Origin of the sequence: Petrotoga sp. 9PWA.NaAc.5.4 (assembly GCF_002895485.1) — a bacterium.
Lineage (GTDB): Bacteria > Thermotogota > Thermotogae > Petrotogales > Petrotogaceae > AZRK01.
This window is the reverse complement of record NZ_AZRK01000012.1, coordinates 1-115,343: the sequence shown is the minus strand read 5'-3', so window position 1 is coordinate 115,343 and position 115,343 is coordinate 1. Positions and strand designations below refer to the sequence as shown.

General features: G+C 31.0%; 91 protein-coding genes, 2 tRNA genes and 1 pseudogene (1 of these 94 running past the window's edge). 47 read left to right on the top strand and 47 right to left on the bottom strand.

Going from position 1 to position 115,343, the window contains the following annotated elements; all coding sequences use genetic code 11:
• Both X924_RS04860 and X924_RS04855 read right to left on the bottom strand, forming a co-directional pair.
• A protein-coding gene (locus X924_RS04860) for a cobalamin B12-binding domain-containing protein (RefSeq protein ID WP_121957856.1) crosses the window boundary here: on the bottom strand, positions 1-215 show its 5' portion. It extends 187 nt beyond the left edge of the window; the window shows 215 of its 402 coding nt (coding positions 1-215); its start codon is at positions 213-215; its stop codon lies off the left edge, out of view.
• A gap of 125 nt (positions 216-340) precedes the next feature.
• Positions 341-2,020, bottom strand: a complete 1,680-nt coding sequence (locus X924_RS04855; RefSeq protein ID WP_121957819.1) for a methylmalonyl-CoA mutase — start codon at positions 2,018-2,020, stop codon at positions 341-343.
• Positions 2,021-3,044: 1,024 nt separating this feature from the next.
• Between X924_RS04855 and X924_RS04850 the strand changes: the two genes are divergently transcribed.
• The 5 genes from X924_RS04850 to X924_RS04830 are packed head-to-tail and all read left to right on the top strand — an operon-like array spanning position 3,045 to position 7,779.
• Positions 3,045-3,647, top strand: coding sequence for an XRE family transcriptional regulator (locus X924_RS04850; RefSeq protein ID WP_121957818.1), 603 nt, complete (start codon positions 3,045-3,047; stop codon positions 3,645-3,647).
• The gene (locus tag X924_RS04845; protein ID WP_121957817.1) at positions 3,634-4,182 is read left to right on the top strand and encodes a DUF4416 family protein; all 549 of its coding nucleotides are present in this window, start codon (positions 3,634-3,636) and stop codon (positions 4,180-4,182) included. Before X924_RS04850 ends, X924_RS04845 begins: the two co-directional genes overlap by 14 nt.
• 23 nt (positions 4,183-4,205) lie before the next feature.
• Complete coding sequence (locus tag X924_RS04840) at positions 4,206-5,189, top strand: AI-2E family transporter (RefSeq protein ID WP_233186581.1); 984 nt, start codon at positions 4,206-4,208, stop codon at positions 5,187-5,189.
• A 38-nt stretch (positions 5,190-5,227) separates the two neighbouring features.
• Complete coding sequence (locus tag X924_RS04835) at positions 5,228-6,568, top strand: hypothetical protein (RefSeq protein ID WP_121957815.1); 1,341 nt, start codon at positions 5,228-5,230, stop codon at positions 6,566-6,568.
• On the top strand, positions 6,565-7,779 hold the full coding sequence (locus X924_RS04830; RefSeq protein ID WP_121957814.1) for a U32 family peptidase: 1,215 nt from the start codon (positions 6,565-6,567) through the stop codon (positions 7,777-7,779). The genes X924_RS04835 and X924_RS04830 overlap by 4 nt, the downstream gene beginning before the upstream one ends.
• 121 nt (positions 7,780-7,900) lie before the next feature.
• Here the strand turns inward: X924_RS04830 and X924_RS04825 are convergent, their stop codons facing one another.
• The 5 genes from X924_RS04825 to X924_RS04805 form a co-directional block, all read right to left on the bottom strand.
• Positions 7,901-8,785, bottom strand: a complete 885-nt coding sequence (locus X924_RS04825) for an AEC family transporter (RefSeq protein ID WP_121957813.1) — start codon at positions 8,783-8,785, stop codon at positions 7,901-7,903.
• Between the two features lie 16 nt (positions 8,786-8,801).
• Positions 8,802-9,680 carry an acetamidase/formamidase family protein gene (locus X924_RS04820; RefSeq protein ID WP_121957812.1) on the bottom strand — a complete coding sequence of 293 codons (879 nt, stop codon included), beginning with the start codon at positions 9,678-9,680 and terminating at the stop codon, positions 8,802-8,804.
• A gap of 73 nt (positions 9,681-9,753) precedes the next feature.
• Positions 9,754-10,392: a pyroglutamyl-peptidase I gene (locus tag X924_RS04815; RefSeq protein ID WP_121957811.1), complete on the bottom strand. Its 639-nt coding sequence runs from the start codon at positions 10,390-10,392 to the stop codon at positions 9,754-9,756.
• A 331-nt stretch (positions 10,393-10,723) separates the two neighbouring features.
• On the bottom strand, positions 10,724-11,656 hold the full coding sequence (locus tag X924_RS04810) for a DUF979 domain-containing protein (protein WP_121957810.1): 933 nt from the start codon (positions 11,654-11,656) through the stop codon (positions 10,724-10,726).
• On the bottom strand, positions 11,653-12,330 hold the full coding sequence (locus tag X924_RS04805; RefSeq protein ID WP_158245318.1) for a 5-oxoproline transporter, DUF969 family subunit: 678 nt from the start codon (positions 12,328-12,330) through the stop codon (positions 11,653-11,655). Before X924_RS04805 ends, X924_RS04810 begins: the two co-directional genes overlap by 4 nt.
• Positions 12,331-13,032: 702 nt before the next feature.
• Between X924_RS04805 and sixA the strand changes: the two genes are divergently transcribed.
• Genes sixA through ppk1 form a run of 5 tightly spaced genes read left to right on the top strand, consistent with a single transcriptional unit; the run spans position 13,033 to position 19,039 of the window.
• Entirely contained in the window at positions 13,033-13,545 is a 513-nt protein-coding gene (gene sixA, locus X924_RS04800) for a phosphohistidine phosphatase SixA (RefSeq protein WP_146255669.1), read from the top strand.
• Positions 13,512-14,369 carry a CHAD domain-containing protein gene (locus X924_RS04795; protein ID WP_121957807.1) on the top strand — a complete coding sequence of 286 codons (858 nt, stop codon included), beginning with the start codon at positions 13,512-13,514 and terminating at the stop codon, positions 14,367-14,369. The genes sixA and X924_RS04795 overlap by 34 nt, the downstream gene beginning before the upstream one ends.
• A gap of 48 nt (positions 14,370-14,417) precedes the next feature.
• Positions 14,418-15,359 carry an ROK family protein gene (locus tag X924_RS04790; protein ID WP_158245317.1) on the top strand — a complete coding sequence of 314 codons (942 nt, stop codon included), beginning with the start codon at positions 14,418-14,420 and terminating at the stop codon, positions 15,357-15,359.
• A 1-nt stretch (position 15,360) separates the two neighbouring features.
• Positions 15,361-16,884, top strand: a complete 1,524-nt coding sequence (locus tag X924_RS04785; RefSeq protein WP_121957805.1) for an HD domain-containing protein — start codon at positions 15,361-15,363, stop codon at positions 16,882-16,884.
• 16 nt (positions 16,885-16,900) lie between these two features.
• Entirely contained in the window at positions 16,901-19,039 is a 2,139-nt protein-coding gene (gene ppk1, locus X924_RS04780) for a polyphosphate kinase 1 (RefSeq protein ID WP_121957804.1), read from the top strand.
• Between the two features lie 40 nt (positions 19,040-19,079).
• On the opposite strand, the gene X924_RS04775 is transcribed toward ppk1, so the two are convergent.
• The 9 genes and pseudogenes from X924_RS04775 to X924_RS04735 all read right to left on the bottom strand — a co-directional run bounded on the left by X924_RS04775 (position 19,080) and on the right by X924_RS04735 (position 28,801).
• Positions 19,080-21,110, bottom strand: a complete 2,031-nt coding sequence (locus X924_RS04775) for an alpha-amylase family glycosyl hydrolase (protein ID WP_121957803.1) — start codon at positions 21,108-21,110, stop codon at positions 19,080-19,082.
• Between the two features lie 287 nt (positions 21,111-21,397).
• A tRNA-Ser gene (locus tag X924_RS04770) sits at positions 21,398-21,486 on the bottom strand.
• A 22-nt stretch (positions 21,487-21,508) separates the two neighbouring features.
• A pseudogene (locus X924_RS10475) lies at positions 21,509-21,777 on the bottom strand (glycine betaine ABC transporter substrate-binding protein).
• Positions 21,778-22,306: 529 nt separating this feature from the next.
• The gene (locus X924_RS04760) at positions 22,307-22,780 is read right to left on the bottom strand and encodes a DUF192 domain-containing protein (RefSeq protein WP_233186580.1); all 474 of its coding nucleotides are present in this window, start codon (positions 22,778-22,780) and stop codon (positions 22,307-22,309) included.
• 57 nt (positions 22,781-22,837) lie between these two features.
• Positions 22,838-23,293 (bottom strand): redoxin domain-containing protein, encoded by a 456-nt coding sequence (locus X924_RS04755; RefSeq protein ID WP_121957802.1) that lies wholly within the window; start codon positions 23,291-23,293, stop codon positions 22,838-22,840.
• 11 nt (positions 23,294-23,304) lie between these two features.
• Positions 23,305-24,183, bottom strand: a complete 879-nt coding sequence (locus X924_RS04750) for a thiamine pyrophosphate-dependent enzyme (protein WP_121957801.1) — start codon at positions 24,181-24,183, stop codon at positions 23,305-23,307.
• The gene (locus tag X924_RS04745) at positions 24,183-25,904 is read right to left on the bottom strand and encodes a 2-oxoacid:acceptor oxidoreductase subunit alpha (protein WP_121957800.1); all 1,722 of its coding nucleotides are present in this window, start codon (positions 25,902-25,904) and stop codon (positions 24,183-24,185) included. The genes X924_RS04750 and X924_RS04745 overlap by 1 nt, the downstream gene beginning before the upstream one ends.
• 835 nt (positions 25,905-26,739) lie before the next feature.
• Positions 26,740-27,567, bottom strand: coding sequence for a type I phosphomannose isomerase catalytic subunit (locus X924_RS04740; RefSeq protein ID WP_121957799.1), 828 nt, complete (start codon positions 27,565-27,567; stop codon positions 26,740-26,742).
• 586 nt (positions 27,568-28,153) lie between these two features.
• The gene (locus X924_RS04735) at positions 28,154-28,801 is read right to left on the bottom strand and encodes a hypothetical protein (RefSeq protein ID WP_121957798.1); all 648 of its coding nucleotides are present in this window, start codon (positions 28,799-28,801) and stop codon (positions 28,154-28,156) included.
• Positions 28,802-29,404: 603 nt separating this feature from the next.
• On the opposite strand from X924_RS04735, the gene X924_RS04730 reads away from it, so the two are divergent.
• From X924_RS04730 to X924_RS04720, 3 genes are all read left to right on the top strand, one after another.
• The gene (locus X924_RS04730) at positions 29,405-30,196 is read left to right on the top strand and encodes an energy-coupling factor transporter transmembrane protein EcfT (protein ID WP_121957797.1); all 792 of its coding nucleotides are present in this window, start codon (positions 29,405-29,407) and stop codon (positions 30,194-30,196) included.
• Between the two features lie 330 nt (positions 30,197-30,526).
• Complete coding sequence (gene ftsH / locus X924_RS04725; RefSeq protein ID WP_121957796.1) at positions 30,527-32,494, top strand: ATP-dependent zinc metalloprotease FtsH; 1,968 nt, start codon at positions 30,527-30,529, stop codon at positions 32,492-32,494.
• A 206-nt stretch (positions 32,495-32,700) separates the two neighbouring features.
• Complete coding sequence (locus X924_RS04720; RefSeq protein ID WP_121957795.1) at positions 32,701-33,360, top strand: HAD family phosphatase; 660 nt, start codon at positions 32,701-32,703, stop codon at positions 33,358-33,360.
• 58 nt (positions 33,361-33,418) lie between these two features.
• Here X924_RS04720 and X924_RS04715 read toward each other — a convergent pair whose 3' ends face one another.
• Positions 33,419-35,299 carry a BMP family ABC transporter substrate-binding protein gene (locus tag X924_RS04715; RefSeq protein WP_121957794.1) on the bottom strand — a complete coding sequence of 627 codons (1,881 nt, stop codon included), beginning with the start codon at positions 35,297-35,299 and terminating at the stop codon, positions 33,419-33,421.
• 113 nt (positions 35,300-35,412) lie between these two features.
• A complete protein-coding gene (locus X924_RS04710) occupies positions 35,413-36,141 on the bottom strand; it encodes a metallophosphoesterase (protein WP_121957793.1) in 729 nt (242 codons plus the stop codon).
• 735 nt (positions 36,142-36,876) lie between these two features.
• On the opposite strand from X924_RS04710, the gene X924_RS04705 reads away from it, so the two are divergent.
• The 12 genes from X924_RS04705 to X924_RS04650 all read left to right on the top strand — a co-directional run bounded on the left by X924_RS04705 (position 36,877) and on the right by X924_RS04650 (position 52,503).
• Entirely contained in the window at positions 36,877-37,899 is a 1,023-nt protein-coding gene (locus tag X924_RS04705; RefSeq protein ID WP_369826024.1) for an ROK family protein, read from the top strand.
• 483 nt (positions 37,900-38,382) lie between these two features.
• Positions 38,383-39,639, top strand: a complete 1,257-nt coding sequence (locus X924_RS04700; RefSeq protein WP_121957791.1) for a sugar ABC transporter substrate-binding protein — start codon at positions 38,383-38,385, stop codon at positions 39,637-39,639.
• 66 nt (positions 39,640-39,705) lie between these two features.
• Positions 39,706-40,593: a carbohydrate ABC transporter permease gene (locus tag X924_RS04695; protein ID WP_121957790.1), complete on the top strand. Its 888-nt coding sequence runs from the start codon at positions 39,706-39,708 to the stop codon at positions 40,591-40,593.
• A gap of 4 nt (positions 40,594-40,597) precedes the next feature.
• Positions 40,598-41,416 carry a carbohydrate ABC transporter permease gene (locus X924_RS04690; RefSeq protein WP_121957789.1) on the top strand — a complete coding sequence of 273 codons (819 nt, stop codon included), beginning with the start codon at positions 40,598-40,600 and terminating at the stop codon, positions 41,414-41,416.
• A 15-nt stretch (positions 41,417-41,431) separates the two neighbouring features.
• Positions 41,432-42,085 carry a PIG-L deacetylase family protein gene (locus X924_RS04685; RefSeq protein ID WP_121957788.1) on the top strand — a complete coding sequence of 218 codons (654 nt, stop codon included), beginning with the start codon at positions 41,432-41,434 and terminating at the stop codon, positions 42,083-42,085.
• A 10-nt stretch (positions 42,086-42,095) separates the two neighbouring features.
• On the top strand, positions 42,096-43,883 hold the full coding sequence (locus X924_RS04680; RefSeq protein WP_121957787.1) for an amylo-alpha-1,6-glucosidase: 1,788 nt from the start codon (positions 42,096-42,098) through the stop codon (positions 43,881-43,883).
• A 1,289-nt stretch (positions 43,884-45,172) separates the two neighbouring features.
• Positions 45,173-45,997, top strand: coding sequence for an SDR family oxidoreductase (locus X924_RS04675; protein WP_121957854.1), 825 nt, complete (start codon positions 45,173-45,175; stop codon positions 45,995-45,997).
• 209 nt (positions 45,998-46,206) lie between these two features.
• Positions 46,207-47,625 carry an NADP-dependent phosphogluconate dehydrogenase gene (gndA, locus tag X924_RS04670; RefSeq protein ID WP_121957786.1) on the top strand — a complete coding sequence of 473 codons (1,419 nt, stop codon included), beginning with the start codon at positions 46,207-46,209 and terminating at the stop codon, positions 47,623-47,625.
• 86 nt (positions 47,626-47,711) lie between these two features.
• Positions 47,712-48,677 carry a D-isomer specific 2-hydroxyacid dehydrogenase family protein gene (locus X924_RS04665; protein ID WP_369826023.1) on the top strand — a complete coding sequence of 322 codons (966 nt, stop codon included), beginning with the start codon at positions 47,712-47,714 and terminating at the stop codon, positions 48,675-48,677.
• A 25-nt stretch (positions 48,678-48,702) separates the two neighbouring features.
• Positions 48,703-50,196, top strand: coding sequence for a gluconokinase (locus X924_RS04660; RefSeq protein ID WP_158245315.1), 1,494 nt, complete (start codon positions 48,703-48,705; stop codon positions 50,194-50,196).
• A 146-nt stretch (positions 50,197-50,342) separates the two neighbouring features.
• Entirely contained in the window at positions 50,343-51,842 is a 1,500-nt protein-coding gene (locus X924_RS04655; protein WP_121957783.1) for a DUF1538 domain-containing protein, read from the top strand.
• Complete coding sequence (locus tag X924_RS04650; RefSeq protein ID WP_121957782.1) at positions 51,832-52,503, top strand: P-II family nitrogen regulator; 672 nt, start codon at positions 51,832-51,834, stop codon at positions 52,501-52,503. The genes X924_RS04655 and X924_RS04650 overlap by 11 nt, the downstream gene beginning before the upstream one ends.
• Positions 52,504-52,626: 123 nt before the next feature.
• Here the strand turns inward: X924_RS04650 and X924_RS04645 are convergent, their stop codons facing one another.
• Together X924_RS04645 and X924_RS04640 are read right to left on the bottom strand one after the other, a co-directional pair.
• Positions 52,627-53,220, bottom strand: coding sequence for a GyrI-like domain-containing protein (locus X924_RS04645; protein ID WP_121957781.1), 594 nt, complete (start codon positions 53,218-53,220; stop codon positions 52,627-52,629).
• A 28-nt stretch (positions 53,221-53,248) separates the two neighbouring features.
• The gene (locus X924_RS04640; protein ID WP_121957780.1) at positions 53,249-53,461 is read right to left on the bottom strand and encodes a hypothetical protein; all 213 of its coding nucleotides are present in this window, start codon (positions 53,459-53,461) and stop codon (positions 53,249-53,251) included.
• A gap of 764 nt (positions 53,462-54,225) precedes the next feature.
• Between X924_RS04640 and mgtE the strand changes: the two genes are divergently transcribed.
• Positions 54,226-55,569 carry a magnesium transporter gene (mgtE, locus tag X924_RS04635; protein ID WP_121957779.1) on the top strand — a complete coding sequence of 448 codons (1,344 nt, stop codon included), beginning with the start codon at positions 54,226-54,228 and terminating at the stop codon, positions 55,567-55,569.
• Positions 55,570-55,638: 69 nt separating this feature from the next.
• Here the strand turns inward: mgtE and X924_RS04630 are convergent, their stop codons facing one another.
• Positions 55,639-55,824 carry a hypothetical protein gene (locus X924_RS04630; protein WP_146255668.1) on the bottom strand — a complete coding sequence of 62 codons (186 nt, stop codon included), beginning with the start codon at positions 55,822-55,824 and terminating at the stop codon, positions 55,639-55,641.
• Positions 55,825-56,092: 268 nt separating this feature from the next.
• Here X924_RS04630 and X924_RS04625 point away from each other — a divergent pair, with 268 nt between their 5' ends.
• Together X924_RS04625 and X924_RS04620 are read left to right on the top strand one after the other, a co-directional pair.
• Positions 56,093-56,935: a hypothetical protein gene (locus X924_RS04625; RefSeq protein WP_121957777.1), complete on the top strand. Its 843-nt coding sequence runs from the start codon at positions 56,093-56,095 to the stop codon at positions 56,933-56,935.
• 400 nt (positions 56,936-57,335) lie between these two features.
• A complete protein-coding gene (locus X924_RS04620; protein WP_121957776.1) occupies positions 57,336-59,423 on the top strand; it encodes a substrate-binding domain-containing protein in 2,088 nt (695 codons plus the stop codon).
• A 508-nt stretch (positions 59,424-59,931) separates the two neighbouring features.
• Here the strand turns inward: X924_RS04620 and X924_RS04610 are convergent.
• From X924_RS04610 to X924_RS04580, 7 genes are all read right to left on the bottom strand, one after another.
• Complete coding sequence (locus X924_RS04610; protein WP_158245314.1) at positions 59,932-60,777, bottom strand: carbohydrate ABC transporter permease; 846 nt, start codon at positions 60,775-60,777, stop codon at positions 59,932-59,934.
• A 2-nt stretch (positions 60,778-60,779) separates the two neighbouring features.
• Positions 60,780-61,652, bottom strand: a complete 873-nt coding sequence (locus tag X924_RS04605; RefSeq protein ID WP_121957773.1) for a carbohydrate ABC transporter permease — start codon at positions 61,650-61,652, stop codon at positions 60,780-60,782.
• A gap of 98 nt (positions 61,653-61,750) precedes the next feature.
• Positions 61,751-62,998, bottom strand: a complete 1,248-nt coding sequence (locus tag X924_RS04600; protein WP_121957772.1) for a sugar ABC transporter substrate-binding protein — start codon at positions 62,996-62,998, stop codon at positions 61,751-61,753.
• A gap of 609 nt (positions 62,999-63,607) precedes the next feature.
• The gene (locus X924_RS04595) at positions 63,608-64,369 is read right to left on the bottom strand and encodes a sugar isomerase domain-containing protein (RefSeq protein ID WP_121957771.1); all 762 of its coding nucleotides are present in this window, start codon (positions 64,367-64,369) and stop codon (positions 63,608-63,610) included.
• Complete coding sequence (locus X924_RS04590; protein WP_158245313.1) at positions 64,366-65,244, bottom strand: ROK family protein; 879 nt, start codon at positions 65,242-65,244, stop codon at positions 64,366-64,368. Before X924_RS04590 ends, X924_RS04595 begins: the two co-directional genes overlap by 4 nt.
• A 5-nt stretch (positions 65,245-65,249) precedes the next feature.
• Positions 65,250-65,987 carry a GntR family transcriptional regulator gene (locus tag X924_RS04585; RefSeq protein WP_121957769.1) on the bottom strand — a complete coding sequence of 246 codons (738 nt, stop codon included), beginning with the start codon at positions 65,985-65,987 and terminating at the stop codon, positions 65,250-65,252.
• A 284-nt stretch (positions 65,988-66,271) separates the two neighbouring features.
• Positions 66,272-67,627 (bottom strand): transglutaminase-like domain-containing protein, encoded by a 1,356-nt coding sequence (locus tag X924_RS04580; protein ID WP_121957768.1) that lies wholly within the window; start codon positions 67,625-67,627, stop codon positions 66,272-66,274.
• 275 nt (positions 67,628-67,902) lie between these two features.
• Between X924_RS04580 and X924_RS10205 the strand changes: the two genes are divergently transcribed.
• The 4 genes from X924_RS10205 (at position 67,903) to X924_RS04565 (ending at position 70,518) form a co-directional block, all read left to right on the top strand.
• On the top strand, positions 67,903-68,130 hold the full coding sequence (locus tag X924_RS10205) for a hypothetical protein (protein WP_199172630.1): 228 nt from the start codon (positions 67,903-67,905) through the stop codon (positions 68,128-68,130).
• Complete coding sequence (locus X924_RS10200; RefSeq protein ID WP_199172629.1) at positions 68,093-68,293, top strand: hypothetical protein; 201 nt, start codon at positions 68,093-68,095, stop codon at positions 68,291-68,293. The genes X924_RS10205 and X924_RS10200 overlap by 38 nt, the downstream gene beginning before the upstream one ends.
• Positions 68,294-68,607: 314 nt before the next feature.
• Positions 68,608-69,567 carry a Dam family site-specific DNA-(adenine-N6)-methyltransferase gene (locus X924_RS04570; RefSeq protein WP_121957767.1) on the top strand — a complete coding sequence of 320 codons (960 nt, stop codon included), beginning with the start codon at positions 68,608-68,610 and terminating at the stop codon, positions 69,565-69,567.
• Between the two features lie 27 nt (positions 69,568-69,594).
• Complete coding sequence (locus tag X924_RS04565; RefSeq protein WP_121957766.1) at positions 69,595-70,518, top strand: type II restriction endonuclease; 924 nt, start codon at positions 69,595-69,597, stop codon at positions 70,516-70,518.
• 411 nt (positions 70,519-70,929) lie between these two features.
• Here the strand turns inward: X924_RS04565 and X924_RS04560 are convergent, their stop codons facing one another.
• From X924_RS04560 to X924_RS04495, 14 genes are all read right to left on the bottom strand, one after another.
• Positions 70,930-73,182: a glycoside hydrolase family 3 C-terminal domain-containing protein gene (locus tag X924_RS04560; RefSeq protein WP_121957765.1), complete on the bottom strand. Its 2,253-nt coding sequence runs from the start codon at positions 73,180-73,182 to the stop codon at positions 70,930-70,932.
• A 46-nt stretch (positions 73,183-73,228) separates the two neighbouring features.
• A complete protein-coding gene (locus X924_RS04555; protein ID WP_121957764.1) occupies positions 73,229-74,686 on the bottom strand; it encodes a glycoside hydrolase family 30 beta sandwich domain-containing protein in 1,458 nt (485 codons plus the stop codon).
• Positions 74,687-74,784: 98 nt separating this feature from the next.
• Positions 74,785-75,672: a carbohydrate ABC transporter permease gene (locus X924_RS04550; protein WP_121957763.1), complete on the bottom strand. Its 888-nt coding sequence runs from the start codon at positions 75,670-75,672 to the stop codon at positions 74,785-74,787.
• 2 nt (positions 75,673-75,674) lie between these two features.
• Complete coding sequence (locus tag X924_RS04545) at positions 75,675-76,556, bottom strand: carbohydrate ABC transporter permease (protein ID WP_121957762.1); 882 nt, start codon at positions 76,554-76,556, stop codon at positions 75,675-75,677.
• 215 nt (positions 76,557-76,771) lie between these two features.
• Positions 76,772-79,072 (bottom strand): DUF5696 domain-containing protein, encoded by a 2,301-nt coding sequence (locus X924_RS04540; protein ID WP_121957761.1) that lies wholly within the window; start codon positions 79,070-79,072, stop codon positions 76,772-76,774.
• Complete coding sequence (locus X924_RS04535) at positions 79,065-81,110, bottom strand: YIP1 family protein (RefSeq protein ID WP_121957760.1); 2,046 nt, start codon at positions 81,108-81,110, stop codon at positions 79,065-79,067. Before X924_RS04535 ends, X924_RS04540 begins: the two co-directional genes overlap by 8 nt.
• A gap of 26 nt (positions 81,111-81,136) precedes the next feature.
• Entirely contained in the window at positions 81,137-82,012 is an 876-nt protein-coding gene (locus X924_RS04530; protein WP_121957759.1) for a carbohydrate ABC transporter permease, read from the bottom strand.
• Positions 82,013-82,030: 18 nt separating this feature from the next.
• On the bottom strand, positions 82,031-82,930 hold the full coding sequence (locus X924_RS04525; RefSeq protein WP_121957758.1) for a carbohydrate ABC transporter permease: 900 nt from the start codon (positions 82,928-82,930) through the stop codon (positions 82,031-82,033).
• Positions 82,927-85,782 (bottom strand): extracellular solute-binding protein, encoded by a 2,856-nt coding sequence (locus X924_RS04520; protein ID WP_121957757.1) that lies wholly within the window; start codon positions 85,780-85,782, stop codon positions 82,927-82,929. Before X924_RS04520 ends, X924_RS04525 begins: the two co-directional genes overlap by 4 nt.
• A gap of 139 nt (positions 85,783-85,921) precedes the next feature.
• A complete protein-coding gene (locus X924_RS04515; protein ID WP_121957756.1) occupies positions 85,922-87,325 on the bottom strand; it encodes an ABC transporter substrate-binding protein in 1,404 nt (467 codons plus the stop codon).
• A gap of 69 nt (positions 87,326-87,394) precedes the next feature.
• Positions 87,395-88,531 carry an ROK family protein gene (locus X924_RS04510; RefSeq protein ID WP_121957755.1) on the bottom strand — a complete coding sequence of 379 codons (1,137 nt, stop codon included), beginning with the start codon at positions 88,529-88,531 and terminating at the stop codon, positions 87,395-87,397.
• A gap of 288 nt (positions 88,532-88,819) precedes the next feature.
• Complete coding sequence (locus tag X924_RS04505) at positions 88,820-89,089, bottom strand: acylphosphatase (RefSeq protein WP_121957754.1); 270 nt, start codon at positions 89,087-89,089, stop codon at positions 88,820-88,822.
• Positions 89,090-89,216: 127 nt separating this feature from the next.
• Complete coding sequence (guaB, locus tag X924_RS04500) at positions 89,217-90,665, bottom strand: IMP dehydrogenase (protein WP_121957753.1); 1,449 nt, start codon at positions 90,663-90,665, stop codon at positions 89,217-89,219.
• A gap of 195 nt (positions 90,666-90,860) precedes the next feature.
• A tRNA-Ala gene (locus X924_RS04495) sits at positions 90,861-90,936 on the bottom strand.
• A gap of 158 nt (positions 90,937-91,094) precedes the next feature.
• Between X924_RS04495 and asnS the strand changes: the two genes are divergently transcribed.
• From asnS to X924_RS04430, 13 genes are all read left to right on the top strand, one after another.
• Entirely contained in the window at positions 91,095-92,399 is a 1,305-nt protein-coding gene (gene asnS / locus X924_RS04490) for an asparagine--tRNA ligase (protein WP_121957752.1), read from the top strand.
• 51 nt (positions 92,400-92,450) lie between these two features.
• Positions 92,451-93,509 carry a Holliday junction branch migration DNA helicase RuvB gene (ruvB, locus tag X924_RS04485; protein WP_121957751.1) on the top strand — a complete coding sequence of 353 codons (1,059 nt, stop codon included), beginning with the start codon at positions 92,451-92,453 and terminating at the stop codon, positions 93,507-93,509.
• A complete protein-coding gene (locus tag X924_RS04480; RefSeq protein WP_121957853.1) occupies positions 93,505-94,203 on the top strand; it encodes a YggS family pyridoxal phosphate-dependent enzyme in 699 nt (232 codons plus the stop codon). The genes ruvB and X924_RS04480 overlap by 5 nt, the downstream gene beginning before the upstream one ends.
• Positions 94,204-94,652: 449 nt before the next feature.
• Positions 94,653-94,952, top strand: coding sequence for a YggT family protein (locus X924_RS04475; protein WP_121957750.1), 300 nt, complete (start codon positions 94,653-94,655; stop codon positions 94,950-94,952).
• A gap of 3 nt (positions 94,953-94,955) precedes the next feature.
• Positions 94,956-95,780, top strand: coding sequence for an NAD(+)/NADH kinase (locus tag X924_RS04470; protein WP_121957749.1), 825 nt, complete (start codon positions 94,956-94,958; stop codon positions 95,778-95,780).
• Between the two features lie 42 nt (positions 95,781-95,822).
• The gene (locus X924_RS04465; protein ID WP_121957748.1) at positions 95,823-96,575 is read left to right on the top strand and encodes a PhoU domain-containing protein; all 753 of its coding nucleotides are present in this window, start codon (positions 95,823-95,825) and stop codon (positions 96,573-96,575) included.
• A 1-nt stretch (position 96,576) separates the two neighbouring features.
• Positions 96,577-100,026 (top strand): LptF/LptG family permease, encoded by a 3,450-nt coding sequence (locus X924_RS04460; protein WP_121957747.1) that lies wholly within the window; start codon positions 96,577-96,579, stop codon positions 100,024-100,026.
• A gap of 26 nt (positions 100,027-100,052) precedes the next feature.
• Positions 100,053-100,727 (top strand): uracil-DNA glycosylase, encoded by a 675-nt coding sequence (locus X924_RS04455; RefSeq protein ID WP_121957746.1) that lies wholly within the window; start codon positions 100,053-100,055, stop codon positions 100,725-100,727.
• The gene (gene smc / locus X924_RS04450) at positions 100,728-104,252 is read left to right on the top strand and encodes a chromosome segregation protein SMC (protein WP_121957745.1); all 3,525 of its coding nucleotides are present in this window, start codon (positions 100,728-100,730) and stop codon (positions 104,250-104,252) included. It abuts the gene before it with no gap.
• Positions 104,249-104,740 (top strand): methylated-DNA--[protein]-cysteine S-methyltransferase, encoded by a 492-nt coding sequence (locus X924_RS04445; protein ID WP_121957744.1) that lies wholly within the window; start codon positions 104,249-104,251, stop codon positions 104,738-104,740. Before smc ends, X924_RS04445 begins: the two co-directional genes overlap by 4 nt.
• The gene (locus X924_RS04440; RefSeq protein WP_121957743.1) at positions 104,727-106,034 is read left to right on the top strand and encodes a nicotinate phosphoribosyltransferase; all 1,308 of its coding nucleotides are present in this window, start codon (positions 104,727-104,729) and stop codon (positions 106,032-106,034) included. The genes X924_RS04445 and X924_RS04440 overlap by 14 nt, the downstream gene beginning before the upstream one ends.
• 13 nt (positions 106,035-106,047) lie before the next feature.
• Positions 106,048-106,671 (top strand): hypothetical protein, encoded by a 624-nt coding sequence (locus tag X924_RS04435; protein ID WP_121957742.1) that lies wholly within the window; start codon positions 106,048-106,050, stop codon positions 106,669-106,671.
• A 30-nt stretch (positions 106,672-106,701) separates the two neighbouring features.
• On the top strand, positions 106,702-107,640 hold the full coding sequence (locus X924_RS04430; protein ID WP_121957741.1) for an enolase C-terminal domain-like protein: 939 nt from the start codon (positions 106,702-106,704) through the stop codon (positions 107,638-107,640).
• A 40-nt stretch (positions 107,641-107,680) separates the two neighbouring features.
• Here X924_RS04430 and dnaK read toward each other — a convergent pair whose 3' ends face one another.
• From dnaK to X924_RS04415, 3 genes are all read right to left on the bottom strand, one after another.
• Positions 107,681-109,480 (bottom strand): molecular chaperone DnaK, encoded by a 1,800-nt coding sequence (gene dnaK, locus X924_RS04425; RefSeq protein WP_121957740.1) that lies wholly within the window; start codon positions 109,478-109,480, stop codon positions 107,681-107,683.
• Between the two features lie 497 nt (positions 109,481-109,977).
• Positions 109,978-110,778, bottom strand: a complete 801-nt coding sequence (locus X924_RS04420; RefSeq protein ID WP_121957739.1) for a nitrilase-related carbon-nitrogen hydrolase — start codon at positions 110,776-110,778, stop codon at positions 109,978-109,980.
• A gap of 16 nt (positions 110,779-110,794) precedes the next feature.
• Positions 110,795-111,328 carry a 5-formyltetrahydrofolate cyclo-ligase gene (locus tag X924_RS04415; RefSeq protein WP_255398022.1) on the bottom strand — a complete coding sequence of 178 codons (534 nt, stop codon included), beginning with the start codon at positions 111,326-111,328 and terminating at the stop codon, positions 110,795-110,797.
• A 242-nt stretch (positions 111,329-111,570) separates the two neighbouring features.
• Here X924_RS04415 and lnt point away from each other — a divergent pair, with 242 nt between their 5' ends.
• Positions 111,571-113,046, top strand: a complete 1,476-nt coding sequence (lnt, locus tag X924_RS04410) for an apolipoprotein N-acyltransferase (RefSeq protein WP_121957737.1) — start codon at positions 111,571-111,573, stop codon at positions 113,044-113,046.
• Positions 113,047-113,048: 2 nt separating this feature from the next.
• Here the strand turns inward: lnt and X924_RS04405 are convergent, their stop codons facing one another.
• Positions 113,049-114,035, bottom strand: a complete 987-nt coding sequence (locus X924_RS04405; RefSeq protein ID WP_121957736.1) for a 2-hydroxyacid dehydrogenase — start codon at positions 114,033-114,035, stop codon at positions 113,049-113,051.
• Positions 114,036-114,337: 302 nt separating this feature from the next.
• Here X924_RS04405 and X924_RS04400 point away from each other — a divergent pair, with 302 nt between their 5' ends.
• Complete coding sequence (locus X924_RS04400; protein WP_121957735.1) at positions 114,338-114,826, top strand: Dps family protein; 489 nt, start codon at positions 114,338-114,340, stop codon at positions 114,824-114,826.
• A gap of 39 nt (positions 114,827-114,865) precedes the next feature.
• Here X924_RS04400 and X924_RS04395 read toward each other — a convergent pair.
• Positions 114,866-115,343 (bottom strand): FGGY-family carbohydrate kinase (locus X924_RS04395; RefSeq protein ID WP_255398019.1); only part of this gene is annotated, 478 nt, incomplete at its 5' end.

Sequence of the window (115,343 nt, the reverse complement as noted above, 5' to 3'; positions counted from 1 at the left end):
CACAGTTTTTTGTGAGCCCCAGAGAGTATTGATACACCTATTAAATCAACATCTTCTTGAATCGCGGCTTCAACGATTTCTTCTGGGCTTCTTCTTATGCCTGTGTATATAACTTCCATTCCAGCGTCTCTTAAAGCTCTGGCTATAACTTTTGCACCTTTATCGTGTCCGTCAAGACCTGGTTTAGCAATTAATACTCTTATTTTTTTATTCATAATTATCAGCTGCATAGTCTCGTGACTTCAACCATGAGAATAGCAGCCACACCTCCTTTCTGATAATAGATACGAACTCTAGAAATTCTAAAATTTCCAAATTGAGCTCCATTTGTTTTCTATATTCAAAGGATTAAATTTTCCCTGTACTCACCAAAAACTTTTTTTAGAACTTTCGTTATTTCCCCTATAGTCGCATAAGCTTCAACACATTCAATAACATATGGAAATAAATTTTCTCCCTTTTTTACAGCTTCTTCTAAAACATTCAAAGAGATGTTAACTTTTTCAATATTTCTATGTTTCTTCAATTCTTTCAATTTTTCTATTTGTTTTTCTTCAATAGTTTCATCAACTTTAAGAATTTCGATTTTTTCTTCTATGTTTGTTTTAAAATCATTTACACCTACTATTATTTCTTCTTTATTCTCAATCTTTTTTTGTGTGTTATAAGCAGTATTTAGAATTTCTTTTTGAGGGAATCCGTTTATTATTGCATTTACCATTCCACCAAATTCATCAATCTTTTTTATATATTCTTCAACCTTTTTTTCAATTTCTGAAGTCATTTTTTCAATTAGGTAAGAACCTGCTAATGGATCAACTGTATCTGCAACTCCAGTTTCATGAGCAATGATTTGTTGAGTCCTCAATGCTATAGTAACTGCTTGCTCTGTTGGCAAACCCAATGCTTCATCATAAGAGTTTGTATGAAGAGATTGGGTGCCGCCTAAAACAGCTGCTAAAGCTTGAATAGTTACTCTCACAATGTTATTTAAAGGTTGTTGAGCAGTTAATGTAGATCCGGCTGTTTGGGTATGAAATTTTAATTTCATTGCTTCTTCATTTGTAACTCCAAATCTTTCTTTCATAATTTTTGCCCACAATTTTCTGGCTGCCCTGAATTTTGCTATTTCTTCTAAAAAATTGTTGTGAGCATTGAAGAAAAACGAAAGATTTCTTCCAAATTCATTAGGGTCTAACCCTGCTTTCATAGCAGCTTCAACATAAGCTATTCCATCAGCTAAGGTAAAAGCTATTTCTTGTACAGAGTTTGCCCCGGCTTCTCTTATATGATATCCGCTTATGCTTATCAAATTAAATTTAGGTAAATTTTTACTACCATAATCAAATATGTCTACTATGATTTTCATTGATTCTTTTGGCGGAAATATGTAAGTTCCTCTTGCCATGTATTCTTTTAAAATATCGTTTTGAATAGTACCCCTAAGATTTTTTAGTGGAACTCCTTGCCTTTTTGCCATAACAATAAGCATTGCCAATAATATAATTGAGGTTGAGTTAATTGTCATAGAGACACTAACTTTATCTAAAGGTATGCCATCAAATAAAATTTCCATATCTTTTAAAGAGTCTATTGCCACACCAACCTTGCCTACTTCCCCTTCTGCCATCGGATCATCCGAGTCATAACCAATTTGAGTAGGTAGATCAAAAGCAATAGATAAACCCGTTTGACCTTGCTCTAACAGATACTTATATCTTTGGTTTGAATCTTCTGCAGTACCAAATCCTGCATACTGTCTCATTGTCCAAAGTCTGCCTCTGTACATAGTAGGTTGTACCCCTCGAGTATAAGGATAATCTCCAGGAAAACCAACATCTTCTATATAATTTATGTCAGAAATGTCTAAGGGGGAGTATAAACGTTTTATTTCTTCTCCATAAGTTGTTAAAAATTCAGTTTTTCTTTCAGGGAATTTTTCTATAGCTTTTTTTACAGTGGTTTCTTCCCATTCTTTTTCTTTTTTTTCAACTTCACTTAAAAAATCTTTTTCAAACATTGAAAAGAACCTCCCAATAAGTTTTATAAAGTATGAAAAAAATTTCATTATTTAATATTATTTTACCTTATTTTGTTGAATTTTACAAATAAAATACCAGTAGAAAAAAGCTTAATAATTTAATTATAGAAAAAGACACAAAAACTATTCGTTTCTAAATTAGATATATGTATTATATAACTTTTTGTTTTTCTTGCAAAAAAAATAGTGGATAGAAAAAATAAGACATGGGCAATGAGTAAAAATTCTAGTGGTTGTGACTGATTTCTGTTACAGAAAGGACGATCTTCTTTAACTTTGGTTTTGATTTGAGAGCTCCACACTTTGTTGGGCTTTTCATCCTAATACCAATTTGGCAAAGGTAATTCCATTTAATTTAATTTCAAGTTAATTACACATACAATTCGTGAGAGACTCAATTTTTTATTTATTGAAGCTAAAAAGAAGTGTGGTATAATTAATTCATATCAATAGAAGTTATCTCGGATAGCTTTCGGTATTTTATTGATTTTTTCGATTTGAAGATGCCCAATTAGGTACTTTAGAAATGATAATTTTTTAAAAACAATCTTTTGAATTTAAAACGGGTCAAGGACAAAGCCCTCCTCCTCTCGGTACAAGTATCGAGTAACTCAAAAAATAAATAATTTGCCAAAATAGATAAATACTTTAAAATGGAGAACTTTTTAAAAATAAGGTTTTGATTCTAAAAGCGGGTTCAGGGCGGAGCCCCTCTCCCTTTTCGGTACAAGTATCGAAAAAGTTAAGAGAATTAAAATGAAGCTTTAGAAATGATAATTTTTAAAAATAATCTTTTGAATTTAAAACGGGTTCAGGGCGGAGCCCTCCCCCTCTTTGGCTACAAGTACCGAAAAAGTTAAAGAAATTAAGAATTAGTGAAGATTAGAATTGAGGATGTATTTTTGAAAAAACCGTTGAATTTATAAGATTCAAAACATTTATAAAATCGGAATTTCATAATTTTTAAAGTGATTAGAAATTAGAATTTAGGAGGAGAAAGAATATATTAAAAGCTCATTTTGCTCAAGATATTAAAACTTTGATAGAAAATTCAAAATATTCGAAAAGAGAAATAGCCAAAAATTTGAAAATTCCAACTTCTACTTTGGAAAAGCTTTTAAATGAAGATTTTGAAGGTTTTTCTAAACTTTCATTAAAAGATATCGCTAACAGACTAAGTAATATTTTAGGTCAGGAAATAGAAATAATTTTCGAAGATGAAGAAAATCAAAAGGAAAAAGTAGAAACTAAACCAAGAGAAAGAAAACGTTCAAACTTTAAAAGTTTAATTTTTAACGCAACGTTGATCCTTTTTTTAGTAATAAACATAGTTTTCCTTTATTTTTTAATAAATGATTTGAGGTTTTATTATCAAGTTTTAAATGAAAATACATATACAGTAAGTGTTACAAATAAAGGTAACTCAGATATTGTTTTGAATGATTCAACTTTAGCGCCAAACGAAAGCATAGATTTAAAACTTACTAATGAAGGTAAGTTTGAAGTACATAACAATCAAGGAGAGGTAGTTATAAAGACTCCTACTGAGATTTATTATATAAAACTTGAAGATTTCGAGGTGAAACTAACTGATGGGGAATCTTAGGTCACCGGATTTTGTAAATTATTTAGCTCACGTTTTTACAGCAGGTGATTCAGACTTTTGGCTGTATAAGATGAATTTAAAAGAAAGGTTAGAAGAACACTTTGGACCGATTGATTATATTTCATCAAAATTGGATTTCCAGCGTTTCACATATTATTACAACGAAGAAATGGGCAAAAATGTAATTATTGAAGGACGTTTAATTAGTTTCAAATGTTTAAGTTCTCCTGCCTTTTTGGCAGATGCAAAGTTAATAACAAATCAAATTGAAAGTGAATTTTCTGTAGAAAATAAAAGAAAAGTCAATATTGATATAGGTTATCTTCACCATACTCAGTTTGTTTTGGCAAGTACAAAACATTGGGGAAATAGAATTTATATAGGAAATAATATCTATGCAGAAATTACATTGATGTACAATTTTGGTCAGTGGGAACCTCTTAAGTACACTTATTCAAATTTCAAAGATCCTTCTTATTTAAGCGAATTGGAGACAATAAGAAAAATCTATTTAAACAAACGTAAATACTTTTAGGTAATTCAAATCTCTTATGGAAGGTGAAAATATTGTTATCTCAAGGCGGTTGGTTAACGTTAATTTATCTTGTCCTTTTTCTTTTCTTGGCACACTTTGCGCCTTTTATTGTCGGAGCACTTATTTTAGGTGTTTTTTTATCGATGCTCATTGAAGCTCCCACTGCTTTGTTTTCAAAAATTATGAATTCGAAAGTTGCATCTGTTTTATCGCATATTCTTGTATTAGGACTTATTTTTTATGCATTAATAACCTTTTTCCCAGTTGTAATAAATGAGGGAAGAAAACTTTTTTCTATGTTGTCAACTTTAACTATTTCACAAGAACAATTGGATCAAGTTCCAGAATGGTTAATAGTTTTTATAAATAATTTGAATAAAAATATTTCTGACTCTGCATTAGGTTTGATAAACAAATTTATTTCTTATGCTCCAAATTTAATAACGGCTGCTATTGTATTAATCGTAACAACATCAGCTATTGCGTCTTTGAAATCTATGGTTAGTGGCAATCTTTGGAAATTCTACTCTATAAAAGACCGAGAAATTGGAGTTAAGTTTATGAAGGATACTTATAAGCAGTTTGAAAGATTTGTTCATGGGCAATTTTTAGTTGCCATGATGGAAGGGCTTTTCATTGGCTTGACATGTTTTATATTTAAAATACCGGGTGCTTTATTTTTAGGAATTTTGGCTTGGATTACAGACTTTATACCGTATTTAGGAGTAGTTATTTCGGCAACTCCTTTACTTATGCTTGCTGTTACCGAAAGAGGAATATTAGGTTTAATAATTGGGATAGGAATTTTAATTGTTGCTAACCAAACAGAAATGTGGTTCTTGCATCCAAAAGTTCAAAGCAATGCTTTAAACCTACATTGGTTTATTATAATAGTAGCTATACTTTTATTCGGAGAACTTTTTAGTTTCTTAGGTATCCTTATAGCTCTGCCTGTAGTTGTTTATATAAGAAACTTTTGGGAATATTTCGTTATTAAAATAAAGTGAGTGAATAAGAAATGAAAAGAATTTCTGGGTGTCTTTTCATGTTTTTTTTAGTAATACTAAATTTTTCTTCAGCAAGATTGCTTACAAAAAATGATCCAGAATATTATTTTGAAGCTTTAGGAGATGTCAATTTAAAATATCCTATTTATTACGATAGTGAAGAATTAAAAATATTGGAAGACTTTCAAAATTATATGCATTTTTCTCTTGATTTCAAATTTGAAAATAGAATAAAAGACGATTTCATCCTTACGAGAGGTTGGTATAGAAATACAACTATAAACGAAGTGTTGTTTAGAGATTTTGTTTTAGAAAACGGTGAATTGTTTAAATTTGGATTTAAAAATTATTATGGAGAAACCTTTTATGCCCAATTTATCGTAGATTTTAGATTGGGTGATACGACTTATTTTAGTTATGGCAATTACAATTTTTTCAGCCTCCCTGAAATTACTTACATAGGATTAGATTTTCCAACGCTTTCTTATTTGTCCTACAAAAAAGACGATTACAGTTTTTTAATTGGTAGAATGCCGTTATCTTACGGGACCATGAAATATAACCTTGTATTATCTGATAATTCTGCTTACTATGATACTTTTAATCTATCTTATAACTTTTCTCATAATATTAACTATGACTTTGCTATGTTGTCAATGGTTCCAATGCTTTCCCAGTCAGAATACGATAAACAAAGAGCAATAGACGAAGATTTTGTGTCTCTTAGAAACGCTTTTTATAATGGTTTAAACTACAATTACAATGAAAAAATTTTTGTTGGAATAAGTTCTTTGAACCAAGTTGCTGGTAAACTTCCGAATCCTATAAATGTATTTTTAAAATCAGATGTTGGAATATTTGGAAGTTATATTAAAGTGATACCTTTTTACAATATTAATTTAGATGCCCAATATGCTATAAATTACGAGACATTAAGTAATGCTTATGCTTTTGGGATATCAAAAACTTTTGATTTAGATTTTTCTAAGTTCAAATTAGGATTTGAAAGATACACAGTTTCAGACAATTTTTTTTCCAATGAAGAACCTTATAAAAATTTATACTATCGAACCATTGCTTTATCGAATACTCCAGGTGCCAGAATATTTTTCGATTATCCTTTTGGATTCAAATATGGTGAGAATGCACATATAAATAGTTTTGACTTAACTTTTGCCGTTAAAAATGGTTACTTAAAATATGTTTGGGATAATGGAACAAATTCTTATGGGGATTTAAATAGTAATGAACTCACAGTTTTGTTTGATACGAAAATAGGAGATTTTAAAATGAGTTGGCACTCTTTAAAAAACGGAGAAGATATTTTTGAAACTTTTAACTTAGCATATATTATAGAGGTGGATTTCAAATTAAGATGAAAAAAGTAGAACTCTTATCCCCAGCTGGAAACTATGAAAAATTAGAAACCGTGTATCATTATGGAGCTGATGCTGCCTATATAGGTGGGAAATTCTTAAATTTAAGAGCCTTTTCTAAAAATTTTGAAGACGACGAATTAGAAAAGGCTGTAGAGTTAGCTCACAAACTAAACAAAAAACTTTTTATAACTGTAAACGCAATTCCTCACAACGGGGATTTAGAAATACTTCCTGAATATATAAAGTATCTTGAAAGTATAAAGGTGGATGCAATAATAGTAGCAGATTTAGGTGTATTTAACATAGTAAGAAAACTTTCAAATTTACCAATAACTATAAGTACTCAAGCTAATAACACAAATTGGGCAAGTGTTTCTATGTGGAAAGACTTAGGTGCAAAAAGAATCATTCTGGCAAGAGAGCTTTCATTAAGTGAAATAGCAGAAATTCGACAGAAAGTTCCTGATGTCGAGCTTGAGGTATTCATACATGGTGCGATGTGCATATCTGTTTCGGGAAGATGTCTGTTAAGTAATTACTTAACAGGTAGAGATGCCAACACAGGAGAATGTACTCAACCTTGTAGATGGAAATATTATATAATGGAAGAAAAAAGGCCAGGAGAATATTTTCCTATCTTTGAAGATGAAAAAGGCACATATATAATGAACTCAAAAGATCTTTGCACCGTTGATTTTTTGAACAAAATTATAGAAACTGGCGTTGATAGCTTAAAGATAGAAGGAAGAATGAAAAGTAGTTATTATGCAGGAGTAACAACTAAAATTTATAGAGAAGCTATCGACAGTTATTACTCAGGGAACTTCAAAAAAGAAAACATAGAAAAATGGATAAAAGAACTTCAAAGTGTTAGCCATAGAGAGTATACATCTGGATTTTATTTAAATAAACCTGACACAGATTCACAAAACTACAAAACTTCTTCGTATATAAGAAATTATAAGTTTGTTGGTAAAGTAATAGAAAAAATTTCTGAAAGCCAATACATTGTAGATGTCAGAAATAAAATAAAAAAAGGTGAAGAAATAGAAATTGTGTCAAAAATTGGAAATAATATAGCAATTCACCTAAATAAAATCGTAGATTATGAAACAAAAGAAAGCTTAGAAGAAGCTAATCCAAATCAAAAAATCATTATAGACAGTGAAAAAAACATAGAAGTTGGAGACCTAATAAGAGTTCTACTGTGACAAAAATCAGTCACAGTAACTCCTTTAAGGATGGGAAGGTAGCTTCAATTACCACCTTTAAAAATACAGTTGAATAGAATTAGCTTTAATTTCCTTTTCAAAAGGAAAATTGATAACCTTATTAGAATCCCACTATTGCATTTACAATGAAAATAATTATAAAAGAAATCAGCATGGTAATACTTACAAAACTACTAGCCAGTTCAGAATCGTAATTGTTTTTTACAGAATAAACAATAGCCATTATTGCCGTGGGAAGCATAGGTGAAATAAAAAGAGAAATTCTTTCTAATTGGCTACTTACAGGGATTAATAATGTAGTTAAAGAAATTATTAAACTTATGGAGTATTTTGCAAGTATAGAAATAGTTAGAATTTTTTTGTGAGTTTTTATAGACAATATATTAAAATAAAATCCAACTAAATAGAGAATCAAAAAGTTGTTTGCTTCTTTTATTACAATCATTGGAGAAAGTATCAGTGAAGGAATATTGATTCCTATCCAGCTTAACGCAAATGCAATTATCATTGCAATAAAAGGAGGAAATTTTATTACATCTAAAAGTTTAAACTTGCCTTTTTTGCCTTCGGCCACAGATTTTCCTATGCCAAATATAATAAAACTATTACCTAAGTCATATAAAGCAAAATATGTTATAGATTGGATACCCCATAACATCTCCGCCAAAGGATACATAAAAAGACCTATATTAAGTCCACAAAAAGATAATAATATTACGGTACTTATTCTTTTGTCTTGAATTTTTAAAAGTTTAATCAAGATATTACCGACAAAGAATATTAATAACCCAGCAATAAATCCTATAAGAACAAAAAAGAATTTTGAAAAATCAACGGGAGACGACATTATACCTAGAAAAACGTTCATTGGAAGCGTAAAATTTATTATAATTGTGGATAGGACGTCTCCAGTATTTTTAGGGACAAATTTTCTTGATATATTTCCTAAAAGAGCTATTATTACAAAATTTATTAAAGCGGTCACTACGTTATTCTCCTTTTCAATTAAGAATTTCTAAAGGCATTTCCATTCTTACAGTTTTTAAAGGATCAACTATTTGACAGATTTGTAAATTTCCCACCACACTTAATAAAAACATAGCTTTTTCTTCTGATAGATTATATTCGTGAGATAAAAATGTAACCATATTTATTGTAGCTTTTTTTGCAGCTTCATCTAAAGACATTTTGGAAGCAACGGTATAAATCTGGTCTTCGGTTTTTATTATAGGCAAACTCCAATTTTTATTTTTTAAGATATTGAAAGAAACTGTGACTTCTGCAGGAACTTCTATTCCTGTTACACAAACTTCACCATCACCCATTGCAGCATGAAGGTCTCCTAAAGCAAATAAAGCTCCTTCAACATTGACAGGAAGATAAACGATCGATCCTTCTTTAATAACCTTACAATCCATGTTTCCACCATGTTCTCCAGGTGTTCCACAAGGTATTTCATCTTCTTTCGGAGCGGTACCTATAACTCCTATCATAGGATTTATCGGGATTTCATAATCATATAAATACGCTTTATCGTTTTTTATGGGTACTATTTTTATGTAGTTTTTATTAAAACGTTCTCCTAAAACGCCCATATCTTTTCCTGTTAGCATTACCCCATAATCTCTTGTGATAATAATTTTTTCTATTTTTACTTCTAAGACATCTCCTGGCTTCGCACCTTCTACAAAGATAGGGCCTGTAGCAGGATTTACTTTTTCCCAGTCAATAGCCTCAAATGGTTGATCTTCGGAATGTATTTCATCGCTTAAAGCATCCATGGTTTCTATAATTATTTTTTCCTTAGGCTTAACCGTAATTACTGGCTCTTTTTTGGAAGAAAAAGCAAATATAGTATTTTCTTTACTAACTTTGATCAATATTAACCACCATCCTAAACTCATTATAAATTCAAACGCTTATTTTTAGAATCACTTCATCTCTAAGCCCTTATTAACATGGTTTTTCAAATTCTTGTAACGTTTCTTTAATTATTAACTTTACGGCTTTTAATTGTAAATCAAAAGAAATACTTGGCACATTTTGGCCAGTATATGAGAACTTTTCGACAACTTGTTCGGGAAGATAAGGAACATGTATGAAACCAGTTTTTCGTGGAAAACCAAATTTTTCTGAATGGTATAGACTTATATACATTACTTCATTGCATACATATAATCCCGCAGTATTTGAAATAACTGAAGGAATTCCTTCTTTTCTTAAGTCATTTACTATTTTTTTGATAGATAGTTTGGAAAAATATGCATTTGCACCATCTTTTCTAATTTGAACATCTTGTGGTTGATAACCTTCATTATCTGGTATTCTAGCATCCATTAAGTTTAAAGCAACTCTTTCTAAACTTATTCCACTTCTTCCTGCAGCTAAACCTAAATGTAAGGATATTTCTGGTTTAATTTCATTTAACATGTCTACCAAAATTTCATCTGCCTTTTTAAATACTACAGGTAAAACTTTTGTAAATATCTCTACGTTTTCTATTTTTTCATTTTTTAAAGCATTTACTATTTTTTCTGTTGGATTGATTTTATCTCCACCAAAAGGTTCAAAACCTGTTATTAATATTTTCATATTTTATCCTCCTTGTAAGAAATTTACTCACTTTAAAATTTGACTTTAGAAAATTTCCATTTCTAAAATCTCTAAAAATCTAATTCTTATTAAATATATATTTTTTAACTTTTTTTGCTAAGTGTAACGAAGAAAAAGGGGGAGGGCTCTGCCCTAAACCCTTTTAAATTCAAAAGTTTGTTTTTAAGAACGCTCCATTTCTAAAGTTTCGATTTAATTCTTTTAGCTTTTTGGTACTTGTAGCTAAGGAAGGGGGAGAGGGCTCCGCCCTCAACCCACTCTAAATTCAAAAGATTATTTGCTGAAAACTCTCATTTCTAAAGTTCATACATTAGAAAGCCATGATATACATAACAAGCAAATGAGTTACCCATATAAGAATCGCCATTGTTGCTTGTATCTTAATTATTCTATATTTGTTTTTCATTTCCAACAAAGCGCCTGGGACAATGTTAAAATTGGCAGCCATTGGGGTTAATAGTGTTCCACAATATCCAGCTGTCATGGCAAGAACTGCGATAGTTGCAGGATCGGCTCCATGCATTTGTATGACTATAGGTATTCCTATACTTGAAGTAATTACTGCAAATGCTGCAAAAGCATTGCCCATTATGATTGTAAAAATTGCCATACCAAAAGCGTATGCAAAAATTGCCCAGAAAAGATTTTCGACTGGGAAAATTGCTTGAATCCATGATGCTATGATTTGTCCAACACCTGCTCTGTTAAACAAAGCTCCTAAAGCAGCCAAAAAAGGAGGAAGTACTAATGCCCAACCGATAGCATCGCTTGATGATCGACCCGCATCTAATATATGTTCTAAAGATTCTTTTGGAATATAAAACTTATTCAACACTAAAGCGATTAAACTACCGAAGCCCAATCCTATTAGTGGATTCCAACCTATAATGGCAAATAAAATAGCCATTCCGGAAATTACTAAAATAGGAATAAGTAATTTGTTTCCAAGTTCTTTTCTTCTCTTTTCTCTAAATTCTTTAGAAGTTGAAAAGTATTTTCCTTTTCCAATTTTACCTAAACCAGCATCAATAGCTATTATAACAACTAATACTCCTGAAACAGATGGAGGAAGCCATCTACCAAAAATAAACAAAATTGCAAGAATAACCCAAAAAATAATTGTACCTATTTTTGCTTGGTGTTCTTTGTCTTTCCAAGTTAGATACGCATAATATAATAAGAATAATCCAATAATAATATAAAAGATTTCTAAAGTATTGTTTGAAGTAAGAAAATTTTTCATTTATTTTCCCCCTTTTTAAATCTTCTATCTAAAATAGTATAATAGAAAAATCCATATACAGCTGCTATTATCGCTATTGGAACAGCTGCCCTTGACAAAGAAGTTAAAGTTAGTTCGTATCCCATTTCTCGCATGACGCCTTGGATTAATAACAAACCTGCTGCAGCGGGGAATACATTTTGAGCAAAAAAGTTACCAAAGTTGTCTGCAGCGGCAGACATGGCTTTTATTTGCTCTTCATCATCTTCTGAAATCTCTTTGTTTCCCAAAGAACCTCTTGCCATTGGGTATATAATAGGTCTAACAAAGGCGACTTGCCCAGCAATATTAATTCCTATAGCTACTATAAACTCTCGTATCAGTTGATATATATACGCAATTCTCCCAGGTGTGGCAGCTTTTAACTTCGAAATTAAATGTGCCATTTGTTCCATTAATCCATGTCTCTCTGTAATACCTATAGCAGGGATCATGATTAAAAAAAGTATCATGGTTCTGTTTGAGATAAAAGAAGTACCAATGATTTCTAAAATCTCTAAAACGCTTAACCCTCCAAGTAGCCCAGAAACAAAACCACCCAAAAGAACAGAAATCAATGGGTTTACGTTAAATTTACTACCCAATGCTAAACCTAGTACGACAATTAAAACCCCCAAAATAGGCAACCAATCCACAATAACACCTCCGTTGTAATGGAATATACTGTCTTTAAAATTTTTGGAACTGTCTTTGAGAAATGAACTTGGTCTAGTTCGATTTCTAAATTGCCTAAACAAAAAAAGAATTTAATAATAATAATGATATATTATATCAAATCTTTGATGTTTTAGCATCTAAAATTTTATAAAACAATACTTAATGTTGGAAAAGAAATTTTTTTGTAGTATAATTTTAACTAACAATATTTATAAAAGATAGTATACAAAAAATAGGGACTTTAGAAAAGAAGCGTTTCTAAAAATAAAACTTTGAATTTTGGAATTTCTAAAGTGAGTATTTTATTACTATGTACTTTAGAAATGAGAATTTTCTAAAAATAAGCATTTGAATTTAAAATGGGTCCAGGGCGTAGCCCTCCCCTTTCTCCTTAGCTATGCGTACCTAAGAACTTAAAAAAATAATTAATTTGCCAAAATTAGAATTGCAGAAGCAATTTATAAATAAAGATTTTAGAAAATAAGCATTTGAATTAAAATGGGTCCAGGGCGGAGCCCTTTCCACCCTCTCTCGGTACGAGTACCGAAAAAGGTAAATAAATTAGGAATTAGTAAGGATTAGAAGCGGGGAGGTATTTTGTAAAAAATCAACGCTAAAATATAAATATAATAAGGATTTTGGAATTTCTAAAGTGGATATACAAAAAAGGAAAGGAGGAAGTGCTTCATTTTCTAAAGCACAAACATATGAAGAGATTAATCTTATTTAGGCATGCAAAAGCTGAAAAAAGGTCAAGTGAAATTGATGATTTTGAAAGAAGATTAACCAAAAAGGGCAATAAAAATGCTAAAGAAGTATCAGAATATGTAGGTAAAATTTTAAAGAAAGTGGATCTCATAGTTACTTCTCCTGCAGTTAGAGCAAAAGAAACTGCTGAAATTTTTTCTAAATATTCTAACTCCAAAGCAAAGCTTTTCGAAGAAGAACTATTATATGGTGGAGAAGTTGAAGAAATAATTGAAAGGCTCTCAGAAATCCTTAAAGGATACAATAATGTAGTTATAGTTGGTCATAATCCAACTTTGGAAGAACTTTTACAAAAACTGACAGGAAACGATACGCATTTAAGAAAGGCAGGAGCTGTTTGCATTGAAGGAGATTCTTTTGATGATATCTTATCAGGGAAAGGTAAAATAAAGTGGATGGTAGATCCGAAGTCTCTCGAATTTTAAACGATATTTCGTCAAATCCATGGATCTTTTTGAAAGAATATATTAAATATTTTGAAACAATAAAAGGGTACCTTTTAGAAAACTTTTCTTTAGTTATAGAAGGTGAGAATGGAGATAGTCTTCATGATCTAAGAACGTCGTGTAGGCGGATGGAGACTATTTTAAATTTTTTGCAAAATTATTCAAAACACGAACTTCCAAATCAGATCTACAAAAATGTAAAAGAAATTCTAAAAAAGAGTAGCAAAGCAAGAGATTATTATGTTCATTTAATGTATCTAAAAAAATTTAAAGAAACAGAAAATAAGGTATATTCATATTTTAAAGAGAAGTTATATGAAAACACAAAAAAGATTAAAGATTATTTGAGTTCGTTTGACTATTCATCTATGAAAAAAGATTTGGAATATAGTTTAGCTTTGTTAACTTATGATTTCGTCGCCGGTTTTGAGATAGGTGATCCATTTTTCATTAACCTTTATGTTCAGGAGATTAAAGAAACTTACGGAGACTTTCAAAAAGCTGATAAAACTGATGATAAACAGTTGCACAAAATAAGAATCAAAGTTAAAGATTTAAGATATAAAGTTGAAATGTTAGGATCATTAAGAGGTAAAACTTTAGAAGAAGAAAATATGTTTAAAGAAGTTCAGGATATTTTAGGTACTCACCATGATTTGGTAGTTCTTAAAAAACGGGTATCAAAAAAATTCAAGGTAGATAAACTTCCAAAATTAATTGCTGAAATAGATGAGAAACTTTTAGAAAACGAAAAAGAAATAAATATTAAAGTGACTAATATATTAACGAATTTATATTTTTAGAATTTTAATTAAAATATATCTTTCAATAAATTAGAAAGGGTGAAAAAGGTGAGTAATTGGATAGGAATAGATATAGGTGGAACAAAAATTTTAGGATCTTTATTTGACGATAAAGGTAAAAAGATAAAAACGGAAAAAAAGAGTTCCAAAACTACCAAAGGAAAAGAAAAGGTTATAGATCAACTAAAAAAGGTTTTAAACTCCTTGTTTGAATCAGCAAAAGATGTAAAAGGTATTGGAATAGGTGTACCTGGAGTTATTGAAAAAGGGAAAATAAGTTTTACACCTAACATGCCTTTGAATAACTTTAATTTGGAACAATTTGTTAAGAACGAATATAAGATAGAAACGGTTGTTGAAAACGATGCAAATGCAAGTATGTACGGTGAATGGAAATTCGGAAGTGCGAAAGGAGCTGAAAACGCTGTAGGATATTTTATTGGAACAGGTATAGGTGGTGGTTTGATTTTAAATAATTCTTTATATCATGGTTCCACTAATTTTGCTGCAGAAATAGGTCATATGAACGTATATCCCCAAGGGCCTCTATGTGGATGCAATTTGAGAGGTTGTCTTGAAAGTTTATCTTCGAAAGTAGCAATTCAAAGAGAGATAATCAGAAGACAAAAAATGGGAGAAAAGACAAAAATAAAGGATTCAGACTTAGTAGGTATAATAAAAAGTTCTACCCTCAAAGATGCGTATGAAAGTAACGATAAATTGGTTGTTGATGTGATGAATGAAACTGCTAAATATGTTGGGATAAACGCAGGTTCAATAATTAACTTGTTGAACCCTGATGTTATCGTCTTAGGTGGCGGGGTTATGGAATCTTTGGGAGACAAATTACTACCAATTGTTATTGAATACGCAAGAAATTATTCTATTCCCCATATTTTTGAAAAATGTGAAATTAAACTTTCAAAGTTGGGAGACGATGCTTGCTTATTTGGAGCTTATGCCCTTGTAAAAGAAAAAGTTGGTGGTTAAAATGGTTGCAGGTTTAATAAATATTGGATCAGAAAATTTGTCTTTACTTATTGCACAGGATAATGGACAAGACATAGAAATAATAGAAAGCTTAGAATATCCTTTGTTATTGGGAAAGGACACTTTTTCTTTAGGGAGAATAACTTTCGAAAAGACAGAGGTTTTAGGCAAAAAACTTTTAGGTTTTAAAAGAATTGCTGAAGGATACGGAATCAATAAATTAACTATAGTTGGTACTACTGCTTTAAGAGAAGCAGAAAATTTGGATTTCATTTTGGATCAGATAGAAACAAAAACAGGATTGGTTATCGATGTTTTAGATGATTACGAAGAAAAGTCTCACATATACATGGAATTAATAAGAAACTTTGAAAAAAATAGAAGATATAGAAAAAATGATGTATTATTTGTTTATATTGGTACAGGTAGTATGGGTTTGGCTACTTATTCAAAGGGATTAATAGATAGTTCACAGAATATAAAGATTGGTTCCGTTAAAGTATCTGAAATGCTCAAAGACTTAGAAGAAAATGCACTTTATTACAGTAATTTGATAAGAGAATATTTGAGTACTTTTTATCAACCTATAAAAATATGGTTAAATAACAAGAAAATAAAAACTTTTGTTACATCCGGAAACGAAATTGAGTTCTTATCAAGCCTTTTAAATAAAGAAAAAGGAAAAGTTATGCTTATTTCTTATGAAGAGTTTCAAAAACTCTTTGATAAATTAAAATCAAAAAATGCAACTGAGTTATCGCAAGAACACAATATTTCTGAAAGTAAAGCAAACTCTGTACTCTCTGCTTTGGCTTTTTATAAGTTATTATTAGAAGTTTCAAATGCCGAAAATATTTTAGTTTTTTCTGAAGTAAGTTTGAGTAAAGCTTTGTTATACCAAAAACTTTTAAACAGAAGATATAGAAGATTCTTTAATTTATTACAAAAAAGTACAATTATCTCTTCAAGAAATATTGGGGAAAAATATTTTTATGAAGAAACACATAGTCAAACAGTCGAGACATATGCTTTGAAATTATTCGATGTTCTTAGACTTCTTCATAAGTTAGGAAAAAGAGAGAGATTACTTTTACAAGTTGCGGCGATTTTGCATGATATTGGGAAATATGTTAATATAAAAAAACATTATCTCCATTCTTATAATATAATAAAAGGTTCTGAAATAATAGGTCTTAGCAGTAAAGAATTGGATATTGTGGCAAGGATTTCTTACTTTCATAGTGCCCAAGATTTGGAAATAGACGATTTTTCAGAGCAGATTGAAGAACACCAGGATAAGATTCTCATTACTAAAATGTTAGCTATTTTAAGATTGGCGGATGCTTTAGATGTAGCTCACGAAAGGAAATTAGGGGATCTTGAAATTCAATTAAAAAATAATCAATTAATAATAATTACTCATACAAAAGAGGAAACTTTGTTAGAGGAATGGGCATTAAGAAGGAAAGATAACTTCTTTTTAGAAGTTTTTGGTATAATACCTGTTCTGAAAAAAATTATATAGAAAGGTAGAATATTTAATGGCTAAAAGTAATAATAAGAAAGAAAAAGATAAAAAGGTAGACTTAGATGATTATAGTTTATATACAAATAGAGAATTAAGCTGGTTAGACTTCAATTTTAGAGTTTTAGAAGAAGCTTATGACAAGGAGAATCCGCTATTAGAGAGATTTAAATTTCTTGCAATTACCTCTTCTAATCTTGAGGAATTTTTTATGATAAGGGTTGCAGGATTGGAAGAACAAGTCAGAGCTTCTTACAGCGGTTTAGATATTTCAGGATTAACTCCAACCCAACAGCTTATTTTAATATCTCAAAAAGTAAACAAAATGTTGGAAATGCAATACGTGTGTTTAATTGATGAGCTCTTGCCTTTGCTTAAAAAAGAAAATATTAGATTGCTTAAATCAGAAGAACTAGATGAAAAAGATACAGAATTTTTAGATAGTTATTTTAAAACAACAGTTTTTCCCGTTGTTACACCAATGGCTGTAGATCAGAGTAGACCTTTTCCTATTTTGCCAGGAAGTGGTGTTAACCTGGGAGTGGAGTTGCAAAATGAAAAAGGTGAAACATTGTTTGCCTTTATCCCTGTCCCCACAATTTTTCCAAGGTTTATAAAATTAAATTCGGAAAACGGCTTAAAATTATTTTTGATAGAAGATTTGATTAAAAAATATTCCGGCCTTTTTTTCAGTGGTTACAAAATTGTTGAAATGTCAGAATTTCGTATCACAAGAGATGGAGATTTTTCCATTGATGAAGATGATGCACGAGATTTATTAATTGAAATACAAAGTTCCCTAAAGGAAAGAAGAACAGGTTTCCCAGTTAAATTAGAAATTTCCAAGAATATGGGGAAAAATCTTAAAAATTTTTTATTAAATATTTTAAATGTACGAATGGAAAATGTTTATGAAATTTCAAGTTTTCTTGATCTTAGTTCTTTGATGGAAATTTCTAATTTAGAGGGTTATGAGCATCTTAAATATGAACATTATTCACCTCAACCCTCGATAGAATTTTATGGAAAAGAAGACATCTTTAAAATTATTTCTGAAAAAGATGTTCTTTTACATCATCCTTATGAAAGTTTTGAGCACGTTGTAGAATTTTTAAGACAAGCTTGTGAGGATCCTCAAGTTTTAGCAATTAAACAGACTCTGTATAGAGTAGGAAAAAAATCCCCTATAATTGACTATCTAATTAAAGCAGCTGAAAATGGTAAGCAAGTTACGGTTGTAGTTGAAGTAAAAGCGCGTTTTGATGAAGAAAATAATATTCAATGGGCAAAAGAATTAGAAAAAGCAGGATGTCACGTTGTATACGGATTGGTTGGATTGAAAGTACACGCAAAACTCTTGATGGTCGTGAGAAAAGAAGAAAGTGGTATAAAAAGATATATTCATATGAGTACGGGTAATTACAACTATATTACTACAAGGTTATATGAAGATATAGGTTTTTTTACTTGCAAAGAAAGCTATGCACAAGATGTTTCGGCATTGTTTAACGTCCTAACTGGATATTCTAGGCCTCCTACCTGGAAAAAGTTAAGTGTTGCTCCTACAACGTTAAAAGAAATGTTGATTAAACTAATAGAAAATGAAATAGAAATTTCGAAAAAAGGTGGAAAAGGTAAAATAATCATAAAAGCCAATTCTCTTCTTGATAAAAATGTCATTAAAGTTCTTTATAAGGCTTCCATGAATAAAGTAGATATAAAACTGATAATAAGAGGCATATGCTCTTTAAAAGTTGGTATTAAAGGAATAAGCGATAATATAAAGGTTAGAAGCATAGTTGGAAGATACTTGGAACATAGCAGAATATACTATTTTGAAAATAATGGGGATCCTAAATTATTTATTTCAAGTGCAGACTTGATGCCAAGGAATTTAGAAAGAAGAGTAGAAACTTTAATACCTATAGAACAAGAAAATTTAAAGCAAAACCTCATTGATATTTTACAACTTTATTTAAAAGACAATTTTAAAGCTCGAGAACTGCAACCAACCGGTGAGTACCTAAAAGTTTCTCCAAAAAAATCGAAGATAATTAGTGTTCAAGATGAACTCATGAAAGAAAGTAAAAAGAAATTTCAGAAGTTTTTAAAGAAGCAAGAAGTTGATCAATTCAATTTTCCAAAGTTAAAATAAAAGGGCGGTAACGCCCTTTTTATATTGTTTGTATATAATATTATTCTACAAAAAACACTCTTGCTTCACCAGGATTTATTGTTACCTTTAAATGTGCATCGTGTACTTCCCAAGAACTTTCGCCTCTTCTATAATTTTCCAATTTTGTATGGATTTTATGATAACCTTTCCACGTATAATAGCCTAAATCTATATCAAAATAATAAGGATTATTAAAATCTGTATTTAATGGAACTATAATTCCCTTTTCACCATTCCACCAAAACATTACAAAAGAGTTTGGAGAAAAATCAATAAAGTGATAATTATTTGAATCTTTTAAGATTTCTTTAACTTCTTCTTTTAAACTACCTAACAAGGTCAATAGTTTAACCATGTGATGATCAGTATCCCAATGTAAAACGTACCAATCAAAGAAAGCTAATTTTCCATAGAATTGGTCTGTTGATGGCAAATTTCTAAATTTTTCTTCAATTGGATTCTCTACATCTAATCCCGTGTTCATAGGTTGAGGTTCAAATATTTCATAGCCTGAATTTATAAAAGTGATTCCATTTGGAAGAAAAGTATTAACAACCGCACTCAGTTTCGAAAAAATTTCTTTTCCCTCTCTTGTAACTGCTCGTGGCGTGTCTGGCGTCTCAGCTGCGGCAAAGGTTGGTATAACTAATTTTGGTGCTATTTCAGATACGAACTTTTTAAATTCTCCTTCTTTTATTCGCGGCTCAGCCCACCAGGAATTTCCTAATATACCGTCATACCCGCTATTTTTTGCTTTTAAATGATTTTCCATATTTAGCTCTTCAGCAATTATAACAAACGAAGGATCGTATTCTTTAGCTCTTTTTATAATTTCGTGCTCAAGTTCTTTTGGTAAAGCATGTCCCATATCTAATCTTGCCCCATCAATACCAAAATTCTTTTGATAATAGGGCATAATATTTGCTATTAAATCCCATAACTCTTCATTTTTGACTTCCCCTGGAAATAAACTGGATTTTATTACATCAAATAAAACATACGGGGGCTGGTTTTTTTCATCAATATACTTTAAAGCTTCCATAGGGTGAGAAAGATATAGTCTTAAAAACGTTACATCTTCCCAAGCAGGTTGTGGATCGTTAATCCAATCTGAAAATCCTGGAACGGTTATAACTTTGAATTCCTTTGCGATTTTATCAAGGAAATCTGGATCATTTTTATTTTTAGCAACAAAATTTTCCCATTTTTGAGGGTCTTTTGTTTTTGGATCCCATGCGAATTTTTTAAGATGTTTTTTCACTTCTTCATCATTATATATTATTTCCAAATTTTTAGCACTTGGTTGCACAAAACCCAAATCTTTAACTTTTGGAGGAGCAAAATCGTTCATATCATCAATATTTATCCAATAAAACCAATCAGGGTGTTCGATTATTAAATTATTATCTCTTGCTGCCGTTCTTGGTACAAAGTCAAGCATTACTTTCATGCCAGCTCTATGAGCTCCCTCAACAAAAGCTGCAAATTCTTCTTCTGGGGTAAATTGATTTTCTAACAAAGTATCATGATAATCCTTTTCAACTTTAAAAAAATCTTTTACCGAATAAGGCGAACCTACTTCTCCTTTTTTAAATTTATTACTTGATTGTGTAATAGGAAGAAGATAAATACAATCGACATTGTATTGGGAAAAGTAAGGAATTAAAATCAACATTTTTAAGAAAGTACCTGATTCGGTGTATCCCTTATCATCTATGGGAACAAATAACGTACTTTGATCGTGTACATATGCCGATGTAGCTCTAACATGAGCTCCATAAACTATACTTGTTTTTATCCAATCAGATTTTTTTTCATTTGAAATAAAAGATAAAGGTTTAGTATAATCTTTTTGTTCTTCAGATTCATCTACCAATTTATCGATAATTTTTGAAATAAATTCATAAGGGTTAACAAAAAATTTTCTTCCTTCGAGTCTAACTTTACCTTTGTAATCAGCTGGCATCCATCTTTTTGGGATAGCGTAATCATCTTTAGCACTACTAATTTTACTTTTTAAAAAATCATGGATTTTGATCAAATTTGACAACTCCAATACCCCCTTTTTAAAAAAATTCTATCTTGTTATTAGTTAATTTTCCAATTGCGTAATCGATTTTAACCGATTTTTACATACAAAAATTCCCAATTTTGTTTTATTGGAGAAGCCCATATAAAGTATCTCTTTAGGTATTCGGCAGTTGTACCAAAAGATATGCCCTACCCTGCTTTCGCTGAACCCACCACACTTTAAGGGAGAATGGGACCATGTTCTGGGCCACTTTAAATTCAAAATATTATTCTCAAAGGATTTTTACGAAATTGTTCTTAAAAAAATGGCGGAGGCGGTGGGACTCGAACCCACACGGGGACAAACCCCACCGGTTTTCGAGACCGGCCCCTTAACCAATTCGGAACACGCCTCCACTCAATACACTTCAATATATTCTATTTAATTAAACCTAACCCTCTAAGATAATTCTTCGCAACTGTTTGGAGTTCAAGACCTTCATAATCAACTAAATAGTTCAACCTTATAATTATATCCTCATTTAAATACAAAGTCAATGGTTTTAATATGTCTCTTATTTGCGAATTATTATCTAAAACCTCTTTTCTAACTAACACGGATGGATTGTAATGTGGAAAAAAGCTTTATCATCTTCTAAAATCTTCAAATCAAAACGCAATATTTGGGCATCGGTTGAGTAAATCATGGCTACATTATGTATTATTAAAATTGATCATTTCTAACCATATAATACTGTATTTTTCAACGTCTTCATGAGCCGCTAATTCAAATAACTTCTGGGGATCATAAATGTTTGAGGAAACGAAGATAAATTAACCTTTTCTTCCACTTTAATTTCGTTTTTTTGTAAAAGTAAAGAAACTATGCTTGAAAAATATATCCTTAAGTAAACGCTTTAGCACCCACAAAGACCTTGCTAGCTGCGTAAATAAAATTAATTTCAAACAAAATAATAAGAACAGATATTAAGATTTTTCTCATTTTAAAAATACTCCCTTTTATATTCGCTTTAGGAACTCAAGAACTTAAGTTTTATCAGTGTTTTGATGTTAAATTTTTTATAAAATACCTCCAAAATTCTAATTTTGACTAATTAGATAATTCTTTAACTTATTTGATATTTATACAGAAATAAGGGGAGATTGTTCTATTCTGAACTCGTTATAAATTCAAAAGTTCATTTTCAAAAAATCCTCATTTCTAAAGTTTATAATTTATTCACTTTTCATCCATGTGATTTTTGCTCCTTTTGTAAAACCATGTTTTTCAAAAAATCCAGATTTTACTTCTAAGGCATATTTAAAAGGTTTATAAATCATATAAATTGGACATGGATCATTTATGCAAGGTTCCATAGTTAAAATATCGATAATTCTTTCTTCAGAATCTATAAAAGCTATATCAAGAGGAATATAAGTATTTTTCATCCAAAAAGATCTAATACCAGGTGTAGGAAAGATAAAAAGCATTCCATAATCTTGAGGAATATCTTCTCTATACATTAAACCTAAACTTCTTAGTTCTTCTGTATCGGCAATTTCAATAGGAATAGTAATATATTTATCATCTTGATAAAGAGTAAGTTCGCCTTTTGGAAAAACGACTGGATTGATTATTTGGCTTATAATTATTTGTGAAAAAAGAATAATAGTAAAAAAGACAAAAATATGTTCTTTCAGATCTATCACTCCTTAAAGAGAAGAATAGGCTTCAACTGATTTGTTGAAGCCTATTTAATATTGTTCTTACTTTTTTAAAAAATTAAATATTTCGTTTAAATCAGGCTGATCTCTTAATTCATAAACTTTAATAAACTCGATTTTACCATTTTCATCTACTAAAATGTTTGCTCTTTTTGAAAAGCCATTTTTTTCATCGAATATATCGTATTTTTTTGCAACTTCACCATGTGGCCAGAAATCTGATACTAATTTCAGTTTTTTTAGTTTTAAATTGTCAGCCCATGCTTTCTTTGACGGGACGGGGTCCACACTGAAGCCAAGAGGTACTACATTGTACTTTTCAAATTCATCGTATTTTACGTCTAAGTTTTTCATTTGTGTTTCACAAACACCTGTCCATGCCAATGGGTGAAAAGAAAGTAATACTTTTTTCCCGTTAAAGTCAGATAAAGAAACCTCATTGCCATCTTGATCTTTTACTTTAAAATTAGGAGCCATATCTCCTACCTTTAATGCCATGTTATCACCTCTTATCTCATTGAATTTATAAAACTTTCCAATTTGTTTAAATCTATGCTTCGTTTATAAAGTGGTTCTTTATTTTCTTTATAAATATAAAGTTGTTCTTCAAAAGTTGGTTTACCTTGTTCTTCATAAATTACTCCTAAAGCGAGCTTATCTTCTTGAAAAGCTATTTCAAGTGCTTTCAACTTGTTAGAAGGATCATAATCTTCGTTCAACTTGTATGTATGTTCTTTAAACCATTCGTAGGTATTGATTCTATTAAAGGTCACACAAGGTTGAAACAAATCAACCAAAGCGTACCCTTTGTGTCTTATAGCTTTTTTTATAATTTCTTTTGTACCCTGAATATCTCCTACAAAAGTTCTTGCTACAAATGTAGCTCCATTGGCAATTGCTACAGCAATGGGATTAAAAGGATTTAATATAACTCCATTTACTTGAACAGGCGTAACCATACCCTTTTGTGAAGTTGGAGAAGCTTGTCCTTTAGTTAAACCGTAAACTCTATTGTCATGTACTATGTTGGTTATATCTACATTTCTTCTAATATTATGTATGAAATGATTGCCTCCTTCTCCATACATATCTCCATCGCCACTTTCGGCTATCACATATAATTCGGGATTTGCTATTTTTATTGCTACTGCTGCAGGAAGAGCCCTTCCGTGTAATCCATTGAAAGTATTATTTTTAAAATAATGAGGGATTTTAGCTGCTTGACCTATTCCTGAAACCAAAACTAAATTTTGAGGAGTAATTTCTTCCATTTCTTCTAAAGCCTTTTTTAGAGTATTAAGGATTCCAAAATTTCCACAACCAGGGCACCATGCTATATCTAATTCTTTTTCATTTTCAAGATTAAAAAGATTTTTTCTTTCTGTCATTATAATTCCCCCTCAATAACTTCATTTATTTTTGATGTTAGTTCTTCGACTGAGAATGGCATACCGTTGTATTTTAGAATTTTATGGTCAACATTTACACCGATTTCTGCTCTTAGTAACTTAGCAAACTGACCTGTAGCATTATTTTCAATATCTATTATTTTTTTAGTTTTTTTAAAATAATTTAGAGATTCTTTAGGAATAGGAAAAACTTGCGAAAAATGCAACATAGCGACATCATTTATCCCTATTTTTTCTAAGGCTTCTCTTACAACATTATAATTCGAACCCCAACATACCACCAAATAATTATAACTATCGTTTCCAACTAATTCAGGTTGTACAAAATCGTCTTTCATTCCATCAAATTTTTTTAATCTTTTTTCGACCATTTGAACTCTTATTTCTAAATTCTCAGTTATATGTCCAAACTCATCGTGTTCGTCACTATCAACTACAACAATTCCTTTTCCAAAGTTAGGAATGCCTCGAGGAGAAACGCCATTAACAGCTTTAGAGAGATCGTATCTTTTATAATTCTCATCTGTTTCAACTATGTAGTTTTGATTTTGGATTTTCGAGAGATCCATCTTTTTTACATTGTAATAAGAATCAACAAAATATTGGTCTGTCAGAATGAAAACAGGTATTTGATATTTATCAGCCAAATTAAATGCCTTTTGAGCTATAGAAAATGCTTGTTCTAAGTTTCCAGGAGCAAAAACCAACCTGGGAAATTCTCCATGTCCAGCGTTTATAACTAAATTTAGTCCTTCTTGAGCGGTTCTTGTGGGAAGCCCTGTAGCTGGTGCAGGCCTTTGAGCAACGTGAATGACAACAGGGGATTCAATCATAGCAGCTAAAGATACGCCTTCTTCCATTAAAGCAAATCCTCCGTCAGAAGTAGTAACCATCGATCTTGATCCGGCATACCATGCTCCTATTGCCATATTAATCGCAGCAATTTCATCTTCTGCTTGCTCAACTAATATATCAAATTTTTTTGAAAAGTTAGCCATATCTATTAAAACTCCTGATCCTGGAGTCATAGGGTAGGCAAAAATAGAATTACAACCACCTGCCAATGATCCAAGAGCAACTGCATCAGTTCCACTTATTAGTAAATCATCTTTTAAATCTTGATTACTTTTTATGTCTACTCTTACTTCACCTTTATCATATAGTTCTTTACCTATTTTATATCCTCTTGAAGCTGCTTTTATATTACCTTCGACGATTTCACTGCCTTTCCTTTCAAATATTTCTTTTAAATAATCTTCTATAGTTTTTGTACTTATTCCAAAAAGTCCTAAAACAACTCCAACCGCAACAATATTTGCATATATAAGATTTCCTAATTCATTAGCAAGAGAAATAATAGGAACATTGAGAAGATTTTTGTGTTGAAGTTTAAGAGAATCATTATCGGCAATAATCAGCGTTTCTTCTGAAATTCTTTTCTCAAGATGATCGACTGACTTTTTAGTTAGTGGAATGAGTATATCTATTCTATCAACGTAACTTCTGACTGGGTTAGAACTCACCCTTATTTCTGTAGAGTTGCTTCCACCTCTAATTCTTGACATATATTCTTTAGTAGCAAAAACGTAGTATCCTTCTCTTTTAAGAATATATGTTAATAACTCCTCAATAGTTTGAATACCTTGACCTGCTTCACCAGATAAAACTATAGAAACTTCATTTTTGATGATATTACTCATCACACTACCTCCTATTTTTTTGTCTTTTATTTACTTTAGAAATTCCAAAACCTAAGTTTTGCCAATATTTTAGTTTTAAATTTTTTCAAAAATACCTTCATAGCTCTAATCTTCACTAATTCTTAATTCTTTTAACTTTTTCGGTACTTGTAGCGAAGAAGGGGAGAGGGCTCCGCCCTGAACCCACTTTAAATTCAAAAACTCAGTTTCAGAAATGTTCCTTTTCTAAAGTTTCCATTTAATTCTTTCAACTTTTCGGTACTTTTAACGAAAAAGGGGAGAGGGCTCCGCCCTGGACCCATTTTAAATTCAAAAACTCAGTTTCAGAAATACTCCTTTTCTAAAGTTCCCGTTTAATTCTTTTACCTTTTTCGGTACTTGTAACGAAGGAGGGTGGGGGCTCCGCCTTGGACCCACTTTAAATTCAAAAACTCAGTTTCAGAAATGTTCCTTTTCTAAAGTTTCCATTTAATTCTTTCAACTTTTCGGTACTTTTAACGAAAAAGGGGAGAGGGCTTCGCCCTGGACCCATTTTAAATTCAAAAACTCAGTTTCAGAAATACTCCTTTTCTAAAGTTCCCGTTTAATTCTTTTACCTTTTTCGGTACTTGTAGCCAAAGAGGTGGAGGGCTTCGCCCTGGACCCACTTTAAATTCAAAAGGTAATAGAAATTCCCATCACCACAGGGATGACTACGACGCTCTTTGTCACAGCCAGGGGAGTTTAACTACCATAAACTCTCAAAATCTTCTAATAGAAGTTTAATTAAATTATACCAGACAAAATCAGTCTAAAATAAAAAATAATGTAAATTTTTCAGAAGTTTTTATAAAAATTAATTATTTTTATTTATCATGGGTTTCCAACCTTTTTCATTGAGCCTAAATTCTATAAACTCACCTTCAAAATAGTATTCTACGTCTTGGGCAAGAACGATTGTTTCATAGTTTTTAAGATTGACAAATAAACCCAATCCTTTTTTCAATTCATTAGAAAATTTTTGGAAACTAAAATAAACGGTATGCATTCCATTAATTTTCCTCGAAAGGCAATAAGTGGCTTTAACATTTTCTAAAACTTCCCTTGACTTTTCTACATGAATCTCTCTTGGGCGTCCCCAATCATACAATCTGTAAGTTAAATCAGAACTTTGTTGAATTTCTAATAAAAAGCTATTTGGACCTAAAGTATGAACGGTTCCAGCTGGTATAAAGATTGAGTCAAATTTATCCATGTGGTAAGTTTCTAAAACATTATCCCATGTGTTATCTTTCATAGCTTTTAGAATTTCTTCGTTATTGTTAGAGACCTTTATTTGACCTCCGTCTTTCAAAAAAAACCATGCTTCCGATTTTCCCCAAGGTTGGTCTTCTATTTTTTTTGCCATTTCGTTATCAGGATGAAGTTGTATAGAAAGCCAAGAAGAAGTCCCTATTAATTTTAAAAGCAGCGGAAAATCTCTAAAAATTTGACTTACTTTTCCATATTCTCTTTTACTTTCCTTACCAAATAATATCGTTTCAGAATTTTTTAAACTTGAAAATAGCCAAACTTCTCCTATTGGATCTTTTGAATCAATATTAAACAGGTTATTAATGTCTCTATTACCCCAAATTTTTTCGGAAAATATTGGCTGACTAATGAGCGGTTCTTTAATTTTCATATATACCTCCTGTCTTGGAAATTCTAAAATCTTTTCTTTATTATATATGTTTTAGAATTGATTTTTCAAAAACATGTCTTCAATTCTAATACTTATTAATTCTTAATTTCTTTAACTTTTTCGCTACGTGAAGCCAAAGAGGAGAGGGCTCCGCCCTGGACCCGTTTTAAATTCAAAAGATTATTTTTAAAAAGTTTTCCATTTTAAAGTCTTTATCTATTTTGGCAAATTATTTATTTTTTGAGTTACTCGGTACTTGTACCGAGAGGGGAGAGGGCTCCGCCCTGAACCCATTTTAAATACAAAAGATTATTTTTAAAAAGTTCTCCATTTTAAAGTCTTTATCTATTTTGGCAAATTTTTTATTTTTTGAGTTACTCGGTACTTGTACCGAGAGGGGAGAGGGGCTCCGCCCTGAACCCATTTTAAATTCAAAAGATTATTTTTAAAAAGTTTTCCATTTTAAAGTCTTTATCTATTTTGGCAAATTATTTATTTTTTGAGTTACTCGGTACTTGTAGTCAGAAGAGTGAAGGGCTTCGCCCTGGACCCGTTTTAAATACAAAAGATTATTTTTAAAAAATTCTCATTTAGAAAGTTCCTTTTGAGCCTCCTTATATTCTTCAAATTTAACTTTCAACCAACTTTTTGTATAATTTACTTTATCCTGATAAGCCTTCGAAATTCCATTGTAAAGACTATAAGCTTCTGTTTCCCCATATCTAATTTTTAAATCATAAAGATAAAGAGTTGCGGTAATAAGTTGAACGTCTGGTCTAACCTTTACATTATCCCAGTACCACGCATGAGTGAAATTTAGTTTTTCATAAATTTCAGGGTATTTATTTTTCATATACCAATAGGTTGGAGCTTGTATTTGGAAGTATCCTAAACTTTCTCCCTTATCTCCTTTAACGTTTTTAAAATTTGTTTCTACAATACCAATTGCCAATAATTCTATAGGCAAAACTAATTCTGTAATATATGTATATTCTTCGTATAGCATCATAAAAGCGTCTGTAAAATCACGTATCACTTCTTCTTCAAATTGATAGTATTCCTTCAAATAACTCTCAAAAAAAGAAACTTGGGTAAGATATTCATTGTATTTTTCTCTACCAGGTTGTAAAATAATTAAAAGAGATAAAAAAACTAAAAGAACTAAAATTGCTACAATGATGGTAAAAACAAACTTCTTATAACTTTTACGCGCCTTTATAACTCGAACAGTCAATTTAATTAACCACCCTGTTAAATTTTTAAATTGATTACTATAAAAAACTTTTAGAAACTTTTACGAATCTTCTACTTCCTAAATTATACCATTTTTTAATTTTCAACAAAAATTCAGCTATTTTATATTTAATATAATTTTAAATAAAAAGAGTAGAAATACTTAATAATATTTTTTAAAATTTTTCTTTTATAAACTTTTAAACAATACAAAAGACTCATAATTATGTTACAATATAAGGGTATAAGTTATTAGGGACTTTAGAAATAATAATTTTCAGAAAATAATCTTTTGAATTTAAAACGGGTTCAGGGCGAAGCCCTCTCCCCTCTCGCTACACGTAGCGAAGAAGTTAAAAGGATTAAATTGAAACTTTAGAAAAGGAGTATTTCTGAAACTGAGTTTTTGAATTTAAAACGGGTCCAGGGCGAAGCCCTCTCCCCTCTCGCTACACGTAGCGAAGAAGTTAAAGAAATTAAGAATCAGTGAAGATTAGAATTGAGGATGTATTTTTGAAAAAATTTAAAACCAAAATATGGTAAAAACTTAAGTTTTGGAATTTCTAAAGTGGATATATAAATTATAAGTATGAGGAGTACATAAATGCTTTTAGATAACGTTGCTTTAGGAAGATACGTGGAAAGAAATTCATTTATGCATTCTTTGGATCCACGAGTGAAACTTTTAGGCCTTTTTGTATTAGCTGGTTTTGCTTTTTCCATAAATAGTTTTTACGATGTACTTCTAATGTCTATATATACATTAGTTCTAATGTTATTATCAAAATTAAGTTTGAGATATTATATGAAATCTTTAAGATCTATATGGTTTATTGTGATTTTTGCCTTTGTAGTCCAGCTCTTTACTGTTGGGGGTAATACACTTTTACAATTTGGATTCATAAGAATAAGCGATAAGGGCCTTTTCAATGCCGCAATTATTACTTTTAGGATAGTTTTTGCGGTTTTATTGTCTTCCGTGTTAACGCTAACTACATCTCCAACTTCTCTTGCACATGCTCTTGAAGATGTTTTAGGATGGTTTTTTGTGCCCAAAAGATTCTCACATGAGATTGCAATGGTTATGACGATAGCTATAAGATTTATTCCTGTTATTGCAAGTGAAGCTGATAGAATAATGAGAGCTCAACTAAGTAGAGGTGCCAATTTTGATGATAGAAAATTTTCAGGAAGAATTAAAGGAGCAATCTCTATAATCATCCCTTTGTTAGTCTCTGCTCTAAGAAGAGCAGAAGATTTAAGTATTGCTATGGAGGCCAGAGGTTATAATGGATGGGAAGGAAGAACAAGATTTAAACAATTTAAATGGGAAACTCGGGATACCTTTTTTCTAATCTCATTTTCAGCTTTGAGTTTTACAATCATTTTCATATAAGATATTTTTTTGATAAATTAGATAGTGAATATGCTTTTTATAATAAAACAAAATCGAAAATTTGTAGGTATAAAATAATTAAACTCGCTACAAAATTGGAAAATTAACTAATTATGCAATAAAATAATCTTTTAGATTTAAAGCTGGGTTCAGGATGAAGCCCTTCTCCCTATCCTTCAGTATGTGTGGCGATGAACTTAAAGAAATGGAGAATGGCTCAAAATTAGAATTGTGGAGGTATTTTTGAAATAATTAAACATAAAAATATTTATAAATTTGAGTTTTATAATTTCTAAAGTGAGTAAATAAAAGTTTAGTAGGAGGTAAACTATGGCAGAAAATAATGAAGACAAAAAAAATGATAAGAAAAAAGATCCAGAAAATAACGAGAAAGAAGTTAAAAAAACGAAAATTTCTAATATTATTTGGATATACATATTATTTATCGGAGTTTTTATAGTAGCGTTAGTTCTTTTGAATCGTGAAAATGTTCCGGTAATACCTTATTCTCAATTAATTACTATGATAAATAAAAATCAAGTGGAATCTTTAGAGATCAACCAAAATGGAACGATAAATATTGTAACTAATAACGGAGAATCATATCAAACATTTTCTCCAAGTTTGTTGTTGGATAAACAATACGTTAACAATTTGGTAGATCAAGGAATAAAAATAAGCTACAAAGAAAATGTAGGAACAAAATGGTGGTTTAATATTCTTATCAATCTTATACCAATAGTTTTAATTGCGCTGTTTTTTTATTGGCTTTATCGTTCAGCAGCATCTGGAGCCCAAGGCAGTATGAACTTTGGAAAAAATATTTCAAAAAAGTTCGAACCAATTGGGAAAAAAGTTACTTTTAAAGATGTGGCAGGAATAGATGAGGTTATTGAAGAAGTACAAGACATTGTAAAGTTTTTAAAGAATCCGGCTGAATTTCAAGAATTGGGAGTCAGAATGCCAAAAGGTATTTTATTCGTGGGTCCTCCGGGAACGGGAAAAACTTTAACAGCCAGAGCTATAGCTGGAGAAGCCGACGTACCTTTTTATTATTCCAGCGGATCAGATTTTGTTGAGCTTTTTGTAGGAGTAGGGGCCTCCAGAGTTAGAGACCTTTTCAAGACAGCTAAAGAAAATGCACCATCTATAATATTTATTGATGAGTTAGATGCGGTAGGTAGACAGCGTGGAGCTGGATTGGGTGGCGGCAACGATGAAAGGGAACAAACATTAAATGCACTTTTGGTAGAACTCGATGGTTTTGATGTTTCAACAGGAGTAATAGTTATGGCGGCAACTAACAGACCTGATGTTCTTGATAAAGCTTTATTGAGACCAGGGCGTTTTGATAAGAAAATTTTGGTTGGGCCACCTGATGTAAATGGTAGAAAAGAAATATTGAAAATCCATACTCAAAATAAGAAAATTGCTTCTGACGTGGATTTGGAAATTTTAGCTAAAAGAACTCCGGGTTTTGTTGGAGCTGATTTAGAGAGCTTAGTTAATGAAGCTGCTTTGATTGCTACACGAAAGAAAAAAGTTCAGATTGAAATGAGTGATTTCGAAGAAGCTATAGAAAGAGTTATTTCTGGACCGTCCAAAAAGTATAGAATAATGTCTGATAGAGAGAGAAAAATTTTGTCATATCATGAAATGGGGCATGCAATATTGGCATATTCCTTACCTAATAGTGACCCAATTTATAAAATCACAATAATTCCAAGAGGTGCGGGATCGTTAGGTCACACTTTACAGATACCGGAGAAAGATAGATATTTAATAAAAAAGTCTGAAATATTAAATAGAATAACCATAGCATTAGGAGGAAGAGCAGCTGAAAAGATAATATTTGGATTTTCAACAAGTGGAGCAAAAGATGATTTGAAGAAGTCCACAGATTACGCAAAAGATATGATTTATCGTTTAGGAATGTCTAAAAAATTAGGGCCTGTTTATTGGGAAGGCGAAGAGGAAGAAGTATTCTTAGGTAGTGAATTAACAAAGCAAAAGAACTATTCTGAAGAAACCGCTAAAGAGTTAGATTTAGAAGTAAAAAAGATAATAAATACCATGTATGAACGAGCAATTGATATTCTTAAAAAGAATAGAGAAAGATTAGATTTAATGGCTGCTTACGTTTTTAAAAAGGAAACGATTTATGGAGAAGAATTTAAAAAAATGATGGAAAAAGACATTGATGAATTAAGAGAACTTGTTGGTGGAGAAAAAGAAATAAAAGAATTTTTAAAAATAAATGTGATAAATAATAATGGAATGCAACTTCAAAATGTTTAATAGAGATTTTATAAATAAAGCGGTTTTAAAAATAAGCTGTTGAATTTATAACGGGAAGGGAACCTTTCTCCCTTTTCCCATTAAAAGTACCCAATATGTTAAGATAATAGATAATAGCGACTATTAGAACTATGCAGATATTTTTGAAAAAGCTAAGTTTTAAAGTTTCTAAAGTAATTAGAAATATTTGATTTTGGGAGGATCTAATGATAAAGGCTATTATATTTGATATGGATGGTGTAATAATAGACAGTGAACCTATTCATTATGATGCAAATAAACGTATTTTTGATGAATTGGGAATACCTATAACTCAAAGTATTTATGTAAAATATATTGGAGTTAGTAATGAAGACATGTGGAATGAAATAAAAAATGAATATGATTTAAAACAAACGGTTCAAGAGTTGGTAGATAGGCAAAACTTAGAAAATTTGGAACATATAAAAAAATATGCAAAAGAACCTATATCTGGTGTAGTAGAACTTTTAGAATTGTTGAAAAATAATAGTTATAAAGTTGCACTTGCTTCATCCTCTCCAGAAATTTTAATAAAAGAAGTGTTGGAAAAATTTCAACTGAGTAAATACTTTGATGTAGTAGTGAGTGCAGAAAGCGTTTCTCGCGGAAAACCAAAACCTGACTTATTTATTTATACTGCAGGATTATTGAATGTAAAACCTCGGGAATGTTTAGTCATTGAAGATTCAAAGAATGGTGTTAAAGCAGCTAAATGCGCCGGAATGGTTTGTATTGGGTTTAATAATCCTAATTCTATGAATCAAGATTTATCCAAAGCAGACATAATTGTTGAAAACATGAATGAAATTACATTAGAACTTATCGAAAAATTTAATAAAGATTAAGTATTGACTTTAGAAATGAATTAAAAAGAAGAGGCAATCATTAGCGCCTCTTCTTTTTTTAAGAATAAAATACGTTGTAAGTAAACCAGTCCATGTTCATGAGCTCTTCGTCAGAAATATCTTTATCTTCTGGAACCATTAAATTCCCTTTTTTATCGTAAATAGGTCCTCTAAAAGGATGAAATTTGTCTTCTATAATATCATTTTTAACAAGTTTTACAAGATTTTTCACCTGAGGCAAAACTAAATCACTCAAAGGGGCTAAGTTTACTATTCCAGTTTTAAGTCCTCCCCAGAAATTTTCTATTTTTTCAGAACCTGAAAATAACCTAAACAAAGAAAAATTAGAACCTCTTAGTACGTCTTTTATAATGTTTTCATAATAAATACCCCAATTCCATACTACAGAGGTTAGATAGGTAGAAGGCGCAAATTCTCTCATATCATAATGATAACCAATAGTATATACGTTATGTTCTTCACCAACTTTTAATACCTCAGCGGAATCTTGATGATGAGTTAAAACGTCCACTTCTATTTCATCTATCAAATATTTTGCAGTATTTCTTTCATATTCATAATTCTTCCATGCGTTAGTCCAACCAACATGTACTTCAGCTTTAGAATTTACCGACTTAGCCCCAAGTGCAAAAGCATTGATTCCCATTATTACTTCTGGTATACCATACGAAGCTACATATCCTAAACGATTCGTTTTAGTCATCGCGCCAGCGATCATTCCGGCAAGGAATCTTGGTTCATACATTCTCCCATAGTAAGTGTTTATATCTTCTAATGCTCTATAACCCGAAAAATGCATGAACTTAACATTTTGGAATTTTTTTGTTTCTTTATCATGCAAAAAATCAAAACTCGTGGAAAAGACAAGATCAAATTTTTCTTCTTCAAGTTGTTCTAAAATTTTTTCATAAACTTTAGAACTTGATACGTTTTCGAAACATTTTGTTATCACTTCACCTTTTAATTTTTCTTCAACGTATCTTCTTCCTAATTCATGAGAATAAGTCCAAGCTGAGTCTTCTATACGTGTATTATAAATAAAAGCAACTTTTAAAGCGGCTCCTGAAAGAATAGTAGAAATTCTGAATAGTGGAATAGATAAAGGATGTTCTTCTTTTTCACTCAACTCATCTACCAAAAATTTTATTTGCTCTCTCATTTCTCTTTCTATTTCGGGCATATTATCTATTCCATATTTTTTGAGATATTCTATAAAAGCTTCTTCCTCAGAAAGAGATAGTTTATCTTTTCCAATTTCTCTGTACAATTTTCTGAAAGGTAAATAAATCGAATTTATTAGTTCGTCGTATTTATTCTCTACAAATTCACTTTTCTTTTCATAGTCTTTTATTAATTCATATAATTCTTTAAACTTGCCTTCTTTATCAAACCATATAATATTGATTTTTGTTTTTTCATAAAAATCCAGGAATTCATAATATATTTTAATTTCCGGATCTCCTTCATCCCATTTTGGTATAAGCCTTATAACCTCACCCCGTGTTGAAAAAGCATTTAAATATTTTAATATACTAACTCTTTTATTACCTTCAACTATATAAAACCAATTCAAATATTCATAGGCAGTTACAGGTTCTCTTATACCTTCTTCTGCCTGAGCCTCATATAAATTAATCCATTTGCTAGCAAATTCTGTGTCAATTTTCATTAAGGGATAAAAGTTTTTTGAAAAAGAAACTGCACGAGAATGATAATAGGTTCCTTTAATTCTTTCGATAGGTATGTCTATGGTTCCTAAATTTTGTTCTTTTGATATTTCAACGTTTTGTATTATGTCCTCAAGAGCCGGTAAATAACCGTCTTTTCCTTTTGAAATTTCGTTTAAAAAATCTCTTCTCGCAAGCCGATAAGCTTTTTCATATTCTGTTCTACTTTGGCTTCTATTTGTTCGATACATAAAAATCTCTCCTTTTACTTTCGAAGCGGTACTCACAACATTTTTATACTTTCGATAGTGTTTTTATTTATACCATAATAAATATACACTAAAAATATTAAAATTTTATTCAGTTAATTAAATAAAATTACTTTTGGCTGAATCTTCTTGTAAGATTCTATTTCTAAAACCTCTCTTTTTTCTTCATCATATTTTATAAACTTATAAGGAATAGTGTTTATAAGATAAGAAATATGATTAGAAACTTTAATAATAAAATCTAATTCCTGAAAAGCATATTTAGGGTGAATATGTCCGTATAGCCACAACTTGGGAAAGAAAGAAAAAAAGATCTGTCCCAATGATTTTGACGGTGTATGAGATTGACCAAACTTTTTAATTGTATTTTTTATATAAGGTGGATTATGAGTTACTATGATGTCTATTTTACTAAATCTGTTTCCTTTAAAAATAGAATTAAAAAGTATTTCTCTCCTAAACTTGCTAACATCTCTTTCTTTAAAATAAAAAGGCCGGTATCCATATGCCAAAGATCCTGAGAATCCAGCTATTACAATATCTTTATTTATAAAATTTTTAAGATTTACAACTCCATGATTTAGTACGTAAACTCCTTTATATACTTTAGAAAAGGAATTGTTCTCTTCTTCGTAAAGTTTAGGATAATAACGTTTGTCATGATTACCATGAGTCATAATACTTATAGACGGTTTGAATTCGTTTATTAAATAATCAAGGTACCCTGGTGAGAGATCTCCGGCAGATATAAGTATATCAATTTTCTTCTTGGCCTTGTTTTTTAAGTACACTTCTTCATCAGAAACAGTTATAATATCAACCATCTTTAAATTCCTTTTTTTATAAATTTTAGTGTATACAATATTTTATCAAAGAAAATTTAATTTTCTAAATCTTTATTTTACTAAAAGTTTTAATATATCAATATAAAAGCTCTTAATCTCCTTTAATTAACTCAGATCGTACTTTATGGGATTTTGTTTTTTTATAAAAAAGGTGTTTAATATAATTACATACAGTAAGAAATTAATTAAAATAATGACTTTATAAAGATAATTTTTCAGAAAATAAGCGTTTGAATTTGAAATGGGTTCAGGGCGAAGCCCTCCCCCTCTTTGGCTACATGTAAGAAGAAGTTAAAGAAATTCATATTTTATGAGAATTAGATAGAAACTTTAGAAAAGATAATTTTCTAAAAATAGAATTTTGAATTTGAAATGGGTCCAGGGCGAAGCCCTCCCCCTTTTTGGCTACACGTAGGAAGAAGTTAAAGAAATTCATATTTTATGAGAATTAGATAGAAACTTTAGAAAAGATAATTTTCTAAAAATAGAATTTTGAATTTAAAGTGGGTCCAGGGCGAAGCCCTCCCCCTTTTTGGTTACATGTAGGAAGAAGTTAAAGAAATTCATATTTTATGAGAATTAGATAAAAACTTTAGAAAAGATAATTTTCTAAAAATAGAATTTTGAATTTGAAATGGGTCCAGGGCGAAGCCCTCCCCTCTTTGGCTACATGTAAGAAGAAGTTAAAGGAATTAAGAATTAGTGAGGTGATAAATTATTCAAGATAATGGACATATAAAAGGAATTAGAAATATTAATAGGTTAAAAATTTTGAATTATATATACACACATAAAGAAGCTACCAAAGCAGAAATTGCCAAAAAATTAGGAGTTAGTGCTCCGACGGTCTCAAGAAATTTAGAACCTTATATAAATAAACTTGTTATTAATAACGGTAAAACGGGTTCAAAATTAGGAAGAAAAGCAGATATTTTAGAATTTAGTAATGAAAACAAAATAATAGGTATTCAAGTTGAAAATGAATTTATTATTTATGGAGTGTACAACCTAAAGCAAGAATTACTATTTTCTAAAAAATGTTTTTTTAAAAAATTTGATTGTATAGATGACTTATGTAACCAATTAAAAGAAAGTTTAAAAGATATCGATAAAAAGGAAAATGTCCTTTCCACTGTTTTAGGAATATCTGGATATGTTTCAAAAGATGGATTTATAAATTCTTCAGCCCTCAAAATAAATGAAACCAATATAAAAAAGGTGGTAGAAACGATAAAAGAATTATTTCCAAAAAGTTTAATTTCGTTTGAAAATGACGCAAATCTGTTAGCCATAAAAGAGAAATTTTATTATGGAAAAGATGTAAAAAACATAGTATGTATTTATTGGGGAAAAGGTGTTGGAATGGGATTAATTTTTGGAGGTGAATTATATGTAGGAAAAGGACAAGCTGGTGAATTAGGAAGTATCATTACTTATGGAGATACTCTGGAGAAATATATCGAAAAAGCCCAAGAAGAACATATAATTGCTGAATGGTTGAAGTTGCTAAGAAATATCTATTACGTTTTACAGCCTGATAAAATCGTTATGAATTGTCAACACGAAAAAGAAATAAACAAGATTATTACACGGTGGAAAGAATTATATCCTGATTTTAAAGACGTAAAAATACATAAAAGTGAAGAAATTTCTATAGTCGAAGGAGCAGCGATTTTAGCAATAGAACTGTATTTAAAGAAAATTACCGTTGGGATAAAAGGCGAAGTTGTTTATTAAATAAAGGTAAATTAATTTTTTGGTAGGAGTTCAGAAATGAGAATTTTCTAAAAATAAGCTTTTGAATTTATAACGGGGTCAGGTCGGAGCCTTCTCGCCATTCTTGGTACAAGTACCTAAAAAATTAAAGAAATAGAGAATTGGTCAAAATTAGAATTTTGGAGGTATTTTGTAAAAAATCAACGCTAAAATATATACATAACAAGGATTTTGGAATTTCTAAAGTGAGTAATTTTCTTATATGGACTTTAGAAATGAGAATTTTCTAAAAATAAGCTTTTGAATTTAAAATGGGTCCAGGGCGGAGCCCTCTCCCCCTTTCTTGGCTACAAGCACCGAAAAAGGTAAAGAAAGAAGGAATTAGTAAGGATTAGAAGCGGGGAAGTATTTTATAAAAAGTTAAACTCTAAAATATTTATAAAATGTGAAGTTTTGAATTTCTAAATTTAGTGAAATTTTCTTAATAAAGGGAGGTATGTGATTATGAAAAAAGCTTTAAAGATGGTATCTTTGATAGGGTTATTTTTGTTTTTTGGAACGTTAGTTATATCTCAAGATATAACTTTTGCAACTTTTATTGACGGACCAGATTTACCTGTATTTCGAAAGCAATTAGAAGCTTATGAAAAAGAAACAGGAAAAGATATAGAGCTCTTGGTAATCCCTTATGCTGATTGGAAAACTAAGATGATAATGATGTTACAGGGTGGGACACCCCCTGATGTTGCAAGAGAAACCGATGTTGTATATTTACAAGACTACGCTTTAGATTTAACTCCTTTTATAAAACAACATACTGGAATGGAACCTATGGAATGGTTAGATAATGTAACTGTTTATAAGAGTTGGTTTAAAACTTACAGTTTAGAAGCCGGCATGATTCCAGCAATTCCTTATACAACAGATGTCTTTGCATTATTTTATAATAAAGAATTATTTAAAAAAGCTGGTGTTGAAGTACCAATAAATGGTGTATGGACTATAGATCAATGGTATGATGCGATGTTGAAATTAAAGCAATCTGGAGTAAGATATCCGTTGGTTTGGGACAGAAGTCCTTCAAGATTTTCGTGGCTGCTTTATACATTTGGTGGAGGATACTGGGATGAAACAGGCACAAAAATTATTCTTGATTCCAAAGAATCTATAGAAGCTATGGAGTTCTTTTTAAAAATACATGATGAAAATTTAGTTCCTAAAGCGGTTTGGATATCTGGGGATGCACCTTTAAAATATTTTCAAAATGGATTGTCAGCAATGTATTTGTCTGGTACTTGGATGCTTCCTACTTTTGCGGAACAATTAGATTTTGAATGGGGAGCCATTCCTATGCCTGTTAAAAGAGAAAGATACACATATTCAGGAGGAAAATTGATAGTTCCGTTAACACAAAAAGGTGTAGAATTAGCTTTTTATTTGACTAATAAAGAAAATCTCGCTGAAATAAGTTCAGCATTGTACTTATTACCTGATCGAGCTGATATGAGAGAAGTTACTTATGAAAATAAAATGGTTCAAGAAGCTAATATGGTAGCTATGAACGACTTATTAAATACATCTCCTGCTGCAAAAAAAAGACAAGATTTTGATTGGTACAATTTAAAAACAGCTCCGGTAATTCAAGGAAATGTTTCGGCTATAACTAACATGGTTGTTTCAGTTTTAACACACGAAAAAACTCCTCAAAAAGCTATGAAAGATCTTGCTGATCAACTTAGAAAAGAAGCAGGACTACAGTAATTTCTTTTAAATTTATGAAATCCGCATGCTTTAACAGCATGCGGATTAATTTATAGGAGGGATATTTTGAATACATCAAAAAATTTTAGATCAGAAATGGTAGGAATTTTTTTCATATTACCAAATTTAATTATATTTACACTTTTTGTTATATTCCCAGCAATTTCTGGTTTTTATTTAGCTTTTACAGATTATAGTATGTTAAGAACGCAATCGAATTTCATAGGAATAGAAAATTTTAAAACTATATTTTCTGATTTTAGTTCTTCATCTTTCTTGAGAAGTATGTTAAGAACATTTGTTTTTACAGCAATATTTGTTCCTGTTTCTTTTTTCTTTTCATTATTTTTATCTGTAATAACTACTTCTGAAACAGTCAAAGGAAAAAATTTCTTAAGAACTTTGTTTTACTGGCCTTGGATTTTGTCTCCGGTTATCGTAGCTCTATCTTGGAAATGGTTTTTAGATATAGATGCAGGATTCTTAAATATTATGCTTGAAAAAATGGGTATGCAACCAAAAATGTGGCTATTAGAACCAAATTTAGCTTTTTTTTGGGTTACAATAGTAAATATTTGGTATGTGGCTGGATATTTCATGGTCATGTTCAATGCAGCCTTAACTTCTATTCCACAGGAGGTTTACGATGCTGCTAGTATAGATGGGGCCAACAAATGGCAAAGATTTTGGTCCATAACTTTTCCTTTGCTACGTCCTACTTCTATACTTGTGTTAGTACTTTCTATGATTATGGCTATTAGAAGTTTTGAGTTAGTATACGTTTTCACAAAAGGTGGACCTGGGAATGCTACTATGTTTATGGTTCAAAAAGTTTATGAAGCAGGGTTTCAAGATTATAAATTGGGACTTGCTGCAGCTATGTCTGTAGTTATGTTTTTTGTATTACTTGGATTGACCTTAATTCAATTTAGATATATGCGTGAGGAGGAATAATTACGTGAAGAAAAAACAAATCGTTATTTTAATAAACATTCTTGTGTATATTTTTGCTTTACTTTATGTTTTACCTATAATATGGACTATAATTTCAAGTTTTCGCTTAGAAAAAGATCTGTTTGCTTATCCACCAAAATTAATTTCAGAGTTTACGTTAAAAAATTATGTGAAAGTTATACAAACTACAGATATGCTTACATATTTTAAAAATTCAGTTATAGTTACTGTAAGTTCAACTATAATAACTATAATTATAAGTTTAATGGCGGGATATGCCTTAGCAAAAATAAAATTTAAATCTAAAAATTTTTTCTTTACTTTATTTTTATCAACACTAATGATTCCTCTCCAAGTAATAATGATTTCTATATACTTTGTATTAGCTCGTATAGGATGGATAAATACATATTGGGGCTTAATAATTCCACCTGCTGCTACACCTACAGGAGTCTTTTTAGCAACTCAGTATATAAAATCGTCTATTCCTAACGAAGTTATAGAAAGTGCAAAGATAGATGGTGCAAGTGAGCTAAAAATATTTTGGAGGATTATTCTTCCGTTATGTCAACCTGTGATAGCTGCTTTAGCTGTCCTTTCCTTCACCTGGCGTTGGAATGATTATATATGGCCTTTATTGGTAGTGAGTTCTCCTAAATATATGACTATACAGTTAGGATTAGCACTATTTTCCGGAGAGCATACTGTGCAATGGGGGTCTTTGTTAGCAATGACAACGCTTTCTATGATTCCTGTTTTAATAGTATTCTTATCGTTTCAAAAATATTTCGTTAAAGGCATTACAATGGGGTCTATAAAATAGAAGAGGTGATTTAATATGGTAGATGCACTTTTTTTAGGGGCGCATCCAGATGACTACGAAGCTTTTGCCGGAGGCACCATTTTAAGATTAAAAAAAACTGGTAAAATTTGTGCAGGAGTCATAATGACCGATGGTTCTGCAGGTAAAAATAACGATGTAACCATAAGAAAACTTGAAGCAGAAAGTGCGGCTAAATTTTTAGAACTTGATTATTTTGAAATGATTGGACTGAAAGATGGGTACTTAACAGATTATCATGATTTAACAAAAACAATTGCCAATTTAATAAGAAAATATAAACCAAAAATACTTTTCACTCATTATTTTGAGGATAAACATCCTGATCACAAGATTATAGGCAATATTACAAAAAACGCTTTGTTTTTAGCAAGAACTAAAAGAACTGATTTGGATGGTGAACCATATACATGCAAAAATGTCCTTATGTTTATACCCGATATTACTTATATGCCAGAATCAAGATTATTTATAGATATTACACTATTTTTAGAAAAGAAGATTGAAATATTAAACATCTATAAATCTCAAAAAGGTGTCTTAGAATCTATTTCTTTGATAAACAAATATTTTGCCTCTGAAATTTTGGAGGATAAAGAAAAGGCAGTAGAAGCTTTTTACCCATATCTTCTAACTAAAGAATATTTATAGAGGTGATCAGATGAATTATACAATAGATCAGAATGGAAGTATAACTTATTTTTCTCAAATACCTCAAGAATATATAATTACCAACAAAAATCTTACAATGATAATAAAAAAAGGGATGCCGCTTTCTATATTTTCAAATAAATATGGAACTGTTATGTCAAATATATATTTTGATTTTCTAAAAATAGAAAAAGTTAGATTTTATCCAGACGGTATTGAATTATCAAATAGGATCTCAAAGATGAATATTATAAGTGAGCCACAAAGTTATTCTTTTTTGATTAAATTTGAAAATATTAAAAATTTGGAGTTCTCTTTTAGACTCATTTTTAAAAAAGAATTCAAATTACCTTTTTTTGATAAAGTAGAGATCCCTATAAAATATGAAACACAAACATTTAACAAAGGTATCAAATTGAAAGACGATTTTGTGATAGAAGTAACAAAAGGAAAAATTAAAAATATAAAAAAAGATGAAAGAATAGTTTTTAATATAGAAAGTGACAAAGAAAGGATTATTGAAATATCTATAGGAAAAAGTGGAGAAAAAGATTTAACTGAAAAGAATAACGATTATATTAATTATTTAAAAAAGCTAACTCCTCAATATAATTATTTGGAAGATTTAGAAAAAATATTATTTTTATTTTCAACACATACTGCTCTCTCATCAATAAAAGATTTCGATGGGAAATTAGGTTTAGCAGCGGGTGTAAATTACTCTTTTCCAAATAGGACTTATTTTAGAGACGGATTTTGGACCATCCAACCAATAATGAAAATTGACCCTCAATTTGCTAGAAATGAGATATTGTTACTATCAGAAGGAGTTCATAAAGATGGTTCGTGTCCGAGTGGTGTAATGATATTAGGAGAAGAAGAACTTGAATTTATTAGAGAAAAAAAGGAACTTTTACCAAAACAAGTAAAAACATCTTATAGATATGAAAAAGATTGGTGGTCTAATCATCACGATTCAGGAGGTTATTATGTAATTCTTCTTTCCCAATATATCGAAAAGACGGGAGACATAGAAATATTAAAAGAAGAATTTTCAGAAGGGACCATTTTAGACAAGGTAGGATTTATTCTGAAAAGGTACTTAAAAATGTCAAATGATAAAGATTTTTTAATGAACAAGCCTTTCGATTCAAACGATTGGGCGGATAATGTTTATAGAAATGGCTATGTCACTTATGATTTGGCAATTCAAATAGAAGCGTTTCGTAAAGCAGCTTTAATTTATAAAATGGTCTCTCGAGATAAAATTTCAAAAGAGTTATTTGATAAATATGAAAAGATGAAGTATTATTTCAATAAAAAAATGTGGAATGAAGAAAAAGGATATTTTAATGATTTTATTGGCGATTATTGTGAAGATCATTTAAATATTGATACTGTGATATCTATATTATTCGATATTGCGGATAATGAAAAAAAACAAAAGACTCTTTTTGCAATGGAAAAAATGCTTGAAACAAAAAATAACCCCGATCAAAAATTTGGAGATTGGGGAGTAATGTCAGTGTGGCCTTTTTTTAAATCTAAAAAACATCTTTTTAGTAAGAGTGTTTTCCCGTATCGTTACCATAATGGAAGTGATTGGCCTTATTTATCGTCAATTTATGCCTTAGTTAAAAGAAGAGAAAATATGGATTATAAGTATCCACTCATGAGATGGTGGAAATATTCATTGGATAAAGGTTGGATAAATCCTGTTGAATATTATAGCCCTGCTTATTTTCGAGGTTCTTTGAATCAAGGATGGTCATCTTTTGCTGCTACATTTTTTCTATAGACTTTTTATCTGTTAAATTTTCATAAATATTTCGCGTTTATAAGCGATTAAATCGATTTAACGATAAATGAAGTTGATTATCCGCATTTTTATTAATTTCATTTTAGAACGAATTAATTGTATAATAGAAATATAACATAGTGTGTTTCTAAAATTGAAAATTAAAAAATCAGCCAGTAAAATGAGTTTTTGAATTTAAAATGGGTCCAGGGCGGAGCCCCCATCTCCTCCTTCGGTACAAGTACCGAAAAAGTTAAAAAATTCAGATAGGTACTTTAGAAATGAAGTGTTTTTAAAAGTAAGGTTTTGAATTTAAAATGGGTCCAGGGCGAAGCCCCTCTCCCCTCTCGGTACAAGTACCGAGTAACTCAAAAAATAAATAATTTGCCAAAATAGATAAAGACTTTAAAAAGGAGAACTTTTTAAAAATAAGGTTTTGATTCTAAAAATGGGTCCAGGGCGAAGCCCCTCTCCCCTCTCGGTACAAGTACCGAGTAACTCAAAAAATAAATAATTTGCCAAAATAGATAAAGACTTTAAAATGGAGAACTTTTTAAAAATAATCTTTTGTATTTAAAATGGGTTCAGGGCGAAGCCCTCTCCCCTCTCGGTACAAGTGCCGAGTAACTCAAAAAATAAATAATTTGCCAAAATAGATAAAGACTTTAAAATGGAGAGCTTTTTAAAAATAATCTTTTGTATTTAAAATGGGTTCAGGGCGAAGCCCCTCTCCCCTCTCGGTACAAGTACCGAGTAACTCAAAAAATAAACAATTTGCCAAAATAGATAAAGACTTTAAAATGGAGAACTTTTTAAAAATAAGGTTTTGATTCTAAAAATGGGTTCAGGGCGAAGCCCCTCTCCCCTTTCGGTACAAGTACCGAGTAACTCAAAAAATAAATAATTTGCCAAAATAGATAAAGACTTTAAAATGGAGAACTTTTTAAAAATAATCTTTTGTATTTAAAATGGGTTCAGGGCGAAGCCCTCTCCCCATTCCTTCGGTACAAGTGCCGAGTAACTCAAAAAATAAACAATTTGCCAAAATAGATAAAGACTTTAAAATGGAGAACTTTTTAAAAATAATCTTTTGTATTTAAAATGGGTCCAGGGCGAAGCCCCTCTCCCCTTTCGGTACAAGTACCGAAAAAGCTAAAAGAAATTAGAAATTAGTAAATATTAGAAGTAGGAAGATATTTTTGAAAAAAATTTAAAACTAAAATATTGGCAAAACTTAAGTTTTAGAATTTCTAAAGGGGGTAAAAAATTATTTTAGGGAGATGATAAAAGTGAGTAAAATTGATGAATTTTTTAACGTAGAGGGCAAAGTAATTGCCATAACTGGTGGTGCAGGTATTATTTGTTCAGAGATGGCAAGATCCTTAGGTACTTTAGGAGCAAAAATAGCCGTCTTAGATCTCTCTGAAAAAGCCTTAGAAGAATTAGGTGAAGAACTAACACAAAAGAAAGTTGAGCATATACTTGTAAAAACTAATGTTTTACAAAAAGAGGATTTAGTTAAAGCAAGAGAAGGAATTATCGCAAAATTTGGTAAAATTGATGTACTTATAAATGGAGCAGGAGGAAATAAGCCTGAAGCTACCACAAGTGCAGAAAAATCTTTTTTCAATTTACCGCAAGATTCTATTCAATGGGTATTTAACTTAAATTTTTTGGGAACTTTTTTAGCTTCACAGGTTTTTGGTGAATATTTTGCCAAAAGAAAAGAAGGAATTATTATTAATATCTCTTCTATGAATGCTTTTAGACCTTTAACAAATATTCCTGCTTATTCGGCGGCTAAAGCTGCTGTAAGTAATTTTACTCAATGGCTTGCTGTTCATATGAACCACAATTATTCAAAAAAAATTAGAGTAAATGCGATTGCTCCTGGATTTTTATTGACAAATCAAAATAAATTCTTGCTTACTAATCAGGATGGCAGCCTCACTGAGAGGGGGCACAAGATATTGGATCATACACCTATGGGAAGATTCGGGAATCCCGAAGATTTAATTTCAACAATAATATGGTTGATAAGTGATAGTTCTGAATTTGTAAACGGAGTTGTTGTCCCTATAGATGGTGGTTTTTCAGCTTATAGTGGCGTATAGTAACTAATTGTCTTAAAAATAAAAGAATTCGTCCAGTTCTTAAAACAGTTAAACTCTATTATGTAACGGTAAAATTAACCTATAAAATGTTATTTTGAATTTAAAGTGGGCTCAGTGCGGTTATAAAAAATTTAACGCTAAAATATATATAATACAAATTTCAAATTTTTAAAGTTAGTCTTTAAAAGATAAAGAAAGGAGATGATAGTATGAACTATGGGAAAAACGATGTTGCTGTTATCGGAATGGCGGTTATGGGGCAAAATTTGGCATTGAATATTGAGTCTAAAGGTTTTAAAGTTTCCGTTTATAACAGATCTAATGAAAAAACTCAAAAGTTCGTTGAAGAAAGAGGAAAAAATAAAAATATAGAAGGTAGTTATTCAATACAAGATTTGGTAAATTCTTTAAAAAAACCTCGAAAAATAATATTAATGGTTAAAGCTGGAAAACCCGTTGACGATGTTATTAACGAGTTGTTACCTTATTTAGAAAAAGGGGACATAATAATAGATGGAGGAAATTCTTACTATAAAGATACAGATAGAAGATTTGAAGAACTTTCTAAAAAGGGTATAAGATTTTTAGGTACTGGAATAAGTGGGGGAGAATACGGAGCGCTACATGGCCCTTCGATTATGCCTGGAGGAGACAAATCTGCTTATGATGAAGTAAAAGATATTCTCGAAGCTATTGCGGCAAAAACAGAAGATGGTCCATGTGTTACTTACCTTGGACCTAAATCGAGTGGTCACTATGTGAAAATGGTTCATAACGGTATAGAATACGCTATTATGGAACTAATTTCAGAAGCCTATGATATTATGAGAAAAGTATTTAAATTAACTCCACAAGAGATGAGTAGAATATTCAAAGAATGGAACGAAGAGCATAAATCATATTTAATGGAAATTACTTATAAGATCTTGGAATGGAAAGATGAAGAAACCGGAAAACCAATTATTGATGTTATTTTGGATAGTGCAAAACAAAAAGGAACTGGTAAATGGAGCGTTCAAGACGCTTTAGACTTAAATATCTCTATTCCAACAATAAATGCAGCTGTTAATGCTAGGACACTTTCTTCTATAAAAGATGAAAGAGTAAAAATTTCAGAAGTATATGAAGCTCCTATAGAAATTGAGCTAAATAAAGAATTTGTTGATGCTTTAAAAGATGCTCTATATATATCAACTATAATAGCATATGCTGAAGGTATGAAATTACTTCAAGTGGCTTCAGATGAATATGGTTATAATCTTGATTTATCAGAAGTTGCCAGAATCTGGGAAGATGGATGTATAATTAGGTCTGCTTTTCTAAAACCTATTCAAAAAGCTTACAAGAAAGATTTGGCTTTGATAAACTTAATAATTTCAGATGAGTTTATTACTGAGTTTAGAAACAGAGTCCCAAAACTTAGAGAAGTTGTTTCTAATATTAAAAAAACTAAGATTCCCATACCAGCATTCAGTTCAGCCCTTGATTATTTTGATGGGTTAAGTTCAAAAGAACTTCCTGCAAATCTAATTCAAGCTCAAAGAGATTATTTTGGAGCACATACATATGAAAGAAGAGATAAAGAGGGTATTTTTCACACGGAATGGCAGGATATACATAATATCTAACTAAGGGGGATAAGATATTGACTAAAGATAAGAACAATATTGCAATAGTGAATTCAAGCACTTTTGGTGAATACTTTCCTGATTTAATGCAACGACTAAGGGATATAGGCGTTGTAGAAAGAATTAATGTAGATCCAAAAATAAGCGGCAAAGATTTAGCAGAAAAATTAAAGGGTTTTAAGTTTATAATTGCTAGTGTGACACCTAATTTTACAGCGGAGTTTTTCAAGTACAACAAAGATGTGAAGTTAATAGCAAGACATGGTATTGGATATAATAATGTAGATATAAAAGCCGCAACAGAAAACAACGTAATGGTAACAAGAGTATTGGGAATTCATGAAAGAGATTCGGTAGCAGAACTTGCGGTGAGTTTAATGCTAATTTGTCTTCGACATATAATACCAGCAAATAAAGCGGTCTTAGAAAATAAATGGCATGAAAGAAAAAATTTCATGGGAAAAGAACTTTCAAAAATTACTGTAGGCATTATTGGTTATGGAAATATTGGAAGTCGGGTTGCAGAAATTGTAAAAGAAGGTTTTAAATCAGAAGTAATTGCATATGATCCATACATAGCAGACAAGGTTATAGAAAAAACCGGAGTAAAACCTGTTGAATTCGATGAATTACTAAAAACTTCCGATGTAATCAGTCTCAATGCCTCTCTCAACGAAGGAAACTACCACTTTATCAACAAAAAGGCTTTTAATAAAATGAAAGATGGAGTAGTAATCGTTAACACTGCAAGAGGAGAATTAATAAATCTTTCGGACTTTATTGAAGCATTAGAAACTGGAAAAATCCTATCTGCAGGACTTGATGTAGTAGAAACAGAACCAATAGAACCTGATAATCCTCTGCTAAAATTTCCAAACGTCTACATTGTGCCTCATATTGGAGGATACGGTACATACTCCTTAAGAAAGATGGACGAAAAAATGGTCGAAGACATTGAAAAATTAGTAAATGGTGAAATTCCTGATCAAATAGTTAATCCCGAAGTCATTGAAAAAATCCTCGTAAATTTTCAAGATAAAAATAATGACTAAAAACCTCGAAAGGAGCGTTTCTTCAATGAAACACGTGTTAGTTCTTGATGTTGGTACAACAAACATGAAACTCGCAATTGTAAACGAACAGGGAAAGGTTGTCTCTCAAGAAACAAAAAAGATTAATATGTATCGAAACGAAGAAGGAGCAGCAGAACATAATCCAAAAGAATTGTGGAGTGATTTTCTCGAACTATCTCAAAAAACAGTTGCTAATTTTAAGGATGAAATCGTTCTATTGGTATTATCTGGATATCAATTTGGCTTCTTACCTATAGATAAAAACTACCAACCATTAACTGGTATGATTACGTTATTAGATACTAGATCTCAATCGATAATGATTGACTTTGAAAAGAAATTCTCCACAGAAAAAATCTATCAAAAAACAGGTTGTCCACCTGCATTTAATTATACATTACAACGGATTTTATGGCTCAAAAAGGAAAAACCGGATATCTTTAAAAACATAAACAAGATAATAGACATTAAAAGTTTTTTCATATACCAATTAACAGGACAATGTATATCAGAACCAAGTGTAGCGTCTACTACACAACTCTTAGATATAAGAACTCAAGATTGGGATGAGGAATTAGTCGAACAAGCAGGCATTAAAAGAGAACAACTCCCAAGATTATTACCAGGGAATGCAATAGCAGATGTTATAAAGAGAGAAGTAGCCAATAAAATGGGACTGAAAAAACAAATTCCAGTGATGTTGGGGGTATATGATGGTGGAGCTATGATCCTGGGAATGGGTGGCTTTGAAGATAATGCAGTTTGTAACCTAGGAACTACAGCAATGTTTAGATGTGCCTACAGTGAACCTCTACTTGATAAAAGTGGATCCTATAGACTTCAAACATATGCTTTACTCCCACATCTTTGGGCAACAGGTGCTGCAGTAAACAATGCAGGGATTGTTATCGATTGGTTTATAAATAATATAGCAAAGGGCATGAGTTATGAAGATCTAAACAAGGAAGCCATGAAAGTCTCAGTAGGATCAAATGGCCTAATCTGCTTTCCTTTTTTAACTGGAGAAAGGGATCCAAGAATTGGAAGTCTTGCCACAGGAAGTTTCTTTGGTTTAAAAACAACTCACTCCATTTCACATATGGCGAGATCAATATTCGAAGGAATTGGTTATAGTTTAAATCTCCTAAAAACAGCACTAGAAGAAAATAATGTTCATTTAAAATATTTAACTGTAGGAGGATCTGGTAGCAAAAGCGAGGTTTGGCCACAAATATTAGCAGACATATTTAATATGCCCGTAACTAAATCTCTTACAGAAAACGCAACTTTAATAGGTGAAGCAATGCTCGCTTTTACTGAAATTGGTCTCTTTAAGAATCTTAAAGAAGCAGGTAAGATTTTTATAAAAAAAGGAGATAGTTATCAACCCAATCCTGTAAATGTAAAAAAGTATGAATCTTTTTATGAATTCTTTAGTGAAATGATTACTTGCTATCATGACAAATATATTAAGTACAGTATTATTTCAAAAGATTAAATCTTTCTGTAACAAAATCCTTTAAAATAAAGCTATTAATATTGTATTATAATAATAAGAGGAGAAGATAATTTCTCCTCATTTTTTAAATCTCATACTTATTACTAAAATCTACACTAAAAAATAATTAAAGGATGTGAACTATATTGAATGTACTAATTAAAAAGTTCAGGGAAGCCATATTCTCTGTAATTCCCATTACTATTATCGTGTTGATCCTGAATTTTACAATTGTTCCTTTAGGTACAACATCCTTAATTAAATTCCTAATTGGAGTTGTTTTGATTATTTTTGGCCTATTTATTTTTCTAATTGGAGTAGATATAGCAATTATTCCGATGGGAGATATGCTTGGCTCAACCATCTTAGGCACAAACAGTATATGGAAAATCATATTAATATGCTTATTATTTGGATTCAGTATCTCGGTAGTTGAACCTGTTTTACATATTGTATCAGGTCAAATAGATTATGTTACTGCAGGGGCAATTTCAAAATCACTTATCATCATTTCAGTTTCAATTGGAGTTGGTACTTTAATTACGTTAGGTGTTATTAGACCTATGTTTAATATCCCTCTAAGGCTGTGCTTGACTATTATTTATTCTATAATACTGGTACTTGCATTGATTGCTCCTCCTGAATTTATTTCTATTTCTTTTGACGCTCCCGGGGCTACAACAGGAGTCCTAACTGTACCTTTTATTTCATCACTTGCCATTGGACTGTTTTCAAGAAGGGTGGGGAAAGAATCTGAAGAAGATAGTTTTGGCTTAGTTGGTATTACAACAAGCGGTGCAGTTATCGCCTTGCTTATTATGAGTATTTTCGTACGAAACACAGATTTGTCAAATACTATCAATCATTACACCAGTAATAGCATTACTTCCAGTTCTATTGTAGGCAGTTTTTTTAAACTGGTTCCATCAATCATGCTTGAAACGTTGTTAGCTTTGTTACCAATAGTAATAATATTCTTAGTTTTTCAAGTTATCTCCTTCAAATTATCCAAAAATTCTTTTTTAAATATAATAAAAGGTTTTGTTCATACATTCATAGGTGCAGTATTATTTCTAACAGGTGCTAACGGAGGATTTATGGATGTAGGTATCACAATCGGAGGTGCGCTTACTTCCTTCGAGAATAAAATCGTTGTGATACTCTTTGGATTCATTTTAGGCGCAGTCGCAATTCTTGCTGAACCATCTGTTTATGTAATTTCGAAACAAATAGAAGAAGTAACTAGCGGTTATATAAAAGGTTCACTTATTATATCAGCTTTTTCTATTGGTGTAGGATTTGCAGTTGCACTTTCTTTGATTAGAACTATTGTACCTGGCTTTAAATTGTGGTATTATTTATTACCAGGATATGCCCTGGCGGTAATACTAAGTTACTTTGTACCTAACTTGTTTGTAGGAATTGCGTTTGATTCTGGAGGCGTGGCAACGGGACTTATGGCCGCTACTTTTATTTTAGCTTTTGCACAAGGCGCTGCAGGGGTTGTAGAAGGATCAAATGCTTTAGTTGATGGGTTTGGAACTATCTCAATAATTGCTTTAATGCCAGTCCTAACGTTACTAATATTTGGACTAATTTTCAAAGTCAAAAGCTCCAAAGGAGGAACTCAAAAAGATGAACAATAATACAAAAAGTTATGAACTAATATATGTAATCTTGAATTTTGGAATGGGAAGTAAGGTTTATAAATACGCCCGAGAACTTGGAATAAAAAGAGGAATAATCATTCTTGGAAAAGGAACAGTAAAAAGTCCTATTTTAGAATTCTTAGGTATAACTGATGTAAGAAAAGAAATAATACTCATGGTTTGTGAAAGCTCAAAAATAAAAGAAATAGTTCCTAAAATAGTTGATATCTTTCATATTGACAAACCAAATAAGGGTATACTATTCACTGTTCCAATTAAAGATTTTTATGATTTACAAAGTAAAGATAAAAAATACGTTTCAGCAGAAGTAAAGACAAATGGAGGTGCCAAAAATACTATGTATGATGTAATATTTGTTGTTGTTGATAAAGGAAAGGCAGAATTTGTAGTAGAAGTAGCAAATGAAGCGGGGGCAAAAGGTGGCACAATTATTAATGCGAGAGGCGCTAGTGAATATGAGATAGAAAAAATATTTTCTATGGAGATTGAACCTGAAAAAGACGTAGTCTTAATAATAGTGAAGAAAGAATTAACAGAGACAGTTGTCAATTCTATTAGAGATAAATTAGATATCGAAAAAGAAGGTGCAGGAATAATATTTGTTCAAGAAGTAGATCAAGCTTACGGTTTAATCTAATAATTAGTGAAAAAAGGATGGGGGTTACAATTGTTCGAGCATGTGGCAACCAAGAGCTGTCAGGCTTATGTTGCTGACTCGCGTACCCATCCCATCCATATCTTTATCAAGCGAATTCTAAATTCATACCTTTTTTATAGGATGTCTTATAACAGTTTTTAACCTTTCTGGAGCAACCTTTCTAACATCACTAAGATAAATTTCGTGATGAAACCTCTTCTCTGTAATATCAAGCTCATATCCTTCTTTTCTCATATATTCATGCATAAGTTGAATAGTCGCAGGTTCGTCATCATAGGGTCCTATGTGCATACACTGTACACATAAGCCTTCTTCATAAGTCAAAAACTCAACTTTGGAAAAATCTTTTTTCTTTTTCTTTGAAGTTTCTGCTACCGCCCAATCAAAATCTTCTTTTTTCACAAAATCCGGTAAACGAATTATAGAAATAAACTTAAAATTCTCTTTATGCGCATAATAAATTCCTTTAGCATTTTCCTGCCACCAAAATCCCTCCAAAGGAGGTACGACATAGTCAAAATATCCTTCTATCTGGTAGTCTCCCATCTTACTCATTTTTATAGTAAAGGCAATGCCATAAAGTAAACTTATTGATTCTTTGTATTCACTGCCTTCCAAATTAGGATTACCCGAACCACGAACTGCAATATAGTTCATAGTTGGGACATCTACAATACTTGGTTTATTCTTTGGCATATAAAACTCTTTGTATTCCTTTTTATAATTATTGGCGAAATTCAGTTTGTTCTAAAGAGATAAAATATTTGTTAAATCTATCTCCAGCTTCTAGAATTAAAGCAAGTTTTAAAAGTGTAATTTTTAAGAGGTTAATATGCTCTTTTTGTGCAATTTCTAATGTCCTTTCTTCAACCTCTATTGCATCTAGGTATCTTCCAATATTTTTTAACTTGAACATCTCATTTATGATTAACTTCACTTCTTCTGTAATATTAATGTATAACGCTAAAAGCCTTTCTCCTTGTTCAATCCAGTCATTTGTAAATAGAATATTGAAGGGGTTGAAGTAATTATAGCCTGGAAAATATTGTTGTCTTTCATTAATTTTATAAGATTATTCAAACGTTGTTCTTTAATTTTGTTCTCCTTATTTTTAAAGGGTTGTTTTGTCGAAATGAGGCTCTCCTTTAAGACTACTATACTTGTCAATATTACTAGATAGAATTTATATCAAATACAATTATCTAATATCTAAAATTTGTATAAAAATAAAAATTTATATAGCTTATACTAAAAGTTAAATGATATTTACTTTTAGGTTTTCAAAGTTACTTTTCTTTGTACAATATCTTTTTTGGTTGAAAATATTTAATTTTTGAAGTATAATTCAAATGGTTTTTATGTGGCTAATGTTATTATAATAAACGAATATGTTCCCTCTTTCTATATCATAATCACATATTTTTTAATAGTACCTTCTTCTGTTTTTTTCAAGGCTTCTAAGTTTTTTTCTTATATATTTTTTTGTTTTTTATATACTTCTTTCCTAGTTAAGCTGTAGTTTTGTTAAATTTATTAATTTTAATAAATATCTAAGTTGATTATCACTATACTATAAAAAATCAAGTATTAATTTACAGACCATCCTACATTTAATAATCTGATAATATGACTATTTTTTTTGTAGTCAAGTAAATATAGTTTTTACTTTATTTGATAAAACTTGTACTGGAGGTAATAAAAATGATCGTTGAAGAACTTGAAAAACTTCTCGAAGAGAAAAAGTATATAGAATTTAAGGAAAAAATTCAAGACATGCCACCTCAAGATGTAGCAGAATTATTGGAGGAGCTCGAGTCAACCCAGACAATCATTGCTTTTAGACTCCTCCCAAAAGAAAAAGCTGCAGATGTTTTTTCTTATCTTCCATCGGAATTACAAGCTAAAATATCCCTAGCGATTGATGATAAAAAACTTATGGAGATATTAGATGATTTATTTTTTGATGATAAGATAGATTTTTTGGAAGAAATGCCCGCTAATGTCGTTAGTAGAATTCTGAAAAACTCTACTGAAGCAGAACGTAAACTAATTAATCAATTTTTAAAGTATCCTCCAAACTCTGCAGGGAGTTTAATGACAATAGAATTTATCGATCTCAAAAAAGAGAGAACTGTACAAGAAGCCCTTGACAAAATCAGAAGAGAAGGTCAAGATGTTGAAATGGTTTATAATTGTTATGTAACCGATTCAAAAAGAAAATTGGAGGGGATAGTTTCCTTAAAAGAGCTTGTATTAGCGCCACCTGATGCAAAAGTAGAAGATATTATGCTTAAAGAAATAATTTATGTTAACACGCATGATGATCAAGAAACTGTTGCTCAAATCTTTAGAAAATATGATTTAATTGTTGTTCCAGTCGTAGATAGTGAAAAAAGGTTAGTAGGGATAATAACAGTTGATGACATCTTAGATGCGATTGAAGAAGAAACCACAGAAGATATTCATCACATCGGAGGTATGTCACCCAGTGATAAACCTTATATGATCACTAGTCCTTTTACCTTGGCAAAAAAAAGATTTTGGTGGCTTTTAATATTAATGATCTCTGGAACTATAAGTGCATACATAATTAGTAAATATGAAGCCGCCCTTCAACAAGTAGTTGGATTAATTGCTTTTATTCCCATTTTAATGGATACTACAGGTAATGCCGGCTCTCAATCTTCTGCAATGGTGATAAGAAGTTTAACATTAGGTGAAATTAAATACAAAGATATACTTAAAGTCATTTGGAAAGAAATACAGATAAGTGTAATCATTGTTATTGGGTTAGCTTTGGTTAACTTTTTAAAAATTTATTTTTTAGAGGGTTATCCTGCAGAAATAGCGTTTACAGTTTCTATTGCTTTAATGTCTGCAGTTTGTGTTGCTAATGTAATAGGTGGAGCTTTACCTATTATTGCCCAATTACTACATATTGATCCGACTGTAATGGCTGGTCCATTAATCACAACTATTGTAGATTCACTTTCTTTAACTATTTATTTTGCCTTAGCCACCCATTTATTAAATATTTCCGTTTAGTAACATCAAGTAATTAAATAAAAGCTGCTTGATTTATCAAGCAGCTTTTATTCATTATTACAAAAATTATTAATTTACTTCTTTAACTTTAAACCACCAATCAAAATCCTCTTGATCAGATGCTTTCCTTTCCATTGCATCTTTATATGTTGCGGCAGAAACAATTATCGCTTTATCTCCTAAGATAGAATTTTCTAGCCAGTTGCCTGAAAAAGCCGCATGATATTTATCTGCAAGTTGTAAAGTACCATTCATATCACGAATACAATGATTTATTAGTAAATGGAGGATTTGAATACAAAACACCATCCGGGATTCAACTAACAGGAAGATTTGCTACTGAAAATGTGGAAAGGTTAGAATTTGACGAATTTAAAGATATCTCAGACAAAACGAAAAGTTATTTCAGTATGAAGATTGTTGTTGATTTTTAATGATTTTTAAAAGAAACTAACTATAAACAAGTGTATTTTTACTATGAACATAAATTAGTAAAAGTATCAAAAAGTGAAGAGGGATTAAAGTGAGTAAGAAAAAGTTGACTATTTTGACGATTATAACGGTGTTGGTTTTAGCTTTAGTGGGTTGTGCCACTGTTGAAACCCGCAATTATACTCTAAAAGTTGAGGTAAGTCTGGGTGATTCTGTGAAAGTGGGAGATGAAGAGGTAGGGCCAGAAGAAACTAAAGAATTTCAAATTGAAGTCAACACAGAAGTTGTTCTTGAAGTAGTTCCAGAAGAAAGCTATGTATTTGATAAATGGGTAGGGACTAATAAAGACGATGTAAAAGGTACAACAGAAGAAAACAAATACAAAATCAAGATGAATGGCAACAAAGAGATTAAAGCAGTCTTTAAAGGTGAAGAGGAAGAAATTGAAACTTTACCTGAGTTACCTGCAGGAGCCGTGACGATTCTTGCACCAGTTATAGAAGATATAGGATGGGAAAAAGATGGAATGACAAACCAAGCCATTGTTGAATTAGAGTTTGATGAACAGAAAAATGCCGTGAAAGTGACTTATGAAATGCAGAATGAGGGACAAGTTGCTGTTAGTTATGAAAATTTGGACGCTAATCCACCTAAAACAAAATTTTATTTGGAGATTTTTGTAGATGAAGAAGCAGAATTCAACTGGTTTAGAGCTTTTATGCAAACCAAAAAAGATGAGAATAATTACCCAATGTATCCAAGTGAGTGGCCATATGTTGACAGGGACAAAAGAAATGAATGGCAAACTTTAGAAATTGATATGACAGGTGTTGACGAAGGTGAACAGATATACAAATGGGGCTTTCATTTAGGAGCAGATGCAGATGCTACTGGTACATTTTGGGTGGGAAGAATTTACTATATTGGTGATTGATCATTAAGTTTTTCTTTAATTTTTAACTTTACTTTTATGAAAGCTGGTTATTTTAACCGGCTTTCAATATTCATATTAGGTTGACATGTTTTTAATATATTTCGTAAAACTTAGATATATATAATACTTATTATCAATTTAAATTTTTATGTAAAATTGTAGATATTTTATAATATAATTAATAAGGTAGTACATAATTAAAGATATCTCTGTTATAATCAATCAAAACTGTTTTCTTATATAAACAAAAAATTTAGGAATGTTAGAAGAATTATTCTGAATATTATCGAATTTTCTTAAAGAATGTAACTAAATTTTGCATATTTTCAGGAAATCATGTTAATCATTCGTGAGTAAAGAAAATTTCTTGATATTTTTCAACAATGAGGGGGGATGGAAAATGTCCAAAAAGCTAGTTATCTGTATTTCGACAGTCTTATTAATCATTGCCTTTATCGTAATGCGTTATATGATCATGGTTGGAAGTATCTTGTTTATAGTAGGTATAGTAGGTAATATCTTTGCAATCTTTTTCTCAGACAAAGATAAAGAAAAAGATATACAACTGATATACAACAAGATAAAAAGCAAAGATCTTTTAGAAGACGAATCAGCAAAAATTCTAGAAAAAGAAAATTCAAAGCTCTATTATCTCTTTAATGAATTTACTAAAATTATCAGAGATTTCAAATCTTCTATAGAAGAAATGATAAATCTTTCCAAAGTTGTAACAGAAACTGCAAATGAATCTTCTCTGCTTTCTCAAAACCTTATCGATATCAATAATTTTATAGTTGAAGGCGCAGAAAGACAAGCAATAGATGATGAAAATGTTACAAAAGATCTCGTAGAATTAACTAACAATTTTGATAAAATGCTTAACAATATTAATGAGATAGAAAATGAAATCAACAAACTTAAAGAAAAAAGTGATATTGGTATATCAAATATATCATTATCGATGAAAGAAAGCGAAGAAATTCAAAGGGCCTTTTCTGAAACTATTCAAATTGAACAAGCTCTAAAAGATAGTGTAAATAATGCGTATAAAGTTATAACTACTATCGATTCACTAGCAGAGAGAATCAATTTAGTTTCGCTCAATGCGGCTATAGAGGCTGCAAGAGCAGGAGAAGCTGGTAGAGGTTTTTCTGTTGTTGCAGAAGAGATTAGAAATTTAGCAGAGCAAAGTAACAACCTTGTTCAAGAGATAGGAGTAACTTTGAAATTAGTTAATGAAAAAGTTGATTCTACCATTGAATTAATAAATCATCTAGACGAAAAAGCTAATTCTCAACTCGATGTAAACAAAAAGGTTCACGACACTTTTAAAGAGATATACTTTGCAATAGCTGATTCAATAAATCAGCTCTTAGTACTAAAGGAAAGTGTTTTAGAATTGGGCGATATAAAAGACTCTGTAATTAGCTTCATAACCAGTATTGCTTCGCTCTCCCAGGAATTTGCTGCATCTACCGAAGAAGCCCAATCGATTAGTGAAATGCAAAAAGAATCCAACCGTGTTCTTTTTGATCTTGCTGAAAGATTAATGAAAGCCATTCAAGTAGTTAGTACTGAGATTAGCGATTACAACATAGAAATTCATGAAAAGAAAGTAAAAAAGATAGGTTTCGTTCATCTGCTACCCCAGGATCATCCTTTTATTTTCGAAATGATTAAAAATGGCCAAAAAACAGCTGAAAGATATGGATATGAATTTTTGGTTAATTGCCCTGAAGCGGGAGCTCAGAGATTTGAAGCTCAATTAGAAAAGATAAGAGAACTTGAAAGAAAAGGAATCAACTATTTAATATTAACCCCTGCTGACAGCGAACGTTTTGTCCCCCTAATCAACGAATTAGACGAAAAAGGTATTAAAACTATATGTGTTGATTCTGACTGCCACAACAGCAGGAGATTAAGTTTTATTGGCACAGATAACTATACAGCTGGAATAAAAATGGGTCAAGTAATAGCTAAACATCTAAAAAACAAAGATAAAGGCGATGTAATTATCAGTATGCCAGACAAAAATCGAGCAAATATAGTTGATCGTCTAAAAGGAATAGAGGATGAACTAAAGAAATACAATACAATAAAAATAGTTGATATGGATTATGGAAAGGTAAACACAGCTGAAAGAATTAAAAATTTAGAAGAGCTCATTAGAAAATACCCACATTTTGATCTTATGGCAGGACTTGATGCTCAGTTTTGTGAAATAGTTGAAGTGCTTAGAAGAAAAATAAATTTGAAAGATAAGATTTTTATCGGTTTTGATAACATACCCAAAAACATTGAACTTCTTGAAAAAGGCGTTGTTGATGCAATAGTAGCCCAACGTCAAGAACTGTTTATCAATATTGCAATAAGAAAAATACATAGTTACGAAGAAGGAAAACCGGAAATTGACATTGAGCTGTTAGATACCTACGAAATCAATAAAATTAATGTAAATGCACTACTAGCATTAAAAAAAGAACGATAAATATTGGTTTTTAACAAAATAATTTTACAAATTCATTCAAAGGAAGAGGTTTACTAAAATAATAACCTTGTATTTCGTAACGTCCTCTTGATTGAAGAAACAACAATGGTTCCTTATTTTCGACTCCTTCTGCGATAACTTAGAACCCTAAGAATTGTGACGTAGAAATTATGATAGATACAAGCCTTTTAGAAGAATCGCTCTTTAAAAGATCATCAATAAAACTTTTATCAATGTTTTAAATTATATTTTAGGAAGAAAATCTTCATCTTTCACAACGGACCTAGTTGAGCGTATCTCCCTGTTCTTGCTATTTATACTGAAGGAAAAAGGTAAGGGTGACGCCCTTTAACCCTTTTAAATAGACTTTTTTCTAATGTTTTGTTATTTTTCTGTTGTGCTCGTCAAAGACTGTAATGTTATACTCTACTCTAAATCCTGGCACGTTTGGAGATACAAAAATTTTCAAATCATAACTCTTGTTGTTTAATATATTTAAAGTATATAGTTACTTAGCCCAACCCGCAGTCAATCCGCTTACAAGGTAATCTTTAAAAATTATAGCAATTACTAATGGAATTATCGAGCCTATCACTCCAGCGGTACACATCATTCCATAATCGACTCCTCCTTGGGTACTGAACTCGGTAATTGCTACAGGAATTGTTTTAGAATTTGATCCTGTTAATATCAACGCGAAAAAGAATTCATTCCAGGTTGTAATAAAAGAATATAGACCGGTAGCAAAAAGAGCCGGTGTAACTAGCGGAATAATAATTCTAAACAAGATTTGAAAAGTTGTTGCTCCATCTATTATGGCAGCTTCTTCTATTTCTTGAGGAATACTTATAAAATAGTTTTTTAGTATCCAAATTGCAACAGGCATTATAAAACCTGTGTAAACAAGAATCAAGCCAACCTTAGTGTCAAGAAGATTCAAAGAGCTCATAAAAAGATAAATGGGAATCGCGATAGCTGCCCCAGGAAGCATCTGGGTAAATAAAATACCGAGGACCATCGATTTTTTGCCTTTAAACTTAAATCTTGCATAACAATAAGCTGCGAGAGTTCCGAAAAACATTGTCAAGATTGTAGAAATTGTCGCAACTATGAGACTATTAAAAAAAGCTGTTCTAAATCTTGCTCCTTCTACTTTATTTATGAGCACTTCATATCTTTTTAAGGTGGGATTAGAAGGAAACCATTTACGAGAACCGCTTATTAATTCAATCTCTGGTGAAATACTTGAGATAAACATCCAAAGGAATGGCCCCAAAATATATAAAGTTAAAACCACCGCAGAAAGATAAATTAGTACTTTGAAAAGTGTGTTTTTCTTACGTTTTCTAATCAAGGTCATTCCTCCTCTGTAAGAATAAATTTATAGAATAATAAAGTTATAACTAATATAATGATAGTTAGAACAAGAGAAAGAGTTGCACCATATCCAAAATCTAGATGACTAAAGGTTGTTTGATAAATATAAAAATTTAAGAGATTCGTTCCCTGCGAAGGTCCTCCTTGAGTTAGTGCGTAGATAAGATCAAAACTTTTAAAAGCCCAGATAGTTCTTAAAGATAAAGCAACAAAGGTGACAGGTTTCAAGAGAGGAAGAGTGATACGACAAAATTTCACCCAACTATTTGCACCTTCTATTTCAGCAGCTTCGTAGTAGTCTATAGGAATTGCCTGCAACCCGGCTAAAAACAAAATAGCGATAAAAGGTGTCTCTTTCCAAACATCAGCAAAAATCATCATATTTAGCGCCAGGAAAGGTTTCCCTAACCATTGGATATTCTTCTCAATGATGCCTATTTGAAGTAGTAACTTATTAAGAACACCAAACTCACTGTTATATATCCATTTCCACATAATGCCATTTACAACCCAGGGAACTGCCCATGGTACCATAAGAATCACGCGCAAAAACTTCCTACCTTTGAAATCCTGATTTAATAGATGAGCTATCAACATTCCTAGACTTAGCTCAATTGTTACAGCTACAACAACGAAATAAAGAGTAATTTTCAATGAAGACCAAAAAACACTGTCTTGAAATAATTTTATATAATTTTTGAAGCCTACAAAAGGATGGTAAGGAAGTAGAATATTATAATGATGAAGGCTAATGAAAATACTATAAAAAATTGGTACCGCAAATACAAAAATTATAAAGAGAAAACTTGGTAACAACAAGGTTATTAGATTTTTTCTGGAAAGGTTTTTCATCTATGCTTATCTCTCCTTTTAAAATAACCAGCAGAGAAAACTCTGCCGGTTACCAGTGCTCATGAGTTCATCAAAAATATGCTTCGGAGTGCTCAATTTCATTCATACTGAGATTTAATATCAATAGCCTGTCTAGCTGCCCAATCTAGAGCTTCTTTAGGAGTTTTTTTGCCTGAAATGGCATCTTGTACGGCTGTAGCTAGTGTTCTTCTGAAAGGATCTAACCATACTACATCGGGTCCAAAACTACCCACTTCAACTTGAGCAACCAATTCACCATAAACCGGCCACGCTTTATTTATAGCTTCTAACCTTGAACCTTCGAATAAGCTATTTCTAGTTGGAAGATTAAATCCCGATATTGCATGCATCATTTGAGCTTCTGTACCAGTGAGAAGTTTTACAAGCTCAACAGCTTCTTCTTTATGCTGTGAGGCTTTCGTTATACCAAAAGCTCCTCCATAAATAAGACCGCCTGTTTCAGAATTTTTTCCTCCAGGAATCATTCTAACTTTAGCATAATCTGTAACTGTTGAAGCTTCAGGCAGCATTGCTTGATTAGCAGACCAAGTGGAATTTAGCATAAAAGCACTTTTTCCTGCTTGGAAAATCTTCAAGGTTTCGTAATCGTCAAGAGAAACTCCTGCTGGGTTAAATACTCCTTGATTAACTCCCTCAACCAAGAGTTCCAAGGCTTCTACACCAATTCCAGTGTTGAATACTGGGTTAAGATTTTCGTCGAAAAACTGACCTCCCATTGCTAACAGAATTGTTCCATAATTAAAATAGTAATTACCAGGATATTTACAACTTGGTGTAAAGGCGTATTCGGCATTACTTTTTTCGACAATTGCCTTACTTGCATTAAGGACATCTTGCCAAGTGGATAAGTTCTCAGAATTCACATTTGCATCTTGTAAATACTTTTCATTATACACAAAATGAGCACTACCACTGTACCAGGGAACTCCAATCCATTGACCTTCGTGAGAATAATAATCTACAAAACTCTTTAAAAATTCGTTTTTTTCATCTTCGGTGAACCATTCGTTTAAATCAACAAATTGTCCCATTGTAGCGAATCTTGATTTTTCTGCAGAAGGTATAAAAATGATGTCGTACCCTCCACCTTTATTCATTAAAGCTGTTGTTGTTTTGATACTTATCTGATCCCAGCCAATATAGTCCACTACAACCTTAACACCTGTTAGTTTTTCAAATTCTTTTGTATATAGTTCTATAACTCCACCTTCATCGGGTCTAACCAAAATTTTTAAAGTTACAGCTCCCATAGAGAAACAAAATGTCAAAACAAGAATTAAAGTGAGAAACAGTGTTTTTTTCATATTTATCCTCCTCCTATAATAATAATTGAATAACACTTAATTCAAAGATACAGAAACATTTATTTTCCTTATGTGATAAATAAGTTTCTCTGTTTCTTCATTGAGCAGGATTAAGACAATTATCCAAGAAATTCGAGAAATGAATTGAAATTGTACTCCCCTGCTCCTGAAATTATGTCTCTAAATTTAAGGGTATTTACAAAGTTAACAAGAGTATTTCCTGAATGAGATGTTAGAATTTTTTGGTTATTTACAGTTTATTTTTGATCTTTTTACAAACTTTTTGGGAAAAAATTTTTGAATAGAATAGAGGTCTGACTATTATCATTATTGGGGGAATATCAATAAGCTAAATTCCGCACGGACACTTTTCAGGAACTTTAGAGATGAAGATAATCAAAAAAGTTTTGATTTTAAAAGGGTTACTGGACAGGACCCCTTCCCTTCTTTTCCGGTACAAGTACCAAATATATTAGAGAAATTAGTAGTTAATGAGAGATAGAGTAAAGGAGGGATCTTTTAAAAATCTAAAATCTGTATAAAATTTATATTTTAGAATTTCTAAAGTGGCTTTGTGGTTACTTTTTGTAGAGGAAATAAAACATTTAACTAATGTTTTGTTATTTTTCTGTTGTGCTCGTCAAAGACTGTAATGTTATACTCTACTCCAAATCCTGGCACGTTTGGAGATACAAAAATTTTCAAATCATAACTCTTGTTGTTTAATATAGTTGCAGTTTCTACCAATAGTGACTGAGTGATAGCGATAGTAGCAATTGAAGATGTAGCTCCAACTTTTTCATTTCTACCTTCTAAAGGTACGATAGCGTCTTCATGCGGAACACAATTGTCTATCAGGACGTCTGCAATGTCTGAAAGTTTTTTACCAGAAGAATGGGTTGCCTTTGCCCTCTTTTGATTTTCTAAAGAAGTAATCGCCACAACCTTTGCACCTACTTCTTTTCCATATAATGCAGCCTCAACGGGTGCAGCATTTACCCCTCCGTGAGAATATACAATCATAACGTCGCCTTTTCTTATTGGTTGATATCTCAAATATGCATCTTTAACGTATCCTTCTTTTCTTTCTATAATAAGAAGACCAGGAGCACTTGCAGGACCTGTCGGACTAAACCACATAAGTCTAGGATCTGTGAGTGCGTTTAAACCAATAAAACTACCATATCTTGGGAAAGCATCCAACGCAGGAATTACGGAATGTCCGCTACCAAAAAGATGAACAAATCCACCGTTGTAAATACAATCTACCATTATCTTACTCACTTTTTCAATTGCTTCGTTTTCCTTTTTAATGTTGTTAATTATTCCTTCTACACCCTCTAAATATTTTTCAAAATACAACCTCGTCATCTCCTATTCATATAATTTAATGCGTACTTTCCAATTCCTATTAATTGTGCATCTTCTCCTAAAACAGAGGGAACTATTTCTATATTTTTGATAATGGGACTAAGATATCTTTCCATAATTTCTTCTACCTGGAATTTAAAGATATTCCATCTTTGTCCAACACTTCCTGCCATGATTATTATTTCAGGATCTAAAATGTTAATAATTGTAGCCAAACTTTTTCCTAAAAGAATGGAAACATTTGATATAAACTGTTGTGAGCATTCACCTCCCTTTTCATAATCATTAAAAATATCAAAAGCCCCTTTAACACTCTTTTTACACATTCTTTCGTAATTTTTACTCATATAATATCCAGAAATATTAGATTCAAGCACTCCAACCTTGTTTGAAAAGTCATTTTCTTCTCCTATAGGTATCCAGCCTATTGAACCAGCAGCTCCATGCGCTCCTTTAATAACATGTCCATGAACTTGAATGCCCAGTCCAACGCCGGTTCCAATAATGTAATAAGCAGAATTTTTTGAGTTTACTGCTGCACCTTTCCATGTTTCTCCTATTAATCCAGATACTCTGTCATCTAAAATATTAATTTCTAAACCGGTTCTATCTTCTAACTTACCCTTTAAAGGGTATGGATCACCTCCAAAGGCATTTGGAAGCCATACATAACCTTCATCTAAAACTGCTCCACCAACAGAAACTCCAAAACTGTCGATATCGTTGTACTTTTCGTATATTTTTAGAAAAAGTTTTATTACTTCATCAGGACTTTGAGGCGTATTGAATTTTGCTTTGTCTGTTAATATACCTGATTCATTACAAATTGCAGATCTAATATAAGTACCACCAATATCTAAAGTCAATATTTTCACTTCTTTCACTTCCTCAAAATAATTTCTACAGAATATTTGTCGGCTCTAATAACCGATTCAGTGTATTCTACAGGTATGTCAGAAACATCATAACCAACTCGCTCTACAATAAATCCCGCAAAAGGTGGTTTTACCTTTAAGAGCTTACATTCGTGATTGTCTAAAATAGTGGCATAATACTTTTCTTCTGCTTTAACAATATTTAGCCCATATCGAGTTTCAAGTAGGTTGTATAATGATTGAGTTAGAGAGTTGTTGAAGAAATCAGGGGCAAGTTTTTCTAGGGTATAGAATGTTTGAATACCTATCGGTTCATCTTGTGCATATCTTATTCTTTTAACCATTATTACAGGAGTTCCAATCTCTACAGCTAAAGCTTCTGCTATCTTTTTATTTGCTTCAATGATTCCATTTTCTAACACTACTGATTTTGGTTCAAGTCCCTTTGATTTCATTTCTTCCGAAAAGCTTGTTAGTTTTCTAGGCCCCTGTTTTATTCGATTATCAACAACAAAGGTACCAATCCCTTGCCTTTTTACCAAAAATCCCTCTTGAACAAGCAGCGCAACTGCCTGTCTGACTACTGATTTACTTACCCCAAAGGTCTCAGAAAGCTCATCTTCCGTTGGTATCTTGTCACCTGGTTGAAAAACACCTAGAAGAATATTTTTTCGTATGATTTCTTTTAATTGATGGTATAAAGGTTCTTTAGAAGAGTAATTTAATTTTCCATTCAAATGCATCCTTTTCAAGACTCCTTTTCATAATATTCATACTAATCATTATAATGATTATAATATTTAAAAAATTAAAAAGCAAATGACAATTTTTGAGATAAACCAAGGGATTTTGTTCTACTTAACAATAAATCCTTTTAATGACCTTTATCACAGTGTAATTGATTATTTTTATGATTTTTTAATTATTAACATAAAACAAACTTATTTTATTACTGGAAATACCTGACAAATAATAAAAAACCCCTCTAAAAAGAGAGGAGATTTTAAGTTTAATTTAGATATTAAAGCTAAATCTCATGTACATCTATTATGTCCATTATAACATCAAATTCATTTCTTGACAAACCTTTGTCAAGATATTCCACCTCACCTACTTGATTGTCATATGGATCGGATCTTAAGAATCTCTTTTCAGGTAAGATATCATAGTGAAATTCTGAATTAGCAACCATCCTAAAGGGATCTAGATTACCAAAATAGAAGTTCCATATTCTTTCATTTTTAGCCCTGTAAGCGCTGCCTCCAAAAGAAAGATCTGCAAATAACCATCCATATGGTTCAATATAAAACTGCGCCCAATCGTGAGGACCGACACCATATGGAGTTACGTACAAACCCGATTGCCATTTTGCAGGAATTCCTACAATTCTACACAAAGTTATAAATAAAAGTGCTTGAACACCGCAATCTCCTTTCAAATTGTATGCACCATATTCTGGAATATTTACAATTGAGACATAAGGTCTGACATAAGAATACTGAACATTTTGAGTTATATAATCATAAATCTTTCTAGCCTTGAGTAAAGGATTTTTCTCATCCTTAACTATTTCTGTTGCCAAATCTATCAAGAACGGAGAAAAGTTAATTTGAGGTAGCCATTCATTTGTATGAAATTTGGGCTGCCTTTTAAGCACTTTATTAAAATCAGGATTTACATATTTTACATGATTTTCGTATGAATATTCAACCGTAAAACTTTCGTTTTCTTTTAATTGTTCTTCAAAGAATATTGTTCGTTGGGGATATGTTTCTGGAGAGATAAATTTTGCAGTCTGAGAGGTGTTGAGTATTTTAATGTTGCTAATCTGTTGAGCTTTTTGTGGAATAGGCAAGTGAACCCTCACAGTTTCATTAATTCTGACATGCTCATTTTTTATCTTAATACCAGTTTTGAGATGAATGAAATAGCCTTTTTTGCCTTTTTCAATAATTTCTTTTATAGTGTTGTCTAAGAAGTCCTTTTCAGCTTCATCTTCTTTTTCTTTAATTCTTAGACGATCTTTAATTGTTGGATGCACTTTTATAATATTGTCTAAAAATCGTCTACCGAACATCTCTCTTCCTTCAATGTATATCCAGTCTGCATAACGCTGGTCTTTCAATTCCTGTAATTCTTGCCTTGTAAAATCCTCAATTTTTTCCTGTGCAAGATCTAAAGCTTCTTCGAAAGTATATATGTATTCATTTTTAAGAACATCGATTCTGTACTTTTCAAAGTTTAACCGTTGCTTCAACACATTTGAAATGTTTCTAGCTAAGTAAATATCAATCAATCTACTTGCTTCTTCAAATTTTCCACAATATATTAAATTATTAACATCTTCGGGCAAATCAGCTGTCAAAAAATCTAAATCGTTCAAAAGTGTTCTCCTCCTTTAATTTGAATACACAAACTATTTTTAACTTTTATTATACTATAGCCCTAATCACAATAATGTATTGAATTTAAAATCAACATCCATTTGCAATTGGCAAAATACAGAAGACCACAACTTTTTTATTCCATGTTTATTTTACTATACACTTTTCATTTTACCTAATTATTTTAAACATGCATAATATAATAGAAATTTGATATAATAAAATGTATGTGTTTAAAGAAAATTGAGGTAGATTATAGAAAGTAGAGGAACCAATGAAGGTAACTATCCTTTACGATAACGCTGTATATAACAAAGACTTGGAACTTAATTGGGGATTTTCAGTTTTGATAGAAAAAGAAGGTGCTCCAAAAGTACTGTTTGATACAGGTAGTAGTGGAAAAATTTTGCTCAACAATATGCGAAAGCTAAGCGTATCACCAAACAGAGTGTTCTCATCCAAAGATGGAGGATATATTAAAAGCTGCTTCTCAATTTGGTGAAGTCTATGGGATTATTGGGGGCCTGCATAGTACCCCCGCTGAATCTTTAGAGGGATTCAAACTAATTTGTGCTACTCATTGTACAGAACAGAAAGATCAAATAAAACAAATATATCCTAATGCATATCTTGAAGGTGGAGCAGGAAGAATAATTGAGATATAATCGGTAATTATTAAAAACAAGGGCTAATTGTTTCCGTTGATATATTATTACTAAAAGATAAACCAAAAATTTACATTTATCTAATAATAAGAAAAGAATTATATTTCAAAATAATTTTTATGCTTGAAAACACCATATTTGTCTTCATAATTTTAATTATATCACGCTAAAAAAGTGTTTCTCTCTCCACAAGAATATATTAGTTTAAACATAATGTAAAATAAACCAATTTCATGAAAAATAATATGTTATCATATAAAAGCGACATAGAATAGTTTCAAGGTCATATTTTTGAACTTGGAGGTATATCATCAATGTATCAGCAACTAAATCTAAGTTTCAATCAAAGTCATATATACCAAATAAATGCCAAACCATTTCTAAAATGGGCAGGGGGTAAAGGACAGCTTTTAGAAGATTTAAATAAAAGACTGCCTCCTAAAATATTGAAAGAAGAAAAAATAGTTCGTTATATTGAACCGTTTGTTGGAGGAGGTGCCTTCTTTTTTTTCTTAAGAAGTAATTATTATATCAAAGAAGCAATTCTAATTGATATTAACAAAGAATTAATAGTCGGTTATAAAGTAGTTCAAAACGATGTAGAAAAGCTTATTTCTCGCTTAGAAAAAATCGAATCTAAATTCTTAAAACTTTCACAGGAAGAAAGAAAAGATTTTTTTTATAACGTAAGAAAAAAGTACAATGAGCAAAAAAAATATTTCAACTATGAACAATATGACTCAAGTTGGATAGAAAGAGCTTCATATCTAATATTCTTAAATAAAACATGTTTTAACGGGCTCTTCAGGGTAAATAGTAAAGGCGAATTTAATGTTCCTTTCGGCAAGTATACAAATCCTACTATATGCGACACCTTAAATTTATTAGAAGCTAATAAAGCCTTAAAAAACACTAAAATCATATGTGCAGATTTTGAAGAATCAAAAAAATATGTAGAAAAAAACACATTTATATATCTTGATCCACCTTACAGACCTTTAAACTCAACTTCTTATTTCACATCTTACTCAGAAAATGGTTTTGATGAAAAAGATCAAATCAGATTGGCACAATTTTTTAGAGATGTAGATAAAATGGGAGCTTTTTTAATGCTTAGCAACTCTGATCCTAAAGTTGTTGATGAAAAAGATAACTTTTTTGACAAATTATATTCGGGTTTTAATATTGAGAGAGTTAATGCAAAGAGAACTATAAATAGAGATTCAACTAAACGCGGTACTATAAACGAACTAATTATTAGAAATTATCATTAAATTTAGTTTATAAACACGAGGTGTATTGTGAATCCTATTTATTTTGAGTTTTTTAAAACAACAAACATAGAAGATATTATACTAAATTTTTTAGAGACACTTATAAAAACCAACAGGACTTATAATTTTTTTGTAAACTGGGACAAAATTAGAAAGAATATTGATACTTATAAAATTGAGTTAAATATTTTAAATTCGTTAATTGGAAGCAATCAGTTCGATGAAGACTTAAAAACAATACTTCGTCGTTATCCTGAAGTTATCCCTCTAATCCCAATTCTCCTAGCAATTCGAGATAAAGAACTATCTATAATTGACAATTTTGCTGATATAGATTTCAAAATCATAGATTATGACTTTACTAATAAAAAACTATCCGAAAAAGAAATCGAACAAATCATTGAATTCTTTGATAAAACTGGTCTAAAAAATTTCTTTGTTGAATTAGCTTCTAAAAGTATTCAAGATTATGTTTTAGGGATCGAAGTTGGAATGGATACTAACGCTCGAAAGAACAGAAGTGGACACAGTATGGAACAATTATTAGATCCAATTATTAAAAAGATAGTAACTAAGCATAAAGATAACTTCGAAATAGTAACTCAAAATAATTTTAATTATTTAAAGAAAAAATATGGAATTCCTATTAACTCTAGAATTAAAAACAGAAAAGCCGATTTTATTATAATTAAAAATAAAAATACATTCATAAACATTGAAACTAATTTTTATTCTACACCTGGTTCAAAACCTCAAGAGATTGTTGATTCCTATATTGAAAGGCAAAATGAGTTAAAAGAAAATGGAATTGATTTTATTTGGATTAGTGATGGATATGGTTGGAAGGGCCAAAAAAATCAGCTTTATAAAGCATTTGAAAAAATTGATTACCTTTTAAATCTTCATTTTGTACGTGAAGGATTATTGGAAGAAATTCTATGGAAGATATAAATTTTAAAAAAGAATATACAACTATTTAGTCCTTTCCTGAGAGAGAAAAGAGGATTTATCTAATATTTCAATTTAAAAGATTTCATAATAGAGCTTGAAAAAGGAGCTTTAGGATTCTAAAGAGTCCTATATAATAAATTTATCTTAAAAGAAGACATTATTAAAGTTCAACACCTTATTGGAAAAAATCAAGCTGAAAAAGGCAATTTTTACTTAATCATGTACGAACATTTATTCGCGTTTAGAAAACCTAATGATAAAGAAGGCTATAACAAATTAAAATATAGTATTTGGCAAGAATAGTTCTTATGATTTTAAAATTATGAAAAAGCGAATATGGAATAATTTAAAAAGTAACTTATCAACACTTATTAGAAAAACAAGAGACGCCCTACACGGGCGTCTCTACTATTATTTATTCAATACTTCTAGTAACTTATGCAGCATTTCGTCGGTGAAGTTTCCTTTACTGAAACTGACTAATCCTCTTAGTGGCATATCTATAATCCATTTTATCACATTGTTCACATCTTCTTTTTCCCTACCAGGTTCTTTTATCTTTTCTAGTATACTATCTACTAAATCTAAAATTATTTTTTCTGTTTTTGAGTCTTCCAACAAATCTCTTACAAGCGAATTCCTATCGTATTTTTTCTTGATAGTAACCGTTGAATTCAGTTTAACTGTTTCTTTTAATTCTATATCTTTTGATGATCTACCTACCAGTACCTCAAACTCTCCACTTTCTACATGCCAATCTTTTATTTCTGTGTTGTAATATGCAAAAGCTCTTTTGTCTAAAGTGAATGTTACTGTCTTTTCTTCTCCTGGCTCTAATTCTATCTTTTCAAATCCTTTTAATTCTTTTTCGGGTCTGTTTAATGTGCTTTCTATATCTTTTACGTATAGTTGTACTATCTCTTTGCCTTTTACTTTTCCTGTGTTTTTTACTTTAACTTTTACCTCTATTGTTTCTTTGTCTGTTATTTCTTTTTTGTCTACAGTTATATCTGTGTATTCAAACGTTGTATAACTTAGTCCATATCCAAATGGGAATAGTGGTTCTATCTCTTTTTTGTCGTAGTATCTGTATCCTACAAAGACTCCTTCTCTATACTCTACTTTGTTTCCTTCTCCAGGAAAGTTTAAGTATGATGGGTTATGACTTAGTTTCTTTGGGAAGGTTTCTGCTAGTTTTCCACTTGGGTTTACTTCTCCAAAGAGTATGTCTGCTACCGCTCCAGCTCCAGCTTGGCCTCCTAGATAACTTTCTATTATCCCTTTTACTTTATCTACCCAAGGCATCTCTACTGGCGATCCGTTACTTAATACTACTATTGTGTTTGGTTGTACCTTTGTCACTTCTTCTATTAATTTGTTGTGGTTTTCTGGCATTTTCATGTGTGTTCTATCGTATCCTTCCGATTCGTATCTTTCTGGTAATCCTGCAAAGATTATCGCTACATCCGATTTCTTTGCTGTTTCTTTTGCTTTTTCTATGAGTTCTTGGTTCATTTCATCTGTTTCCAAACTGTATCCTTCTTCATATAAAACGTTTGCTTTCCCTTGAACTATCTTTTCTATTTCTTCTAGTGCATTATCCAGTTTTGTTGGGTTGACGTGTGAACTTCCTCCTCCTTGATATCTTGGATTTTTTGCAAATCCTCCTATTATTGCTATGGTTCCTTCTTTTTTTAGTGGGAGGATGTTGTCTTGGTTCTTTAGTAGTACTATGCTTTCTGCTGCTATCTTTCTTGCAAGTTTATGATGTTCTTCTTTGTTGTAAGTTGCGTTTTCTTTCCTGTTTTCTATCGCTTTGAATATGATTTTTAATAGTCTTTCTACTGTTTGGTCTAATATTTTTTCGTCAAGTTCTCCTCGTTTTACTGCTTCTACTATCTTTTTGTCTCCTATACCATAACTTGATGGCATCTCTAAGTCAAGGCCTGCTTTTATTGCTTCTACCCTTTCATTTACCGCTCCCCAGTCTGATACTACAAACCCTTCAAATCCCCATTCGTTCCTTAATATATCTGTTAGCGTGTATTTGTTTTCTGAAGCTAATGTTCCATTTATCCTGTTGTATGAGCACATGATTGTCCAAGGGTTTCCTTCTTTTACCGGTCCTTCAAAGTTTGTGAGGTATATTTCTCTTAACGTCCTTTCATCTATTATTTCATCTATTGTGAATCTTCTGTGCTCTTGATTATTTGCTGCGTAATGTTTTAAGGAGGTTCCTACTCCTAAACTTTGTACTGCTTGTATGTAGGCTGTTGCTAATTGACCTGATAGGTATGGATCTTCTGAAAAGTATTCAAAGTTTCTTCCGCAAAGTGGTGACCTTTTTATGTTGATTGCTGGTCCTAAGATTATATCTATACCTTCTGCTTGACATTCTTCTGCAAGTGCTTTTCCTAATTGTTTTATTAATTCCCTATCCCAAGAACATGCTGTAGTAGCTGCTGTGGGAAAACATGTTGAGGGGACACTGTTTCTTTGGTTTGGTACTTCTTTTCTTAATCCATGTGGTCCATCACTCATCCTTATTGAAGGTATTCCTAACCTTTCTATGGGTTTTGTGTGCCAATTGTCTAAACCTGAACATAGACTCGCTTTTTCTTCAAGCGTCATCTGCGAGATTAGATCTTTTATGTCTCTTTCCACTTCTTTCACTCCTTGTTTGTATTAGTATTTGTGTTTTTACTGGGTTTTAATTGTTCCATATAAAAGTAACTGCAGATTTTCCTCTAAGTGTGTAATTAAATTCAGAATCTCCATATGTTATAGATAATTTTTTGTTGTTATTTGTCCTGTTGTATACAATTAGTACTATCGAATCATCAGGATTTTTAAAAGCTGTTGTTTCAACAATGCTCTGAATATTTGTAGATTCTATACGATAAGCCCCAGGTTGAACAAACTTACTAATATGACCCATCGTATAATAATCAACGTTGTAGGTTATATCTCTTTTGTCTGTATCGATTGTTACGATACCTCTACACGTACTATGTTTAAGAACCGTGGGACCATTGTTTTGATCTAGAGCCATATTCCACCACACAATACTTTTTGCGTAATTCCTAGTTCCACGGATGATATGAGTCATTTGATCAGCAAAAGCATCAAAAAATGGGGGTACCCATTCGCCTCCCGAAGCTTCTGTCAGCCAAGCTTCTTTTTCTGGAAACTTTTCTTTTATTTTTGACATTGCAGAATGGTCTCCACCATAAACATGCCACGCAGTTCCTGCTACATACTTTCCAACCTTCTTTAAAACGATCTCAGGATACTCTATATTGTCCCAATTATGATCATAACAAAGTATCAAAGTATCAATGTTTTCTTTTTCAAACAGAGGGCCAAGGTATTCGTTTATAAACAAAGCTTGAGCCTCAGGGGACATGAACATTCCTGGATATTCTTTGGGAACGTATAATGGTTCATTTTGTACGGTTATTGCATATATAGGAATACCTTCCTTTTCATATGCTTTAATAAACTCAACAAAATACCGTGCATAAACGTCGTAACATTCTTCGCGCAATGATCCACCAATAAGACTGCGTGACGTTTTCATCCATGCTGGCGGACTCCAAGGAGATGCCATGACTTTGAGATCAGGATTTATTTCCAATGCTTTTTTTATTAATGGTATTATGTACTCTTTATCATGATCAATGCTGAAATATTTTAATTCAAAATCTTCCTCTCCTTCAGGAACATCATCGTAGGTATACATTTTAAGAGCGAAATCGCTAGCCCCCATTGGTTGACGCAAAAACGATATTCCTATCCCTTTTTCCGAACTAAAAAGCTCGTACATTAGTTCTTTCTGTTGTTTTTCATCTAAAACGTTGTAAATAAGCCATGCAGAAGCATCTGTTAAAGAAGCACCAAATCCGTCCATTTCTTGGTAAGTAATCTTTGGATTTACTTCAATTTGTGTGACTGATTCATCAGTTTTTCCAGTTTTTTCAAAGGATGATAAAGACGGTTGTTGTGATAAAAGATTTTTTTGATTAGATGTTGTTAGCCAGACTTCCACATCTGTATTGATTCGGTAGTTCATTGTAGTACCTTCACCTCCATATAATAAACAACTTATTGTTAAAATAATTGAGAGAAAAATTAAAAAGTTATGTTTTAAACTCCTCCTTTTACTCATCGTTATTGTTCCTCCTTGAAAAGGGAATTTTGACTTCCTTGGCAATTGCTACCAAGGAAGGGCGAGGGCTTCGCCCTTGAACCCATTTAAAATTAATTTTATTCTCCTGTTATCCCGGTTCTATCTATACTTTCAACAAACTGTTTCTGTAAGAGTGCATATAATATAAGTAATGGAATGATAGTAATCAAAGTTGCAGCCATTCTTATTCCTTCGTTTAATCTATTTGCCAAACTAGCATCGCTTACTGGATACATTCTTGAATAAGCATCGACAAACGATTGAAGTTTCATAGGTAAAGTCTGAATTGCATTCCCAAAAAACAATCCTGAAAGATATGTCTCATTCCAATACCAAACAAAGGAAAATAATAGTGAAACAACTATTGCTGGTATAGACATGGGAATTGCTATTTTCATAAATATTGTGAAATGCCCAGCACCGTCTATCTGAGCTGCTTCGTCGATAGATTTTGGATAAGAACTAAAAAATTGATAGAAAATTAGTATAAAAATGGTACTTCTAATTCCCTGCCCAAACAAGGCTGGAAGAAATGAAGGTAAAGGAGTATTAATCATACCATAACTGCTAAACATTATGTATTTAGGTATTAAAGTTACTTGTACAGGTAGTAAAAATGTAAATAAGAGCAAAGCCAACCATAGTTTTTTAAAAGGGAATTCATATCTTGCAAATCCATACCCAATTAATGCGCTAGAAAAAGTTTGTAGTATTGCTGGCACACCTGCCATAATAATAGAGTTTAGCAAAGAGTTTTTAACGTCCAACACCTTTGAAGCTATCTTAAAATTTTCGAGATAAAGTTTTGATGGTATCCATTGAATAGTAGGGTTAACGAGATCATCTACATCCATAAAACTTGTAGATATCATAAAAGCTACGGGGTACAGATATGCAAATCCTATTATTAAAAGTAAGATAATAATAACTACTTTAAAAATATTCTCTTTTAATCTTTTGTTCATGGCTAACTCTTCCTTTCTTTTAAAATTAAAAATGCCACACCTAAAATTGCTAGAATGATCAACGAATAAATCCACGACATTGCAGCGGAATAACTATAAACTCTTCCTGTCTGAAACATTTTAGAAGAAATTTCTACATTGATAGCGTTGGTAGGGAACGTTGCTAAATCAACTATTGTATAAATAGTATTTACTAGTATTAAAGGCCTTATTTGTGGTAAAATAATTTTCCAAAAAATCACCCATGAAGAAGCCCCATCAATCTGTGCTGCCTCATATAATGCTTTATCGATCTTTTGAATTCCTGCTAAAAATATCAAAATCTGTACACCTGAAAACCATAGTATAATGATTATCTTATCAAATAGATAAAGAATTGGTGCACCCAAATTTAGAGGTAATAATCTAAAAAATTCATAAATTGCAAATTTTGTTGGTTGAATTATATTTACAGCCTTGTTGGCTAAAAGCTCGCTTAAAACTGGTCCACTCATTATTATGACAGGTAAAAAATAAATTGCTCTGAAAACAGTTCTTCCTTTGAACTGTTTATTAAGCATTAAAGCTATAAGTAATGAAGCAACAATTATAAGAGGTGTTGAAAGTCCTACAAAAACGATGCTATCTGTTAAAGCCGGCAAAAAATTTACATCTTTTGTAAAAATATCCAAATAATTGTTAAATCCATTCCATTGAGTAACTATCCCTGTAGGAGTAATAGTTACCTTGCTCATACTCAAGTAAATTGAGTAGAAAAAAGGAAACGCAGTAAAAATTAAAAAGCCTATTATCCAAGGTAGTAAAAAGATGTATCCTCTGATTGCAGACTTTTGCCGTATTGTTAGTTTGCCAGCAAATGATCTTTCTTTTTTTGAGTTTTTCAATTTAAATCAACTCCCGATGATAAAGGTAAAATGCTCAGGCTGCAAGGCCTTGAGGGTTTTGCTCTTGTACCTGTTTTTTTGATTTAGGTTGGCAAATTAGTTGTATTTACTATTAAATCTATATTTATACGCATAGGTTGAATATACAATTGATTAAATGATTAAATCGTGAGACACTCAGGTGGACCATCTCTTCAGAAATTAAAATTAACGTTTTATGAAATTATCAAATACCCTAAGTTTGGTACTACATTCTTTTCAAAGTAATAATCATAGTTTGTATAATTTACAATAATAGATACATCTCCCTCATAATCAACCTTTACAATGCCTTCTTTTAATACTTTCCTGTCTATTATTTGCTTTCCTTCGACTTTAGATAAAGCCTCATTTATGGTGTAATATGTGCTTATAATCATATCAAACCAATCTTCAAAAAATGTTGAGTAATACGAATCGGAGATGGCTGTATACTTCAATTCATCATTGGTTAAAGCGGTTAATATAAAAGAAGGATAAGCTCCATATTCAATAATTCTTAATATATCAGTTGGCGAATAAAATCCCATATTAGAATATGGTGCATAATAATCTATGCTTCCTTTCAAAACTATTTGAATAAAAGGGACAGTATCTGTCTCATAGATGTATTGTGAATTCACCATAGGAATATGAAAAATTTCTGAGCAATACCTCCAAAAATACTGGTTTGGTGTATATAAAGCCAAATTTTCTAAGTTATTTACAATATTTTCTACTGTTTTCTCAAGCATTAACCTTGCCTGGTTCCTTGTTACAACATTTCCTCTTTGATTTTCTGCGTACAATTTAAATCCAATTTCATCAACAGCCATATTTTTCATACCGTTAGATTTATACAACTCAGCCTTGTTCTCTAAATAATCTGCGACTAAATTCACTTTAACTAAATAAGTGTCTTTGATCCATATATAATCATTATCTCTTTGTATTTTTATTAAATCTTGAGAGAGTGAATGTCCTCCATCTTTACGTAAATCTATTTGGAATTGATTCACGGCAACAGGATTTTCGAAGAAATAAAACCTTCCGCCACTTTGATTGACAAAATCTGAAAATTCTAAAAATTCATCTTTTTCTCCTAACTTTTCTTCGAAAGCAAATTTTGACACCTTTGAACCGTTGAGCCCACCTTTTTGCCAACCTTTCATGACAACTGTTAGGTTTGAAATACCTTCACTATTTAGCTTAGTAACAATTTCTTTAGCCTGCTCCAAAGAAGTAATCACCTTTAAACTGTTGAAAATAAAACCTTTTTCTATGTCGCTACCTAAAATTCCTATCTTTAAAGGTATTTGACTGTCGATTCTTTCTTGCCTTGCTAGCACACCTTCTTCGTACAGCATATTTCTATAAATCTTGGCCATTCCTACATAATCTGCGTCATCTCCACTTAAAAAGTAGTATCTTATCTCTGGATCAAAATGATTTCTATTTTGCTGTACAATTTGAACTCCCGCTCCACTTCTTGTTGTTGGTTGCAAATATTTTTGTCTGTAAATAAACTTTGCAGAAACCCAATTATAATTTGTTAAAATTCCTGCTGGTGTTGCAACTATTGCAGAATACTCCTCTCCAGAAGTGATACGAGCAAAAACTCCGTTTTGTTTTGGTCCATGCACTACTCCAAAAACAGGCATCAACACACTCTTTTCTTCGGTAGCAAAATCATTAGGTCTACTTACTTTAAGATCGTTAACTTCAAAAAGATGGTCTATAGCAAAATCTTTTCCATATACCCTTTTTTCAAAGTTAGATAAATATTTAAAAGGTTTATCAAATCTAATTAAAGCGCCAGGACCATCAGGAATAAAAATATAACCATCTATCTCATCTGCCCTAACAGAACCAAAAAATGGAATGAAATACACTGATCCTAGCATATACTTTCCTGTTTCTTTGATACTCTCAGAATCTAACCTAAAGATTAATGAACCATCATTGAGTTCAACACTGAAATCAAAACTTATACCAAGTTGAGTAAAATTAACAGAAAAAAAGATAGTATTACCGTCAACCACGTATTCCCTCTCGACATTGTTAGCTGCGATACTAGTTTTTCTTTCTATTCCTGCCTGATCATAATAATCAATACTCACCAAAGAATTTCCTATTCCCGACCACGTAACGTTCATATCAGAAGGTTTTTCTGAGGGTAATCCTCCCCAGATATACCCATTTTCTTTGTTTAAAACCCTGATAGAAGCATTCTTATCTCTGTAATATACTTCAATATAATCATCTTCCAGAATCTTTTCGTAATCATCAAGATCCATCTGATTTATTACAACAACTTGATCTTTCTCGGGCTTTGTATACCTATTAGATCCAATATTTGAGATCTCATTTCGTTCTAAAAGAATAATTTCTTCTAGATCAGAAAAAGATTCTAGAGATTGCGTTTGAGCAAAAACAATATTCATAAAAAGCAACAAATTAAGAACAACTATTAAAGATGCAAATAATCGATTATTCAATGCGATAAACAACCTCCTTCACTAAGGTATAAATAAAGTTGAACCCCTCATTCGCCAGCATATATACGATAAAATAAGCTATTACAAAAACGAACATCAAAAATAACGTTAACAATATATTTTTAATAACCCCACCTACGGAGAAGTTATGAATTTCTTTGAGTGAAACAAAGATCAACACCCCACACCAAACCCAAATTGCCACACTAGCAAATTGAATAATGAATCCCTCATTCAACGTAATTACATAAGAAAGTAGTGTAACAATAGGCATAAAAAGTACAAGCGGAGCTAACGCATAAGATGTTGTGCAGTATACGTCCCTAAACTTACCTTCTCCATCATTCAGTGTACTAACAAGATAGTTAGAAACCACCCACAGCGCTATCGGTAAACCAAAGATCATAATAACATACAAATAAGAAACATCTCTGAAATCTCTTGGATTGAATATAAAACCTTTAAATAAATAATCTAGAACAAAAGCTATAAAAGCTAATACATATACAAAAGTGGCTGACATTACAGATGCTTTTTTTCCATGTTTAATATCATACGAACTATCAATAGGATGAAGCATGAATCTTCCCATGTATAACACATCAGAGACAAGTTTAACTCCTTTAACTTTTCTAAAAGAGTTTCTAAAAACGTTCAAAATACCATATTTCTTATCTAAAAGCTTAACAATTCGCCACAAAACCCAAACCAAGAATACAACGATTAAAATGGTTGCTATATTGTTCTGTAACCATAAGTTTCGTATTTCCCAATAAGCCTCAGAATAATCAATTTTATTATTAGCCATTTTAAAGTGTTCAGCGGCCTTTTCATAGTTTTGGGACTGAAAATACGCCTTTCCCAATCCGTTGTGAGCAATCCTTGATCGGCCACTCAACTTTAATATTTCTTGCCAATACGACATACTATCGATATACTTTCCTTTTTCATACAAACTAATCGCTTCATGTGTCATATTTGTAATCGCTGTTGGATAAAAAACATGAACTATTCCGCGTTCTTTATCTAAAACATAAACATTGTCATCTTGATCAATCGCTATACCAACAGGCACAGTGAAAAAACCGTTTCGTTCTGTACTGATTGCCCTTCCTCCAAAAGAATAGATCAAATTACCTTCGGAGTCATACTCATAAATCAAGCCAGTTTCTGTTAAAGCGTAGATTTGATTGTACTTACCAACTGTTATATCAACGAAATTAGGCTCGCTAACCATTCTATTTGCTTGTTTTAATATATTGTTACCAGAAACATTATGCTTTTTTATTGCATTTCCTCCAACACCTTGTGTTATTGTGTATATCAAGCCTTCATCGTCAATAGCTAAATTGTAAAAGGTTTTTGGAATTATGTTGAACAATTGTGCTTGCTGCTCTTTTGTAAAAATGAGGTTTAACAACGCTTCTCCAAAAGAAAGGTAGGTAATATTTGCTCCAAAATACCCTAAAAACTCACCATCCTCCGACAATTGAATTATTCCGTCATAAGTTCCTTCACTAACGACATAAATGTTTCCCATTTTATCGCTGACAACTTTTCGTGGATTGTAATTAGCCTTCTGACCAAAGACGATAGATTCTGGCCTTTTATATCTTCTAAGTAGTTCTCCATTTGAATCAAACATGAGCACCTCACGAAGCCCATAATCTGCTACCAAAATTCTGTCTTTTTCATCAACAAAAACGCCTGTAGGCATGCTTAATATACCTTTTCCTATGTAATTGATGTTATTACTTTTGTTAATATCCACAATTACAATCTGACCATTTCCACCTTCAGCTATATAAATCTTCTCATTTCTTATAAATATATCTTCAGGGGACTTTAAATTTAGGTCTTTGAAAAGTATGTTTCCAACGAGGTACGCATCTTGCGTTCTTACCCAAACGCCATCTTCAGATATCGTGTAGGAATAAGCAGTGGCGTTTTCGTTGCTTATGTTGGCAAAAGTAAGAGAAGAAATTGTCATTATTAACATAAACATTACAAACTGGATAAAAGATTTTCTTGCTGTCATATAGTATCCTCCAAAACGTCAGGAAATCATTTAAGACCCGAATACATCATTGTGTCCATAACTCTAGACTGAAGTATTATGAAAAGTATCAAATTTGGCAAAAACATAATCAAAGAAGCAGCAGCAGCCATTCCTTGACCGGCAACAGTGTTACCTGTAGTTGAAACAAGCGTATTCATGTAAAAAGCAAAAGTTTTTAAAGACTCATCGTTAATAAACATGGCAGATGATTCAATGCTGTTCCAAGATGTTTGAAAAGCAAGTATTGCAACCGTGGACAAAGCCGGTTTTATAAGTGGGATAATTACCTTCATTAAAATATAGTAATCTGAAGCCCCGTCAATCTTTGCTGCCTCAATTAATGAATTGGGGATCTGATCTATAAACTGCTTAACCAAAAAAAGCCCAACAGGCATAGCCAACAATGGAAGAATATGAGCAAAAAAATTATCTATGAGTCCAAGTTTAACGATAACCAAAAATCTTGGAATACTAACAGCAACAGGAACGAACATGAGAGCCAATGTATTTATTGTAAACAAGGTATCCTTTCCCTTAAAATTTTTCTTTGAAAGAACATACCCTGCAGAGGCTGTTACCCAAAGTGTAAACAACACTGTGAACAATGTAGAAACAACGCTGTTAAAAAGATATCTTGAGACAGGTACGTTAGACTCAGTTGTTGCAGTAAACAATCTTTTAAAATTATCCAAAGTAGGTCTTGTAGTAAAAAATCGTGGAGGATAAGCAAAAAGTTCGTCTATCGGTTTAAATGCATGAAATATTATAAACAGAATAGGTAAAACCATAAAAGCACTAACTGGAATCAAAATTGCATAAAACTTCAACTGACTTTTATGAAATTTATCCGGGTTAATACGTCTAGATTTCAAACTTGACATTAATAATCACCTCAATCTTTAATCCTTTTCTCCAAATAAACTCCAAGAAACCCTGGATGCAATCCAAACAATAATTAAAAGAACTACAGAAGCTGCAGCTGCGTATCCCATTTCATACCTGATGAATCCATAATCTTCTATATGATTAACTATTAATTGAGCAGCATATTGAGGAGTTGGATTTGATCCTGCTAAGGCGACTCCCAACCCACTTGTTGTAAAAGTGTTAACGATTGCCATTACTGCACCAAAAAGCATCTGAGGTTTCATAGAAGGTATAGTTACATAAATAATCTCTTGGAACCTGTTACTGACACCGTCTATATATGCAGCATCATACAATTCTTCGTTCACGTTTAACACTCCAGCAAGCATGGCCAAAAATCCTACCCCCATACTACTCCAAAGTGCAACGATAATAACTATAGTCATCAAATACTCTGGAGACTGTAACCATTGAATGGGTTCCGTGATCATACCAATTTCTATTAAAAAACTGTTTAAATACCCTAGTTGATTACCGCTAAAAATAATGCTCCAAATTGTACTCATCATAACTCCAGATGTCATAGATGGAAGATAAATAAGTATTGCAATAAATGTTCTTGGTGTTTTTGGAATCTGTGCAAGCATCCACGCAAAGATAAAAGAAAGGATATAACCACCAGGCCCAACAATTAGTGCATATTTTATAGTATTTGGAAGAACCTTTTGCATAAATACAGTATCTTGGGTTAGTAATGAAATATAGTTTTTTAATCCGATAAATTTAGGTGGTTGTACAGCATTAAAATAAGTAAAAGACAATACTGCCGCACTAATCACAGGTATTAGTATAAAAAGACAAAACAGTATTATATATGGTGATAGTAAAACCCAATGAGAATTTCGGTTAATAAACTTCTGTTTGACTTTCATTTATTCTTTTCCACCTCAGCCTTAATATTTTCAATTGAAGGAATCTCATAAGTTTTAATTACTTTCCCATCTTTAATATATCCAAACTCCTCCATCTTTCGTATTATTTCCCTGTTGATAGTTATCGAGGCTTTATCGACAGCTATTCTGATTCCCTCTCCATTCATGACAACATCCGTCCATGCATTACTTATCTCTCGTTCTAACATATATCCGGCAGGGTGTCTTGGAATCTCTTTCATCCAGCTCCATTGCTCTAAAATAATCTTTTTATGATTATCAGGGAAAGATAACTCTTCAAATGCGGCCATGTTAGCTGTGTTCCACATATATTCAGGTCCATATCTAGTCTGCATCCTGTATGCATACTCCACTTGTGTATCCTTTGAAAGCCACCATTTCAAAAACTCCCAAGCCTCCTCTTTTTTGTCACTGTTAGAAAACAACACGGCAGCCCTATCACTACCAACTTGATATCTTAAGATTTCACCATTTTCATTTTTCACTCCCGGGGATAATGCTATGTCCCACTGACTTGCTATTTCAGGGGCAGCAGTCATAAGCATTACATAAGTGGTAAAGTTAGATACACCCATAGGGATTCTTCCGTATCTAAATTCGTTATAAAAATTGGGAACACTTTGGGAGACACTATAAATAGTAAAAAGTTTCGTCATTATTTCAAAACCTTTAATTGCATTTTCTTCATTTATAGCCGTTCTTAAACCGTCGTCTGTATACAACCTACCGCCACTTTGATAGATAAACGGAACAGTGGTGTAAAAAGGCTTTAAACCAGTCCATCCTGCCATTGGCAAATAAAAGTTCATAGAATTTCTATAAAGGGTTGACATCGCTATCTGTACTTCATCCCAAGTTTGAGGCACTTCTAAGTTCAAACTTTCTAATATATCCTTCCTATAGAACAGTACATAAAAATCCTGAGTTTCGGTGACTCCGTAAACCTTTCCATCTACATAAAAAGGGATCAAAGTCTCCAGATTGTACTCTCTACTTATATACTCCCAAAAATCGTCAAACTGCGTTAAATCATACACTGCGCCTCTAATAGCTAAATCATACGGAATGTAGTTGCTTATTCCCAAAGCTAAATCAGGACTAATGTTTGCAGCATTTGCTAAGATAAGTTTTTGTTCATTAGGCATAACAGAAAACCTCACACTTATTCCTGTTTTTGAAGTAAAATCAGAATCTGCCATTTGTTGCAGCATTTCAACGTATTGTATTGGCCTATTAACCCAAACCAAAAGTTCATCCGAGTTTTTGTCATTTACAGCCATATACTCCTTATTCTGCGGAAAAAAAGAAAAAACAAATCGTTTTAAACCTTCCATAAATCTAGTCAAAAAACCTACTTCATCATCCGGTAAGACTGGTGAATTTAATACATAAATTCTATCCAAATTCAACGGTTGAGTTGAAAGTACATCAATCGTTTCTGAAATCAAATTAGACGCTGAAGAAAAACCTTCACTCAGTTTATTTAATCGAATAGGTATTTTATCGGGTTCTTTTGCAAGATCTCTTATATTTTTGGCAGCAATTTTAAGATTAATTATTGAGGCAGGAGTCTGACCAAAAAGAGCTTCAATCTCATCATATATATCATCTAGCTCGTTTGCCCAACCCTCAAGCCTTTCAACAATATCCGGTAAATATAGTTCTATATCCCATTTCCTGTTTTTATCGACAACTCCACCTGTTAATTTTTTTATCTCTAAGCCGGTTTTATTAATTTCAAAGATTAAGTTTCTAAGTTTATCAACCACGCTGTCTAAAGGTGTTCCATCAACTTCCAAAGAAATTGTATGCGTTCCCTTTTCTAACCATATCCCTAATGGTTCCCCACTATTTCTTTCTTCTAAAAATATGTTTTTGTATCGTAACCCAGTGTAAGGGAACATATAACTCATCAATTCAGAAAACAACATTTCCCCGTCTATATAGATATTTCTAAACACAGAAATCCCGTCGTTAATTGATTGTGAATACCTAAAAGCAAAATAATAAATCCCATCTTCAGGTACCTCAAATACCCACATAACCTTTTGTCCCACTTGATCCCAAGAATTTCCATCTATAATATTCAATTTTCTTGAAACCGTTTCATATGGATGCAATGAAGGATCTTGTTGGTTTCCAGGACGTATAAACGAATCAGACTTAACTAAGTAACCTTCAGCTTCAATAGGTGCAATCTCTCCACCGATTTTACGATTTGGTACATTCAATATATACTCTTCATAGGTTTGCGCTCTTTCGTACTTAATTAGCATCACACTGTTTAATATTAAAGACTGAGATTCATTTTTTAGTTTAATATTCTGAACACCTTTTTCAAATTCAAAAATATAAGGTGCTGCAGATAAACTTCCATAATCCTTAACGTACTCACTGTGAAATTGTTTGATCATAACTTGTCTTGGAACTACTTCGTTACCGTATCTATCTGTTGGATAGTCCTTTGTTTCATCGGTCCATATGGCAGGAAGAGGAACAGTTAACTCATTATTATCCCAAAAGATAGACATTCTACTTGTTAAAACTTTGTCACTGTCTATCATGTAATGTAGTATCATTAAATACAAACCATCTTCAGAAACATCGAAAGATATTTCAACTACGCCATCAATAGGTAATACTAAACCTTCAGGAGTGTTTTCAAATTCTGAGCCTGAAAGAATCTTAAAATCTTCAAACGAAACAGTTTGAATAACGTTGCTTTCTTTGTATGAAATCCAATTATCAACATATAAATTTGCAAAAATAGATACAAACACAAAAACATATATAAATAGTAAAAACAAAGATCTTATTGCTTTAGAAAACATAGTATAAAAAACCTCCACTATATTGCTGTATAATTAAAAACAACTCTGAAAAACTTAAAATTGCTTATTTTAAAAAGGTACTTTAGGGTAAATCCCTAAAGTACCCAAAGAAACAAGAAAGAACAGTTAAAATAAACAATTAACGAGTCGGTTTAAAATTCTTTTGCACTTCAACAATCTGCGAATCAAAAGTTTTCCAAGCATTTTGAATTATTTGATTAGATCTGGTTTCAAGTTCAGCAGCTATAGCAGCAGCTTCGACCTTTCCTTGTCTAACTTCTTCACTCTTTGGAATAATCACTTCATCGAGTGCTTTACTCCAGTCTGGTACTATCTTGTAAAAATCTGCCCAAAAAGCCTTATCAACATTGTCATACATGAACTTAACGCCTTCTGGAACAAAATCTAAAGATTTAAAAAATTTGACAACCTCTGGATCGTTAGTTGCAGGGATAATAAAATCAGGGGTCAAGTTACCAGCAGCATCTGTTTTATTTTTCATGATATTCAATCTTGTCAAAACGCCGTCTTTACCGTATGATCTCCACTTAAGAAACTCAAAAGCAGCCTCTGGATACTTTGTTGTAGACATCATAAAGGCATGGTCTGCATGCAGTGCCTCTCTGTATCCAATGTTAGGATCTTGTGGCAGAGGGTACATATCATACATATAATTCATCGTTCTAATCCAGCTTAAATCCCAAGTTCCATGAAAACCCATCAATACTTTTCCTTCCCTTAGTGCGTCTGCATCTTTACCAAACTTTTTCTGATAGTCATCAAGTCCGCCAGCGTTTCTTATTACATCATTCTTGAGATCATCTGATACTAACCCTGGAACAGACTTAAGATTCTTTTGAAAGTTAATAGCCCTAACCCAACTTCCTTCAGTGAAGTTAAACTTACGTTCTATTGGATCATAAGCCAACTGATGTAGATTTTTACTGAACATACCCGTCATAACTTCCTCAAAACCCCACAAATGGTTTATTCCTGAATATACATTCGTTGTTGCGTTGATAAGATATTCTCTAAACTCATCAACAGTCCATTCATATGATGGGGGATCCATATTCAGTTGTTCTACTAAATCTAGGTTAACCATAACTGCACTGAACTGCAAATTTGTTGGAAGTGCATAAGTCTTTCCGTTAAATTTGTATCTCTCTAAAAGTTTTGAGTCTACATATTTAATTTCTTCATCTTTTTCCAAGAATTCATCTAACGGATATAACCAGCCTTGTGAAATGGGATAGGTCAAATTTTCCCATCCATACACAACATCTGGCAATGTTTTAGCAGCGGCTTGTGCGCTGAGATACTCGTTCAAATCTCCGTCAAAACTTACAATCTGTACTTTTATGTTAGGATATACTTTGTTGAATTCTTCTACAAATTTTTGTTCAGTTTCAACGTCCCAGCTACGTACAGCATACACAATGTTGCCACTTAACTTAGATTTATCAGATGCGCCAAATCCTATCAAAGAAAACACACACAATACAAGTAACACCAACAAACCGATTTTTTGGCCTTTCTTCATAACAATTCCTCCCTTAACTATAGTTTTTCTTTTTTATTAAAAACCTAATTTCTCATTCTTCTTTCTGAATCAAATATATTCTTCAATCTCCTTTTCTATAGCCATTATTGCCGCTCCATAGGCTATACTCTTTTCATTTAATTGCGAAGTCAACAGTTCACATCTGTTGGTAATCAATACCTGTTCTAAAAAGAAATTATTTATTGTTTTAATCATGAGAGTTAAAATTGGGGTAATTTCTCCTCCTATTATGATATGTGAAGGATTTATAGTATTAGCTAAATTGGCGGCTAAAATTGAAAGATAATGTGCTTCATCTTCTAATAAAGAAAGGGCTAATTTATCTTTTTGGATAACTAATTGATAAAATTCATTGATATTATCAACTAAATTGTCTTTTGTTTTTGAATTATATGCTCTTATTAATTGAGGTAACGAAGCTAAAGCTTCTACACAACCTCGTCTTCCACAACTACAAAGTGGACCATCTAACTTAATAACTGAATGACCTGCTTCTAAAGCTGCTCCATTTATACCTCTAAAAATCTCACCTTTTGTAATAAAGCCTGTACCAATTCCTTTTCCAACTATAATACCTAAAACCATGGAATCTGGCGAAAGCTTATTAAAGTGATACTCAGCAAACGTCATTAAATTAGCTCCATTATCTAAAAATACAGGTTTTTGTAATTTGTCTTCTAAAATTTCTCCTAAAGAAATATTTTTCCATTTTAAATTTGGAGACAACAACAGTCTTTTTTGATTGGCACTAACTATACCTGGTACTCCTAAACCTATGCTTATGATGTCCTCTTTTGAAATGTGACTTTTATACAAAATTTCGTCATACATTTCTTGGATAATGTTAGTTAAAGATTCTACGGTTATATTATTATCTATTTTTTTACTTTTACTTTCTATAATTTCATATACTAAATTTAAGAGTATTACATCAATATGGGATTCTCCTATTTCTACACCAACAGAGAATGAATTTTTTTTGTTTATATCTAAAAAAATAGGAGGTCTTCCACCTGTACTTTTTCCATTCATTTTTTCAATGAGAAAGTTTTTTTCCAAAAGTCTTTGAATACATCTACCAACTGTAGATTGACTTAAATGAGTTATTTTTGCTATTTCTGTTCTTGATATCAAAGGCTTCTTTTGAACAGTTTTAAAAACCTCTAATACGTTTTTTGATTCCACATTTATCCTCCAGAATTTTAGTTTTTTAATAATAAAAACTTATTCTTTTATTAAAAGTATAAATCAAAATAGAACTTTTTTTCAAGTTCGAAAAAAGTCAGGGAGAAACAAATAAGAGAAATCTTATAAAAATATTTAGTTTTTTCATATTATTTCGCATGGGTTACTTTCTTTCAGCTAGATAGTAATTTCAAATTAACTAAAAAATATATAAATGTTTCTTTAATTACACAAAAATAAAAAGAGAACGAATTTCGTTCTCTTTTTATTTTTAATACTTTTTTGTTGTTAATACTCTATATGAAAATCACCATAATTACTTATTGGAAAATCATCTTCTTCTATATCTTCCACTTTACTAAAACCGTTTCCTCTTAATATAATTTTTTTAAGTTCTTTGACTTTTTCCTCTTCTCCTTGTGCAACAACCTCTACAGAACCATCAAAAAGGTTCTTTACATAACCTTCTAATTTTAATCTCAAAGCATTTACTCTTATAAAATGTCTCAGTCCAACTCCTTGGACTCTTCCATATAAAATCCATCTTTTGCATACCATTATATATTCTCCTAATTTAAGAAAATCGAACTTGTACCTGTAGCGAAGAAGTAAGAGGACTCTACCCCCGGGCCATGTATAAATTCAAGCACTTATTTTTAGAAACGTTTCATTTCTAAAATGTCTATTAAGAAAAGAAATAGTTAGGGGCTTCTCTTGTAATTTTTACATCATGAGGATGACTCTCTATCATACTAGCATGGGTGATTTTTATGAATTCTGCTTTATTTTGAAGATCCTTTATATTTTCTGCTCCTATATATCCCATTCCTGCCTTTACTCCCCCAATAAGCTGGACAAGAACATCTTTTACATCTCCTTTATAAGCTACCATAGCTTCTATTCCTTCTGGAACTAATTTTTCATTGGGAACAGACTCTTGAAAATACCTATCCTTGCTTCCTTTTTCCATTGCTGCCAGTGATCCCATGCCTCTATAAGACTTGAATTTTCTACCTTGATAAATAATAGTTTCTCCAGGGGCTTCTTCTGTACCAGCAAATATGCTTCCCATCATGACTGTAGAAGCACCTGCTGCTAAAGCTTTAACTATATCTCCAGAATATCTAATTCCCCCATCAGCTATCACAGGTATTTCAAATTTTTTTGCCACTTCTGCTACTTTCATTATTGCGGTTAATTGAGGTACTCCAACGCCTGAAATTACTCTTGTTGTACATATAGAACCTGGTCCAATTCCAACTTTTAGTGCATCAGCTCCATTTTCTATTAATTCTTTTGCAGCTTGGGCAGTTGCAATATTTCCTGCTATTATCGGGAGATCAGGAAAGTTATTTTTAATAGCTTTTAAAGTATTTATTATATTTTTAGAGTGGCCATGAGCTGAATCCAAAACAACAAAATCAACTCCAGCTTTAACTAATTCTTCTGTTCTTGCTAATCCATCAGAAACTCCTACCGCAGCTCCAACTACCAAACGCCCCTTTCCATCTCTTGTAGCGTTAGGATTTTCAATAACTGACATGATATCTTTAATTGTTATTAAACCTACTATAAGACTATTATTATCAACTAAAGGTAATTTTTCTATTTTATTTTGATGTAAAATTTCTCGAGCTTGATCTAAAGTAATATTAGGACTCGCTACTATTAAATTCTCATATGGAGTCATAAGTTCTTTAGCTTTCTTCTGAGAGTCCTTCTCAAATCTGATATCTCTGTTAGTCAAAATCCCAAGAAGTTTCATATTTTTATCAACGACAGGAAGTCCTCCTACACCATATTCTCTCATTATATCTTCTGCTTCTTTTATAGTTACCTCTGGAGAAATGGTAATTGGGTCGTTTATAATACCATTTTCGGTTCTTTTGACTCTCGATACTTCTTTTACCTGATCTTCTATAGACAAATTTTTGTGTATAACTCCTACAGCGCCTTCTCTTGCCATTGCTTTAGCCATTCTATATTCAGTAACAGTATCCATAGCTGCAGATAAAAAAGGTATTTTTAAATAAATGTTTTTTACAAGTTTCGAAGACGTATCTACTTGATTAGGAACAACCTCGCTCTTTTTAGGTAACAACAGCACATCATCAAAAGTTAAATATTCTTCCATCTTTTTTACCCCCTAAAAACTTATTTCTTAACCGCATTAAAGCAATTATATATTCAAAATTTTATTTTTAACGTACTGTTACGTTGCATGGCCCATTTAAACCTATTATATCAAACATTTATTTTCTTAAAAAATTCTTTCTAAAGTCTCTAATTTTACGATATATAAAAAAAGAGGGATAAGCTCCCTCAACTATGGTGGAGTCGATGGGACTTGAACCCACGACCTCTACCGTGCCATGGTAGCGCGCTCCCAGCTGCGCCACGACCCCACTTATATTTTCATTAAAATTATATCATAAGCATAGATAGTTTTCAAGTTTTATATCTATTTTAAACTTTCTTATGAAATTCTCTTGTGATATAATAAATAGAAGTAACCTGACCAAATTATTATAATTTTAAAATTGATAACTTTCGGAGGTGTCTTATGAAGACGCAATGGATATATATAAAAGATTTTAAAAACCATATTGGAGAAGAAATTGAATTTCGTGGTTGGGTTTGGAATAAAAGAAGTGGTGGGAAAATAGCTTTTTTACAATTAAGAGATGGTACTGGTTTTGTTCAAGGCATAGCTGAGAAAAAGAACTTTGATGAAGAACAATTTGAAAAAATAAGAAAAATCAAAATGGAAAGTAGCGTTACAATAATTGGGGAAATAAAAAGAGACGAACGTTCTCCCCAAAACGTAGAATTGCATATAAAGAATATAGAAATAATACATGAGCCAAAAGACGATTATCCGATTTCAAAAAAAGAGCATGGGATAGACTTTTTGATGGAAAATAGACACTTGTGGTTGCGATCAAAGAGACAGTTCCATATTTTAAGAATAAGAAACGAAATTATAAAAGCAATTAGAGATTTTTATAATCAAAATGACTTCATTTTGATAGATACTCCCATATTCACAGGTTCTATCGGAGAATCTGCTGGAAATACATTCAGTTTAGATTATTTTGATTATGGAAAGGTTTACTTAGCTCAAACTGGACAGCTTTATTTAGAAGCAGCAGCTATGGCACTTGGAAAAGTTTATAACTTAGGTCCTACTTTTAGGTCCGAAAAATCAAAAACGAGAAGACATCTTATAGAATTTTGGATGAACGAAGCTGAAGTCGCTTTTTATAGACATGAAGATAATATGAGATTACAAGAAAATTTGGTATCATATATAGTACAAAAAACATTAGAAAATGCTTCTGAAGATTTAAAAGAAATCGGCAGAGATATAACGAAGTTAGAGAAAGTTACAGCCCCTTTTGAAAGAATAACATATACGAAAGCTATAGAATTCTTAAATAAAAAAGGATTCAATATCAGTTGGGGAGACGATTTTGGCGCTGACGAAGAAACAGCTATAGCTTCACAATTTGAAAAACCAGTCTTTGTTGAAAAATATCCAAAAAAAGTTAAAGCCTTCTATATGCAACCTGACGAGACAAATCCTGATGTAGTTTTATGTGATGATTTATTAGCTCCGGAAGGATATGGGGAAATAATAGGTGCTTCTGAAAGAATTTGGAAAGAAGAAGTATTAATAGAAAGGTTAAAAGAAAATAATTTACCATTAGATGAATATCAATGGTACTTAGATTTAAGAAGGTATGGGAGTGTTCCTCACAGTGGATTTGGTTTGGGAATAGAAAGAACTGTTGCTTGGATATGTGGTTTGGAACATATTAGAGAATCGATACCTTTTGCAAGAACGCTTTACAGAGTTTATCCATAGGTTTTAAAATTTTTAAGGTAAGTAATATATAAGTTATAAGGGAGTTTTTTTATGAAAGAAAAAAACGATGAATTAGAAGAAAGATTTTTGAATCCAGAACTACAAAATGAAGATCTGACATCTAAAAATTTAAGGCCTAAATTTTTGGATGAGTTTATAGGCCAAAACAATATAAAAAACAAAATCAAAGTGGCAGTAGAAGCAGCCAAAATACGAAAAGAATCGATAGATCATATAGTCTTAGCAGGGCCGGCTGGATTAGGTAAAACAACTCTTGCCCATGTTATAGCCAACGAAATCGGAGCAAACTTGCAAATTACGAGTGGTCCAGTTGTTGAAAAAGCGGGGGATTTAGCTGCAATGCTCACAAATTTAGAAAAAGGTGACATATTATTCATAGACGAGATTCATAGATTAAATAGATCCGTTGAAGAAATTTTATACTCTGCTATGGAAGATTTTCAATTGGACATAATAATAGGTAAAGGACCTTCGGCAAGATCTTTAAGAATTGATTTACAACCTTTTACCTTAATAGGGGCCACTACTAGGTTAGGATTAATATCTCCGCCGCTTAGAAGTAGATTCGGAATTATCTTAGAAATGGATTTTTATCCCCCTGAAGAACTGAAAATAATTATTAAAAGAAGCGCTTCTTTATTAAATGTACAAATTAACGATCAGGCTTCTTTGCTTTTAGCTCAAAGATCAAGAGGAACTCCAAGAATTGCTAATAGATTATTAAGAAGAGTTAGAGATTACATCCAAGTAAATGGTAAAAACATTATAGAAGTTGAAGACGTTATTAATACTATGAATTTACTTGAAATGGATACCGATGGGCTGGATAAAATGGATAGAAAGATTTTAAAAACAATAATAGAGAATTACGATGGTGGACCAGTAGGAATTAATGCACTTGCTTCTTCCCTTGGCATAGAACCTGACTCTATAAGTGAAGTTTACGAACCATTTTTACTTCAATCTGGATTCATAATAAGGACGCCTCGTGGAAGAGTGGCAACAGAAAAAGCTTACAAAAAACTAAATTATAACAAAAGATCTTTTAAAGACAATATTACTTTATGGAGTGAAAGTGAAATTGATTAATGAACTTATAAAAGAAAATTATAAAAAGTTAAAAGAAGAGATCAAAGAAATTGCTTTAAACTGTAAAAGAAACTATGAGGAAATAAAATTAGTAGCTGTTTCAAAAAACTTTTCAGCAGAGTCTATAAAGTCAATTTATGAGGAAGGTCAAAACGATTTTGGTGAAAATAGGGCTCAAGAGATGCAGAGTAAGCATACAACTTTAGAAAATTTGGATATAACTTGGCATTTTATAGGTAGAATTCAAACTAAAAAGATAAAAAATATTGTTAATATTGCGGAATATATACATTCTGTTTGTCGATTAAAAGAAATCGAAGAAATTCAAAAAAGAGCTGAAACGATAAATAAAATACAAAAAATTTTTTTAGAAGTTAATGTTTCTGGTGAAGAAACAAAGGCCGGTCTTCAACCGTTTCAGGTAGAAGACTTTTTAAATAAAGTAAAAAACTATAAAAATATCGAAGTTATTGGTTTGATGACTATGGCACCTTATACACAAGACAAAAATAACATTAGAAAAACTTTTTCAACACTTCGTGAACTTAGAGATAGTTTATCCGCGAAGTTTCCAAGTTTAAAAGAATTATCCATGGGAATGAGTAACGATTATAGAATTGCAATAGAAGAAGGCTCAACATTTCTAAGGATTGGTACAAAGATTTTTGGAGAACGTAAAATAGCTGACAATTAATATAGGTACTTTAGAAAAGATAGTTTTTGGAAAATGAGATTTTGAATTTAAAATGGGTCCAAGGCGGAGTCTTCTCCCTATTCCTTAGGTACAAGTACCGAAAACTAAAGAGATTAAGAAAATGATAGTTTTCAGAAAATGAGATTTTGAATTTAAAATGGGTTCAGGGCGGAGCCCTCTCCCCATTCCTTCGGTACAAGTACCGAAAACTAAAGAGATTAAGAAAATGATAGTTTTCAGAAAATGAGATTTTGAATTTAAAATGGGTTCAGGGCGGAGCCCTCTCCCCATTCCTTCGGTACAAGTACCGAAAACTAAAGAGATTAATAATTAGTAAGGGTTAGAAGTGGGGAGGTATTTTGTAAAAGAATCAATACTAAAACATATACATAATAAGAATTTTAGAATTTCTAAAGTAAGTAGACAATTAACAATCAAGGAGGAATAAAATGTTTGTTTTAGGTAATCTCTTTGTAGCTTTAGGCAGTATTTTGAGAATAGTTATCATTTTCTTTGAATTTTGTATCATAATTTCTGCTTTATTGAGTTTTATAATGCCGTATTATAACAAATTTAGAGCTTTTGTTGATTCAGTATCAAATGTCATATTAAATCCTATAAGAAAGTTCATCCCTACAATAGTAGGTCATTTCGATTTTTCGCCTATGATAGCTTTTTTGATGTTATTTTTTCTTGATCGATTTTTGGTCCAATCGCTTTTGGATTTGGGATTTAGACTTGGAGGATAATATATGAAAATTCTTGTTTTTTATAATCCGTTTAAAATTTCTCTAAAAGATTTAGAAGAGAAAATTTTAAAACCAGTTAAAGATGAAAAAATAGAAATTTTAGGGTGTTTAACCGCAGGTTCTTCTATCGAAAACATCCAAGTTCAATCTGCTGATTACTTCATAGTTTTCGGAGGCGACGGGACTGTTTTAAAAATAGCACAAATTGCTGCTTATTTTTCTAAACCAATTATCGCGGTTAATATTGGAAACTTAGGATTTTTAAGCGCTTATTCGAGTAATGAAATGGAAGAATTATTACAAGATATAAAAACAGAAAATATTTATTTTTCTATTAGAAACATTTTAGAATGCCACGTGGGAACCAAGGATATTGTTGTTTTGAATGATGTTGTTTTATTGAAAAGTCAACCTTTAGGAACAATGGATATTGAAGTTAAAATTCAAGAACATGTTTTATTTTCATTTTTAGGTGATGGAATAATATTATCAACTTCTACAGGTTCGACAGCTTACGCCTTGTCAGCTGGTGGCCCCATTATAGATCCCAACTTAAATATTATAGAAATAGTTCCATTAGCCCCACATGCTTTGAATATAAGACCTTTTATTACCTTTTCAGATCAAAAAATTGAAATCTTATTGAAAAACATGTCTCAAGGTTTCGCATATCTTACAGGAGATGGAGATATAATTCATAGAATGGAACCCGGTATGTCTGCCGTAATATCTGGTAGTAAAGATAATATTAAATTAGCTCAAAGAAATGGGAACAATTATTATAACGCTTTAAATAAAAAATTAGGTTTTGGTAGAAGATTTGAATAGATTATATAGATTATAATTTTGATTATTGTGGAGGGGTTAAACTTGCCACAAAAAGAAAATTTTCAAGATATCAGTACTTTCAGCTTTAATAGATTAATAAGATACCTTAACAATGTCTTAAGAATGGGAAGAATTGTACAGGGAATGTTATACAAATTCAGTGATGCATATATAGAAAGAAAAATCGATCTTTCCAAAGAAATAATTCAGCAAGATGACAGGATAGATCTAATGGAAGCAGATTTAGAATACGAAAGTATAGTCTTACTTTCTTCGTACAATTTTACTGGTATTTATCTTAAATCTTGTTTTATAGGTTCGAGATTAATACAAAGATTTGAAAATATGGCTGATTTAATTGAGAAAAATTCAAAACTTAATATTGATATAATGAATAACCCTTATGTCATAAATACCGCTAATTTTGAAGATGTTATGGAAATTACTAAAGAAATTTTTTCATACGCTTTGTTGATGTTGTCTGACTTCATAAATATTGAAGCAAAAAAGTTAAAAACTAAAGAGACAGAAAATAATTTTTTTAAAAAAGCAAAGAATATTTGTATTGCGAATAAAGAAATAGACTCATTGATTAAAGCATACAAGTCTTATCTATACAAATTTAAAGAAAATTTCAAAGTAATTTCTTTCCATTTAGAAATATTAAACAATATTGAAACTTTTTCAGATCTGACAACAAACTTGTCCGAAGATATAATTTGGGCTTTAACAGGAGATCTATTCAAATGTCGAGAAAATGAAATGGAATTATTCTATTCTCTAGGAGAAGAATAAAATGAAAAAGCTCTTTAAATATGTTTCAAAAGAGTTTATACCTCCTTTCTTGATGGGAATAATAGCTTTTATTGTTTTTGTAAGTGTTGAACTATTGTACCAACTATCAGAAATAATAGTAAGAAACAACGTTGGTTTTTCAAAACTATTAGTTTTAATTTGGTACCATCTTCCTTACTTTATATCTATGGGGATTCCGGTAGGTGTTTTATTTGCCGTATTTTGGGTCGTTTCAAAACTTTCTTCTGCTAATGAAATAATAGCTTTGCAAACCTTGGGTATTCCCATGAAGAAATTTGTAATCCCTTTTGTTGTAATATCTTTAATTCTTTGTTTTTTTACTTTTGCTCTTTTTGATACTATAGTCCCTAAATCAAATTATAAAGCTAAAGAGGTTATGGCACTATACGTCTATCAAAGACCACAGGCACAAATTGAAGAAAATCAATTTGTCAATGTGGGAGATGGAAGGTATCTTTTTGTAAAACAATTAGATCGAGAAAACGGTATTCTATACGATGTTTTATTGTACGAAGTTGGAAAGAACTATACTACCGTTTTTAATGCTCAAGAAGCTCAAAAAGCCCCAGATGGTTGGTATATGAAAAATGGAAAAATGTTTAAAACCAATAAAGATGGCTTTTTAGATTTAGATGTTTCATTTGAGCAGCTTGAACTTGATATAGACCAAGAAGTTGAAGAATTTTTAAACCTTTCAAAAGGTGCTAATGAAATGACCTCAAAAGAATTGAAAGAAAAGATACAAACTTTTTCAAAATTAGGTTTGGATGTTTCAGGACTTGTTGTTTCTTATCAATCAAAATTTGCAAATTCTTTAGCTCCTCTTGTCATTTGTGTTTTAGGAATAGCTTTATCTTTGTTTTTAAATTTGTCAAGTAAGTCATGGAGTGTAATAATTACTTTTGTTCTTGTAATAATATATCAAGGATCAGGAGCATGGTTAAGTGCTTTAGGTAAAGAAAAAATTATCGATCCATTAATTGCAGCTTGGATACCAAACATCATATTTGGTGCCATTGGACTTTTTTTGTTTTTAATATTAGATACAAAGTTTTCTTATAAACTCTTAGAACCTTTAAGAAGAATATTGCCTTTAATTTTGATAATAATAGTTAGTATCTCGGCTTTTCCGAGTCCTGTTAATATAACTGCTGATTTTTTTTACTTGAGAGATAATTTATTGATCTTGGAAGATAACGTTTATGTCGTATACGAAGGGTCTATTATAAAATCAGATAGGGCTCAAGGAGAGTTAAAAAATGACGGAACCATAAAATCTGCAACATTTTATGGAAACGTAAATTATTTATATGAAGATATTTCAATCCAAGCATCTGAAATAACCGTGAATTTTGAAGAAGATTCTGTCGTTTTCTTAAATTCTTACACTGTTCAAAAATATCAAGGAGAAAAAGAAGTTAATATAAAAATATGGTCTGATAAAATAGAAAAACCAGTTGATGAAAATACTATTCAAGCTAAAGAAACTCGGTTAACCACTTGTGAAGAATGCGTAACATACTATTTTTCGGCTAAAAAAGTTGATATTTATCCAGGTTATTTTTTAATTGCAAGAGATTTAACCCTCAGCTTTTTTGGGGTTCCTGTTTTATATTTGCCTTTTTATTTTCAAACTCTATCACCAGATGAAGATGAACCATTCTCATTAACCTTTAATTACGGTGAAAATCAAATAGATATTACAACTGAGATTAATTATAAATTTGATAACGGATCAAAATTTCACTTTTCAAACACATCCACAAACAATTTAAAAACGGGTGCTTTTTATGATAGTTATGTTTTAAGATATGGTGTACCTTTTTTATCAGGAGAATTATTCTTTTTCTCAGAAATATTGAAATCTAACGGTAACCTAGGGCTGTATTATCAATTTTTTGAAGAGAAGAATAAAAAACCGGCAAAATTAGAGTTTAAAGTGAACCCCTATACAAATCAATCTCTTTTGTCGTTAAACATTCCCACACTAAAAACAAATTTGGGGGATCTAAAAAATATAAATTCGTATATTCAATGGAATGAAGATGGATTCGAAGATATACTATTTTTGAATTTGGAAACTCAAGCATTACAAAAAAGATATGGAAGATCTTTGTTATCTCTATCAAAACTAACATTTAATTCTCGTTCATATGGTGATATTTCAGACTTACCTTTTTCAGAAATATGGAACAACAAAGAAAATCACTTAGAATTAGCGGGAAAATATAATTTATACTCTGGTTTTGCTAATTCGTATGGTAATTTCAATTATAACTTTACAAATCAATCAACTACCACCACAAAGAATAGACTTAGTACTCAAAATACTTTCTCTTATAGAGATTCCTTGTTTGAATATCAAACAAACAATTTTAATTTAGATTTGAATATGCAAACAGGTTTAAGGTTTAATCATACAAGGGATTTTATCCCCAATGATGTTTATTCAGATGGAAAAACCTTATTTGAATATAGTCTAAAACCAGGTATAGATATAAATTTGTACAATTTCGATTTAGGAAATTCGTTAGAATATGTTAAAGTTTTAGAAAATTCCCTTACTCCAAGTGCAACTGATCAATTGAATTATAATGATTATATAGGATATTCTTTTTCCCTTTTTAACAACAACTTTTCAAATTATACCAAATTAAGTAGATCTTATAATTTACTCAATAAAACAGAGTTTCCTGAATTAAGTTCTTTAATCCTGGATAATCAAAGTCAAATAAAAATATTGGGATCTAATAATACATTATATACAAAGTCTTACTTTAACGTGGAAGATTCTGACAATATTTTCCTTGATAAGACAAGCGTAAGACTTACAAATACATTTACCAACTATACACATAGAAGTGAATTTGATGTTTTGCATCAAGAAGAAAAAAAGATCGAATACTTAAAAAATAGAGAAATTATTAGATATCAACGAAACAGATTGCAATTAGATTATAATTTATATATTCATGAAAAAACATTTGTAGATATCATTCCTGAAATTTCAACTAATTATACTTTTTATTATAACGATAATAAAATATTTGGAAATTTTGATATGAAGAATGAATACACTTTATACGATCTAAATTTAAACTTTTTGGAGAAAAATTCCGAATATTCATTTGGTTTAGATTTTCAGTATAGTCTTTCAGATTTTATAAAGTCAGGGTTTCAAATAATCAATAGAGATAAAAGTGAGTTTGCTTCAGCTTATTTCAACTATGACTTAAAAAACAACACTTGGGATTTCACAGAGTTTCAAATACAAAAACAAATAGTATGCTGGACTGTTAGATTTAATGCAAAATTTTCTGTATTGCCTCAACCTATGCTTACATCTTTTAGTTTTATGTTTTTTATTAACTACATTCCGGATAAAAACGTTACCTTCGGTAGTGAAGGAATAGAATTTGGACTCTTATAAATTAACTAATAATGGGAGAGATTTTGATGATCTTATATGGAAATGAAGAAAAAAAAGAAAGATTAGAAATGATAGCTAATAGAATTGAAAAATGTGAGAAATGTCCTCTATACCTATCAAGAACGAATACTGTTGCTGGTTCAGGAAATGTTGACTCGCCAATAATGTTTGTGGGTGAAGGTCCAGGGGCAGACGAAGATGCTATGGGTGAACCTTTTGTAGGCAAAGCCGGTCAATTGCTTGAAAAAATGTTGAAAGACTTAGCAAAATTGGAAAGAAAAGATGTGTTTATCACAAATATAGTAAAATGTCGTCCTCCGCAAAATAGAGTCCCAACAAGTGAAGAAATAGTCGCTTGTCAGTCTTATCTTGATGCTCAAATAATAACTATTAAACCTCAAGTTATAGTTACTCTTGGAAATACTCCTTTGAATTACTTCACAGGAAAAAGTAAAATAACAGAGGAAAGAGGACATTTTTTTGATTGGTATGGAAATATAAAAATTTTTGCAACTTTTCACCCCAGTTATTTGTTAAGAAATCAAAGCAGTTCTAAAGGTTCTCCAAAATGGTTTGCATACCTTGATATGAAAGCTATAGGAATCATGTATCGAGCTTTGATCCAAGGTAAGGCAGTAGAAGAAGTTATTCAAAAAATAGAGGAACAAATTAGGAGTTTGGAATCCTCTGGAGGGATTTAATTGAAACTTCTTTCATTAGAGATAGAAGGCTTTAAAAGTTTTGCGAAAAGGACTGTTTTTAACTTAGATAAAAATATTATAGCTATAGTTGGTCCCAACGGTTCAGGAAAATCGAATATCGTTGATGCTATAAGGTGGCTATTAGGAGAACAATCTCAGAAACAAATTAGAATTTCTGAAAAATCCGACATACTTTTCATTGGAAATAATGGACATGATTCATCAAATCAAGCGAAAGTTTCCTTAGTTTTAGAAGATAAAGAAAAAAAACTTGTTAAAATTTCAAAAGTTTTAGAAAAAGACTCGTCCAATAAATATTTTGTGAACAACAAATTGGTTACGCTAAAAGATTTGCAGAATGTCTTTGACAATGGACTGGGTAAAAATTTTTATTCAATAATCGGACAAGGGCAAATAGGAGAAATAGTAAATTCATCTGCTGAAAATATTAGAGACATAGTTTTAGACGCCTCTAATATCTCAAGATATCTTGAAAAAAAGAAGAATTCGTTGATTCTTTTAGAAAAGTCCCAAGAAAATTTAGAAAGAGTGAATGATTTATTATTTGTTATAGATAAAAGACTAAAATCGCTCGCAATTAGAGCTGGAAGAGCTAAAAAATATTTGGAATATGTGAATGAAATACAAAGAATCGGGAAAGTATATTTTGGCTCTTCTAAAATTTCACTTATTAAAGAGATAAAAGAACGTGAAATTCAATTAAATGATAATGAGCAAAAAATAAAAGAGTTACTGACAAAATTGTTCGAGGTTGAGAGAAATTATAGAAGTCTAAAAGACGAAATGGAGAATGTTGATGAAGAATTAACCAAAAACGGGGATCTTGTAGAAAGTTACAGAAAAAGGCTACAAAATATTGAAGATGAAAAAGAAAAATTAACTGAAGAACTTAATAATTATAATTCAAAACTTATGAATAAAAATTGGCAAAATACATCTTTAAAAGAAAATATAAGTTCTTTGGAAAAAAAGTTAAAAGAAACTGCCTCACAAGAAGAAGAATTCAAAAAGTTAAAAGAAAAAAAAGAAAAAGAGTTTTCTCTAAAAGAAGAAACTAAGAAAAAACTTATAAGTAATATAGAACTTTTAGAAAAAAAGATGAGAACTTTTCAATCAGATTTAAATACTTTAACTTTAAACATAAAATCTTTACAAGAAAAAATCAATGAATATGATAAAAAAACTTTAAACAACCAAAACAAAATTAATCTATTAAAAGAACAAAAAACCACTTTAGAAAATAGAAAGAAGAAAAATTTAGAAAAATTGCAAGAAATAGAAAATGAATTAATGCATACAAAAGATGCTCAAGCTAAATTTGAAACGTTATCTAAAAAAGAAACTGATGAGTTAAAAAACATAGAAGAAAAATATAAAAACTTATCTAAAGAATTAGATAATCTAATTCAAGAAGAAAAAAGTCTTCATTATTCTTATGAATCTTTGCAAAAACAAATTAATGAATATGAAGGATTTTCAGGGATAACTAAGGACTTTTTCAAAACTTTTAAAGACGACCCAAACGTAGTGGACGTAGTTGCTAATTTAATAGAAACAGATGAAAAATACGAAGAAGCTGTTTCAACCATCGCTGGTTCAAGATTACAAAATATTGTTATAAAGGACTCTAACCAAGCAAAAAAATATTTAAATCATCTAAAACAAAATAACAGCGGGAAAATTACCTTTTTACCTCTTGATTTATTAAAAACCAATTTGATATTGAAAGAAAAATATTTAAACGAACCTGGTACAATTGGATTTTTAATAAATCTGATAAACTTTGATGATAAATATAAAAAAGTTATGGAATATGTTTTTTCTAATGCTTTACTTGTTGATAACATTGAGACAGCAATTAATTTATCAAAAATGAATTATAATGGAAATATTGTGACTTTAAGCGGAGAATTAGTATCAAGTTACGGAGCAATAACCGGAGGAAAATCTAAATATGATTATTCTTCTACCCTTTTAAAAAGAAAAAGGGAACTTACTGAAACCGAAAAAAGACTTTTAGCAGTTAAAAGCGAATTGAAAAACAAGATATCAATCTTTGAAAGTTTAAAGGCAGAAATATCTAATAAAAAAGAAAAATTAGAAAAATTGAAAGATGATTTGAGAGATATCTTTGCAAAAAAAAGTATCCATGATTCTAATTTTAAAAATATAAAAGAGGACATTTTAGATATAACAAATCAATTAGAACAAATTGAAGAAAAACTTGTGAATTTTGAAGAGGAAAATAAACAGCAACTTCAGCAAATTAATGTTATGAACAATGAACTTGCTAAAAGTCAAGAAGAATACTCCAAAATTCAAGAAGAATTCAAAAAAACAACTGAAGAAGTTGCTAAGGGAAAAAGAACTTTGGAAGATCTCGAAAAAGAATTATTGAGCGATTCTATGGAATTGAAAAGTTTAAAAGAAAAATATGATTTTTATCAATCTCAAAAAATAAATTTATCCAAGGAATTAGAGACGCTTAAAGAACAAATTGAACAATCTACTACAGAATCCATCAGAATAGAGGAAGAAGTCAAAAAAATTAGAGCGACTCTTCTTCAAATAGAACAAGAAAAAACATTTTTAAATGATGAAATAACAAAGTTATTTGATATTATGAAGAAAAGTAGAAGTGGAAAGTATAATAAATCTCAAGATTTGGAAAAATATGAAAACGAAAGAAACAAACTTAAAGAAATGGTGAATGAATTAAGAAGTAAAAACCAAAAGATAGAGTTTGAAATAAAAGAAACAGAACATAAGATAGAATTTCTTAAAGAAAAAGCCCGAAATCTTGATATAAACGAAAATGAATTTGAATTAAAAGAATTACTTGAAAGCGATATAAAGGCTTTAGAAAATAGAATTAAAGATTTAGAAGAATCTCTCAGAAAACTTGGATCCGTTGATTTGACAGTATTAAACGAATATGAAGAAGTAGAAAAAGAATATGAAGAAAATAGGAAAAACAAAGAAGATATTTTAAATTCAATAAATTCTCTAAAAAATTCTATTTTAAAACTTGATGAAGAAGCGGAAACACAGTATAGTAAATTTTTTGAAGAATTGAATAAAGAGTTTGGACATTTTATTTCAAAACTTTTCAGTAATGGATTTGGTGAGCTAAAACAAATAGGTGAAGGTAAATCATTTGAAAAAGGGATACAAATATCCGTTAAAAAGGCTGGAAGAAACTTCCAAAAGTTGTCTCTTTTTTCCGGTGGAGAAAAAGCCTTAATAGCTATTGCTTTTTTGTTTGCATTAATGAATTTAAATCCAAGCCCTTTTTATATCTTAGATGAAATTGATGCGCCATTAGATGATATAAATGCTTCTAAGATTGCTGACCTAATAGTTGAAAATGCTCAAAAATCACAATTTTTAATAATAACTCACAATAAATTGGTTATGGAAATTGCAGAAGTTTTTTATGGAATAACAATGAGAGATGGTATAACCTTTGTAGTTCCTGTCGATTTTAAGGAGCTTGAAAGATGAAATTTATAATAGAAGTTGAGGTTGGAAGTATTGTTGTTTTTATAGAAAACACTAAAATTACAAAAGTACATCTTAAGAATGAAAAACTCGGAAATAAATTTGATAAGTATACAAAAACATATTTTGAGCTTTTGTATAATTTTTTATTTGGAGATTTGGAAAGAGTTCCGGAAGAATTCTTTGTTTTACCGGGTAAGACTGTTTTCGCAAAAAAAGTATACCAAGAGCTTTATAATACAAAAAAAGGTTGTGTGTTAACATATAAAGAATTGGCTATTAGATCTGAGAATCCCAAAGCTTATAGAGCTGTAGGGTCACTTATGAAAAATAATCCTTTGCCTATAATTATTCCTTGCCATAGAGTAATTAAGAGCGATGGAAATATTGGAAATTATTCGTCAGGAGTTGCATGGAAAATTTTTTTGTTAAATATTGAAAAACGACATAATTATAGAAAAGAAGGTGAAAAAATATATGTCTCAAAATAATTCTGCAAAAAGATTACACCCTAACCTTTTTAAGGTACCTATTGACAAAGTTAGAATGGGGTACTACACAGACAAATATTTTACAAGGTATGTTGAGGTTCTTAAAAAGGACAACAGAAAGGTCAATGTAACTTACCAATTTTTTCCTCGGAGTGATTGTGTAGTTGTAGGAATAGATGAAGCATTAGCTATTTTAAGATTTGGTACAGGTTACTATAAAGATGAAAAAAAAGCAGTTGAATTATTTAATGAAATTTTAAGAATAGAAAAAGCTATACAAGATGCTTCTACCAGGATGGACAAAGAAGAGTTGCTAAGATTAACTTCACAAAAATGGGATTTAAGAATGCTTTTAAATAATCTATGGGTTGATAAATGGGATGAAATAGAGATCTTATCTCTTTTTGATGGAGACGAAGCAAAAAATATGGAACCTGTTTTTGTTATTCAAGGGAATCCCGCTTTTTTTGGGCATCTTGAAACACTTTTATTAGGAGTAATGGCAAGAGCAACAAGCACCGCGACAGCTGTCAAAAAAGTTGTTAGAGCGTCAAGAGGTAAACCTATTTTATTTTTTAGTGCTCGATTCGATCATTTCTGGGTTCAAACCACCGACGGTTATGCTGCACTAAAAGCTGGTGCTTTTGGTGTTTCAACAGATGCAAACGCAGACTACTGGGGTGTTGAATCCTTAGGAACCATTCCTCATGCTTTAATTGCAGCATACAACGGTAGTACTTCACAAGCAGCTATTGTATTTGACAAATATATTGATGAGCATGTTAATAGGATGGTACTTGTAGACTGGAATAATGATGTAATAGGAACTACCATTGAAGTAACAAAAAATTTCTACGAATATGTCTATGGAAAAAAACCAGATGTTGAATCGGGAGAATTAGAAAAAATTATTGGAGAAGGGAAAAATAAAATTTGGGCTGTCAGGTTTGACACTGCAGGTAATCTTAGAGATAAATCTGTTGTTCCTAAGGATAGATCTTCATTAGGTGTTAATCCAGAAATGGTCTGGAGAGCGCGAACAGAATTTGATAAATTAGGAATGAAAAATTTAAAAATAATGGTTTCTGGGGGCTTTGACGAAGAAAAAATAGACCTTTTTGAGACATTACAAGTACCGGTAGATCTATATGGTGTTGGTTCTTCTTTGTTGAAGAAAAAAGTAGATTTTACGGCCGATATAGTTGAAGTTGATGGAAACCCTTGTGCTAAAGTTGGTAGAAAAAAAGGTGATTATTCGAGACTGACCACAGTACCGAAAAACTACTGGGACTAAATGGAGGTAATGTATGTTTCCTATAACGTTGTTTTTAAGTCATTTTGTTTCTGATTTTGCTTTTTCTAATGTTTATTCAAAAAAATTTTTAGATCGAACTAATTACTATAAACATTTAATTTGGCTTATTTTGGTTTTTTTAGCTTTTAATTTTGATATGCTTAAAGGATGGGGTCTTTTGATAGTACCTCTTTCTATTATTTTACACATGGCTTTTGATTTATTTAGAATTAACACCAAACAAACCAAACTTTTGCATGAATTACTGTTTTTAGCTATTTTCCTTTTTCTTTCTTATATTTTTAAACCTTTTTTTCAAAATTCTTATTTAACCACAATTTTTCAATTATACATAGTTGGTATGGTGACTACTACCAGTTTTGGTAGTTATCTTTTTAGAACTTTCAACATCCTTGGTAAAGAAGAAAAAGATACAATAGGTGGCTCCGAAAGATTGGCAATTTATATTTTTGCTTTATCTCGAAATTATCTCTGGGTTTTAATAGCTGTTGCTGCTGGATTAGCTTACAAATTTTTATTTGTAAAAAAGATAAATTATAAAGAAATGGTATTTTCACCTATTTACGGTGTAGTAGTTTCTTACCTGTGGTATCTTTTAATGATAATTTTGTTTTAGCTTATCTCATGAAAACAAGGTGAATATCTTATGAATAAAAGAAAAAGAGATGTCTATTATTGGCAGGAAAGAATTTTTTTAAAGAACATGGACGTACAATGGCAAGAAAGCACCGTTTTTAAAATTGCAGACGAAAAAGGTATCGAAGGAATAGGTGCAGCTACACCAAATAACTACTTCGGAGAAACCTTTAAAACTACAATGGCAGTTATCGAACACCTTAGGGATTTAATCGAAAATGAAAATGAAATAAATAAAATACAAAATGTTGAAGATAAAATGAGTAAAGCTATTAAAAGAGATAATGCAGCAAAAACGGTAGTAAATTTGGCAATTTGTGATTACATAAACAAAAAATATGGATTCGATATTGTCGACATTCTTTTTCCAGTTGATCAAAAAGAATTTCAAGAAAAACTTTTCAGAGTATTTTGGAAAGAAAATTTGAATATTACAGATATTATTGATAACTATTATAATAAAGATTATATATTGAAAATAGAATTTTTGGAAAAACCTACAATACAGGATTTTTTCAATCTTTCTCAAATTTTAATAGGAAAAAAAATCTGGCTTGACCTTAAAGGGTTATTTAATTTTCATGAATTGAATAAGATTTTGGAAATACTTAAAGATGTAAAAATTGTGTCTTTAGAGCAGCCTTTGGAAAGAAACAAAGAATCAAAAATAATGGGATTTTTAGAAAAATATCAAATATTTTGGGATGAATCAATAGAATCAGAAAATGATATTTTACGGTTATATAATATGTGTAATGGTGTGGTTTTGGATATAACAAAAGTCGGAGGTATTTTAAACATGAAAAAATTATTTGATTTATCAAATTCTTTAAACCTTCAAACTGTTATTTCTTCAAGATTAGAACATAGTATTAATATTTATTGGTCAAATAAAATCAAAAATGCTTTTGATTTTATTGATTTAAACTTTGAACATTATATTAAATAAAAGAGCGGTCTAACCGCTCTTTTTTATTTTTTTACATTATTTATTCTTGTTCGTCACCTTGACCCGTTGGACTTGTAGTAGCTCCAGGATTCTGATTTTGATAAAAATATTGACCAATTTTCATTACTTCTTGCTGTAACTCATCCATTAAAATTTTTATCTTTCCAAGGTTATCTTCTTCTAAAGCTTCTCTTAAATCTCGAATTTTTGATTCCAAAGTTGCTTTTAAATCTTCAGGAATTTTGTCTCCATTCTCTTTCAAAACTTTTTCTGTTTGATATATTAAATCATCTGCTTGATTCTTTAACTCAACCTTTTCTCTGAGTTTTTTATCTTGTTCTTCGTATTCTCGAGCTTCTTTTATCATTTTATCAATTTGATCTTTACTCAATTTTTGTCTTCCAGTCACTACCATTGATTGTTGTTTTTGAGTTCCCAAATCCTTAGCTGATACGTTTACTATTCCATTTGTATCTATGTCAAAAGTAACTTCTATTTGTGGCACCCCTCTTGGCGCAGGTGGAATACCGGTAAGTTTAAAACTACCTAAAAAGAAATTATCCTGAGCAAGTGGTCTTTCTCCTTGATATACTCTTATTTCTACTTCTGTTTGGCCATCAACAGCTGTTGTGAATACCTTAGATTTTTTTACAGGAATCTTTGTATTCCTTGAAATAATGACTTCCATCAAGCCACCTTTTACTTCTACTCCTAAGGACAATGGAGTAACATCAACTAAAACCAATTCTCTATCAGTTTCACCCGTCATAATAGAAGCTTGAACAGCTGCACCAATAGCAACCGCTTCATCTGGGTTAACACTTTTAGAAGGTTCCTTCCCAAAGTAATCAGTTACTAATTTTTGAACACACGGAATTCTCGTTGATCCTCCTACTAACAAAACCGCATCAATGTCGTCAGGAGTTAGTTTAGCATCTCTCATAGCATTTTCTATTGGACCTTTTGTTGATTCCACCAAATCTCTTATGAGTTCCTCAAATTTTGCCCTTGTTAATTTCTTTTCTAAATGAACCGGCTGTCCATCGACAACAGTTATAAAAGGTAAATTAATCTCTGTTTCTAATTTACTAGAAAGTTCTATTTTTGCTGTTTCGGCAGCTTCTTTTAATCTTTGAAGCGCTTGTTTATCCTTTTTCAGATCAACGTTGTATTCTTTTTGAAATTCATTTGCTAACCAATCTATTATTCTTTGATCAAAATCGTCTCCACCTAAATGATTGTTTCCAGATGTTGATATAACTTCTATAATATCGTCTCCGATTTCTAATATAGAAACATCAAAAGTTCCTCCACCTAAATCGTAAACTACAATTTTCCTCTCATCTTTCGATCTATCTAATCCGAAGGCTATTGAAGCAGCTGTAGGTTCATTGATAATTCTTAAAACTTGCAATCCTGCTATTTCTCCAGCCTCTTTGGTGGCTTGCCTTTGGGCATCGTTAAAGTAAGCAGGTACTGTTATAACAGCTTTTTTAATTTTACCCCCCAAATATTCTTCTGCATCTTTTACTAATTTCTTTAATATAAAAGCACTTATCTGTTGAGGAGTGTATACTTTATCATCTATTTTAATTGTATAATCACTACCCATGTACCTTTTTATAGATCTTACAGTTCTTTCAGAATTCAATATAGCTTGTCTTTTTGCAGGTTCTCCCACCAATATTTGCCCATCTTTTGTAAAAGAAACTATTGAAGGAGTTGTTCTTTTACCTTCGGCATTTGGGATTACTTCAACATTACCATCTGGTTTTACCCATGCAATTGCTGAAAAAGTCGTTCCTAAATCTATTCCGACAACGTATTCTTTATCACTCATATTCATACCTCCTCTATACAACTTTTATTACTAACTTTAAAAATTTCGAAACTCGAATTCTATAAATGTTTTAAATTTTATTTTTTCCAAAATACCTTCAATATTCTGATTTTGACCAATTGACTATTTCTTTAGCTTCTTAGATATTTTTACCAAAAGAATGAGAGGAGAACTCTGACCTGGATCTCTTTAAAATTCAAAATCTTTGTTTTTAGAAAATCCTTAATTTTAACGTCTCTAAAAACTTCTATCAGGTACTTTGAAATGTATAAAATCAACATTCAATTTTTTTTGGGTGTAAATTTTATAAAATATCTTTTCCATTTCACTTTTGAACTACTATCTTTGATTTCTAACTTTCTAATTTATATTATACTTTAAAAAGTCTAAATTTTCAAGCAAATATTATAAAAAAGTAATTACACTAAAATCATTTTTTTATTAATATTTCACTATATATAAATGTAAATGAAAATAAACTGTATATCACTCTTAAGTTAAGAGTGAAAATAATAAATAGGTTTTCTATCTTTGAATAAATCATTGTATTTATTTATTTCTTTAATGCGAGCGTTATATTCGTTTGCTTCTATTGTTTCAATACAATCTCCCTCTTCTGGTAATCTAAGAATAACTTCACCACTTGGTGAAGTTATCTGACTTTTACCAGTAAATGAATATTCTAAATTACCGTTCTTCTCATTGCCCCAAATATTTGAAGTAGCAATATAAACCTTATTTTCTAAAGATCTTATTTTATTTGCCTCTTGGCAGTATGGCATAACAAGATTCGCCGGATGAAAAATTATATCGGCACCCAATAAGGCAAGAGTTCTAAAAGATTCCGGAAAGTACCAATCAAAACAAATAGCTAAACCCACTTTTACCCCTTCAATCTCTGTTACCCAAAATCCTGTATTACCAGGTTCGAAAAAAAGTTTTTCTTTGTAAAACAGATGAGTTTTTCTATATATTTTAAAACTGCCTTCTTTAGTAATAAGAATTGCTGAATTAAAAAAATTTCCCTCTATCTTTTCATTAAAACCATAAACAATATTTATTCCATAGTCTTTTGAAAATTCTCTAAAAGTATTAAAAGCATATCCTTTATCTTCAAGTGGCGATTCAAATGTTTTTTCTAATTCTTCTTTTGAAGAATAAGCATAACCTGTAAAAGCTAATTCAGGAAAAACTATAAAATCGGTTTCTACATCTTTTACCAAATTAATAACATATTCAACGTTTCTTTCAATATTAAAAAGTTCCGGTCTGTATTGAACTACTGATACTTTAAACATTTACATCACTCTCACTTTAATAAGAATTAAGTATTCTTTTTTCTGTGATAACTAAATCAACTTTTAAATCATTTTCATGCTTAATAAAAGATTCAACTAATTGAAAATCAAAAATGGTTCCTATTAAAAAGGTTTTTTTGTTTTCTTGAAAATATCTATCATAATATCCTCCACCATAACCAATTCTATATTTTTGAAAATCATAAGCTATTGCTGGAATAACATAAATATCAATTAATGAAGAAAAATCATCAGTAACGGGTTCAGGAATATTGAAATTGCTTTTTTTTAAATTATCCAAACTGTCTACTTTAGCCATAAACATCTTTTTACCGATGATTTTTGGTAAATAAACATACTTGGAATTTTCTAAAAGTTCCTCTATAGCAGGAATAATGTCAACTTCCTTATTTATAGGATAATACAATGCTATAGAAGAAAAACTTATTTTATAAAGTATATTTTTTAGCTTTTTTACTATAATTTGAGAAAAATTAACGTAACTTCCGTTATCTAAATTTTTTCTCTTTTCAATCATAATTTTTCTTATTTCCTCTTTTGTAATAATATCACTCCTAATATATTAATTATTTTTTAAAGTCGATATTTATAACTAAATTCAAAAAATAGTTGACTGATAAAATTTCTTCATCAAATATGTTTTGTGATATCATAGTTAAGAAGGATTAGAGTTATGAAGACATTTTTATAAATTTTAAACTTAGAATATCAATAAAATCTAAGTCTTAGAATCTCTAAAGTGGTTTAAAAATCTAAAATACGGAGGTAAAGATGAGTTATATACTTACTTTAATTTCTGGAATTTTAACAGGTTTAGCAATGCCGGGGAATTTGTTTTCTTTTTTAATTTGGGTTTCTTTAATCTTTTTTTTAAGAAACATGGCTTATTCAAAAACTCATTACGAAAGGTTATTTCATACTTTAATTTATTCTTCCTCCATGCTTGTTACAACTCTTTGGTGGTTACTTCCGACATTATCAAAAAATATACCTCAAGTGTTAAAAAGCTATCCTCCTATTATAGGGTTCTTTGGTTTTGTAGGTATGATCATTCTTTTGATGATACCTTACTTGTTAATATGGATTTTGTCAGAACTTTATCATAGGAAGGATAGAAAATATAATTATTTTTCTTTAGTTTTATTCTATTCTTTTGCTTACACATGTACCGAAGTATTAAGAGAATTTGGAGATTTGGCTTTTATGGGAGGAAATTTGGGGTACGCTTTATTTGACCATTTGGGTTTATTACAGTTAAGTTCATTCGTTGGAAGTACCGGACTTACTTTTTTGATAGTTTTCGTAAACTCCATAATCGCCTTTGATAAATCCCGGGATAAAACTTTTAAAATATTTATTATCTTTTCATCCATATATATTTTAAACTTTGCTATTATACGATATTTACCTCCAATCAATAATACAAACGATTCAATAAAAATAGGAGTTGTCCAAACGAATATTCCACAAGAAATAAAATACTCATCTAATACCCAACAAAATTATTACGATTTTTCCTCAAAAACCCAATCGTTTATAAACAAAGACATTGATTTACTTGTATTTCCCGAATCTACTTTTCTTGAAGATGTTTCAAACTCTGAAATTAACAATTTAATAAAAGTAGATATTCAAAATTTATATACGCCTGTAATTATAGGTCATCCTCGAATAGATAAGGATAAAGTTTACAACTCTGCCTGGTTATACAACGAATACGGAGAAATTATATCAGTTTATGACAAAGTAAAATTAACTCCATTTGCCGAATTTTTACCTTATGAATCGATCTTTGGAAATTTTGACGCTTTTAAACTTTTAAGATATTATACACCCGGAGAAAGTTATAACCATTTTTCTATAAACGATATGAATGTTGGAGTTCAAATTTGTTTTGAAACATATTTTCCGGAAGTTTCTATCAACCAAGCAAAAAATGGTTCTGAATTTTTTATAGCGATAACTAATGATGGTTGGTTTAAAAACAAAACAGGTCTTATTCAACATTTTACACAAGGAGTGTTTAGAGCAGTAGAAACACGCCGGGATTTTATTCAGGTATCCAATACAGGTATCACAGGTTCAATTGATAGATTCGGCAGAATAACCAATATGTTTGAACCAAAACAAGAAAAAACAGGAATACTTTTCGTAAATTTAAATGATAACCTCTCTTTCTATTCTAAAGCCTCTGATATTATAAAAATATTATTTTTCTTAGGAGCTTTACTTTTAGCTATAATTTGATTTTAATATCCATATTCTAAATCGACTATATCCTTAGGTTTTCCAGTTTCTAAGAAAGCCATAATATTTTTGATTGTCTCATCAATACTATATTTTGTTGCATCTGTATTATAACCTCCGACATGCGGAGATAAAACAACATTTTTTAATGCTGTTATTGGATAGTTTGAAGGTAATGTTGCTGGTTTTTCTATTGTTGGATAATTGTACCATACATCTATAGCTGCACCTGCTATTTTATTATTAACTAAAGCTTCATACAGTGCTTTTTGGTTTATTACATCTCCCCTTCCAACATTTATTAGATATTTATTTTCCATTATATCAAATATGCGTTCCCCAATTAAACCTTTTGTGTATTTAGATAAGGGTAAAGTCACAAAAATAATTTCGCTTTTTTTAATAACATATTCCAATTCCGAACTAATTTCATCAACATTTTCGATTTTTTCGCTTGTATTCCTTTTATATCCAATAACTTTACAGTCAAAACCTTTTAACATTGATGCCAAATGTTTTCCAATATTACCCAAACCCAATATTCCACAAGTTTTATTTTGTATAGACACCCAAGAATTTTTTACTGATTCTCCTGCACTGAATCCATGCCAAATCCCTCTTTCTAAATCTTTATGATATTCAACAATTTTTCCCAAAAGAGATAAAGCAAGAACCAACGCTCTTTCAGCAACAATGCGGGCATTTCCATGACTGTTTGAAACAAGAATATTTTTTTCTTTTAGCCTTTCTAATGGCAATTGATTTACACCAGCATAAGGAACAAATATAACCTTTAAATTTTTCGCCTTTTCTAATAGACTTTCAGTGAGATTATCTCCATATACTAAAGCATCGACTTTATCAATAATATCGTTTAAATCTTTTACATTTTCCCAATCAATAAATTCCACTTGTGGAAATATCTTTTTTGTTTCGATAATTTTATCCTTCCAATATGAATTTAACTTGTTCATAAATAGTATCTTCATTTTTTCCCCTTCCTTATGAATCATTACTACCGTAATGAATCCAAAAACTTATCTTTCAAAAATCTTTATTTCTAAAGCGAACATATAATACTTATTTATTTTCAAATAAGACTATATATATTAGCTATTTAATTTTACCACAAAAATAATCGGAGTTAAAAGTAACTAAAAGTTTTTCTTAAAGTATAAGACACTTAATTGTTAATATTTTTTATAAATAACAGTTATAATTTTACATAAATATGTTATTATAATATTGAAAATAATAATTAATATATAAAAACAGAAAAGGAGTGATTATGATGGAAAAAAGTAGAAATATTAATTTGAATATAGGTTTAAATGAAAATGCAAGAGAAGAAATTTCAAAAGCTTTGAACGTTTATCTTTCTAATTTACAAATACTTTATGCAAAGCTTCATAATTTACATTGGAATGTTGAAGGCCAAAATTTCTTTAAAATACATGAGAAACTCGAAGAATTCTATGATGCAACTTCTGAACAAATAGATGAAGTTGCTGAAAGAATACTTAGCTTAGGCTACAGACCTTTGGTAAAACTCAGCGAATACTCTGAAAACTCAGATTTAAAAGAAATAGAAAGCAGAGCTTATGATGGATCAGAGACACTTGAGGTAGTATTAGAAGACTTTACTACTTTAATAAATGAAACAAGAAAAATTATAAAATTAGCTCAAGAAAAAGGCGATGAGGGTACGGCAGATATGTTAATCGGTTATTTAAAGGAATACGAAAAGAACTCGTGGATGTTAAGAGCCATGTTGTCTTAAGTATTAACTAACAAAAAAGCGGCTAAAGCCGCTTTTTTGTTATGAGTTTTGAACTTTAGAGAGTATAGCAAAATCTTCTTTGAGAGAGATATATATTTTTTTATAAATCTCATAATAATTGTCATATATTTCTGTTTCTTTATAATTTGGTTCAATAATTTCTTTAAATTTTATCCATTTTAAAACATCTTCAACTTTTTCCCCTTCTCCTAATGCTGCTAACATTGCTGCTCCATATGCACCACCTTCATCTATTTCAGGTAATTTTACCGGCATTTTAAAGTTCGTGGCAACTATTTTTGCCCACGTCTTATTTTTTGCTCCTCCACCTACTATTCTCATATCTTTAATTATTGTTTTTCCTTTTATTAACTCATAAGAATCTCTTAATCCAAAAGTTATTCCTTCCATTGTTGCTCTCAAGATATCATTCTCATTGTTAAGCGAAGATATCCCAAAAAACACTCCTCTCGCATTTGGATCTCTATGCGGTGTTCTTTCTCCATTTAAATACGGT

Excerpts from the sequence above, each read along its gene's own strand:
- X924_RS04835 (WP_121957815.1), top strand. The coding sequence starts at position 5,228 with ATGTTTTTTTTAGTAATACTAAATTTTTCTTCAGCAAGATTGCTTACA.
- X924_RS04535 (WP_121957760.1), bottom strand. The coding sequence starts at position 81,110 with ATGACAGCAAGAAAATCTTTTATCCAGTTTGTAATGTTTATGTTAATA.
- X924_RS04855 (WP_121957819.1), bottom strand. The coding sequence starts at position 2,020 with ATGTTTGAAAAAGATTTTTTAAGTGAAGTTGAAAAAAAAGAAAAAGAA.
- X924_RS04700 (WP_121957791.1), top strand. The coding sequence starts at position 38,383 with ATGAAAAAAGCTTTAAAGATGGTATCTTTGATAGGGTTATTTTTGTTT.
- asnS (WP_121957752.1), top strand. The coding sequence starts at position 91,095 with ATGAAGACGCAATGGATATATATAAAAGATTTTAAAAACCATATTGGA.
- X924_RS04460 (WP_121957747.1), top strand. The coding sequence starts at position 96,577 with ATGAAAAAGCTCTTTAAATATGTTTCAAAAGAGTTTATACCTCCTTTC.
- X924_RS04715 (WP_121957794.1), bottom strand. The coding sequence starts at position 35,299 with ATGTATCGAACAAATAGAAGCCAAAGTAGAACAGAATATGAAAAAGCT.
- X924_RS04525 (WP_121957758.1), bottom strand. The coding sequence starts at position 82,930 with ATGAAAGTCAAACAGAAGTTTATTAACCGAAATTCTCATTGGGTTTTA.
- X924_RS04570 (WP_121957767.1), top strand. The coding sequence starts at position 68,608 with ATGTATCAGCAACTAAATCTAAGTTTCAATCAAAGTCATATATACCAA.
- X924_RS04755 (WP_121957802.1), bottom strand. The coding sequence starts at position 23,293 with ATGGCATTAAAGGTAGGAGATATGGCTCCTAATTTTAAAGTAAAAGAT.
- X924_RS04730 (WP_121957797.1), top strand. The coding sequence starts at position 29,405 with ATGCTTTTAGATAACGTTGCTTTAGGAAGATACGTGGAAAGAAATTCA.
- X924_RS04605 (WP_121957773.1), bottom strand. The coding sequence starts at position 61,652 with ATGAAAAACCTTTCCAGAAAAAATCTAATAACCTTGTTGTTACCAAGT.
- X924_RS04630 (WP_146255668.1), bottom strand. The coding sequence starts at position 55,824 with ATGAATGGTACTTTACAACTTGCAGATAAATATCATGCGGCTTTTTCA.
- X924_RS04455 (WP_121957746.1), top strand. The coding sequence starts at position 100,053 with ATGATCTTATATGGAAATGAAGAAAAAAAAGAAAGATTAGAAATGATA.
- X924_RS04470 (WP_121957749.1), top strand. The coding sequence starts at position 94,956 with ATGAAAATTCTTGTTTTTTATAATCCGTTTAAAATTTCTCTAAAAGAT.
- X924_RS04750 (WP_121957801.1), bottom strand. The coding sequence starts at position 24,183 with ATGACAGAAAGAAAAAATCTTTTTAATCTTGAAAATGAAAAAGAATTA.
- X924_RS04420 (WP_121957739.1), bottom strand. The coding sequence starts at position 110,778 with ATGTTTAAAGTATCAGTAGTTCAATACAGACCGGAACTTTTTAATATT.
- X924_RS04660 (WP_158245315.1), top strand. The coding sequence starts at position 48,703 with ATGAAACACGTGTTAGTTCTTGATGTTGGTACAACAAACATGAAACTC.
- X924_RS04620 (WP_121957776.1), top strand. The coding sequence starts at position 57,336 with ATGTCCAAAAAGCTAGTTATCTGTATTTCGACAGTCTTATTAATCATT.
- X924_RS04530 (WP_121957759.1), bottom strand. The coding sequence starts at position 82,012 with ATGTCAAGTTTGAAATCTAGACGTATTAACCCGGATAAATTTCATAAA.
- X924_RS04685 (WP_121957788.1), top strand. The coding sequence starts at position 41,432 with ATGGTAGATGCACTTTTTTTAGGGGCGCATCCAGATGACTACGAAGCT.
- ruvB (WP_121957751.1), top strand. The coding sequence starts at position 92,451 with ATGAAAGAAAAAAACGATGAATTAGAAGAAAGATTTTTGAATCCAGAA.
- X924_RS04400 (WP_121957735.1), top strand. The coding sequence starts at position 114,338 with ATGGAAAAAAGTAGAAATATTAATTTGAATATAGGTTTAAATGAAAAT.
- X924_RS04665 (WP_369826023.1), top strand. The coding sequence starts at position 47,712 with ATGCAACGACTAAGGGATATAGGCGTTGTAGAAAGAATTAATGTAGAT.
- lnt (WP_121957737.1), top strand. The coding sequence starts at position 111,571 with ATGAGTTATATACTTACTTTAATTTCTGGAATTTTAACAGGTTTAGCA.
- ppk1 (WP_121957804.1), top strand. The coding sequence starts at position 16,901 with ATGGCTAAAAGTAATAATAAGAAAGAAAAAGATAAAAAGGTAGACTTA.
- X924_RS04740 (WP_121957799.1), bottom strand. The coding sequence starts at position 27,567 with ATGAAAATTAAAGAACCGCTCATTAGTCAGCCAATATTTTCCGAAAAA.
- guaB (WP_121957753.1), bottom strand. The coding sequence starts at position 90,665 with ATGGAAGAATATTTAACTTTTGATGATGTGCTGTTGTTACCTAAAAAG.
- X924_RS04515 (WP_121957756.1), bottom strand. The coding sequence starts at position 87,325 with ATGAAGAAAGGCCAAAAAATCGGTTTGTTGGTGTTACTTGTATTGTGT.
- ftsH (WP_121957796.1), top strand. The coding sequence starts at position 30,527 with ATGGCAGAAAATAATGAAGACAAAAAAAATGATAAGAAAAAAGATCCA.
- X924_RS04550 (WP_121957763.1), bottom strand. The coding sequence starts at position 75,672 with ATGAACAAAAGATTAAAAGAGAATATTTTTAAAGTAGTTATTATTATC.
- X924_RS04815 (WP_121957811.1), bottom strand. The coding sequence starts at position 10,392 with ATGAAAATATTAATAACAGGTTTTGAACCTTTTGGTGGAGATAAAATC.
- X924_RS04405 (WP_121957736.1), bottom strand. The coding sequence starts at position 114,035 with ATGAAGATACTATTTATGAACAAGTTAAATTCATATTGGAAGGATAAA.
- X924_RS04720 (WP_121957795.1), top strand. The coding sequence starts at position 32,701 with ATGATAAAGGCTATTATATTTGATATGGATGGTGTAATAATAGACAGT.
- dnaK (WP_121957740.1), bottom strand. The coding sequence starts at position 109,480 with ATGAGTGATAAAGAATACGTTGTCGGAATAGATTTAGGAACGACTTTT.
- X924_RS04810 (WP_121957810.1), bottom strand. The coding sequence starts at position 11,656 with ATGAAAAATTTTCTTACTTCAAACAATACTTTAGAAATCTTTTATATT.
- X924_RS04845 (WP_121957817.1), top strand. The coding sequence starts at position 3,634 with ATGGGGAATCTTAGGTCACCGGATTTTGTAAATTATTTAGCTCACGTT.
- X924_RS04440 (WP_121957743.1), top strand. The coding sequence starts at position 104,727 with ATGTCTCAAAATAATTCTGCAAAAAGATTACACCCTAACCTTTTTAAG.
- X924_RS04475 (WP_121957750.1), top strand. The coding sequence starts at position 94,653 with ATGTTTGTTTTAGGTAATCTCTTTGTAGCTTTAGGCAGTATTTTGAGA.
- X924_RS04555 (WP_121957764.1), bottom strand. The coding sequence starts at position 74,686 with ATGAGTAAAAGGAGGAGTTTAAAACATAACTTTTTAATTTTTCTCTCA.
- X924_RS04710 (WP_121957793.1), bottom strand. The coding sequence starts at position 36,141 with ATGGTTGATATTATAACTGTTTCTGATGAAGAAGTGTACTTAAAAAAC.
- X924_RS04435 (WP_121957742.1), top strand. The coding sequence starts at position 106,048 with ATGTTTCCTATAACGTTGTTTTTAAGTCATTTTGTTTCTGATTTTGCT.
- X924_RS04645 (WP_121957781.1), bottom strand. The coding sequence starts at position 53,220 with ATGCCAAAGAATAAACCAAGTATTGTAGATGTCCCAACTATGAACTAT.
- X924_RS04595 (WP_121957771.1), bottom strand. The coding sequence starts at position 64,369 with ATGACGAGGTTGTATTTTGAAAAATATTTAGAGGGTGTAGAAGGAATA.
- X924_RS04830 (WP_121957814.1), top strand. The coding sequence starts at position 6,565 with ATGAAAAAAGTAGAACTCTTATCCCCAGCTGGAAACTATGAAAAATTA.
- X924_RS04680 (WP_121957787.1), top strand. The coding sequence starts at position 42,096 with ATGAATTATACAATAGATCAGAATGGAAGTATAACTTATTTTTCTCAA.
- mgtE (WP_121957779.1), top strand. The coding sequence starts at position 54,226 with ATGATCGTTGAAGAACTTGAAAAACTTCTCGAAGAGAAAAAGTATATA.
- X924_RS04430 (WP_121957741.1), top strand. The coding sequence starts at position 106,702 with ATGAATAAAAGAAAAAGAGATGTCTATTATTGGCAGGAAAGAATTTTT.
- X924_RS04600 (WP_121957772.1), bottom strand. The coding sequence starts at position 62,998 with ATGAAAAAAACACTGTTTCTCACTTTAATTCTTGTTTTGACATTTTGT.
- X924_RS04745 (WP_121957800.1), bottom strand. The coding sequence starts at position 25,904 with ATGAGTAATATCATCAAAAATGAAGTTTCTATAGTTTTATCTGGTGAA.
- X924_RS04585 (WP_121957769.1), bottom strand. The coding sequence starts at position 65,987 with ATGCATTTGAATGGAAAATTAAATTACTCTTCTAAAGAACCTTTATAC.
- X924_RS10205 (WP_199172630.1), top strand. The coding sequence starts at position 67,903 with ATGAAGGTAACTATCCTTTACGATAACGCTGTATATAACAAAGACTTG.
- X924_RS04505 (WP_121957754.1), bottom strand. The coding sequence starts at position 89,089 with ATGGTATGCAAAAGATGGATTTTATATGGAAGAGTCCAAGGAGTTGGA.
- gndA (WP_121957786.1), top strand. The coding sequence starts at position 46,207 with ATGAACTATGGGAAAAACGATGTTGCTGTTATCGGAATGGCGGTTATG.
- X924_RS04445 (WP_121957744.1), top strand. The coding sequence starts at position 104,249 with ATGAAATTTATAATAGAAGTTGAGGTTGGAAGTATTGTTGTTTTTATA.
- X924_RS04520 (WP_121957757.1), bottom strand. The coding sequence starts at position 85,782 with ATGTTTTCTAAAGCAATAAGATCTTTGTTTTTACTATTTATATATGTT.
- X924_RS04785 (WP_121957805.1), top strand. The coding sequence starts at position 15,361 with ATGGTTGCAGGTTTAATAAATATTGGATCAGAAAATTTGTCTTTACTT.
- X924_RS04650 (WP_121957782.1), top strand. The coding sequence starts at position 51,832 with ATGAACAATAATACAAAAAGTTATGAACTAATATATGTAATCTTGAAT.
- X924_RS10200 (WP_199172629.1), top strand. The coding sequence starts at position 68,093 with ATGGAGGATATATTAAAAGCTGCTTCTCAATTTGGTGAAGTCTATGGG.